Source organism: Nocardia sp. SYP-A9097 (assembly GCF_009649815.1).
Lineage (GTDB): Bacteria > Actinomycetota > Actinomycetes > Mycobacteriales > Mycobacteriaceae > Nocardia.
The window spans coordinates 1-115,343 of the sequence record NZ_WJIC01000020.1; the positions used below are offsets into that span (position 1 = coordinate 1).

The window sequence follows — 115,343 nt, forward strand, 5'->3', positions numbered from 1 at the left end:
CCCCGGCGGCCACGACCGAGGCCCCGGCACCGATCAGATCCCAGAAACGACACATGACCGACTTCAACGGCAGATGACTCATCAACACTCCAGATCAGGGGTGTTGCATCCACCACTTGAATCCACCGTCAGGACTTTGTCGTTCTTGCCGGTGACGCTGACCGTGGGGACGGACGCGCCGAGGGCGGGATCAGGGGTCGACGGGTTGATCGCCTGGCCGACGACCGCAGTATAGAAGTGGAAGTCGTTGGTGCTATCGGTATCTCGATATACGACGTGGCCGTCGATCGGGTCGGCGGGCTGGTCGTCGGGGCGGGAGCCGAGGATGGATTTTTGTTTCTCGTAGCCGTAGGCGATCGAAATCTCGTCGCCGCGGTAGGTGAAGTCGCAGGTGCGCATGCGGCGATCGGCGGGATTCACGGTTACGCCCAGCTTGGGCAGAACGTCGCAAGGGTCGGCGGCGGTCAGGACCGTATGTACCGAATCGGGTGAGGTGCCGCGCGGGGGTTCTTTCACCCATTCGGCGATGGCGGTGTGCAGCAGCTGCTCGCCGAGGTCGCAGGGTTCGGTACCCAATGGCGTGTCGATGAACATCATCAGCGCGGCACCGGATGGGAATTGCGCTGTGGCCGTGCAGCTTCGCTCGACGAGCTGTCCGAACTGCTCGGCCGAGAGATTCTCGCGATTGCCCGCGAGCGATACTCGGGTACCGTCGATCGTCTTGTCGATGCTCTTGGCACCCTTCTGCACGGTGGCCACGACCACCGCCCAGCTGACATCGATGCCCTTGTACGACTCCGCCGGACCGGTCTCCGCCTTACACGAATCGGGCTGATCGTTCTGCACGGACCGCACCGCGCCGAGCTTGCCCAATTCGGCGCGGGACAGCAGTGCGCACGGATCGATACCGCGAGCCCGATGCAGCACCTCGAGCCGCTGCTCATCGTTCTGCGGTGCGGTGAACCAGAATCCGGTCGGCTGAGTCGATCCCCCATCCCCACACGCGGTGAGAACGAGCAGTGACAGCACGGCCCAAGCCGAGCGGCGAATCATCGAGCGGAGCCGAGGCAGAGTGCCTTGGGGAGGATGTCGCCGGGGCGCGTGTAGGTGTAGGTGGCATGGGAGCCGGGGATATTTTTGCAGAAGGATTCGTCGATCTGGGAGCTCAGGATTTTGTAGTCGGCGTCGGGGCTGGTGCAAGGGGTGACCACTACCTCGTTCTGACCCGACTTCTTCAGGCAGTCACCGATATTGGCGTTGTCGACCGTGCGGGTGGGGTCGGAATCCTTTGCGATCAAACAGAATACGACGCCACTACCGATGGATCCGATGCCCTCCTTGGCCTTCAGCACATAGCTGTAGCTGGTTTGCGTACCAGCCACACTGCTGCACTTCGAGTCCGACATGAAGCTGGTGGTGTCGAGCCGAGCCAGCACGCGATAGACAGCGGTGGGATCCCCACAATCCACCTTCTTCACATCATTCACGCTGGTATCGGTGACGCACTCACCCTTCTGCGCGGTATTCACGGCGTGCGCGACATCAGCACCCTTGATCCCCACACAAATCGCCCCATCCCCCTTGTCGTAGTACACGTACTCGGTCCCCGCGACATCCACACACTTGTCATGCGCCTTACCGCTCCCCGCGCGGTCGAGCACCACGAACCCGGCCTCCGACGCATCACACCCCACCTTGTCGAAGCTGTCATCCCCCGACTTCTTCAAACAATCCCCCTGCGCCATCGACGAAGAATCCCCGCCGATCAACCCACACCCACTCGTGAACAACGCCAACAACACAGCCGAAACCGCAACAGCCCAACGCATCCGGAATCCCCTCCACTTATCCGATGAACCGCCACGCTAGCGAACCAACGCGACCCAGACCAATCGGAAACCGCGAAGCCAGACCCAACCCTGACTGTCGCTTGAGATAAGTAAGGTGAGCGGTATGCCGCCGTCGAAGAACGAGTTACTTCGCCTGGTATCGGTGGAGGAGTTCTTGGCGGGGCCTCCTGGCTCGTTCGCGGAGATCCATGACGGTGCGTTGATCACCGCTAAACCGCAGTCACCGCAACATGATCTGGTTATTCGGCGGTTGGCGGCGGCGTTGGAATATGCCGTCGACCCACAGGGGCCGTGCCGTGAGGTTCACAGTGACACGCCGGTGCGGCTTGCGGATGCCGAATCCGGTGAGAAGAATCGTCGGCTGCGGGTTCGGTATCCGGATCTGATGATGCGTGACTGTAGTGACGGTCCGTATGACGTTCAGCGGGTCGCGCGGCAGATTCTGCTGGTGGTCGAGGTGACCTCGGAGGATACGGTCGACACCGATATCGGGGTGAAGCGCGAACTGTATGCGCGCGAGGGGATTCCGGTCTATCTGATCGTGCACTTCGATAAGGGCTGGCAGCAGATCACCGAGATCGAGGAGTGCCGGCTCGATTGGTCAGGGCGGCGGTACGTCACTCGGCACACGCATACCGACGCGTTGGTGCTGACCGATCCGGTGAATCTCGCGATCACCTTCGCGGATTTGCAGAGCCGACTTCCCCGACGCTGAGTACACAGGTTCACCCCGGGACCGCGAAAGCCCCTCCCGATCGGAAGATGTCGCCCCTTGTGACACTGAGGCTCCAGCTGAGACAGATACTGCTGGCGGCCTTCAGGTTTGAACAGTCAGCTCACGAGGAGACATGGGTCGCGATGTGTGCGATCCGAGTCAAAGCCTCATGTGGCGCACTGCTCCCAGCCACGCCGACGCGCCGAGCACCGCCAATCGCCGCTCCCGCAGCGCGAAGTCCGGGACGAGTCTTCCGAGTTCACGCCAGAACTCTTCGGAATGCGTGCTGACCCGCAAGTGGGTGAGTTCGTGTGCGAGCACGAGTTCGATGAGGTCCGCAGGCAGTTGAAAAGTGGCCCAGTGAATCGAGATTCGACCGCCACGTTCGCGCAGGCCCCACTTGGCGCCGAGGTCACGAACCATGGTTGTAGGCGTGGGTAGTCCGGCCGCGCGAGCCAGCATGGGCATGGCGTCCTCGATCAACTCCTCGCCGCAGGCGGCATACCAGTCGATGAGCCGCCCCGCCGTGGGCTTATCCCCCGGTATCACCACCAGTTCCAGCCAGTCGTCGATCAACTGGGCACTGAACTCGGCACCGGTGACGACTCGCAGTCGATAGGTGCGGCCGAGGTAGTCGAAGTGTTCACCATCGACGAGTTCCTTTGCCGGGTGCGCGGCCTCGACTCCCCGATGTCTGGCCACAGCCCGCGCCACGCGATCAACATGGCCCGCGAGCAATGTCGCGATGTCTTCCTCGGCGAGGTTCTCTGGCACAGCCACGGTCACCACGCCGCCCGCCCATATCTCGATGCCGAGTGTTTTGCGGCGGCGGCGTTCGATGGTCACCCGCCAGTCGGGTGGCAGCCGAAGATCCGTGATGATTTCCGCCAGCCGCTCATGTTCGGAGGTGATGACGACGCTGGATTGGTGCCGGGTCACCGGCGGTTCCACCGCCGGAATTCGTTTGGACGGCGGGCCGCCAAATCGACCAACTCGGTTGCAAGAGCCTCGGGTCCGACGTGGTAGAGGCCCAGTTCACGTTCCAGATAGTTGATCACTATGGTGACGCCTCTCTCTCGAACGATGGGCTGACCCGGAAAGTTCGGCCGTGAAGCCAGTTCGGCCAGACAGACGACGATGCCTTGAACCGCCACGGATACATCCAGTCTCGGTAACTTCGCGTCCGGCCCGGCCCGCCGCAGTGCCTTCTCCAGCTTCTCCCGCACCGGGACCACGGTGAAGTATGCCAGCCCCTCCCGCAGATCCGCCGCCGACGCCTCGCGCTCCGCACTGACCATATCGGCGAGTTCGTCAGCAGCGGCTTCGAAATCACGCTCCATGGATTGGGTTATCCGGTCGAGCCGTTCGCTGAGCCGTTCGTAGCGATCCGGATCGACAGCCGTGGGCAGGCTTACCTCGATCCGGCTGCGCAGGGCACTGGCCATCTCCATCGCGCGTTCCCGGTCGTCGAATAGACCGTCGAGTGTGTCGAGATAGCCGTCGGCGGTGAGGTCGCTGGGCGGCACCCGCTGCTCGATCCCCGTCAATCGCAAGTGTTCATCGATGAGCGCACGCACCTTCGCCCCATACGCACGGGGGCTGAAGTCGGCGCGATCATCTCGATCCCTGGCGCGCAGTCGGTACTGCACCTCTCCAAGCCGCTGCGCGAACGAGGTGTACCGCAGTGCTTGAGGGCGCGGCAGCACGGCGTTGAGCGCGGTGAGGAAATCGCGAGCCAGCTCGTCGAATCGGGCGCGTATCTGCGGATCCCCCAGCACTGCAAGCAATTTCGCACGGTCAGCTGGTGTGGAGAGATTCGAGACGCCTAGCTCATTGAGCAGTTCGACGATACGCCGATGCTCGCGCTGCAAGTGGGGGACCGCAGATTCGTTGAACCCCTGCCACACGGTGCGGGCGGGCGATTCGTCACCGCCGATAACTACCCGGAGATGTTCGCGCTCATAGTCATTGAGCGTGCGACGCATGTCACGGTAGACACCGACGTAGTCGACGATCAGCCCGAATTCCTTGTTTCGATACGGGCGATTGGTCCTGGCCATGGCCTGCAGCAACTCCACTCCACGCATTTCTCGATCCAGGTAGATGACCTGTTCCACCGGAGCATCGAAACCGGTGAGCAGCATGGACTTCACCACCAGAAAGGCCAGTGGCCGGCTGACGGGAACGGCCTGAACGGCGTGATCGGCACCCGGTCCCTCGTCCCACGGGTCGCCTGCGGAAGACGAGCCGTGCACGGGTGCGTCGGCCACGCCGCCATGTGTGTTGGCCTGCCACGGTTGATCCGTGAGCCACTCGTGCGGGTGAAAGCCCCTCTGAAAATGAGCGATCCGCCGTTCTTGATCGCCGCGAGTGGTCCAGGTTCGCCACGACTCAGGGTCAGTTCCGCCGTTGCCCTCCGAGATGATGACGGCCGCGTCGATGGAGACCAACAGTTCACGCCAGTTGAGCAGCTCGAGCAAGCGCAATTCGGCCGCGGTCGCGTGTCGATCGGCCTGCGGGTCGTGGCGCAACTTGTCCAGTTCGTCCAGCCGTTCGACAAGCCTGTCCCGGGCCGCGAGAATCGCCTCCTGGTAGCGGACCGCGGCCTTGCGGGAGACCGCTACAATCTGCGCGCCGAAACCGTCTGGCATGGCGGTGTGCGCCCAGTGCGTGAACATGTCCCGGGCCTTGTGCTCGATGACATGCTCGGCCTCCAGCACCTCTTTCTTCCGCGCCAGTCTGCGCATGGCGCGACGACGCTGACCACGGGTGCCCGGCACCGCCGCATCGAATCCGGCGTCGAGTACCGCCTGGCGGAGAACCTCGAAACGAGGCAACCGGGCCTCATAGGCAACCGGGACGATCGACCGATCCGCTCGCGCGTCTTTCAGCGCGTAGACGTCGACGACGTCGCCGAAGATCTCGTCGGTTCTCTTCTTGTCGCTCTTGATGATCGGCGTTCCGGTGAAGCCGATCATGACGGCGTTCGGCAGTGAAGCGCGTAGTCGCGCGTGCAACAGGCCATCCTGGCCGCGATGCGCCTCGTCGACGAGCACGACGATCGACGAACTCGGGTTGACCGGCTCGGGCAGCGATTCGATTGTGCCGTCTGCTTTCCCCTCACCGTCCTGACCCGCGTTACCGTCCTCATCCTGCTGGGCCTTCTGAATCAGGATCATGACGAGATCAGCGGCCGGCCTGGCCAAATACTCACGCGCACGTTCGACACTGGGGGCCGGGTGGGGAGTTTCACCCGTCGCCAGCAGACTGCCGTGAATCTGGGTTTGCAGATCGACCCGGTCGGTGACCACGACGACCTTGTACCCCTTCAGTTTTCGCGTCGCCCGTAGGCGCCGGATCAGGAAGGCCATGGTCAGACTCTTGCCGGAGCCTTGCGTATGCCACACCACCCCGCCGTGTGGATCGGGGGCAGCACCCCGGTCGATCGCGTTTTCGCGATATTCCAATCGGCCGATGAGCCGTTCCACCGCGCGAAACTGATGCCAGCGCGCGACCTTCTTGACCACTCCCCCGTCGTCGATCATGAAGTCCCGCAGCAACCGGACCAGATGTGCGGGCCGCAGCACCCCCGCCACCAGTTCATCCTGCGCGGGTAGCGGATGCCCGTCCGGCATGCCGATCTCGCGTGCCACCCGCGAAAGTAGCTCGGGTTCTACGGTCCGCCAGGACGCGAAGCGGGTGGCGTCGGCCGTCACCGTCCCCAGCCGCGCCTGCTCACGGCAGGTCCCGATCAGCAACTGCGCGAAGCGGACGAACTCGGGAACAGATGCGGCGGCGGATGCTCCGGCATAACGCAGCACCTGATCGACGGCATCATCGAGTTGTGCCGGCCCCGGCCGTTTGCATTCGATGACGACGATCGGGAGCCCGTTGACGAACAACACCAGATCCGGAATCACCGGGTTGTGTTCCGGCCGGTCCACCCGAAACTGGGAGACGACCAGCAGATTGTTTTCCTCGGGACGCTCGAAGTCGATCAACCGCACGTTCTGATTGACACCGTGATCCCAGTCCGGCAGCCCCTCCACTGTCACCCCGGACCGGAACAACCGGGTGACCTCCAGGTTCCCGGCAAGCGGCGCGAGATCCGGGCGCGACACCAGTTCCAGAATCTGTTGAAGTCGAGGCTCGTCCAGCCAGGGCCGCCCATCCCGCCCCGGATTCAAGCCGGCCACGGCCCGCTCGAACCGGTCGGCGAGCACCACGGTCCGGAAGTCCTTCCGCCCCGAGCGCGCCGGGTCCTGCGGCTGTGTACCGGGCGGAGCGCCCTGTAAGTGCTCCCACCCCATGGCCACCAGTTGCTCGATCAGCGGCCATTCAACCTCGTCGAACTCCGGCTTCGCCACGGACGACGCCTCCCCAAATCCGTTATGTCGGTTAAAGATTGCTGACGGCAACCTTACCGGTGAGCAGATCCACGGTGAGAGATTCATTCATGGTAATGCTCCTGGGTGCGATCCAGCTACGAGCTGGCGTTCACTCGACCCACGACTGCTACGGGCTCATTGCCGGGCTTACCGATCCGCCGAATGCCCTATCCGCCCGACAGCCGCCGCGATCCCGCGCGAAGCGGGTCGCGACGACCGCACACCGAACTGATCGGGAGATTTGAAGAGTCACCGAGATTTTCGGCCCGCGCGGTCAGCGCTCCCAGATTCGACTATCCAGGAAGTCTTCCCATGCCTCGGGTGCGAAGCTCAGAACCGGGCCTGCACCAACGTCTTTGGTGTCACGGACATGCGTTGATCCGAGAGTATGCATGACTTCGACGCATGCGTTCGCGGTGTCGGACTCAGTTGCCTTGTACCACACGCCTAGAAGCGGTCTCTTCACTGCGCGTACTCCTTCGCCATTCGCACCAGATACTCGCTGGTGTCCGTCTCCGTCAACGCTACCGACCGCAGCGCCGAGATGGCTTCCTCGTACCTCGAGACAACGGGTTCTCGCTCGTGGTAGCTGATCGCGAATGCCGACTCGACATAAACCACAGAAGGTTTGGTCAAACCGCTAACGCCGGGCGGGAAACCGAGGCGTGTGAAGGGCGAGACCGTCAAGCCCTGATGAGATGGGATCCCGAACTCGATGATGCGAACGGTGATGTTGGCCCGCTCACTGAGCTCTGCAACCCACCGAAGTTGAGTTGCCATCACGAACGGACCTCCCACCTGATTGCGGAGGACGGCTTCCGACAAGAACGCTTCGACCCGAAGATCGCCTTCCGACAGGCGGACCTGGCGACGAGCGGTGAGTTCGAGCCTGCGCTCCATGTCTACGGCGGACAACGCGGAGCTATCAATCTTGATGATTGCCCGCCTGTAGTCCGGCCCTTGCAGCAGCCCCGGAACGATTACCGGGTGGTACGCGACGATGTGATCGGCGGACTCCTCCAACCGCAAATACCGGTCGAACTGTGGCGAGATCTGATCGGTGTACTCAGTCCAAAACCCTCGCGAATCTCCACGCTCCCGATCTTCCTTCTTAACCTCGTTCCACAACCCAAGCACGCTCGCCCGCACTTCGGCAGACGCGCCGTAGAAATCCAGTAGGGATTCGATCTGTGGACGCGACAGCGACGTTGGCCTGCCGTCTTCGAGCCGAACGATCACCTGCCGAGATTTATCCAAATGCGTTGCCGCGGCGAGTGGAACCTTGCCCGCTTCCAAACGGAGCCGTTTCATGACAGTAGCCAGGTCCATCCGCGTGACCGTCGATCCAGCCATTCGTTAACCTCACTATTCGGTAAGTGTCCGTCGCGGTCAGTGTCCGCAGTGAGCACTGACCGTTGTGGTCACTTCAGTGTATTTCGAAAGCTGTCCACTGAGAACACATTTCGATGCAATTCCGGGTGTCTACTTAACACATTCCATCCCTCTACGGCTCGAGCCCGACCGCCGCGCGGGGTGATCATCCAAATCGCACCGGGAGTTGTTATGACTTGGGACGCTTGGCTTTTGATCTCCTTCACCATGCTCGTCCTGCTCCCGCTCGGCGCGTGCGCCGCGGCGGACAGAGCGAACAGCGCAAAGAGCAGACCGATACAACGACATAACGGACAATTCCTCACCCTCACCGGCGAGCGAATCGATCACGGAATGTCACTGGCACAACCGGTCCGGCACCATCACAACCGGCGACCAGCGCACACCCGATGACCGCCCCACACACTCGCCCACGCCGCGCGCCCACCACGCTCGCGAAGGCGAAACGCGCACTCGAACCACATCGCGACTGCGACGACCAATGCCAGGCGAAACCGTTCTACGAGACGGCGATTCAGCGCATGACCCGTCAACCCCTCGGCTGGAACCTCTGGACGGGCAAATCCCCACGGCAATGAACGCCACGGGCATCAACCCAACTCACCCGAATCCCCTTCACACGGAGGTCAATCCAATGGATCTCGCCGACACACTCGCCCTGCTCAGCATCGAACAGCCCGCCCGCTGGCTGCAATACCGAGACGGATCCTGGGCACCGGTCTGGGAGAACGGCCGCGTCGGCACCTCATTCACCCACACCGAACTCCACGCCATCGCCACCGCCGAACCCCTCCCCAAACCCGTTGCACCGCTCAAAGATCACCGACAGCAACCCGACCGGTAAGCAGATCCTCGGCCAGCGCTTTGCGGATCGTCCGAAGTTTGGAAACTCTTTCAACAAGTCCCGCAATTGCCGCGCGAAATCCTTCCGCTATTCCAATGATTCGCTGTTGCTCCTCAATCGAGGCAAGCGGAATCGCCAGATTCTCCACTAACCGAGAGGTAATCTTCACCATGCTCTCGTTCGACCCTTGAGCGCCCGACCGAATCTTCTCTCGCACATAAGGTGCGCGGAGCACCAACTCGAGGTAAGGCGACAGACAGACACGATCGTCAGGGATCAGACGCATCATAAGATCTGGGTAGATGCAAATTCCGCCGACACTCTGATACCTGCCCACGTGACCAACGAGTTCTCGTGTATTGGCCCGGCTGATCAGCAAGTCACCATTGCTCAGCAGGAACCGCTCGACCTTCGCGACGTCGGCTACAACATTCTTCAACTGCCGAGGCTGAAATCCCTCGGGCGTCAGGCATCCTAGCCCCAGGGAACGGACGCCTGTCCACGCTTGGATGTCTTGCGGAGAGTATCCGTTACGTGGCTTGAATTGCAGTACATCACCCAGCCGTACGGCTGGATGGCCGTGTATCAGATCCGCCGCAACAGCCTGAGCGATCACGGATGTCTTGTCGATCCGCTCCTCCAGCGCTTCAATTTCGCGATCGAAGCTGGTGACTGCGTCGACAATTCGGCGCTGCTCCGCCAGTCCAGGCACATTGATTACAAGGCGCCCCAACCGCTGGGTGTCGAGCCGACCCGTACCATGGCTGGTGGTTTCCACCATCTCCAGGATTCGGGGGGAGTAGGCGAGCAGTGCGTTCGCTAGAAACTCGGAGTCGATCCAATCGTGCGGAATGATGGCCTTACAATCCTGACCGAATGCGACATCGCGCCTGGTGATCCCTACTCGAAACTCCTTGTTCAGGCTCATCCCCCTCACCACGAAGAGAATCGACCCAGGCGGGACCATCCGGGTTCCGGAGGCCGCACCAGTAGCGGTTAGCCGACGATCCGACTTCTCAATCGAGAAGGTGCGCATACTGGCCGCGCTAATCCATGGAATATTCCCATTCCAGTAGGCATCATTCGATGTGTTCGGGGTGCCTCCGGAAAACCAATCGCCGACATCGAAGAGGCGAACCCGCTGCCATGATTCAGCGTCCATAGCCAAGCTCCCACAACCAGTCGCGCATCGTTCGGTCAGCAAGCTCGGTGTCTTTCTCCAAATCACTCAACGAAACTCGGTACTTATCGGCCCAGCACTGAAATACAGTCATGAGTTCGCGCCTGCCATCGGCGACCACCCCGGCAAGCCTCGATCCCAGGTGCTCTCTCAACACCGCTAGTACGTGTGCCTCTGACTCCTCTGCCGCGATTGCCATCTCTGCGGCGGCATTGAGTTCCAGCAGGAACAGTTTCTGTAGGTCGTTGCGCTTCTTGTTGGCCTTGGTACGGGCCGCGCGGAAGCGTTTGACGTCGGCTTCGGTGACCGACGGCTCGGTCTCGCGGTCGTCGACGTCAGTGTCGTCGACGGCCTCATCATCCGTCGGTTCGGTTGTGGCGGCGGTGAATTCGGCGAGCGCGGCCTGGTAGGCGGCCTCCGCCTCGGCGGCGGCGGCCTCGGCCTTGGTCAGTTCGGCCAGGTAGTCGGGGAGAAGGTGTTTGACCAGGGGGTGTTCGAAGGCGCGGCGGCGGTCGGCGGGGGTTGGGGGTTTGGTTTTGCCGTTGGGCAGTTCGGTGGGGGCGAGCATGGATTCGATGCTGTGCACCCAGCCTTCCATGACGCGGTCGTAGCCGCCGGCGGCGAGGGCCTTGAAGTCGTAGCGGTTGGTCATCCACCAGTCGGCGATGACGCCGGCGACGGTGTATTCGCCGAGCACACCGAGCGGGACGAGCGCAGCGGTGAAGGTGCCGACCAGATCGTCCCGTAAGGTCATGAGCCGCTTGGTTTCCGGCAGCGTGGACAGGATCGCGGCGTGGGTCGACCACCAGGCGTCGAAGGCCGTCATGAGCTCGGCTTCGCGGGCGGCGGTCAGTGCCGGGAGGCGGGCGGCGGTGGCCTCGGGACCCTCCGGCAAGAAGTCGAGATAGTGCTCGTCGCGTTCGGCGAAGAGCTGAACGGCGGGGACGCCGTAGGCGTTGAATTCGTCGATTCGGGCGGCGACCTCGATGCGGGGCACGCCACCGTACAGGTGGGCGCGCACGTCCTGCGGTTCGGGAGCCGGTGAATTATCCACCCAGCGGCGGACATTCAGGTTGGCGTCGGCGGCGATCAGTTCGTCCTTGGAGACGATGCGGGAGTAACCGTCGAGCTCGGGCCGGTGGCGGTAGGCCGCCACGATCTTCTCGGCGTGCTGGGGTCCCAGCTCGTTTTGCGCGCGGCCGGCCACGTAGTCACGATCGGCATTGATGAACAGGACGGTATTCTCGGTCTTCTTCGGCTTGCTGTGCGGCCTGCGCAGGATCAGGATGCAGGCGGGGAGTTGCGCACCGTAGAAAAGGTTGGGGCCGAGTCCGATCACCGCCTCGATCACGTCCGCTTCCAGCATCTCCTCGCGAATGCGCTTCTCCTCGCCGCCACGGAACAGCACGCCGTGCGGCATGACGGTGGCGGCAACGCCGTGCTCCTCCAGCACCGCGATCATGTGCTGCACGAACATGAGGTCGGCCTTCTTGCTGTCCGGCTTGGTGTAGCCGAAGGCCATCCGGCCGTGCGATTCCTCCACCCGCCGCAGGGCCGGCAGGTCGTAGTTGAGCGAAAAAGGCGGATTAGACAGCACTTTCGTAAAGTTCTGCAGTCCGATGCGAGTCGCCCCGCGCTGGTAGCCGGGGTTCTCCACCAGGTGCAGTGGATCGGTGAGAGTGTCACCATTGCGCAGATCCGCGTCCCAGATGCCGTGCAGCAGCATGTTCATTTTCGCCATGGACCAGGAGGCGCCGTTCTTCTCCTGTCCGTAAACCGACAGAAGCTCCGGGTCCTCGCCGTGCTCCTCGACATACTCGCGAGAGAAGATCAGCATGCCGCCCGACCCCGCGCACGGGTCGTAGACGGTGTCCCCGGCGTGCGGGTCGACCAACCGCACCATCATGCGGACGACCGCGCGCGGTGTGTAGAACTCGCCGCCGCGCTGGCCACCGTCATCGGCGAACCGGGCGAGCAGATACTCGTAGGCCGCGCCCAGCATGTCGGGGAACTCGAAGTCGTCATTGCGCAGCCGGTATTTGCTGAAATGCCGGATCAGATCACGCAATTCGCCGTCGCTGAGCTTGCCCTGCTGACCGGTCCGGCGGTTGAAACCGATATGGCCGAGCACGCCGGAAATCGCAGAATTGTCGGTTTCCAGTTTCCGCAAGGCTTTATCGAGTTCTGCCCCGACGTTATCGACCAGCGCTTGAATCCCGGGATGCACGGTCAGCTCGTTGTCGTCGTTGCACTTCGGAGTACCCGCCGCATCACACTCGATGTGGGGACCGGCCCACCACCGCGCCCGAGCCGGCACGAAGAAAGTCCGCCCATAGGTTTGGTGCCGCTCGGCATACTGGCGGGCAACCTCCTGGGTCTCCCCGTCCTTGATCCGCAGGGCGTAGTTCCGCTCGTACTCGACCTGGAATTCATCCGAACACCGCTTGAGAAACAGCATTCCGAAGATGTAATCCCGATACTCGGAGCTGTTGATCCGCCCCCGCAGCACATCCGCCGCGCCGAACAGGTGCCGCTCCAACTGCGGGAGCGTGAGCAATGCCACGTGCGAGACCCTCTCCATCGAACGAATCGGCGTAACCCGGGGCAGGCCGACATTTCGCACGAACCCGGAACACACACCGGGCCAACAGCAGAACGTGCGCCGGACGACAACAGACAGCCGAGTGCCAACATAATACGAACCCGCTCAGCCTATCGAACGCCGCCTCGTACGTTGCGGGCTATCAGGCACGGTGGCGATTCCCAGACTGACCAGCAGGCGCCAAACATCGGTGGACGGATCACGGCCCAACACGGGGCAGTGTTCAGCATGACCGGAACGTGCGGACCAACGCTGCCATGAAATCCGCTCTCGCGCTTGGTCCCCAGCCCTTGGAACAAGATCCCACTGAGCATTGTCCGCGTGACAGTCGGCATGCTCACAGCGATTCACGAGAGCGCGCGCGTGATCGACGGCGTCTTGCTCTCTGTGGCGCAAAGCATTCCGACGAGCTGGCGACTTCACACTCTTATCGTGCCGCGCATAGTCACGGAAGGCGTCGGTCACCCGCGAGTTCCGGAGTTTGTCGACGACCGTGTCGCTGCTTCCGTGCTGCGCCCCGGAGAATGCCTGGAAATGCAGGAGGAACCATAGTTCGAAGGAAGGGTGGGAGAATCCGACTTCGACTCTGGCCTCCGCCGCGTCACGTAACGCCTGCTGAATATCGGACTCCCGATGCTGATCCCGGTCGAACAGCACCCAGGCCTCGTCGGCTGCGGCCTCCCGCTCGACAGCGGCCACGGTCTGGTCGGGACGCAATCCTCTGCGCGTGGGGACCCGATGCAGGATAAACTCCGGCCGGTCCGCGGCCCCGGCGCCGTAAGTGTCGGTCAGATACTCCAGATACTCCGGTTCGGTCTTCTGCCCCTCGCACGCGACGTAGATGACCCGACCCCCGCGCGGGCGCCCCGGCCGGCGCTCCAGCCCACGCGAATCGTCCATCGACCCACGACGTCCCTGAAACCCTTTGCGCTGGTCCTTGTTCCGAGCGCTCACTCCGACCCCTTCGCCGCCAGCCGCCGCGATCTCTCACGTGGGACCCGCCCCGGCGACAGTCGGGGTATCCCGCCGTAGCGCCCGCGCAGATAACCGCGCTCGAGATTCTCATCGGGCCGCGGCTTTGCGTCGATGAGCGGATACAGTTCGGTCTCCCCGGAGCGCTGTTTGGCGGTGATCCAGATCTCTTCCCGGTCGAGTGGGCGATCGAGCACCGGACTGCCCAGCAAGGTCGCGTCATGGGTGGTGAAGATCAGTTGCGCGCCATTGGGATTGGCGTCTCTGTCCTGAAAGAGCCGGACCACCTCGGCAGCCAGCGTCGGATGCAGGCTGGAATCCAACTCATCTACCAGTAACACCGCCCCGGCGTCGAGCACCTTCAGCAGCGGACCCAGAAAAGCGAACCACGCGTGCGTCCCCAGCGACTCCTCGCGCAGGAAATCGAGCGTGACCTCGCTGTCCGCCATCGCGCGGTGACGCAACCGCAACTCCCCGGACTCCTGATCGATATCGGCCCCGGTCACACCGAGATCGGCGACGGACAGCAACCCGATAATGTCCTCGGCGTACCTCGGCGCTTCCCGCGGATCGGTGAGCAGGCGTTGCGTCCAACGGGTACGGGAAGCGATGTCCGCCCCCGGGGTGACCAACCAGAGGTTGTCGTTGAACCAGCGGTGTACCGCCGACAGCTGAAGGTTGTTGAGCATCGCGCCCACCGTGAGGAAAAGCGCGTTCGGCCTGGTGAATTCGACAAGCTCCGTGCTGCGCCCTCGGAATCCGGTACCCGGGAACGCGAACTCCGCCGCACCCGCGTCGGCCCGTGCCGCCTCGCGATCGAACCAGACTTGACGTTTCCCCTGGGGGTAGGCGTGTAACCACTCCGCCTCGATTCGCTCGTCCGACAGCTCGAACCCGTAGGTGTACCGGACGGGGGTATCACCGAGTAACAGATCCACCTCAAACAAGGTGGACTGGTTCCGGCATTCTGGATCAAGCTTGAACGGCTCGCGCGGGACGACGCCCGGGGACTTCGACCATTCGGCGAACGAGTCACGCACCGCGGTACGCATGAAGCGGAACCCACTCAGCAGATTGGACTTGCCCGAGCCGTTCGCCCCGAACACCCCCGCAACCGGCAACACCGCCACCGGCCGCCCCTTGTTTCGCAACACTGTCTCCCGGGCGGCACCGTCATTGAACTCCGTGCCGATCAGCGACAGCTCGTGCTCGTCCCGGATCGAACGATGGTTGGCCAGCCGGAAACGCAACAGCATGACCGCCCTCCTCCCTACACAGAGAATCAACCCAATCAAGGCCGGTTTCGCGCGGAAAGTCTACATAGAACAGCCTAAGACGCCGCTCAACATGATGCCAGCTGACACAGCAATGAAGTGCACAACTGTCACACTCCTGCCACCGATGTACGCCGCCGTCTCGACATGACTCGACCGACCACCGGACAGATGAGAGGCGGCTGCGTTCGCAGCTGGGCGTGCGGTAGCGGAGACCGCGCACCTCAGCGATCAGAAATTTAAGGAGCCCCAGGCGCATGAGGAAAACTCAGAGGCGGCACTGGGGCGTTCGACAGTGAGCAAAGCCGTCGTGACGGGGACGGACTACTCGGTTCGAAATATGAACAGCTGTGGCGTGATTGCCTCTACCGCGCATTTCCGCACTCAGCTGGTCGGCACAGACCAATCGAAAACCGCCGTCACGACATGGCGAGCTAGAGCATCGCCCACCATGATCGAGGGTATGACCGTCACTGAACTCAAGGCCCGGCTCGCCGGTTTCAGTCACGACAGCAGTGCGGGTGAGCGGGCTGAAATCGACGCCGCCTTCGGCGAGGACCGGCTCGATGACTGAACCAACCCCAAGGAGAGAGGATCGGGCAGAACCGGGACGCCTCACGACACCGAGCCGGGCGCCGAGATCCAATGGGTAGGTTGGCCGGTCACCTTGGCCACGGCTTCGAAATCGTGGTCGTAGTGGAGGATCGTTAGGTTGTTCGCGGATGCCGTCACCGCCACGAGGAGGTCGACGACTCCGGCGCTGCGATGCTGACCGATTTCGGTGAGGGACTGCTGGATTCGATGGGCACGAACCCAGGCGTCGTCGGGTACAACCACCCAGCTGAACAGTTCGGCGAGGAGTTCCCGCTTGCGCAGGCGGTCAGCCAATGATGTTGCGCTGAAGAGAAATTCGAGCTCGACGACATCGCAGACGGCTACGACGCCAGCGGTGATGGGCTCGGACCACGCCTTACGAATCGACGGATTCGAGAACAGGCATGCCAGGGCGGACGTGTCGATCAGGTACTCGATCATGGGCGGTAGTTGCCCTTCTCGAGCAGGATGTCGAAGTCACCCCGTTCCCCCATCTCGGCTAGTTCGGCGAGCGCCTTGGCTCGCTTGATTCGCTTCGCGACCTCGACGAGGGCCGCGTTCACGGTATCCTTCTTGGTTGACGTACCGAGCAGGCGCTGCGCTTCAGCGAGAGCTTCATCATCCACATCGATCAGCAGCTTGGACATGAGATCCACCTCCTTGATATACGCGATAGCTGTACCGAATATACAAGATATTCAAGTCCCGAGGAGCGCTTCGTTGCAGGTCAAGCTTGCCGCAGCATGCCGAAGGCCCCCACCGAGACGGAATCTCGGTGGGGGCCTTCGAGTTTGGTAGTGCTACGTCACCAGGACGACTTGTGCACGCCCGGGAGTTCGCCGCGGTGGGCCATCTCGCGCAGGCAGATGCGGCAGAGGCCGAACTTGCGGTAGACGGCGTGCGGGCGGCCGCAGCGCTGGCAGCGGGTGTAGCCACGCACCGCGAACTTCGGCTTGGCGTTGGCCTTGTTTACGAGGGCTTTCTTGGCCATTCTCAGTTCTCCTTGAACGGGAAGCCGAGGTGCTTGAGCAGAGCGCGACCCTCTTCGTTATTGGTCGCGGTGGTCACCACGGTGATGTCCATACCACGCGGACGGTCGATCCGGTCCACGTCGATCTCATGGAACATCGACTGCTCCGAGAGGCCGAAGGTGTAGTTACCGTTGCCGTCGAACTGCTTCGGCGACAGGCCGCGGAAGTCGCGGATACGGGGCAGCGCGATGGAGATCAGGCGATCCAGGAACTCCCACATGCGGTCGCCACGAAGGGTGACCTTCGCGCCGATCGGCATGCCCTCACGCAGCTTGAACTGCGCGATGGACTTGGTGGCCTTGCGGATCTCGGGCTTCTGGCCGGTGATCAGGGTCAGGTCCGCGACCGCACCGTTGATCAGCTTCGCGTCACGGGCGGCGTCGCCGACACCCATGTTCACGACAACCTTCACGACGCCGGGGATCTGCATCACGTTGGCGTAGTTGAACTCGCTGTTCAGCGCGTCCTTGATCTCGGCGCGGTAGCGCGCCTTGAGGCGCGGCTGCACCTTGTTCTCAGTCGAAGTCATCTCAGATGTCCTTCCCGTTGCGACGGGAGATGCGAACGCGCTTGCCGTTCTCATCGGTGCGGTAGCCAACGCGAGTCGGCTTGCCGTCCGAGTCCACGACCATCACGTTGGATGCCTGGATCGCAGCTTCCTGGGTCACGATGCCGCCGGAGCTGGCGCCACGCTGGTTCGCGGAGTTCGCGACGTGCTTCTTGATCCGGTTCACGCCCTCGACCAGGACCTTGCCGGTCGCCGGGAAGGCCTGAATGACCTTGCCCTTGGCGCCCTTGTCCTTGCCCGAAACGACGATCACGGTGTCGCCCTTGTGCACCTTCATGGTCAGAGCACCTCCGGGGCCAGCGAAACGATCTTCATAAACTTCTTCTCACGCAGCTCACGGCCGACCGGGCCGAAGATGCGGGTGCCGCGCGGATCGTGATCCGCCTTGATCAGCACTGCGGCGTTCTCGTCGAAACGGATGTACGAGCCATCCGCGCGACGGCGCTCCTTGGTGGTGCGAACGACGACGGCCTTGACGACCTCGCCCTTCTTGACGTTGCCACCGGGGATCGCATCCTTCACGGTGGCGACGATGATGTCGCCGATACCGGCATAGCGACGCGACGAACCACCGAGCACGCGGATGCAAAGGATTTCCTTGGCACCCGTGTTGTCGGCGACGCGCAGTCGCGACTCCTGCTGAATCACTTCAGCTCCTCCTAGACCTGGACAAAGTGCGCGCCGGATTGCCGACCCGACGAGCATGGTCAGTTGCCCTTCAAACGCGCGCCTGCCAGCGGTATCAACCGATCTGGGAAGACCAACCACTGTGGGTTCGCGGCCGAAGTGCGGGCATAGCTCCCGCAAGCAACCGGTCCAGTGTAGCCAAGCCCCAGGTAGACCCCAAATCGGGGTGGGGAGACCGGACTCGTGGCACTCTCGCCGGGCGACACCGCGCGTGGATTCAGCTCTCACTCAGGCAAAGCCGTTAGCGTCGGGCCGACCGAGCAATACCCGATTATCCGATATGAGGAGATTCGCGTTGACCTCCGAGCGCCCCTTCGCTCTCGATCGCCGTAGGTTCCTGATCGCGCTGGGGGTGTTGCCCGCCGCCGCGCTGCTGCCGAGTTGTTCCAAGTCCGAGCCCGCGAATGTCTCGACACAGTTGATAGGGCCGGATATGTCCGGTTCGAATCCGGCGATCCGTCCGCAGGACGACCTGTACCGGTTCGTCAACGGCAAATGGCTGGACGAGTACCAGCTGCCCGCGGACAAGGTGTCGTTCGGCACCTTCGACGAGGTGCAGGACCGGGTCCAGGACCAGTTGAAGGACATCATCACCGGAATTCACGATCCGAAATCCGGCACCGATGAGCAGAAGATCCGGGATCTGTACGACGCGCGGCTCGATACCGACGAGATCGAGAAGCTCGGTATGCAGCCGTTGCAGGATCTGTTCACGAAGATCGACGCGGCGCAGACCAAGGCCGAGCTGGCGAAGGTGATGGGTGAGCTGCCCGGGGTGGGGCTGATCGGACTGACGGTCGGCGCTGACCCCAAGAACTCCAATGCCTATCTGCCGCAGGTGGTTCAGAGCGGGACTGGGCTGGAACAGCAGTACTACACCAAGCCCGAGAATGCCGACAAGCTCACGGCCTACCGCACTTTCCTGGCCAAGATCGCCGGTGGCGCGGGCATCGCGGATCCGGTGGCGCTGGCCGGGCGGGTGGTGGATCTGGAGGGGCGGATCGCGGCGGTGCAGTGGAACAATGTGAAGCTGCGCGATACCGATGCCTCCTACAATCCGCGGACCTGGGCCGAATTGGTCACGCTCGCACCGGAATTCGACTGGGATCCATGGCTGGCGGGCAATACCGACCGGCCCAAGAACCTGTTCGACAAGCTGAATGTCGGGCAGCCGTCGTTCATGACCGCCGCCGGACAGCTGTGGCAGCAGGTCGAAATCGCCGACTGGCGTGACTATTTGAAGCTCGGACTGGTGCGCGGATTCGCGCCGTACCTGCCCAAGGCGATCAATGACGCCAATTTCGAATTCAACTTCACCGTGATGCAGGGGTTGAAGGAGCGGCCCGAGCGCTGGAAGTCGGCGGTAGGCACGGTCAGTGCGAATCTGGGCGATCCGCTCGGAAAACTCTACGTGGACAAGCACTTTCCGCCCGCGGCCAAGCAGCGGGCACTGGCCATGGTGGATGATCTGCGGGCCGCGTACCGGGAGAACTTCCAGAACTCCAGCTGGATGTCGCCGCCCACCCGGGCCGCCGCCATCGCCAAACTGGCGAAGATCGACGCCAAGATCGGGTATCCGGACAAGTGGGAGGACTTCTCCCCCGTCACCGTCACGCGCGGCAAGTTGATCGAATCCCTGCGCGCGATAGGAGATTTCGAGGCGAAGCGGATGTTCGCGCGACTCGGGACACCGGTCGACAAGACCGAATGGGGCATGTCACCGCAGACGGTGAACGCCTACTACAACGCCAGCGCCAATGAGATCGTCTTCCCGGCCGCGTTCCTGCAGCCGCCGTTCTTCGACAAGGACGCGCTACCGGCGGTGAATTACGGTGCGGGCGGCGCGGTTATCGGGCATGAGATCGGGCACGGGTTCGACGATCAGGGTTCCAAGTACGACGGGGACGGAAACCTGCAGGACTGGTGGACGCCCTCGGATCGCGCGGCCTTCGAGGCCAAGACCAAAATGCTCATCGATCAGTACAACGCGCTGGTGCCGACCGGGTTGCCCGCGGATCAGCATGTGAACGGTGAGCTCACCGTCGGTGAGAATCTGGCGGATCTGCGCGGGCTGGAGATTTCCCTCGCCGCCTATCGCATGCTCGAAAAGCGCGGCGGCACAGACAATCCCGATCTGAAGCCGATGTTCGAATCCTGGGGCCGGACCTGGCGCACCAAGATGACCGACGAGGCGCTGGAATCGCAGATCGCCGACGATCCGCATTCGCCGGCGGAATTCCGCTGCAATCAGGTGGTGCGCAATCTCGCCGACTTCTACACCACCTACGAGGTGAAGGAAGGCGATAAGGAGTATCTGCCGCCGGATCAGCGCGTCACCCTCTGAGCGATACGCCCGTCCGCGACAGACCGACGCGGGCGGGCGAACCCCGGTAGCCTCGGGCGCACCATTGGCTACGAACAGGGGTGCGGGCGTCCGCACCGGGAGGGTTCTTCGTGACTTCGTCGGGTCCGGTGCGTCTTGATCGCCGCGCATTTCTGATCGCACTCGGGCTGGTTCCGGCCGCCGCCGCGCTGGCTTCGTGCGCGAAAGATTCAGCGCCGAAACAGCTGTCGGGGCCGGATCTGGCGGGGGTGGACGAGGCCGTCCGGCCGCAGGACGATCTGTACCGGTACGTCAATGGCAAGTGGTTGCGTGAATATCAGCTGCCGCCGGACAAGACGGCGTTCGGAGCCGGGAGTGAGGCCGGTGAGCGCACTCAGGACCGGCTGCGCGCGATCATCGATGGGATCAAGGATCCCAAGCCCGGGTCGGAGGCGCAGCAGATTCGCGATCTGTACGACGCTCGGGTGGATTGGGACACCGTCGAGAAACTGGGCCTGTCGCCGCTGACGGACGTATTCGACAAGATCGACCGCGCCGCGAGCAAGGCCGATCTCGCCCGCGTCATGGCGGAGTCGCCCGGCAGCGGGCTGATCGGGATCGGTGTCGCCGTCGACCGCAAGAAGTCGGACAGTTACGTGCCGACCGTGGGGCAAGCCGGGATCGGGCTGGACGAGGAGTACTACCGCAAGCCGCAGTACGCCGAAATCCGTGCGGGCTACCGCACCTACTTGGAGGAGACCGCCAAGGCGGCGAACTTCCCGGACCCGGCGGGAATGGCACAGCGGATCTTCGATCTGGAGACGCGGATCGCGGCCGCGCACTGGGACAACGTGCGTAAGCGGGACGCCAATGCCAGCTACAACCGCATGACCTGGATCCAATTGACCGAATTGGGACGAGGATTCGATTGGGAGCCTTGGCTGGCGGGTCAGACCGACCGGCCCAAGGAACTGTTCGCGGAGGTGGTGGTCGGGCAGCCGTCGTTCGTGACCACGGCCGCGCAGATCTGGGCCGAGACCGACATCGCGGTGTGGCGAGAGTATCTGAAGCTCGGTCTGGTGCGAGGCTTCGCCAGATATCTGCCACTGGCTTTCAATGACGCCTACCTCCGTTTCTTCGGCACGATGCTGCGTGGGCAGAAGGAGCGTCCCGAGCGCTGGAAGTACGGTGTCCAGACCGTCGAGGACAATCTGTCCGAGCAGCTCGGCAAACTGTATGTGACGCAATACTTTCCGCCCGAGAGCAAGGATGAGGTCAAGCGGATGGTGGACGATCTGATCTCCGCGTACCGCGAGAACTTCCGGACCAATCGCTGGATGACACAGCCCACCCGGGATGCGGCGCTGGCCAAGTTGGACAAGATGCGGGTGAAGATCGGCTATCCGGACAGTTGGGTGGATTACTCCCAGCTGAAGATCGTGCGCGGCCAACTCATCGAATCCCTGCGCAATATCGGGGTTTTCGAGAGCAAGCGGGATTGGGACCGACTGGGTAAGCCGGTCGACAAGGCCGAGTGGAACATGAGCCCGCAGACCGTGAACGCCTACTACTCACCGCCTTTGAACGAAATCGTCTTTCCCGCAGCGTATTTGCAGGCTCCCTACTTCGACAAGGACGCACAGCTGGCCGTGAACTTCGGTGCGGTCGGTGCGACCATCGGCCATGAGATCGGCCATGGCTTCGACGATCAGGGCTCCAAATACGACGGTGACGGCAATCTGCACGACTGGTGGACCGCCGAGGATCGCAAGGCTTTCGACGCGACCGCGGACAAGCTGGTCGCACAGTTCGATCCGCTTGTCCCCGAGGGCCTCAACCCCGATCAGCATGTGGACGGCCGCCTCACCCTCGGCGAGAATCTCGCCGACCTGCGCGGCCTCGAGATCGCGCTGGCCGCCTACCGCATCGCCGAAAAGCGTGCGGGCAATGACAATCCGGATTACCGGACCATGTTCCTGTCCTGGGCGCGCGGCTGGCGCGTGAAGATGACCAAGGAACTCGCCGCCGAACTCCTCACCGACACCCACTCCCCCGACGAATTCCGTTGCAACCAGGTGGTTCGCAACCTCCCGGAGTTCTACACCGCCTTCGATGTGAAGCAGACCGACAAACTCTTCCTCCCCGAAGACCAGCGCATCACCTTCTGAAACCCATTGCCCGGGTAGTGGTTCCGCCGCTACCCGGCAAAGTACTCCTCCACCAGCTTCGCGGGCGCGGCCTGTCGCCAGGAATCCACCACGATCGCCTCCAACTCCTCCCGATCATCCAGGGCCGCCAACCGCACCCGCACCCAAGCCCCACCGGCCTCATGCGGAGCCACCCAAAACTTCCCCGGCTCCGCCAACACCAGTTCATTCCGCTCGGCAATGGGACACCGCACCGCCATAGACGTCTCCCCCTCGGGCAACGTCAAAAACAACTTCCCATTCACCCGAAACGTAGGCATCTCCCACTCGAACCGCTCCCGCACCTGCGCCAACGAAAGCGCCACCACCCGAACATCCTCACCACTCACCCGCATGGCCTCGATCTTCCCAGCCGGGTACGACAGCCGGAAGGCTTATGCGGCGGCGTGCGCGAGGGCCGGTTCGAGTTTGTCGAGGAGGTGGGGTAGGGCCAGTGGGGTGGGCTGGTTGAGGGTGCTGAGCTCTTCGGTGGTGAGGAAGACGACGGCGTTCTTCTGGACTGCGGGGAGGGCGGTGAAACCTGGTAGGGCTCGGTAGGTTTCGTCCAGGCCGGGTGAGTAGGCGGCCAGGAGGAGGTCGGCGTCCAGTTCGGGGAGGCGGTTGGGCGGGAGGGGGAGGTGGCCGGTGGGGGTGGTCAGGTGGGTGGGGATGGTCATACCCAGTTGGGTTAGGAGGGTGTTGGTGGCGTCCTGGGGGTCGGTGAGGACCAGGAGTTGGGTGGGGGCGGAGAGCCAGGTGATGGTGAAGGTTTTGGACTTCAGGGTGGGGTTGCGCTGGGGGATGGCGGTTATGCGGGAGTTCAGGTCGGTGATCAGCTTTTCGGCGGCGGGCTCGTGGTGGACGGCTCGGCCCAGGGCTCGGAGCAGGTCCGGCCAGGGGGTGGCGGCGGCTTTGGCGAGTCCCGGAATGGTGGGGGCGACTTTGGTGAGGTCGGTGTAGGTCGTGGCGTCGGCGAGGAAGGGGTCGGCCAGGATCAGGTCGGGGTGCAGGGGCGCCAGCTGAGCGGGGAGGGCGGTTGTGGTGTCGAGGGGTTTGGCGGACTCGAGGGTGGCGGGCTCCCACGGCGGTGGCGCGCTGCCGGCTGCGGTGAGCGGGTCGATATAGGCGATGGGGGTGATGCCCAGGGCCTGGACCGTGTCGAGCCATTGATTGCCCAGTGCCACAATGCGTTTGGGGATAGCGGTGAGAATGGTGGCGCCGTGGGCGTGGGTGATGGTGACCGGGGTGTATTCGGGTGCGCTGCCATTGTGGTCGAGCGGTTCGGCGGGTTTGCCGCCGCAGGCCGCCAGAATCAGGACGAGTGCGCCGGCGAGGGCGGCTCGGGTCCAGCCGCGTGGGCCGGGGACCAACTGCATTGTCGATCTCTCCTCGTCCGGTGGGCTGTTGCTGGTTCGATCCCCGATGGGGCTGCCTATTGCATCTTTGATGGATTAGGTTAGGGTTGCATAAGTAAGCGTTCGAAGGTGTGAGCGATGGAGCGTCGGTTGCCGAAGAGTCTTTCCGCGGTGCAGCGGCATCGACTCGTGGACGAATGGGCCAACGGAGTCGAACTGTACGACGTGCCGTCGGTGGAATCGCTGATCGAATGCGGGCGTCGCGTGCCGGTACTGCGCACCGCGGTGCGGCATGGCGGTCACATCCTCACCTATGCCGAGCTCTTCGCGCGGCTCGACGGCGGTGTCATCGGTACCGCCGGTCCCAGTTTGGACGGTCTGGCCGAGCTGCTGTGCGATATCGCCGAAGCCACGCAGACCGACTCCACTCTCGACTTCGGCGCGTCGGGCATTTCGCTGACACCCGACGCACTGGCCGCCGCCGCGGATGATCGCCGGGCGGTGGTCGCGGATCACCGTGAGGCTCGCATCGATCGGGCCTTCGGCTCCGCCGATGTGCGGCTCTTCGCCACCCGCTGGGATTGCGCGGACGCCGCTGTCGAACTGCTCGCCGCGCTCGCCGACGGCGCGACCCTGGTGCTGGCCACCGCGGCGCAGCGCACCGATCCGGCCGCACTGGCCGAACTCATCTCCACCTGCGCGGCCACCCATGTGGTGGCTCCGGCCGGGATCCTCTCCGGGCTGGCCGATCGCCCGGCTCCGGCGCTGCCGTCGGTGCGGCGCTGGGATGTCACCGGAACCGCCTGTTCGGCAGTGCTTTCCGGGCTGTTGCGCACTATCTCCCCCGGTTCGGTGGCCGGATTCGCCTACAGCGCACCGGAGTACGCGGGTGTCGCCGCGCGCGGGCCGCTCGACGGTTCGGGGCGGGTGCGCCCGATTCCGGGTGCACGACTGCTGGTGCTGGATGAGACGCTGCGGGTGGTCGCGCCCGGCACGACCGGCGATGTGTACCTCGGTGGTGCCGCACTGGCCGCCGCCACACCGGGTTTCGTGGCCGATCCGTTCGCCGCCGGAAACCTTTGCAGCACAGGTGCGCGCGGCCACTGGACCGCCGATGGCTGGCTCGTCTTCGATGCGGTAATCGCGGCCAGGGTCTCCGAACGGATCTCCGCCGCCGCGGATGACGAAGTCGGTTACGCTGCCTGAACTTTCCGCCGATAAACACCGGAACAATTTCGATCAGCATCGCGGATGTGATCCGCGGCGATAGTGTGGGAATCACCCAATGGCCGCCGAGCGCGAGGACGCGCTCGGATGCCTGAAATCCGGTCGCACCGTGCACGCACGACGGTGACGGTCTCGCCAATGGTGCTGGAGTCGTCCACGCCGAATCCCTGTGCGCGGTCATCGAATCCCCAGGCATCGGCCGGTGCGGCGATCACCAGGCGTGCGCAACCTCCAGCGTGCTGTCGGACTTGCCTACCTCGCTCATGCCCGCTCCGACGCGGGCGGTGAGCCGGGCGTCCACTGCGGCACAGTCGCTTTCGATCTCGCACCGGCGTCGGCCGCCCGTGTTTCGAAAGGACTGGCCATGAGCGCCACATTCGACTTCATATCCCTCGACCGCGATCGGCTGCACATCGCGATGGTGGTGCCACCGTACTTCGATATCCCGCCGCGGGCGTACGGCGGAGTCGAGGCCGTTGTCGCCGATCTGGTGGACGCCCTGGTGGCGCGCGGGCACCAGGTCACGCTGCTCGGCGCGGGCGTGAACGGCACGAGCGGGCGGTTGATTCCGCTGTGGGATCGGATTCAGGCCGATCGACTCGGCGACCCTTTTCCGGAGGTGGTGCACGCCTTGAAGGTTCGGCGCGCACTGGAGCGACTGACCGGTTTGGATGTGGTGCACGATCACACCTTCGCGGGTGCGTTGAATACCCCGGTGTACCGCGATCTGGGTCTGCCGACGGTGGTGACGGTGCACGGCCCGGTGGATGGCGATCCGTACCTGTACTACAGCGAGCTCGGCGAGGAGGCGCATCTGGTCGCCATCAGCGACCGGCAGCGTGAGCTCGCACCGGATCTGAATTGGGTTGGCCGCGTCCACAATGCGCTGTGTGTCGACGATTGGCCCTTCCGTGTGGAGAAGGACGACTACGCTTTGTTCCTGGGCCGGTTCACCGAGGACAAGGCGCCGCATCTGGCGTTGGAGGCAGCGCATGCCGCCGATATCCCGCTGGTGCTCGCCGGGAAATGCGCCGAACCGCCCGAACTGCGGTATTTCGACAGTGCGGTAAGGCCATTGCTCACCGAGCGCGATCGCATGTTCGGTATGGCCGACGCCGTGGCCAAACGCGAATTGCTCGCCGGGGCGCGTTGCCTGTTGTTCCCGGTGCAGTGGGAGGAACCGTTCGGCATGGTGATGATCGAGGCGATGGTGTGCGGCACCCCCGTGGTGGCGTTGCGCGGTGGCGCCGTCGCCGAGGTGATCGTGGACGGTATCACCGGGCGTATCTGCGACGATCCGGCCGAATTGGCCACGGCCGTCAAGGAAGTGCAGACCTACGATCCGTTCGCCATGCGCGCGCATGTGGCCGAGCGTTTCGGTGCGGACACCCTGGGCCGCGGGTACGAGGAGATCTATCGACGGGTGGTGCGCGGGTATCGGCCGCGCCGGATGGGCCGTGCCACCACCATTCACGCCTGGTCCGCCGATGCCGCGCACCAGTCTCTGCCCGTGCCGCAGCGGTCGGCGGGTACCGGGCCGGGGCGGGGTTCGGGGGCGGCCACATCATCGAAGGGGAGGGTCTGAGTGAACGAAGAGGTTCCGAGCGTGATCAATGGTGGTGAGCCGTCCGCGCTGGGCGGTACCGGTGGGGCGGTGACGCTGGTGGAGGGCAGTACGTTCTGTCTGTCGGATCGGATCGGCGATGTGGAGCCGGGGACCCCGTACGGACTGTTCTACCGCGACGCGCGGGTGCTGTCCCGATGGGAGTTGCGCCTGGACGGGCAGCGGCCGGAGCCGCTGTCGGTATTGAGTCCGGAGGCGTTCACCGCCCGGTTCATACTGCGCCGGCCTCCCCGGGCCGGCGCGGCGGACAGCACGGTTCTCATTGTGCGAGAACGATTGATAGCGGATGGGCTGCGCGAGACCATCACGGTGGAGAATATGGGCAGCGAAACCACCGCCGTGGATCTGCAATTGCTGATCGACGCGGATTTCGTGGATCTGTTCGCGGTGAAGGAGGGCCGCACCGCCAGTGCGCGCGCGGAGATTCTGGCGGCCGATCAGGAGTTACTACTAATCGACCGCTCCGATCGCTCCCGGGGTTTGTCGGTGTCGTCCTCGGAAGTGCCCGTGGTGCTGCCGGGTTCGCTGGCCTGGCGCGCGGTGGTGCCGGCCGGGGGTAGTTGGCAGACCGAGGTATTGGCCCAGCCGACCTTGGGGAGCCAGCCCATTCATACCCCGCTGTACCCCGGCGAGCATTTCGAATCCAGTGAGCCGAGCCGCAAGATCGCGGCCTGGCGGGATACGGCGGCCGATATCACCGCCACCGATCCGCAGCTGGCATTGGTGTTGGCGCGCACCGAAAGTGATCTGGGCGCATTGCAGATCCATGACGAGAGTCGTGGCGGCCGCCCGTTCGTGGCCGCCGGTGCGCCCTGGTTCATGACGCTGTTCGGACGCGATTCACTACTCACCGCGTGGATGGCGCTGCCGCTGGATGTGGGTCTCGCGGTCGGCACCATGCAGCAGCTGGCGGAGATGCAAGGACAGCGGGAGGACCCCATGACCGAGGAGGAGCCCGGCCGGATCATGCATGAGATGCGGCGCGGTCCGGCCTCCGGGGCGGTACTGGGTGGTGAGACGTATTACGGCACCATCGACGCCACACCGCTTTTCGTCATGCTGCTGGGGCAGGCGCGGCGCTGGGGTGCGGATACCGAGGCGGTGCGGGCGCTGCTGCCCGCCGCCGATGCGGCGCTGGCCTGGATCGCGGATTACGGCGATCGCGATGGGGACGGGTTCGTGGAGTATCAGCGGGCCACCGATCGCGGGCTGATCAATCAGGGCTGGAAGGACAGTTTCGACGGTATCAATGATGCGATCGGGCATCTGCCGGAGCCGCCGGTGGCACTCTGCGAGGTGCAGGGGTACGTGTATGCCGCGCTGCTGGCGCGCGCCGATCTGGCCGATGAGTTCGGGGACGGGACCACGGCGGAGCAGCTGCGGGATCGGGCCGCCGAACTACGCACCAAATTCGCCGAAGCCTTCTGGCTGCCCGAAAAGGGTTGGTTCGCTGTCGCTTTGGACGGCGGCAAACGAAAACTGGACGCACTCACCAGCAATATCGGACATTGCCTGTGGTCGGGGATCGTCTCGGACGAGCATGCGGCGGAGGTGATCACCAAGCTCTCCTCGCCGGATATGGATACCGGATTCGGTTTGCGCACACTCTCTTCCAGCATGGGCGCGTTCAATCCCATGAGTTACCACAATGGTTCGGTGTGGCCGCATGACACTGCGATCGGTGTCGCGGGGCTGCTGCGCTACCGGCATATTCCCGGAGCCCTCGAATTGGCCACCCGGCTCGCCGAGGGGCTGCTCGACGCGGCGGGAGCGTTCGGCGGTCGCCTGCCCGAATTGTTCTGCGGTTTCCCGCGAGCCAAGTTCGCGGCACCGGTCCCCTACCCCACCTCCTGCTCGCCGCAGGCGTGGGCGAGTGCGGCACCGCTGCTGCTGGTCCGGTCATTCCTGGGTTTGGATCCGGATATTCCGCGCCGCACGCTCACGGTGCTGCCCCACCTGCCCGCGCGCTGGGGGCGGGTGGAGCTCACCGATCTGCGACTCGGTGGCGCGGTCATCGATCTCGTGGTGGAGGGTGACCGCGTCACCGCCTCCAACCTCCCCGAGGATTGGCGGCTGATCACGCACTGACGGTTCAGCTTTCGGCCGCCGCACGATAACCGCGCACGGCCAGGACACCGAAGACGGCGGCGAGTCCGAGCGACCATGCCGCCGTCTGCAGCAGTGGGGTGGCGACCGGGCCGCCGAGGATGAGGCCGCGCATGGCTTCGATGGCGCAGCTCATGGGCTGGGCGCGGACTACCGGCTGGATGAGGTCCGGGTAGTTGTCCAGGGGGACGAAGCCCGAATTGAAGAACATGCCGATCAGCACCACTATGGCCGCGAGTTGCACCACCTTGTCGCCGATTCGGCTGACGCCCACCAGGATTACCGCCGGGGTGAATCCCGCGATGAGCAGGACCGGGACGGCCAGGACGCCGAAGAATCCCGGCCAGCCCTGCTGAAAGCGCAGGCCCAGCAGCATTCCGATCAGCACCACCACGAGGGTGACCACGGCCGCGCGCACGCATTCGGCGAGCAGGCGCCCGAGCAGGCCGGCCGAGCGATGGATGGGCAGCACCCAGAAGCGGCGCAGCAGACCGCTCTGCCGCTCGCCGTAGAGGGACAGGCCGGTGCCCATCGCGCCGTACATGGCTCCGGCGATGGCGATCATGGGGACGAAGCCGTAGATCGGATCGGCGTCGGAGGACAGGCCCAGGGAGCGGGTCAGCACCAGGTCGAACATGAGCAGCAGCAGGACGGGCAGCACCAGGGTGCTGGTCATTACCTCCTGCTGGCGGGACCAGCGGCGCAGCAGGCGACCGGTCTCTATCAGGAGTTGACTCGGGAGGGAGCCGGATCGCGACGGAATCATCTGCACCACAACATGTTCGGTCCGGCCGGTCGGCGTAGCCGTAATGTTCGTCATGCTCGCCGTCCTTCCGCACGGGTGGCCAGCACCATGCCGACGATCAGCAGGCCCACGATCCACAGTGCGGCCACACCGAGTTCGGATGGGTAGCGGCCGTCGGCGAGGCCGCGCAGGGCCGAAGTCACCTGTGAGACGGGCTGATTGCGGGCCCAGCCTTGAATCCAGCCCGGAAAGCCTTCGGCGGGAACGAATCCGGTGGAGGTCATGATCAGCAGGAGTTGGGGCACGAAGAGCACCGTGCCGCCGAGTTCGGGATTGCGGGTGACCGTACCGAGCGCGTCCGCCGCGACGACTACGGCGGCTCCGAAGGCCAGGGCCTCCAGCACGAAGACCAATGCCGTTGCCGGATCGTTGAATCGGAAGCCGAAGGCGGTGCCCACCAGCAGCGCGCTGGTCAGGGCGGCGCAGCCGCGCAGTAGATTCGCGGACATGCGGGCGGCCACCGGCACCCACGGACGCACCGGTAGCGAGCGCAGGCGGGTGGCCATACCGCCCGCGACCTCACGTCCGGCGCGGTCGGCGGCGAACATGGCGGTGAAGAACATGGCGTATACCGCGACCAGCGGGAGTAGGTACTGCGCGAAGTCGATTCCGGTGGCGGACATGGATTTACGCAGCGGAATGTAGAAGCAGATGTAGATGGCGATCGGCGCGGCCAGCGCCAGCATCACATCGCCTTCGCGCAGGGCGGCGCGAATACCGCGCTCGCTCAGCGCAGACCATTGCAGCCCGGCTGGAATACGCTCCACAGCAGCTTGATTCACACTCCGATTCGCGGCCGAATGAGAGTCGACGAGTCCGATTGCAGTCTGATTCATACCGACTCCTTCACCGGTTTCGTCAGCTCGATGAAGACCTCGTCCAAGGACGGGCGGCGCAGGGCGATATCGATCAATTCGATTCCGCCGCTGTTGATTCGGTGCAGCGCCTCGGTGAGTGTGGCGGCACCGTCGGGCGCGGGCAAGGACACCCGGTCCGCAGATTCGGCGACGGTGACCTCGCCGAGTCCGGTCAGGGCGGTGACCAGGCGGGGCACATCGGCGGCGTCCACCGGTACCACCTCGCAGTAGCTGGAGCCCGAGCGCGCCTTGAGCTGATCGGCGGTGCCCTCGGCGATCACGGTGCCGTGGTCGACGACAATTATGTTGTCGCTCAACGCATCCGCCTCCTCCAGGTACTGGGTGGTGAGCAGTACGGTGACACCCCGTTGCTTGAGGTCGCGCACCAGCGCCCAGAGGCTTTGGCGGCTGACCGGGTCCAGGCCGGTGGTGGGTTCGTCGAGGAAGACCACGCGCGGCGGGCGGACCAGGCCGCAGGCGATATCGATGCGTCGCCGCATACCGCCGGAGTACTGGCCGACCCGGCGGTCCGCGGCGTCGGTGAGGGCGAACTGTTCCAGGAGTTCGTCCGCGCGTGCGTGCGCCGGTTTGCGGCGCAGGCCGAGCAGGCGGGCGAAGAGTACGAGATTCTCACGGCCGGTGAGCATTTCGTCGAGGGCGGCGTACTGTCCGGTCAACATGATGGAGGCGCGCACCTCGTTGGGCCGGCGCACCACGTCGTAACCGGCCACCATCGCCCGGCCCGCATCGGGCCGGACCAGCGTGGAAAGCACCGAGACCGTGGTGATCTTACCCGCGCCATTGGGGCCGAGCACGCCCAGCACGCTGCCCGCGGGTGCGGTGAAACTGATTCCCCGCAAGGCTTTCACCGCACCGAAGGATTTCTCCACGGACTCGACAATGATCGCGTCCCGTGGTTCGGGCACCGTGTTCTCCATTCTCGTCATTCAGGTATTCCCCCTGCTTCCTTCGTATTTCGCCGATATTCGACTAGCCGAGCAGTGCGACGACTTCGTCCAGCGAGGCCCCGCCGAGAATCGCGGTGACGGGCAGCTCGCGCTGCAGCTGGGTTTCGATGAGCTTGCGCAGGTCCAGGGCTTGCAGGGAGTCCAGGCCGAGCGCCACCAAAGGCATGGAGCCGTCGATGGGTTCGGTGTGGTCCATCCCCATGACGAAGCGCAGCGCGTCCTGAACTTGGACGGCGATGTCCTGCGGAGTCGGAGCCACCGCGGCAGGCGTGGCGCTACCGGTGGTGGTCGGCTGCGCGACCGGCCGGTCCGGCAAGTCCGCGAAGAGCGGGTCCTGGCCGTAGAGCGCGAAAATCGCTCGCAGCGTGGACCATTCGGCGGCGGCCACGAGGCTGTTGCCGGGGGCGGCGAAGCCCGCGGCGATGGCGGTCGCCGGGTCCATGGGCAGCAGTCCGATGCCGCTGATCCGGGCGAGCGCGTCGGCATTGTCGGCTCCGACCGCGTGCCACAGCCCCCACTGCACGGAGGTGACGCCGATACCGTCACGGCGGTAGCCGGTCGCGGCGGCATCCAGCATGCGGTTGACCGCGGCGTAGACGGAGTGCCCACGGCCGCCGATGGTGGCCGACAGCGAGGAGCACAGCACCACGCGCGCATCGGGGGCGAGCGGTAGATCGCGGATCATCCGATCGAGCGCGATCACCTTCGATTCGGCTGCGGCACAAACGGTTTCCGGACTCACCTCGGCCGCCGCCGCGGCGTAGTCGACGGCCGCGTGCACCAACAGACTCACGGGCGTCAGGACGAACTCGTCGCCGAGGGCGCGCACGGAGTCGTCGTCGGTCACATCGCAGGTGCGGATATCGACAATCGCTCCGAGCGAGTTCATTTCGCGCACCCGCGCTTTCGCCTCCGCCGACCCGCCGGAACGGCTGATCAGGGTGATACGCCGGGCTCCCGCGCGGGCGAAATCGGCGGCGCAATCGAGGCCGAGCGCCCCGGTACCGCCGATGATCATGACCTCGTCCAGATCCGTCGAGGTGAGAGGGCAGTCCCCGGGGGTCTCATCCAGCACCAGCCGCTTGGCATACCAAGCACCCGAGCGTGCGGCCAACTCCGGTTCACCGGCGGTATGCACCGCGCCCAGCACGACCTTGGCGGCCTCGGCAAGCTCCTGCCCGGCGGCGAGATCCAAATGCCGGAACCCCACACCCGGGTACTCCGCTGCGAGGCAACGGAACCCCGCCTGCGCGGCGGCGTGCGCGATATCCGGCGTCTCACCGTCGAGGACTTGTTCGCCACCGGAAGTCACCAACCAGACGTCCCGCACCCCGGTGAGATCCGGCAGCCAGCCGCGACCACCGACGAACTCGGCCGAGTCACGTACCGCGGTGGCGATATCGACGGCTGCGGAGGTGGGCAGCAAGATGACCACTGTGTCGTTGACGGCAGCGGCGTCGGCGCTGGTCGCCGAAACCGGTCCGCGACGGTCGGTCGGGAAGGTTGCCGCGCTGGATATTCCGACTACGGTCGCGCCGTGCCGGGGGGCGGCCTGTTCGATCGCGGCGGCGAGGTCGGCGCGGCGGCCGGTGTGGTCGATGACCGTCAGGGTGCGCGGGGGGATCAGTTTGCGGCGGTCGAGGCGTACCCAGCGTTCGGAGAGACGCTGTGGCACAACGGTTCCGGGCATGACTGGCTCAGTGATGGGATCGGCAGGTGACCGGTCCGACTGAGCGCTCCCCTCGTCATCGCGGCGGGATTGGGGGGATTGGGGGGCCGCGACGTCGATTTCGGGTGTACCCGCCGGGGTGGGCAGGCCGGATTGTGCGGTTTGGGAGTAGTCGAAGGGGGCCCACAGCTGCTTCGGGGTGGTTTGGGTGTTGGGGAAGTCCAGGAGCGGGAGGCGCTGGATGTCGGTTGTGGTGTCGCGCAGGGAATCCCAGGGGAAGGCGGTGTCCAGGACTGCCAGCTGGGCGAGGTTCTTGGTGAATTCGGTGAGGTTGGTGGCGGTGCGGCGGGAGGTTCCGATGGTGCGGAAATCGCGGGCCGCGCCGAAGGTGGAGAGGGTGTCCTGCATGGCGACCATGAGGGCGGGGTGGTCGGCGATTTCGAGGAAGATATCGATATCGCGGGCGACGGCCTCAGCTATCGCGAGGTCGAAGCGGACGCGGTTGCGCAGGTTCCAGTACCAGTATTCGGCGGGCGGCAGGTCGGGAGTGATTGCCTCGCCGAGAGTTGAACCGATACAGGGGATTTCGGTGGGAGCGAAGACCGGTGCGTCGAGGGTGTCGTGCAGGGCGCCTTCGAGTTCCTCGCGGAATTTGCTCACGAACGAGGTATGCGCGGGGTATTCGACGCGAATTTCCTTGGCGAATTTGCCCTGTGCGGTGAGGTTCGCGACCAGTGCGGCAACCGCCGGGCGCTCGCCGGAGACGGCCAGCACATGTGCGGAGTTCACCACGGCGAGCTCGGCCCAGCCGGAGTTGCGGGCCAGCAGGGCCTCGCATTCGTCGCGTTCGATGCCGACGACGGCCATGGCCCACCGGCCGTTCCAATCGTTCGCACGCTCGAGGGAGCCGACCATTTCGGCGCGCAGGGTGACCACGCGAATCCCGTCTGCCAGGGAGATGATGTCCGAGACGACGGCGGCGGCGATCTCGCCCTGACTGTGGCCCACGGTCAGGTGCGGCTCGACTCCGGCCGCGCGCCAGATGGCGGCCAGGCCGAGCATCTGCATGAAGAGGGCGGGCTGCACGATCTCGACGTTCTCGGTAACCGCACCGGCCTCGTCGAGCAGGTAGGTCAGCGGCGAAATACCGTGCTGCGCTCGGAAGATGGCGTCGCATTCGTCGACGGTCGCGCGGAAAACCTGGGAATACCGGTAGTAGAGCACCCCCATCCCCGGCCGCTGACTGCCCTGTCCGGGAAAGACATAGGCAATGCGGCGCGCGGTGGCGGCCCGATTACCGGCGATCACGGCCGGATAGGGGCGTCCGGCGGCAATGGCTTGCAGGGCCTCCAGCAGCTGCTCGCGGTGGGTGACGGCGGCGAGCGCGCGGTAGCGGCGCGGAGCCCGGGTACGGAAAAGCATGTCCGCCACCGCATCCGGGGTCACTGTCGGCCGTTCCTCCAGGTACGCGGCCAGGGCGGCGGCCTCCCGCTGGAGTACGTCGACGGTGTCGGCGGACAGCAGGATCGGGGTGCTGCCGTCCGGAAGTCGATAGTCAGGCATGGGTTCCTTCTTTCAGCACAGCCTCTTCCAGGACGGGCATGGCCAGCACGGCGTGTGCATTGGTGCCGCTGACGCCGAAGGATGAGACCGCGCCGTAGCGCAGGCCCTCGCGCGGCTCCCAATCGGTGAGTTTCGCCGCCAGGCGCAGACTTCCGGCCTCCCAGTCGAATCGGGTGCTGGGGTTGTCGGCGTGCCGGGTGGGTGCGATCTGGCCGTGCAGGCCGCTGAGCAGGACCTTGATCAGGCCGAGCAGGCCCGCGGCGGCCTGCGCGTGGCCCAGATTGGATTTCACCGAGCCGAGCAGCGGGGTGCTGCCGTCGGCGCGGGGTGCGCCGTAAACCTGTTGCAGGGCAGCCAATTCCAGTGGGTCGCCGACGGCGGTGCCGGTGCCGTGCCCCTCGATCATGTCGACCAGCGCCGGATCGATACCCGCGGCGGCGACGGTGGCGCGCACCAGGCGTTCCTGCGCCGCCGAGCTGGGGACCGCGATGGGCGCGCCCTTGCCGTTGTGGTTGATGCGGGAGCCGAGCAGCCGGGCGTAGACGCGATGCCCGAGCGCGCGAGCCCGCGATTCACGCTCCAGCACAACGACTCCGACGCCCTCGCCCCACAGCGTGCCGAGCGCGTTATCCGAATACGGCTTGCATTGTCCATCGGCGGCGAGGGCATTGTTCTTGGAGAATTCGAAGAACGCGCCGGGTGCACCCATGACGCAGGCCGCGCCCGCGAGCGCCCATTCGCATTCGCTGTTTCGAATAGCGTTGGCGGCCAGGTGGATTGCCGCCAGCGAGGATGCACAGGCGACATCCACCACCACGGACGGGCCGCCCAGTCCGAGCACATTGGAAATGCGCCCGGCGACCGCGCCCAATGCCTGACCGGCGGCCCGATATCCGGTGTACTCGTTGACGGTCGCGCCGTGCGGGCCGTACTCGGTATTGGATGCGCCCATATAGCAACCGATATCGTCACCGTCGCCGAGTGCGGCGGGGTTGATGCCCGCGTTCTCGAGTGCCCGCCAGGCCACCCGCAATGCGACGCGCTGCTGCGGATCCATGGCGACGGCCTCGCGTGGAGTGATGCTGAAGAACTGCGGATCGAAATCGGATGCGGTGGACAGGAATCCGCCCGCATCGCGCACCTGACCCCAGCCCTCGGTCTCCGCCAGGCCGAACAGCCGCTCCAGCGGCCAGCCCCGATCACGCGGGAAAGGCCCGATGAGGTCACGTGATTCGGCGAGTGCGGCCCAGTACTGCGCCGGTGTCTCGATACCGCCGGGTGCCTCGACGGCCATACCGGTAATGACGATCGGGTCGTCCACAACCCCGGTCACCGCACCCGCATCGGGAGCGAGCGGGGTGGTGGGCGCGCCGTCACGAGGGCGGGTCTTGTTCATCGCGCCACCGCCGATCGGATCGGCTCGGCGGCAAGGGTTTCCGCAATGGCCGGGACATGGTCGTGCAGGTAGAAATGGCCACCGTCGAACATGCTCACCTGGAGTTCGTGTGGGGTGTGCGCCTGCCAGCCGTACAGGTCGCCGATGGACACGAATTCGTCGTCACTGCCGCCCATGGCCTGCACGGGCGCGTCGAGCCGGACATCCTGGGCGCAGGTGTAGGCGTCGAAGGCGGCGTAGTCGGCCTTGAGCGCCGGCAGCGCCATCCGCATGAGTTCGCGATTGCCCAGGACGTCGGCTCCGGTACCCTGCAGGCCGCCGACGTGGTCGAGCAGTTCCTCGTCCGCGGTCGGATGCGGGGGCATATCGGCCACCCGCCACGGCGCGACCGCACCGGAGACAGCCAGCAATCGCACCGGAATACCCGAAGCCGCTGCGAGCCTGGCGAATTCGAATGCCACCACCGAGCCCATGCTGTGCCCGAAGACGGTGATCGGCTCACCGCTATTGCTCGGGGCGCGTACGAACTCCGCGAACGCGCCGGCGGCGATCTCCGGTACGGTGCGCAGCGCGGCCTCGCGGGCGCGGTCCTGGCGGCCCGGGTACTGGAAGATCGAGACATCGAAGTGTTCGCTCAGTGCCTTGGAGAACGGGCGGTAGGTGGAGGCCCCGCCGCCCGCGTGCGGGCAGATGACCAGTGGCGGGTTGCCCGCCGCGCGCGGTCGATGGAATTTGCGGATCCAGCCGAGAGAATTGCTCATAGTCCTTGCTCCTGTATCTGCGCGCACGAATTCCGGGTACGCGAATTCCGGGCGCTCACTGCCACATTCGACGCATTACCAGCAGGCCGTGATCCTCGTCGCCGATGACGGCGGCCGCGTCGATGCGGTTGTCCGGGGCGGCGGCAATGGCGCGCAGGGTGTCATGGAAGGCCGCCTCGATGATCTCGGCCTCGGTGTCGTCGAAGGAGTCCTCCGCATAGAAGACCACAGCCTGGACGCCGTCGCCGGGCAGCAGTGAATTGGCGGGGAAGATCATCACCAGTAGCGCGTTATCGGTCGCGCCACCGCCCTCGAAGCTGACCAGGTCCAGATTCGCCTGCGCCAGTAGGGCTTCCAGTTCTTCGCGGCCGGGCGGATAGGACTGGAAGACGAACATGGAGTCGAAGAGCCTGCGCACACCGGTGGCGCGGATGGCGGAGGTGAGGCGGTATTGATGGAATTCCATGAGTTCGACTCGGCGGCGCTGGATTTCGGCCAGCAGCTCACGCCAGCTGGCCGCACCGCGAAGCCCGACCGCCACCGGAATGGTGTTGGCGAAGCAGCCGACGGCATTGTCCACCTCGTCGAGATCGGCGGGGCGTCCGGAGACCACCTCACCGAATACCGCTGTCTCCGAACCTGTTACGTAGCGCAGCACATTGGCCCAGGCGAGCTGGCAGATCACACTGAAGGTGGTGCCCAGTTCGGCGGCGAGCGCGGTGAGCCGATCCACTACCTCGGCATCGATGACGGCGGAGCGGCCGGTGGGCACACCACCACCCTCGGGCACCCGGTTGGGTGCCACCAGGCACGGCTGTACACCGTCGAGGTATCCGGACCACGCGGCTTCGGTGGCCGCCTCACGATCCTGGGTCAGGCGGAGGAATTCGGCGAAGGTGTCCGGATTTCCGAGTGGTGCGGCGGTCCCGTCGCTGAGGTAGGCGGCGAAGATCTCCTGTGGCAGCAGCTGCCCCGACCAGCCGTCGGTGAGCAGATGATGCGAGGTCAGCACCAGCATGTGCACCGCCCCGGGCAGGTGCACGACCGTGGCCCGGGTGAGCGGACCCCGGGAGAGATCGAACTGCTCGCCCTGATCGGCCCGCAGGAAATCCTGTAGCCGCTGATCGGCATCCGGGCGCGCGGCGAAGTCGACCTCGCGAACCGGGACGGCCACGTGATCGGTGACGATCGCATACGGCTGACCGGCATGCGATACCGAAATCGCCACGCGCAGATTGGGATAGCGGTTGATCACCGTATCCAGGGCGGCGGTCAGGCGTGGCATGTCCACTGCGCCGCGCACGGCGATCATGGTCTGCACATTGTAGAAATCCTTGCCGCCGGATCCGAGCGCGGTGAAGTACAGCCCCGCCTGCATGGGTGCGAGCGGATGCACATCGGCGAACGTGCCGTACAGCGTCTGCCAGCGGTCCAGATCCAGCTGGGTGACCTCGCGGGCCAGCACATCACCAGGCGTGAAGCGGCGGCTGGAGTCGTCGCGCACCGTCTTGGCGAAATCGCGCAGGCCACCGGCCCACAGGTCGGCGAACTCGTGCACCTCGGCCTCGGTGAGCACCCCGGCGGGGAAACGGAAGGAGGCGCGCAGGCTGGCGCGATCACCGTCGGTGACGGTCACGGTATTCACGTCCAGGACCGCCGCCACCGGCATGGCAGCGTCCGCGTGACCACCGAGGTAACCGAATTCCGGTGCGGCCGCCCAGATTTCGGCCGACTCGGCGACGGCGAAGCGGCCCATGTAGTTGAAGCTGAGCTGCGGTGCGGGCCGATCGCCCAGCACGTCGTGGCCCGGCTCGTTCAACCAGCGCAGCAGACCCCAGCCGATACCGGAATCCGGGACGGCCGACAACTGCTCCTTGACCGCCTTCACCGCGTCCACCAGATCGGTCTCGATGCCCCTCATGACATCGAGAGCGACCGGGTAAGTGCTGGTGAACCAGCCCACGGTGTTCGCGAGATCGGCTCCGGCGAAGAGGTTTTCGATCCGGCCGTGCCGCTCCATGGTGAGCGCGACGGTCCCGGTATCGCGGTCCCGCGCCCGCCGGAAGCGATGCACGGCAACGGCAAGCGCCGCCACCTGGATATCCAGGAAATCGCAGCCGAAAGCCTGGGCACCGGTGGTCATCAGGAACCGGGTGTCCTCGGCGTCCAATTCGGTGGTGACCTCACACAGGGTCGCGATGGTGTCCACCGCCGGGTCGAAGGCACGTGCACCGAGCAGCGGATCGGCACACTCGGCGATCTGCTGCCAGCGCGGCAATTCGCCTGCGAGAGAGTCACTCTCGGCGTACCGCGCCAGATTCGTATTCCAGGCCCGCACCGATGTGCCGGTCTCCGGTTCGAGCACACCGTCCTGCCAGAACGCGCGCAGATCATCGTGCAGGATGCGCCAGGAGACGCCGTCCACCACCAGGTGGTGGATCACCAGCAGCAGGCGGCCGACAGCCCGATCCGGGGTCCGCACCCACACCGCGCCGACCATCCGCCCGGCAAACGGATCCAGCCCGGCCCCGACAGCATGCAGCCGCTCCTGCAACACCGCACCGGCGGTGAGTTCCCATTCCTCCCCGGCAATCTCGACCTCGACCAGCTCGACCGGCGGATACCCCGCACCGACCTCCGGCATGTAGTAGGCAAGGCCCCCATCCTTACCTGCGGCCAGCTCATCCCCCGTCATCCCGGCACGTTTTTGGCCGGGCTCCACCTCCTCAGCGTGGATTCCGGCCGAAAGCGCGCCGGAATGACGGGGGGAGGCCTCACCATCGGGTGTGGGCGCGACGTCGAGTCGGGCCCGCAGCAGGGGGTGCCTGTCGAGCAAGGCGCGCACGGCCGCGGTGAGGCGTTCCGCTGTGGCGTCCGGTGGGGTGACGACGGCGGTGGCCTGGCTGTATCCGGTGTATTCGCCGGCCTTTTCGACCAGCATGGCGGCGATGGGGTTGAGCGGGATCCAGCCGGTGTCCGCGCCCGCGTCGAACAGGGCTGGTGCGCTGGTCTCGGTGATGGGGGTGGTCGCGGCGGCGATGGCGGCAATGGTGCGGGCATCGAAGAGAGCACTGGTGGTGATGGCCAGGCCGCGCTTCTTGAGGGCTGAGGCCATGCGGATGGCGGTGATGGAGTCGCCGCCCAGCGCCAGGAAGTCGTCATCGGCGGCGAGAGTGAGATCGTCGGTCAAGCCGAGTACCTGGCGAACGGCCTCGGCGACAAGGGTTTCCGGGCCGTCGCTCAAATCCCGGCCGCGTCCGGTGCTGCCGCCGAGATCCGGCTCCGGGAGGGCGCGGCGATCCAGTTTGCCGTTCGCGGTGAGTGGTAGCGATGCCATGCGCACCAGGGCTGCCGGAATCATGTACTCGGGCAGGCGTTCCGCAAGGTACGCGCGGATGGTTACGGCAATTGCCGTCTCGGAATCGGTGGCGCACAACGAATTCGGTTCGGCGACGTAATAGCCGACCAGGACCGAATCATTCCCTCGCGGCACAGCGATGGCGGCGGCCGAACCGATACCGGGCATGCGGCGCAGCGTCGTACCGATCTCGCCGAGTTCGATACGGTGACCGCGAATCTTGACCTGATCGTCCACGCGACCCAGGTATTCCAGGCGGCCACGCGAATTCCAGCGCACGATATCGCCGGTACGGTACATACGCGCACCGGATTCGGGGGCGAAGGGGCAGGCCACGAAGGTGCCGGAGCTCAGCCCCGGGCGGCGATGGTAGCCCTGGGCCAACTGCACGCCGCCCAGATACAGCTCACCGGTGACACCCGGCGATACCTGCCGCAGCTGCTCGTCGAGGACGAAGACCGACGAATTCGATTCGGGCACACCGATGAGCGCCGAGCGGATCTCATCGCCGCCCCGGGTGCCCGCGAAATCCTCATGGGTGAGGTCCATGGCGGCCTCGGTCGGACCGTACAGGCCGAGCACGGTGCCACCGAAGACGCGGCTCGCCTCCTCCACCAGGGCGGGGGGCACAGATTCGCCGCCGAGGTAGACGTAGCGCATGGACTGCAAGCGTTCCGGGTCCGGACCTGCGTCGAGGAAGGCACGGGTCACGCTCGGCACCAGGGACAGCTGAGTCACCCTGTGCCGGTGAATGATTTCGGCCAGGGCCTCCACATCGGCCTGCCACCACTCCGGATGCGGGAGCACGGTCGCCGAACCGGTACACAGCGCATTGACCAGTTCGAAGACCGAGACATCGAAGCCGATCGGGGCCTTCTGCAGAATGCGCTCCTCGCCGAAGCCGAGGTAGTCACGCATCCACTGCACGTGATTGGCGATAGCGCGGTGATGGATGACCACGCCTTTGGGACGCCCGGTAGTGCCGGACGTGTAGAGCAAGTAGGCGGCATCCAGCGGATGGATGGGGCGGGCCAGTTCATCCGCGCGCACCGGAGTGGCATCGGCGGCGGCCAATTCGGCGAGAATGGCCGGGTCGGTGAGGTCCAGCAACGCGGATGACCCCCCGCTGTGGATCCCGGCCAAAAGCGCGCCGGGATGACGGGGGGAATCGGGGGCGATCGTGGTGACCATGAGGGTGAGTTCGGAGTCGTCGAGCATGTACTCGATGCGGTCCTGCGGGTAGCTCGGGTCTGCGGGGACGTAGACTGCGCCCGCGCGCAGGACGGCCGCGAAGATGACCGGGAGCCATTCGCTGCGTTCGGCGTAGACGCCGATCCGATCACCGTTGCGCACACCGCGTTTCAGCAGCAGGCGGGTGAATCCGTTTACGCGGGAGTCGAATTCGGTGTAGTCGAGTTCGATGTCGTCGAATATCACCGCGACCCGGTCCGGATGTTCTTGTGCCGACGCGCGGATCATGGCGTCGACGGTTTCGGGGGTGATGGCGGGGCGGTCACCGTGGGACCAGTCGGCCAGGCGGGCGCGGTCTGAGGCGGAGAGGGTCTCGAGCGAAGCGAGGGTCGCGCCCGGGGTGGCAGCGGCCAGGATCTGATCGATGTATTCGTGCAGTCGTTCGATGGTGCCGCGATCGAAAAGGTCTGTGCGGTAGGTGATCTGCACATCGGTGCGGTCGGCGTGCATGAAGGTCTCCACGACCAGCGGCAGTAGTGCGCCGCCATTGTCGATGAGTTCCCAACTGGTGGTCGCGCCCGGCAGCTGTGGGCCGTCGATCTTCTGGTGCAGGAAAAGCACCATGGTGTCGAAGAGTTTGGAGCCGACATGTCCGGTGGCGCTGTTCGCCGCGCGGACAATGCCCTCCTGCGGAAAATGCTTGTGCCGGAACGCTTCCGTGGTGGTGGCGCGCACCTGATCCACCAGTTCGGCGAAGGTGTTCGCGCCCGCGCCGGTGCAGCGCAGCGGAATCATATTGGAGAGATTGCCGATCAGGAACTCCTGACCGGACTCCTCACGATTGGCCACCGTGGTGCCGATGACGATATCGCGCTGACCGGTGGTCTGGCGCAGCGCCAGATAGTAGGCGGCCAGGAACACCGCGAACGGGGTGCTGCGCAGATCAGTGGAGAGTCGCCGCAGATTGGCGTCCGCGCGCTCACCCAGCAGCCGGTCGAAGCGGTCGCCGCGCTCGGTGATGGTGACCGGGCGGCGATCGCAGGGCAGTTGGAGTTCGGGGACTTCACCATCGAATTGGCTTGCCCAGAAATCGATTTCGGCGCCGTGGTCACCGTCGAGGTGGCGGTCCTGCTCCCATTCGGCGAAGTCGGCGACCTGTAGCCGCAGCGGCTCCACCGTAATGTCGCCGGTGCGCGCCTGACGGTAGAAGTTCTCCACATCGCGCGAGAGGGCGGGCAGGGTCATCCCGTCCCAGGCGATGTGCTGGATCACCAGCAGAACGACCAAGCGATCGGGGCGGGTGCGGGCGAAGGTGACGCGCAGTGAGGACTCCGACGACAGGTCGAAGGTCTCGTACGCGGCCGCCCGGGTCAGTTCGGCCAGTCGACGGTCGGCCTCGGCCGCATTCCCTGCGGCGCAGTCGATTTCGGCGCGCGGTCCGTCGGCCGCTCCCGCTGCGGTGTGGCCGATTTCGGCCGGTCGCCCGTCCGTCGCACCCGTGGCGGTGAGGTCGATATCGGTCAGCCGGGGTGGCAGGTCATCGTGAATGCGCTGGTAGGGGTTGCCCTGCTCGTCATTGTGGTAGGTGGTGCGCAGTACCTCATGTCGTCGCACCAATGCCAGGAACGAGCGGCGCAGTGCGTCCGCGTCCACCTCACCGTCGAAAGTCAGTGCCAGACACAGGTTGTAGGCGGCGCTGTCGGGGGTGATCTGCTGATGCGCCCAGACATAGCGCTGCCCGAACGACAGGGCCGCGCGGGTGCGATCGCGGCGCACCGGCACCGCGGGTGCGGCCGCCAGGCCTGCGGTGGCGAGGCGGGCCGCCATTGCTGCCTGTAGGTCTTCCAGCGACTTCATCAGGTGAGAACCAATCCTTGTCCTTCGAGAAACCCCTGCGCCGGAGCGTTTTCCGACGCATCGAATCGATCAGCGCGCGGCGACCGGCTCCGGATTCGGGATCTCGGCGAGCTCGAGCAGAATGCGGGCGACCTGATCCAGCCGGTCCGCGCCGGTCTCCTCGGCGAGGAGGGTGGCGCAGATACCGCGCACGGTGCGGCCCTCCAGCACCGCGGTGACACCGAAACGATCCAGAGCGAGCAGGCCGCGCAGTTTGGCGGTGAGGGTGGTGGCGAGAATCGAATTGCCGCCGATGTCGAAGAAATCCGTTGCCACACCGAGCTTCTCGATACCGAGGACCGTGGCGGCGATGTATTCGACGGCGGCCTCGAGCGCGGTCTCCGGGGCGAGGTAGGCATCGCGGGCGGCGTCGTCATCGGCGGCCACCATGCGGCGGATGGCAGCGCGATCGAGTTTTCCGTTGCCGGTCAACGGGATCGCGGGGACCAGTTCCAGGATTTCGGGAATCATGTGTGCAGGCAGCAGGTCTCGCACACCGGCAAGTACGACGTCGGTGGAGATCGCGCCCTCGGCCGCGGCGACCGCGGCCAGTCGGCCCGAATCGGTCACCAGCGCAACGGCTTCGCGAATACCCGGCTGCGCCGCCAAAGCCGACTCGACCTCGCCGAGCTCGACGCGGAAGCCACGGATCTTCACCTGATGGTCGGCGCGGCCCAGGAAGTCCAGGGTGCCGTCGGGCAGGTAGCGGGCCATATCGCCGGTGCGGTACCAGCGCACACCGTCGACGGTGACGAAACGATCGGCGGTGCGCTCGGGATCGCCACGGTAACCATCGGCGACGCTCAGCCCGCCGATCCACAGTTCACCCGGCACCCAGTCCGGGCAGTCCTCATCACGCGAATTCACCACGCGGCAGCGCACATTCGCCATCGGGGTGCCGTACGGGACATTGACCCGGTCGAGCGGGTACGCGTCGGCGATCTCGCAGACGGTGGAGTGGATGGCGGTCTCGGTGGTACCGCCCAGGCCCGCGAAACGCACACCGGGCACGAGCTCCCGGAAGCGGTGGCCCTGCTGGGATTTCACCCGATCACCGCCGGTAATGACCACCCGCACGGTGCGTAGCTGTTCGGCGGTGGCGGTATCCAACAGCATGGTGATCAAACCGGGAGCGCAATTCACCACCGTCACACCGGTTTCCGCGATCAACGCGGACCAGGCGACGGCATCGCGTTCGATACTCGCCTCGACCACGACGACCGCGCCACCCAGTGAGAGTGGGGCGAAGATATCGAACACCGACAGGTCGAACTCCAGCGCCGACAACCCGATGGTGTGATCGTCCGAGCCCAGATCGAAGTGGGTGATGATGGCGTCGATGGTGTTCGCCGCCGCACGATGACTCACCTCGACACCCTTGGGCTCACCGGTCGAACCGGAGGTGAACAGCACATACGCCACCGAATCGGTCGGCGCGATATGCGGTGCGTCCAACCGCTCCCCCGCGAATGCGTCGGCAATCAGCAGCGAAGTCACCTGCGCGGGCAGCTCCGCGGGAGCATCGATCAGCACCACCCGCGCCCCACCGCGCTCCAGGATCCGATCACGCCGGGCTTGCGGCTGCTCGGTGCTGATCGGCAGGTACGTCGCACCGGCGGCGAGCACACCCAGCACAGCCGGAATCTGCCTGTGCCCCTTGGCAATCATGACGGCGACGGTGTCGCCGGGCCGCACACCGGCATCGGCCAGCGCGCGACCGACCGCCAACGCCTGCCCCGCCAGCTCGCCATACGTGCTGCCGAATCCGAGGGCGAAGGCGGCAGGCCCTCCTTCGTCATCCCGGCATGCTTTTGGCCGGGATCCACGCCAGCTGTCGTCCTGCGGGTTTTGGTGGATCCCGGCCAAAAGCGCGCCGGGATGACGGGGTGCGGTCGCACCGGAATGATGGGGTGCGGTCGCACCGGGGTGGCGGGGTGGGGTCACACCGGGGTGGCAGGGGGATTCATCCGAGGCGTGCCAGCGCAAGGCGGGACGGTCGGGGTGGCGGTGGGCCAGGGCGAAGAAGGCTTCGTGCAGGGTGCGGGGGCCGCCGAGTTCGAGGTCGGTGGCGTTGACGGTCTCACGGACCGCGCGCTGGGCCGGGGGCAGGGCGATGGCGAGGTCGGCATGCCAGTCCGCGCCGTCGGCCACCAATCCGTCCAGGAGCGTGCGGAATTCGGTGAACATGGCCTCGTCGACACCCTCGGGCAGGGCATCCCGTCGCAGGTCCCAGTTCACCAGGAGGCCGCCGTTCAGCTCTACGACCTGGGCGTCCAGGTCCACCTGCGGGCCCTGGGAGATGATCCATACCGGCTCGCCGAAGACGCCAAGCACCCGGTCGGAGAAGAGTTCGCCGAGGTCCAGACCGGAGGTGAAGACCACCGACGGGGTGACCGGTGCGCCGTGCAGGCGGCCCAGATCCCGCAGCACGTCGAGGCCCTCGTAGACCGAATGCGCCGCGCAGGTGTGCAATTCGCGCTGTAGTCGCTTGGTGCGGTCCACCATGGATTCGCGGCGGGTGGCGTCCACATCGACCAGTACCGAATTGGTGAAGTCGCCGACCACTCGGTCGATATCGTCGTGCAGGGGTTCACGGTTGAACAGCGGCACATTCAGCAGAAAGCGCTGCTGTGCGGACCAGCGGGCAATGACCTCGGAGAACACGGTGGCCAGGGTTACCGCCGGAGTCACGCCGTGGCTGTGCGCGTGCTGGTTCAACCGCCGGCGGGCCGCCGGGTCGAACCAATGATGCAGGCGCACACTGCGACTCGGGTCGCCGCGCTCGGTCTCGGGCAGCACCGGCAGCGCGGGAATGCCGGGCAGGTCACCCAGTCGGTCGGCCCACCAGTCGCGGTCGGCCGAATTATCCGGGGCGGCTTGCTCTTTCGCGGCCAGGTAGGCACGGAAGGTGTAGCCGAGGGAATCGGTGAGATCGGTATCGGCCTCGTACAGCGTCGCCAGATCCTCCAGGATGCGGCGGTAGCTCTGCGCGTCGCCGGCGAGCATATCCACATCCACGTGCAGGCGATGCCCACCACCCGACAGCAGTGACAGCGCGATATCGATGACCTGCCCGGCCTCCACATCCATGCGCTGATGACTCTTGGTCTGGCGCAAGCGCTCCAGTTCGGCGGCCTCGGAATCGGCTTTCAGGGTGAGCGATTCGAAAACCGGGCGCCGCGGTTCCGGCAGGGTCTGCTGGGTGCCGCTGTCGGTGAACCGGGCGCGCAGCTGCTCATGCCGATGCACCAGGCGGGTGACCGCGCGGCGCAAGCGTTCGGGATCGAGGCCGTTACCGTCGAACTCGACGTACAGGTGGGCGGCGACACCGCCGAGCGCCTGATCCTGACGACGGCCCATCCAGTAGGCGTGCTGCATGGTCGCGAGGCCGAATTCGTCACCGGGCGCGGTGGATTCGCCGCGGCCGGCCTCGGGGTTCGCGTGCGTGGCGCTATCGGACGCAACGTCGGCTGTCGCGCCTGCGCCACTACTGGTCGATGCCGTGGATTCGAGAGTCGTGACGCGGCCCGCGAGCAACAGGTCGGTCCAGGCGGCGAGGGTCGGCTCCAGGGCGAGGGCGGAGCTGCGAACCTCGTAGCCCTGTTTGCGCCACTTCGCGGAGAGTTGCATGAGCTTCATGGAGTGCATGCCGAGGCTGACGAGATCGTCGTCGTCACCGATCGATTCGGGCGCGACGTCCAGCGCCGCCGCCACGAGTGCGCGAATCCCAGCCTTGTCGAGCATCGAACTCCTCATCCTGCGAACGGTCCGCCTCCAGGAGGCACCAAAGGTAGGCTTGCCTAACCTCACAGGGATGTTAGCCCATGCTTACTTGAGCCGTGAAGGGGTGTGGTTTGGCTAACCTAAATTAGTGAGTAAAACGCCCTGACAAGGAGATACACCGAATAGGGCCCACCGGAAAACTCCCGTGGACCCCGTCGACAAAACAGTCAGCCCGCCCGGACCCCCGCGAATTCAGCCAATACCGCCGCCCAGCGCTCGGCGCGCGCATCGACCGCCAGACCATCGAGCACAGCCGTATTCACATCGAACTGCGCCACCAGTGACGGACGGCCGTCCCGCGGCACCACCGCCGTGGTGATATCCACGCTGAACCGCAGCGGCAGATCCGGATGCGCCGCCACCCCGAACTCACCGGTGAACTCCGACAGCGGCGCGGGCGACCAAGAGCCGGAACCGAATTGGAGTACGTCGAAGCGGCCCAGATGGTTGATGCGCAATTGCCCGCGCGCGGAGAAAGTACGCTCCGACAAATCCGGCCGTGCGCCTTGCGACCCGTCCGCCACCGCATCGCGGTCGAACAGGCCCGCCGAGGTTGCTCCCGGAGTCCAATCCGCTGGCGAGCCCGGCACCAGTACCGTCTCCTCGACGGTGAACCAGCCGACTCGGCGGGTGTCGTCGTCATCCGGGCGGCCGTGGGATTCACGGGTGATCGCGACGCGGCCACCCGCATCGGCGATATCCGGGAAGGTGCGGGCACACGCCAGAATCAGCGCGTCCTCCAGTGGGAGGGTGGCCTGCGCGCAGGCGGCCAAGAGTTGTTCGGTGTGCTCCGGGCCGAGCTCCACCACACGTTGGGTGACCTTGCCGGCGCGGTCCTGGGCCGGATCGGTGAGCCGGCCCGCCAGCGGTGTGCCGAGGATTTCGGTGCCGGAAGTGATTGCCGCCGTATCGGGTTCGCCGAATGGTTCCTCATTCAGCGGCGGGTGGCCCTGCTCCAGGCGGCGCAGATCGTCCACCAGGATCAGCCAGGACACCACATCCACCGCGAGGTGATGGATCGACAGCAGCAGTCGCCGCTGCGGGCCGGAGAGGATGGTGACGGCGAGCATCAGGCCCGCCTCCGGATCCAGCCGGGCTACGGTATCGGTGAGATATGTTGCGGGAGAGCCTGTTCCGTCGGATTCCCGCAGCCACACCGGGTGTGGTGGCAGCTCTTCGACCCGTAGGGCATGGCCGTCCACCTCGGCGACCAGGCGTGAACGCAACGTCGGATGGGCGGTCGCGAGAGCGGAGACGCGGTCCGCGATCGCCGCCACCGAAACATCGTCCGGCAACGAAATCACCTGGGACTGCGCCAGATAGCGATAGCCGCCATTGCCGATGATCTCGCGGGCCAGCGCGGTCAGCGGGAGCAGCGTACCGGCGGGCGTGATCTCCGCCGCCGCACGCTCCTCCCCCGCCGCGACGAGTTCGTCCAGGCGGGCCGCCAGGTCGCGAAGATCACCGGCGGCCAGTACATCCCGGGCCGCGATACGGAAACCCGCACCGCGCAAACGGGATACGAGGTCGATCACGCCGATACTGTCGATGCCGAGATCGACCAGGCTGTCGGTGATCGCCGGGGCGGAGCCCGCCGCGCCGTGTGCGGCGATCACCCCGAGCAATGTGCGCTCGGTCTCGGTGGCGGGCGCACCACCGCCGGACCCTGCCACCGGTGCGGTGAGCAAGGTGGTGGCGGCGTGGACGTCGAGTTTGTCGTTGCGGTTCAACGGGATTTCGCCGACCGGAACGATGCGAGTGGGGACGAGGAAGCGCGGGAGGCGCTGTGCCAAGGCCGCACGCAACTGCGGTACCGGGACCTCGCTCACCACCAATGCGCCCAGGCGGGTGCGGCCATTGCCGGTGTAGGCCAGGACTGCCGCGTGCTCGACACCGTCGAGTTCGCGGAGCACCACGGCTGCCTCGTCGGGTTCCACGCGGTAGCCGTTGATCTTGACCTGACTGTCGATACGGCCCTCGTAGACGACCGTGCCGTCGGTGGCGCGGCGCACGAGATCTCCTGTGCGGTAACGTCTTCCATCCGTCCCGGCCACGAAGGCCGCGGCAGTCGTCGCCGGACGGCCCAGATAGCCCAGCGCCAATTGCGGACCCGACAGGTACAACTCGCCCAGTCCGCCCGGCGGCACCGGACGCAGGCGGTGATCGAGAATCTCGGCGGTCATTCGGTCGAAGGTGCGGCCGATGGTCGGCGAATCATGTTCGTGCACATCGGCCATGAGCGCCTCGACCGTGGTCTCGGTCGGACCGTAGAAATTGATGACACGGGTATCCGGCAGGGCGCTCAAACGCCTCCAGGTATCCGGATCGATGGCCTCACCACCCAGCGCGAGCACCGCGAGGGGGCAGTGCTCAGCGCCATCGCGCTCGGTGAAGAGCCCGAAAGCTATGAGACGCGGCAACATCGACGGCGAGGTATCGAAAATATCGATGCCATGGCGGGTGACAGCCGCCGCGATCTGCTCGGCATCGGTGCGCGCATGCTCCCCCAGCATGACCACGGTGTGCCCGCTCAATAGCGCGACCGTCGGCTGCCACGCGGCATCGAAACCGGTCGACCAGCCGTGCCCGATCCGCAACTGCCGCCCGATCCGCTCCGCCGCCGGGGCGAAAATGCGGCGCTCATGATTGGCCCAGTGGCTCAGCAGCGCACCATGCGGCACCACAACACCTTTCGGGCGGCCCGTGGTGCCGGAGGTGAAGATGACATAGAACGGTGTCGCCGGCAGCGCGATCGGCAACGCGATCGGCATATCCGCGGCGGCGGGGGCCTGGCCGATGAACCGCAGTTCGCCGGTACCGGTGGGGACGCCGTGCGCGAAGTCCACGCCCTGCGCGCGGACCTGCACCAGCACATCCACCAGATCCTCGGCACCTAGCACCAGGCGCGCGCCGGAAGACTCCAGGAGGTACGCCAGGCGATCCGGTGGGGTGCCCGGATCGACGTGCACGCAGACACCGCCGGCATGGGCAATGGCGAAGGGTGCGTGCAGCACTCGGCGATCGCGCGGGAGCACCACGGCCACCGCGTCACCGGGGCGCAGGCCATGTGCGCGCAGGTGAGTGGCGAGAGTGCTTACCGCAGCACCGAATTCGGTGAACGAGTGCTCGCCTTCGGCATCGATTACGGCGACGGCGCTCCCCGAGCGCGCGGCGGCCGCCAACAGGACATCGGAGACCGATGCGCGACCCGCGTCGGAAGCTGCGCTGTCGGCATCCGCGGTAGGGCCACATCGCCCCGTCATTCCGGCGTGTTTTCGGCCGAAATCCACCGAATCCTGTTGAAGTGCCCCGGATGTGGATCCCGGCCGAAAGCGTGCCGGGATGACGAGGGGCTGCTCGGCGGTTACGCCCGAGTCCGCAGCGGGCGAGGTCGTGTCGATTACAGCGCTTGGATCCATGACGCCCGGGGCCGGGTTCGCGGCGGCTGGACCGGCGTGCGCGGCGGTCAGGGCGGCGGGTTCGGCGGTCACGGCAGGTTCGGCGGTCAGGGCGGCGGGTTCGTCATTCAGGAGGAGGGGTATGGCGCTGGCCTGGGTGGCGGCTGTCAGGCGGTGGACTACGGCGAGCATGCGGCGGGCCAGGCGGTCGGGGGTGAAGCGGGAGACCAGGTCTGGGCGAATTTCCACGCGGGTGATGAGTTGGCCGTGTTCCAGGACCGGGACTACCGCGATGGGGTAGTGGCTGGGGGAATCTACGCGGCGTGGGAGGAGGCGGGCTCCGCCGCCCATGGGCATGTCGGCGGTAACCGCGCCCAGGGGGGTGTTTTCGAAGACCAGGAGGGTGTCGAAGAGTTGGTTGCCGCCGGTGTGGCGGGTGATTTCGGCTATGCCGAGGTATTCGTGGGGGCGTAGCTGCGCTACTTCGCGTTGTAGGGCGGTGCCTATTTCGGCGGGGGCACGGTTGTCCAGGCGGACTCGGATGGGGATGGTGGTGACCAGCGCGCCCACCAGTCGTTCGGCATTGGGGAGGGAGGCGTCGCGGCCGGAGGTAGTTTGGCCGAAGACCACGTCGTCGCGGCCGGTGAGGCCGGAAAGGACTCGGGCCCACGCCATTTGGAGCAGGGTGTTGAGGGTCAGGCCATGATTGCGGGCCCAGGTGGTTACCTGCTCGGTTTCCTCGCGGGTGAAGCGGGCCTCGCCCAGGACGGGGATATCGGCGGGGGCGGGCGCCGCGAGCATGGACATGGGGGTGAGGCCGTCCAGTGCCCGCGTCCATGCCGCGATGGAGGCGGCGGTGTCCCGGCTCGCCAGCCAGGCGGCGTGCTCACGTAGTGGCGGGGCGGGCGTCAGGGCTGCGGCCGAACCACTGTGCAGGGCAATGAGATCCGCGAACAGCAGGGGGATGGACCAGCCGTCGATAATGATGTGGTGGGCGGTGCAGACCACCTCATAGGCGTCCTCGCAGACGCGGGCGGCGGTGACCCGGAACAGCGGGCCGCGATCCAGATCCAGGCGGCGGCGGCCCTCATCCCAATAGAGTTGGCGCGCGGCCGCTTCCAGGTCGGCGGCCGAGCGCAGATCCAGTTCGCGCCAGCCGATCCGGCCGTCCGTGGTGGTGACCAGCACCGGATGCGGCAGGCCGTCGGTCACGACCGCACCACCCAGATGCGGGTAGCGGTCCAGCAGACCGTCGAAAGCCGTACGCAGCGTGGAGAGTTCGGCCAGGCCCTCGATCCGCACCGCGAAGGTGACCAGGTACGGGTCGACCGCACCGGAGGCGACACTGACCGAATACAGGCCGCGCTGCAGCGGAGACAGCGCGACGACATCGAGAATTCGCACGCTCACCGGGCGGCTAGCTTTCCGGCCAGGGCGTTCAACGCGGCGGCGTCGAGTCCGGAGGCGGCCATAGGGGCCACCTCGGCGACGGGCTCGTTTGTTGCCGAAGCACTTTCGGCGGCGAGGTGCTCGGCCATCTCGAAGACGGCGGGGAACTCGAACACCTTCTGCACATCCAGGATGTGACCCTGTTCGGCGAGCACTGTGACGAAGCGCAGCGCGGCCACACTGTCACCGCCGAGCGCGAAGAAGTTGTCCCCGCGGCCGACCTCGTCCTGCTCGTCCAACTCCAGGATCTCCCGCAGTGCGGCGGCGATGGCTCGCTCCGCCTCGTTCTGCGGCGGGCCGCCGAGACCGGAAATGGCGAACGGATCCAGGTCCAGGGAGTCGCCATCCGAAACGAACCAGCCGCACGGTGTCACCTCGACCATCGCGGCCGTTGCGGAATCCGGTGCCGCCGACCAGGATTCGGCGATACGCGCCAGTAGCCGAGCGAACGCGTCCGCCGGGTGGCGGCGGGACAGCGCCTCGGCCAGATCGACCGTCACGGTCCAGCCGTTCGCGGTGGTGACCGCGTCGACAATCAACTCCACGCCGTGCGGGCGAGCCACCGCACGGGCGATTTCACGCACGGTGCCGCCGTCGGCGGCGAACTCGAGCGCGCTCCGCACGCCGACCAGCACTTGGAACAGACCGCCCCGCGCCGCACCGCCCGGTCCGCGCAGCTGATGGGTGAGGCGTTCGATCCGGGTACCCGCGTGGGCACGCGCCCGCGCCAGCAACTCGGCGGTAGCGCCGACCAGCTCTACCGGCGCGCCCCTGACCGGCGAATCCACCCGCAGTACAACATAGTTGGCGAAATTGCCGACCACCTCCGTGCCGGCTTCGGTGCGCGCCGCGTCGGCGACGCCGATCAGCACATCCACGCCCGCACCGAGTGCGCGCAGCGCTTCGGCCACCAGTGCAGTCAGCATGGCGACCGGTTCGACGGTCGGTGAAGCGACCGATTCGGGGGTCGGCGCGACAGCCACCGCCTCGGTAATCGCGGCCAGGACTGCCGCGGGCAGGTCGGTACCGGCACGCGCGCTGCGCGGGGTGGACGGGCGTGGACCGGTAGGGAGCAGCTGGTCGGGTAAATCCGCCAGGTGCTCGGTCCAGAAAGCCAGCGAATCATCGGAAGCCGCCAGGGATTTCAGTTGGGCGGCGGTGAAATTGCGGTATTGCGCGGTAGCTTGCACCGGATCGGTCGAGCACAGCTGGGCCGCCAGCAGGTCGAGGGTTCGGTCATCGGCGGCGACCGGGTGCGCCGCGAGTGAGAGGACCGCCCGCTCGGCCAATCGGTAGACCCGGATGCGAATCGGGAATTCACGGACCAGGTCGAAGCCGTGACCGGCATCGGTCAGGAGCGCGGGAGTCAGTGCGGCATCGGCGATCTCGATAGTCTCGGCCGCTACCGTCGGGGCGGACTCCACCCGCTGATAGGGCACTCGCCGATCGTCCGGGTAGACCGAACGCAGGATCTCATGTGCGGCAAACACTTCCGCCGCACGATCCACCACGCCGTCCGCGAGTGTGGCCGGAATCTCCAGTGCCAAAAACACATTGGCGGCAGCGGTGCGCGCCAACCGGCCCGGGAGCAAGGCCGCCTGCTGGGCCGGGGACAGCGGCAGGCCGCGGTCGCCGGTGGGGCGTGCCGATACGGCGTGGGTATCGAGTGTCATGGGGTGAGGTCCTTCCTGCTACCGGCGGCTAGCTGCCGGCGATATTCGCGAACGCCGGTTCCAGCTTTTCGAGCACGTACGGCACCGACAGCGCGGTCGGCTGATTGATGGCATTGATGGCGACCACATCCACGAAGGAGATGCCGCCGTGGCGTACCGCCGGGAGATCGTGGTAGCCGGGCAGGTCCTTGAACTTCGCCTCCAGGCTGGGCATCGCGCCACAGACCAGCAGGTCGGAGGTCAAGTCGCTCAACCGCTCCGGCGACAGGGCGAGGCGGCCGCCGGACGGGGCCTCATGCACGATGTTCGCCGGAATGGTCATGCCCAGGCGGGTGAAGACCTCCGCGGAGCCGTCCTTCGGATCGGCCAGCACCATCAGCTGTGCGGGACCGGTCAGCATGCAGGTCAGGAAGGTCTTACCCGTCAGCCCCGGATGCTTCGCGGCGACCGCGTCCACCTTGCCGTCCACCTCGGCGATCACCTTCGCCGCCTCGGACTCCTTGCGCAGCGCCTTACCCAGCGCGGTCACCTGGTCCTGCCAGGAATCGATCTGCGCACTCGACAGCGAATCGATGGTCGGGGCCAGCTTGGACAGCTTGTCGTACATGGTGCGATCGGCCATGAACGCCGGGGCCAGAATCAGATCCGGCTCCAGCGCGGCAATCTGCTCCACATAGTCGCCGGTGGCCTCGATGCGCTTGGCGGACTCCGGAATCGCGGGCTCCCACGGCACCTTCGTGGCCGCCGTCATACCCGGCACCAGATAGCCGACCGGGGTCACGCCCAATGCGAGGGCGGCATCGAACCACTGCGGGCCGAGCGTCACCACCCGGTTAGGGGTGCCGTCGATGGTGGTCTCACCCATGACGTGCTTGATCGTCACCGAACCGGAGCCCGTACTGTCGCCGTCGCTCGCACCGCAGGCGGCCGTGCCGACCACCAAACCCAGTGCGAGCACGCCGATTCCGGCTCTGCGCCACAGCCCTCGGGTATTCACTCGTGTTGCTCCTTGTCTCGGGCGGTCGCCTCCAGCACCGCGGCCAAACCGTGCACCGCGGGGGTGTCGAAGACCGCGCGCACGTCGATGTCGAATCCGAACTCGGCGCGAATCCGCGCTACCAGGTGATTGGCCAGCAGTGAATGACCGCCGAGCTCGAAGAAGGAGTCGTCCGCACCTATGCGGTCGCGTCCAAACAGTTGGCCGTAGAGAGCGGCGAGGCGAATCTCCGCCGCTGTCACCGGTTCTCGGTACGGGCGGGTCGTCAGATGTACCGGGGCAGGCAGGGCGCGGCGATCCAGCTTGCCGTGCTCGGTCAGCGGGATGGCGTCGATCACCGCGTAAGCGGTGGGGACCATGTACTCGGGCAGCCGGGCCGCCGCGTGCGCGCGGACCGTATCCAGTTCCGGCACTGCGGATTCGGGAACCAGGTAGGCCGCCAGCCTCGGCCCGCTCCCCGCATCGCCCACCACCGCAACCACACAATCGCGGATCTGCGGATGCGTGCCGAGCGCGGCCTGCACCTCACCCGGCTCGATGCGGTAGCCACGCACCTTGACCTGCTCATCGGCGCGACCGACGAACTCGACCGCGCCCGCGAGATTGCGACGAGCCAGATCACCGGTGCGGTACAGGCGCGCGCCCGGTGTGAACGGATCGGCGATGAACCGCTCCGCCGTGGCCGGGCCGCGATCGAGGTAGCCGCGTGCCAATTGCGGTCCACCCAAATAGATTTCACCGATTACACCCGGCGGGACCAGGTGCAGGCGCTCATCGAGCAGGTACAGGTCCACATTGCGATTCGGGCGGCCGATCGGCACGATGCGATTGCCCTGCGGGCCCTCCACCGGCATGTGAGTGGCGCTGACCACCGCTTCCGTCGGACCGTAGTGATTGCGCAGTTCGGCGTCGAGCAGGCCGGTGAAGCGGTCGGCGATCTCACCCGGGAGGGCTTCACCACCCACCGGAACGAAACGCAGTGTGCGCCAATCACTCACCTGCGGCAGCGACAGGAAGGTGCGCAGCAGCGAAGGCACCATATGCAGCACGGTGACGCCGCAGCGGGTCACCAGATCCGCGATATACGCCAGATCGGAGAAACCACCCGGACGCGGAATGATCAGGCGCGCACCGAGAGTCAGCGTCACGAAGACGTCCAGCAGCGATGCGTCGAAACTCACCGACGACGATTGCAGCAGCCGATCATCGGCGGTCATCTCCCACTGCGCACGGAAACCGAGCAGGTGATCGGCGATCGCGGCATGCTCGACCGGAACACCCTTGGGGCGGCCGGTCGAACCGGAGGTGTAGATGACATAGGCCAGATTGCCCGGCCGCAGCGGTCGCACGCGATCGGCATCGGACGGATCATGCTCCGGCGCAACTACAGCCACCGACTCGGCAGCTTCCAATTCGACTCGCCCCAACACCAGGTGCGGTCGCGCATCGGCGATCAGATAGTCGATGCGCTCATCCGGATACGCCGGATCGATCGGCAGATACGCCGCCCCCGACTTGAGCACCGCCAGCACCGCCACCACGAACTCCACCGAGTTCGACAGCCGCAGCGCCACCAGGTCCTCACTGCCCAGACCCTGCCCGATCAGCCAGTGCGCCAAGCGATTCGCTCGCCGACTCAGCTCACCGTAGGTCAGCTCCCGGTCCGGTACCGGCTGCTCACCGAACAGATGACCGGGCGCCACCAGAGCCGTCGCCTCAGGTGCGATCAGTACCCGCTCCTCGAACAGCGCCACCATGGTGGTCTGTGCGGCCGGAACCCGTTCACCACGCGAAAGTTCCAGTAGCCGTGCGGATTCAGCCGACCCGAGCAGATCCAATTCACCGATCGGGCGCTCGGGCGCGGCCATAGCCGCACCGAGCAGCCCCAGGTAGTGGGTGAGCAACTGCTCGATCAACTCGGGAGCAAAGCGCCCAGTCGCATATTCGGCCTCCAGATAGGCACCCGCGCCGTCACGAATCACCGAGAGCCGCAAGGGCACTCGCGGCGTTGGGCTGCCGAGGTCCAGCCGCGCCGCAATGACCCCGTCCAGTGCGGGCCCCGCCGGGGCGGTGCGTACCCCGAAACCGAGCCGCACCAACTGATCCAGCCCATCCCGATCGCCGGTGCGCTCCGGATTGATCGCGGCTACCACCCGGTCGATACCGACCGTCCGATGCTCATGCGCCCGCTCCATCGAATCATGCACAGCAGCAACGAATTCGGCGAAAGTGCGCCGATCATCGACGGCGGCACGCAGCAATACGGTATTGCCGAAATACCCGATGGGCGCATCCGGACGATCCGGCAGCGCCTCCCCCGTGCGCGTCGTCACCGGCACAGACACCAGGAAGTCGGGCGACCCGGTATAGCGCCGCATCAGCACCTGGAAGACCACCAGCAACACCGACTCGGCAGCAGCGGACTTATCCACAGCCGACACCAATTCGGCAGGCAGCTCACGCACCGACCGCCGAGCCGCAGCAGGCCCGGGCACCAATGTGGCATGGCCCGGTAGTTCGAGCGACTCCGGCAGTGGCGACAACTCCGCCCGCCAGTAATCCACACCCGTATCCACCGTGCTCGAATCCGGTTCACCGACAGCGAGTTCGGCGTATCGGAGGGCAGGCCCGGTCGGGAGCTGACCGTTGTAGGCGGCGGTCAGGTCGCGGGCGAAGATATCCCACGATTCGTCGTCCCAGCAGAGTGCATGGGCGACCAGGGCGAAGACGTATTCGTCCGCGCCGGTGCGGATCAGAGCGAAGCGGATGGGAGGTGCGGCGGTGGGATCGAAGGGTTCGCCGAGGATGCGGCGAATGAGGACCTCGGCGCGCCGGGCACGGCTGGTAGACGGTAGATTTGCGAGATCATGGTCTTGCCAAGCACATTCGATATCGGCGAGCACGGACTGAAAGGGTTCACCGTCCGCGCCCACCCCGTAGACGGTGCGCAGAATATCGTGCCGTGCCACCACTTCACCGACAGCTGCCCACAGCAGAGCGGTGTCCAGGTCCCCGGTCAGCCGGTAGGTAATGCCGACATTCAGGTCGGCATCCGCCGGATCGCGCTGCTGTAGGAACCAGGCCCGTCGCTGTCCGGGAGCCAGCGACCGGCGAGTAACGGGCGCAGCACCCTTCGCTTCGGTCCCGTCGGATGCAGTCGACATGGCACCGACTCTCATTCGGGTGAATCGGTGAGGTAACCGCCGCGCACGAAGAATTCGCCGCCGTCGTGCTCGACGCCGTCGGCGGTACGCACCCGGGTGATCACCAGGGCGGAGTTGTTGCCGCGCACCGGGTTCGGGCCGCAGACGACCGCGCCGCCGCCCTCCTGGACGATGACTCGTCCGGGGGTGCCGCCGTAGCGGGCCTCGGAAATGGTGGCGGCGAGGATCTCGACGCGTTCACCACGGTAGTGCGAGAAGGCGCGGGGGTAGGGGGCGGAGAGCGCGCGCACGAAACGCTCCAGATCCACTGCGTCCCAAGACCAGTCGATGCGGCTGTCGCGATCGGAGCGCTTGTGGAAGTAGGTGCGGTCGGCCTTGTTCTGCGGCGTCCACACCGCGGTACCGTCGGTCAACGCGGCCAGGGCCTGATGCACCGCGCCCGGAATCAACTCCATTCCGGCGAGGACGAGCTCGGTGCCGGTCGCGCCCGCCGGGATCGGCAGGCGGTGCTGCACCAGGATGTCGCCGGTGTCGAGCTGCTCATCCATGCGGTGCACGGTGAGCCCGAATTCCGCACTGCCACTGATCAATGCCCACAGCACCGGGGAGAAGCCGGTGAACTTGGGCAGCAGCGAATCGTGCAGGTTGAGCGTGCCGAACGGCGGCAGTTTGTACAGCTCCGGCGGCATCCAGGTGTACCAGCTGTTCACCACGATCACATCGGGTTCGGCGCGCTTGACCAGGTCGATGGTCTCGGCGTCGGCGCGCTCGGTGAGGTGCACCGCAATGCCGTGCTCGCGGGCCAGTTCCTCGACCGAATCGTTCCAGATCGCCTTGTAGGACGATGCGCCGGCCGGATGGGTGACCGAGAGCACCACCTCGTGATCCGAATCGATCAGGGCCGCAAGGGTTTTGCGGCCCCAGGTCTGGAAGCCGAACGACACGATACGCATTGAACCGAAACCTCATCTCGCTTTAAGTAAGGCTAGCCTAGCCTATTATCCGGCTCGTGCGGGTTCCACCCGCCCCACCGCGACCCGACCGGCAACCTCCGAGCCATCCACCGCCGGGCGCAGCACGCGATCCGAAAGTTCGCCCAGGCAGCTGAGATTCGGGAAACCCGGCCCCTGCGTCAGCGCGGAGAGATTCGGCAAGTAGAGCTTGACCGCCAGATTCGAAACGGCCAGGTCATAACCCACCGCCGCCTCGATCCGGGCCCGCGTGAGCGGACCACCCACCGCCAGCTCCAGCAGATCCGCGGCATCGGTATCGAAGAGATCGAGGAACCACAGCGGCTGACCGCCCGTCGCATCCACCACCAGATCGAAGACATGCAGCTCATCCGGGCGCGGGGCATTGCGCAGTGTCAACGCCACCCCCGCACCGTGCTCCCGCACCCGCGTCACACGGCCCTGCAGATGATGGACCCGGTTGTCCCCCAGCAGACTCTCCTGCACCCGCACCGAGAACACCCCGCGATCGGTGCGGCGAATCACCTCGCGGCGCTGCTCCAGACTCAGCCCCGCCCACTTGCCCGGATCGCTGTACAGCGCGTTCTCGAAATAGCTTTCGCCACGGGTGTAGAGGGTGGGCAGCGGCGAGATCACCGAAACGGTCAGCATCTCGTGGGCAACCAGTTCGTCCAGTGCCGACCCCGCGGTCTCACCGCCGCCGATCACCGCCACCCGCGAGGAGACCGGCAGGGCGCGACGACCCGCCAGCTCCCAGAAGTCGGAGATGCTCAATACCTTCGGATGCTCGGCCAGCGCGCGCGAACTGCGGCCCGGACCGGTGATCATGAGCTCATCGACATCCAATTGGGTGACCACACCGTCGTCACCGGTCACCGACACCAGCCAGCCGTCGGCGGCCGGCGCGATCGAATTCACCCGGCCCCGAACCAATTCCAGATCGATGCGATGCCCCACCCACTGCAGGTACTTGGCCCACACATGATGCTGCGGACCGGGCCTGCCGCGGTCGATCCACTCCGCGTAACCGCCCTGATCGACCAGGAACGAGGTCCAGCTGAAGGCGTGCATGGCCTCGTTGATCTCACGATTGCGGCCGCGCGCCCAGGTGGAGTGGTACGGGAAACCCACATCCTTCTCGGGACTGGTGCCGAGCCGATGCCGGCCGTCGGTCCAGCCACCACTGGGCAGCCAATTGCCGCCGACCGCATGCGGCTCCACCACGACCACGCGCGGCGCGGGCAGACCGAGTTGTTGCAGGACATGCGCTTTCGCGGCTACCGCGAGGGCTTTCGGGCCCGCGCCGACGACCAGCAGAGTCTTCACCGGGTTCACACTCACTCTCCTGCGCAACCGCCGAGCGATCGCGCCACAGCAACCAAGGTTCCCTCCCATGTTTGCATAGCCTTACCTTATATTGCATTGGGTACCGCTTGGGCACCGCCCACGGCCCACCGACGTGAACGATTGGATGAATACATGATCAGCACCACCCGAAAGAAGCTGGGAGCAGCGGTTTTCGCCGCCGCGGCCGTTATCGGCGGGTTCAACGTGGCAACGATCGCACCGGCCCAGGCCGCCCCGATCGTCGCGCCGGTCCGCACCGCACAGCCGGGCCTGGGCGACCTGCACTCCAAGCTGCAACTGGCACTGAACACCGGCGCCTCCAGCTCGGCACGCGCCGCGGAACTCGAAGCGGGAGAAGCGGGTCTGCCGCTGCTCGACCAGGTCGGCAGCGTGATGAACACCGTGCCCAGCCTGCGCTGGACGCTCGCCGGACCGGTCGCACAGAACGGTGACACCCTCACTGCCAACCTGCAGGTCACCGTCGACGGCTACGGCACCTTCCCGAATATCGAGATGGCCTGGCGCGAGATCGACGGCAGCTGGAAGTTGACTCGCGAGTCCGAGTGCTCGGTGGCCTACTACGCGGGGCAGTCCTGCAACCTGTGATGCTGGCCATTTTGATGCCGTAATCACTGGTATGGCAGCGTGAATCCCCGGTCATTCCACGGAATGACCGGGGCACAGCCATATTTAGACTCAGGTGTCGCGAAAAGTGCTACACAGAAGCCGATTCCAGTCGCCAGCCGGTCGCGCGAGAGCGCTCGTTCCAGAACGCCGCATAGCGGCTGTCCAGCCCCAGCAACTGATCGTGGGTACCGCGCTCCACAATGCGGCCCGCCTCCATGAACAGAATCTGATCCGCGTGCGCGATGGTGGCCAGGCGATGTGCGACCACCATGACCGTGCGACCCCGGGTCAGCTCGTGCATACCGCGCACCACCACCGCCTCGCTCTGCGGATCGAGCGCACTGGTCGCCTCGTCCAAGAGCACCACCGGAGCATCCTTCAACAGGGCGCGTGCGATCGAAACCCGTTGGCGCTCACCGCCGGACAGCGCGGCGCCACCCTCACCCACGGCACTGTCCCAGCTCCGCGGCAGCCGTTCGGCGATCTCATCCACCCGGGCCGCCGCGGCCGCCGCACGCACCTGCGCGTCGGTGGCTTCCGGGCGACCGGCCCGAATGTTCTCCAGCACCGAACGATTGAACAGATAGACATGCTGGAATACCAGCGACATCCGGCCCAGCAGCGACCGCGACGACTGCGAGCGAACATCGTGACCGCTCACCAGAACTCGACCCGAATCCACATCGTGGAAACGCGCGGCCAAGCGCAACACCGTCGACTTACCCGCACCGCTGGGACCGACAATCGCCGTCGTGGTGCCCGGCTCCACCGTGAACGAGAGCTCCGACAGCACCTGCGCGCCGGGGCGGTAACCGAAGCTCACATTCTCGAACACCACGCTCGGCGCGCCCGGCTCCAGATCCGAATCCGGCTGCGGGAGAGTCGGTTCGGCCAGCAGCGTGGTCACGCGATCCGCTGCCGACGCGGCGGACCGCAATGCCGTACCCAACTGCGCGGCCTGATTCAACGGCTCGATGAAACGCGCGCTCACCGCGATCAACGCGATGGCCGCCGCCGCCGAGATCCCGCCGTCGGTCACCTGACCGACCACCAGATACACCAGCACCAGGAACACCGCCTGCACGCACAGCGAAAACACGATCAGGCCGGGCACACTCGCGAACAGCAGCCCGGTCGCGGCCCTACGCTGACGGGCCAGCGCCGCGTTCAACGCCCTATTACCCTCGCCCACCGCACCGAACGACCGCAATACCGGCTGCGCCTGCGCGAACTCCAGCACCCGGGCATTGGCCTCGGCCGACGCCTCATGCAACCGCTCATCCGAGGCCGTATACGAGCGATTCGCCCACAGGTTCACCAGATACAACACCGGCGCGGCCGACAACATGGCGAGCGAAATCCGCCAGTCCACGAACAACATTCCGATCGCCACACCCAGCGGCACGATCACACCGGTCAGCATCTTCGCCAGCAGGTACGCGATCAGACCCTGCACCTCCCGGACATTCTCCACCATCAGGCGCGACAGCGAACCGGCGTGCTGGGTCTCGAACCAGCCCAGCGGCAGGGAATTCAGATGGTCGCCGAGGCGGGTCTGCAAACCCTGCTGCATGCCGACACCGATACGCAGGCCCACTACCGCCTGCACGAAACCGAAACCGATCACACCCGCCACCGCGACGGCCAGCCCGATGGTCCAACGCCAGGCACCACCGGTGTCCCCGTCGAACAATGCTTCCAGCACCGGCGCCAGCAGCACATAGGCGGCCGCCTGGCACAGCGCCTGCACGGTGATGGCGGCCACCAATTTCGGTGTCAGCGCGGCGAACTCGCGCGGCACCAGGGCGAAAACCTTGCGAATCATCGTGTTCCCTCCAGCACCACATCCAGTGCCGCCTCATTGATCTCCCACAGGCGCTGATAGAGGCCACCGGCCGCGACCAGGCTCGAATGATCGCCCCGCTCGACCAGAACGCCGTTCTCCAGCACCAGGATTCGGTCCACACCCGTGATGGTGTGCAGACGGTGCGCGATCACCAGCACGGTGCGGCCGGCCACCAGCGCGGCCAGCGCGTCCTGCACCGCCGCCTCGGACTCCGGGTCCGCGAAGGCGGTGGCCTCGTCCAGCACCAGTACCGGGGTATCGGCCAGCAGCGCGCGAGCGATCGAAAGCCGTTGCGCCTCACCACCGGAGAGCGTGGCATCCACACCGATCTCGGAGTCGTAGCCGCGTGGCAGGGTCAGAATCCGGTCGTGGATCTGAGCGGCGCGGGCCGCGCGCTCCAATGCCCGTTCATCGGCATCCGGGCGGGCCAGCAGCAGATTGTCGCGGATACTGCCGCGAATCAGCCGCACATCCTGGAAGACGAAACCGACTGTGCGATACAGCTCCTCGGTGCTGAAGTCGCGAATATCGCGGCCGCCGACCGTGATTCGGCCCTGTTGTACGTCATAGAAGCGCGGCAGCAGCTTTGCCAGGGTGGACTTGCCCGAACCGCTCGGGCCGACCAGCGCGGTAAGCGTGCCCGGAGCCAGCTCCAGATCGATATCGCGCAGCACCTGATGATCATCGCGGTAACCGAAACTCACGCCCTCGAAACTCACCAGTCCGGCAGCGACCGGCTTCGAATTCACGACGCCGGTGACGGCCGCATTCGACTCCGAACCCGCAGCGCCGGAAGAGGTCTCGACGATGCCCGAAACCGCGGAGCCCGAAGCCAGTTCCGGAGTCCGCATCAGCTCATGCAATCTCAGCGCCGCATCACCGGCGGTCCGCAATGCCTGCGCGCCGTAGCCCAGACCCATCAGCGAACTGCCGAGCCCCAGCCCGATCAGCAAGAACGGCAGGACATCCAGCGGCTCGATCCAGCCCACACCGACACCGGTCAAGCCCGCCACCACCACCAGCAACATGACGAACACCGGCGAGACCACCGCATCCGAGAGCGACTGCACGGAGATGATCGGCATCTTCATCTTGCGCAGACTGTCGGTCTGATGATCGACCGCGTCCTGAAAGACGCTGTGCGCCTTGCCCGCTCGACCGAATGCCCGCACCACCTGGATACCGTCCACGAATTCGACGGTCGCCTCCCGGGTGCGCTGCTCGGCGGCGTTGTACACCAGCATGCGCTCGCGGCCCGGCTCGTCCAGCATCTTCTTCATGCACAGCGCGTACAGCACCAGCGGCAACAACAGGACCAGGGTGAGCCGCCAATCCACGGTCGCCAGATAGATCAGCGTCACCAGCGGCACGGTCACCGAGCCGATGAAATCCAGCCGGGCATGCGCCACCAGATAGTGCAGCGCCTCCACATCATCCTGCAGATACTTCTTCACCTCGGCCGAGGTGCGATCCCCGAACCAGCCCAGCGGGACCCGGGTCAGTTTGTCGGCCAGCAGGCGGCGCAGTGTCAATTGGAATCCGGCATCCACCAGGTGCGACCATGTCAACGCGACCGCCTGCAGCAGTGCCCGCACAACCAGTACGACCACAGCGATGAGCAGCAAACGCCAGACCCGATCGGTATCCACAGAGTCGTTCAGCAGTTCCCGGCAAGCCGCGACAATCAGCAGAAACGGCACCACCGCGCACACCGACGCAATCGCGACCAGCACACTCGCCAGCGTCAATACACCGCCGACCGGGGCCAATATCTCCTTACGAGCCTGCGCTTCCCGCCGCTTGCGCTGCTTCGCCGCCGCCTTGTCCGGCGCGACCTCGACCGTCATCAGTAGCCCCTCACCCTTGTCATATCGCCCGATCCTCACACAAGATTCGATTGAAAGATAGGTTAGGCTAACTTTGGTGGCAGTGGGCCACCGCATCCGGACATCCAGGTCACCGATAGGGTTCAACCGGTGAGACGCAGGCAGCAGCCGCCGCTACCGAAGCGGCACGGGTTGGACCCGGCACGCCTGCGAATGCCCGAAGACGGCGAGTGGGCGACCGTTCGCGACCACCTCGTCGAGCGACTTCCCCGCGTGCGGCCCGAACGCATCGACGAACTATTGAGTGCGGGCGGAATCGTCGACCTGGAAGGGCCCATCTCCCCCGATGCGCCCTATGTACCCGGCGGGGCGATCTGGTTCCATCGCGATCTGCCCGTCGAAACCGAAGTACCGTTCGAGATCGGCATCGTGCATCGCGACGAGAACCTGCTCGTCATCGACAAACCACACTTCCTCTCCACCATCCCGCGCGGACAGCACATTCTGCAGACCGCGCTGGTGCGACTACGCCGCGAACTCGACCTACCCGATCTGGTGCCCGCGCATCGACTGGATCGAGTCACCGCCGGACTGATCCTCTTCATCGTGAATCCGGCTGTGCGCGGGGCATATCAGACCATGTTCCACAAGCGCGTGGTGCACAAGGAGTACGAGGCCATCGCGGGCGTCGACCCCGAACTGGAGCTACCGCGCACGGTGATCAGCCGGATCATCAAGGAGCGGCAGGTGCTGCGGGCCTTCGAGGAACCCGGCGAGCCGAATGCCGAAACGCATGTCGAATTGCTCGAGCATCGCGACGGTCGCGGGCGCTACCGGCTGCGACCCAAGACCGGTCGCACACATCAGCTACGACTGCATATGAACTCGCTCGGCATCCCGATTCTCGGCGACGACTTCTATCCCGAACTCACCGACAAACCGGTCGACGACTACACCCGGCCGCTGCAATTGCTCGCCTGTGCGCTGGAATTCACCGACCCGATTTCGCGGGAGCCGCGCCGCTTCGAAACCGCACGCACGCTGCAGGCATGGACCGATCCGCAAGGCTGGGCGAGCGGCCCGGACCCCTCGGGTGATCGACTTCAACCACATTTCTAGTGCGTTCCAAGAATCCGTACGTACACTGGCCGGGATGTCTCAGAACGATAACGGTGCGATCGCCGTGCTCCCCGCAGCACCCGCACCCCTCCGCCACCGCCTGCACGCCTACATCGATGTAGTCGTCGTTGTCGTCGTTCTGATCTGCACGAACCTCATCGCGCACTTCACCACCGCCTGGGCGAGCATTGTCACCGTCCCGATTGCCGCGATTGTGCTGCTGGCCATGGTTCGCCGCCGCGGCCTCGGCTGGGCCGAACTCGGCCTCTCCCCCCGGCACTGGCGACGCGGCTCCGTCTGGGCCCTGGCCGCGGTCGGCGTAGTCCTCACCGCGGTGGCCATCGGCGCACTGCTACCGATCACCCGCCCGTTCTTCCTGGCCGACCGCTACGCCACCATCTCCGGCGCACTCATCGCCTCGATGATCGTGATCCCGCTGCAAACGGCCATCCCGGAAGAACTCGCCTTCCGCGGCGTCCTACACGGCACCCTCGACCGCGCCTACGGCGCACGCGGCGTATTCGCCGCGGGCTCAATGCTTTTCGGCCTCTGGCATGTGGCCTCATCACTGGGTCTCACCAGCGGGAACAAAGGTCTGAGCGGATTCCTCGGCAACGGCCTCGCCGGTCAAATCCTCGGCATCACCCTCGCCGTAATCGCCACCGCCGCAGCCGGAGCCGTCTTCACCTGGCTCCGCCGCCGCAGCGGCAGCCTGCTCGCCCCGATCGCCCTGCACTGGTCGGTGAACGGCGCGGGCGCACTCGCCGCGGCCGTGGTCTGGCATACGACCCTGCGCTGAAAGAACTTTCGCCCCTCGCGAAGGGGTGGACCGGCCGACCTTGGGAACAGAGGATGTCGGTCAGCCGGTCCGGGACGGTTCGGTGTGGTCGCGCCACTGCCGAACCGGGATCAGGAGCCCAGGAAGCCCAGGGGGCTGGCGCCGCAGGTGGCGCTGCCGGTGAGGGTGGGCTCCAGGACGTTGACCTTCAGCTCCCAGGCAGAGCCCTGAAGGGTGGAGAGGGTGTGGGTGCCGGCGCCCTTGGGGGTCCACTGGATGGTGGCCTTGCCGTTGGTGGGGTTGAGCGGGCTGCCGCCGATGACCACGCCGTTGTCGTAGAACCAGGCCTGGAACCAGTGGTCGTAGGTCGCGGTCACCTCGTAGGTGCAGGCGGCGTAGACATTGCGGGCGTTCACCGACAGGCCGGTGGGTACTGCCGACGCGTAGGGCGCCGTCAGAGCCGCCGAACAGGCCACCGCTGCCAGAGCGGTAATGCCGAATCCGGCCCGCTGGGCGATGCGCTTGTTCACGGTCGTGGTCATGTCGAGATCTCCTTGAATGCCAATCCCCTGCGGGTACGGTCCGGCGAACCATATCGGTTGTCCAGTTCGAGGCGTGGCACTTTCGGGAAAAAACTGAAACGTGTTTCTGTCAGATCAGCGAACGCGCAGCACAACGGCCGGGCCCGCCTCCGAAAAGGAGACGGGCCCGGTTGTCTGCGAACAGGATTCGCGGCTAGCGGCGTGCCGAATCAGGCTCGGACCGCGCCCACTGCTGCTCGTTCCACTCCGCCTGCGGATCGGCGTCACCACCGTGACCCGGCCACCACGCCTTACGACCGATCAACGCGGTCACCGACGGGGTGAAGAACATCGCCATCACGAAGGCCGCGATACCGATACCCACCGAGATGGCGAAACCCATCTGCGAGAGCGCGTTATTGCCCGCCAGCATCATCGAGGCGAACGTACCCGCCAGGATCAGACCGGCAGCGGCAATCGTCGGACCGGTGTGCTTGACCGCCTCCGCCGCCGCCTTATGCGGATCGTGACCCTCACGGGCCTCCTCCCGCAATCGAGCCACCATGAGGATGTTGTAGTCCGTCCCGAGGGCGACCACGAACAGATACATGATCAACGGCAACGTGAAGATCAGACCCGAATTACCTTGCAGGTGCTGGAAAACCAGCACCGCGGCACCGAGCGTGGCGGCGAACCCGAGGAACACCGACGCGATCAGATACCAGGGCGCCACCAGACTGCGCAGCAGCAGACCCAGCACCAGCATGATCAGCACCGCGGCCACCGGGAACACCACCGCGTAATCACGATTCATCGCGGCCTTGAAGTCCACGAAGATCGAGGTCATACCACCGACCACGGCCTTGGTACCCTGCGGCGCCGCCGAATGCGCGACATCACGCAGCGGACCCTGCACCGTCGCCAACGCGGCATCGGACTCCGGCGCGTCATTGAGCGTCACCTGATACTCGGCGATCGACTTGTTCTCCGACAGCTTCGGCTCGGACACCTGGCCCACCCCGGAGATACCCGTCAGTGCCGTGCGATAGGTGCTCAGCTGATCCGAAGTCAGCGCGGCACCATCGGAACTCAGATAGACCTGCGACGGCTGAGTCGTACCCGCAGGCATGCCCTTGAGCAATTCCTTGCTGTACACCGTGGATTCGGAGGTATCCGAGGTCGAACTCGAACTCAGATCGAAGGTCGGATTGAAGCCGAGCGCCACCAGACCCAATGCCACCAGCAGACCACCCGAGACCAGTGCGTACAGACCCGGACGCTTACCCAGCGAACCACCGACCGCCGCGAAACGCGCACCCGTCGGCTCCTGCTGCCACGCCTTCGACGGCCAGAACACCTTGGTACCCAACAGCGAAACAATCGCCGGCACCAGCGTCAGACCGGCCAGCAGCGCCACCGCGACCGCGATCGCCAGCGCCGGACCGAGCGAACGGAACATGCCCAGCGTCGAAAGCATCAGCGCACCGAAGGCGATGATCACCGCGGCGGCAGCCGAACTGATCGCCTCACCGACCCGGGTCACCGCGCTGACCATGGCGGTCTTGGGATCCTCACCGGCACGCAACCGCTCCCGATACCGGAACATCAGGAACAGGATGTAATCGGTACCGACACCGAACAACACCACAACCAGCAGTGACTGCACGGAATTGTCGACCTTGAGGTCGAAAGCCTTGCTGACCATGGCAATCAAGCCATTCACGGCCATCGAGATCGCGCCGATCACGATGATCGGCAGCAACGCGATCACGGGACTGCGGAAAATCACGAGCAGCAGAACCAGGATCAGCACAATGGTCGCGATGCCGATAATGGCCAGCGCCTTGTTGCCGGAATCCTGCTGATCCAGCGTCTGCGCCGCCTGACCGGTGATACCGGCCTTCAGATCCGAACCCGCGACCGTCTCCTGCAGAGCGGTACGCAGATCCTTCACCGCATCGGTCTGCCGCTTGTCGTTCGGGCTGGTGACCTTGGTCATCTGCACCGCCACGACATCGACGAGCTTGTTATCCGATGCGGGCATCGCCGCGATCGCGGTGACATCCTTGATGTTTCGCTCGGTGAGCTTGGCGGCCGCCGCCTGCACGGTGGCCGCATCGGCCGTGGTCAACGGTGCGCCGTCGGCGCGCTCGAAGACAATCAGCGCGGCCGGAGTAGCGCTGTTGGGGAAGGCTTTCTGCTGTGTCTCCATCGCCTGGATGGATTCGTAATGCGACGGCAGGAAGTCGGCCTGTTCGGTGGTCGCGGTCAGTTTGGGCGCCGTGGCCGCGATGGCGACAATGGCGATCAGCCAAACGCCGATGACCAGCCACGGCTGTTTGACGACAAAGCGTCCCAGTCGGGAGAACATGCGGGAGAAGTCCTTTCGGGGTTCGGCCGCGCTATTCAGATATCGAGGTCTTGCGAGGCCGGGTTCGCCACCACATCGGCGGCGGTACGGAAGGCCTTGGCGGGGATGCGATCACGCAACTCTTCGAGCGTGTCCACGATGTCGAGAGTGAAGTCCCCGTATCCATCCTTACCAAGTCCGAGCATTTCGCGCCAGTTCTTAAATTCCTTGACCCAGTTGGTGATCGGCGAAAAGTCGGACTGATCGGAGTTCCTGCGCGCGACAATGAACTCGTCCTTGGCGGTGTGGTACGCCAGCTTGGTCGCCTGCTGGAAGTCCGCCCACTCGATGTAGTGACGGTGCACGACGAACTTGCCCTTACGGCTCAGATAGACGTTCACCACCTCGGTGCCGACCTTGCTGACCTGCTGCGATTCGGCCAGCAGCCGGCCGACGAAACTCTGGGTGCGGCCGCCGCCGGGGCCCACGCGCAGTTCGACGCGGCTCATTCCTTCGGGGAAGTCCTGGGTGACGAGAGCGCCCGGGGTGGGCTCGTCGGCGTCGGGCTTCTGCATATCGATGTCCATGACGTTCTCCAATTCTTGCGTGCGTCAACTGTAGGTTGACTCTCTGCCGATAGTCAACTCTGAGTTGACGGTGAGTCGAATTCGTTGATGCGCATATAGGCATGCATCTACAACGTGCCACCACGGGTTGAGATGCACTGTGCCGCAACGGATTCAGCCGCTGACGACTATCGGCAGACAGCCTCTTCGCTGCCTGCAATCACTATAAGTAGACGTATACGTATAGCGCAACCCTGAATCGACCCTGAAATATCCCCGGGTCGACCCCGACCGCTAGCGGCCCCGCGCCTTACGCGGCTTCTGCACTGCCCCACCACGTTTCGCGGCCGCCGGCTTCTTCCCACCCGCGGGCTGCTTCTTACCCGCGCGCGGTTGCGCCTTGACCTGCGGCTCCTTCGACTCCTGCCCGGACGGCGAACGCGAGCTACGCGCCGAACGACCCCGCACCACACCGACGAACTCCTCCGCCAGCTCGGTCGTACGATCCTCCGGCCAGGCCAGCACAATCTCCGTCGACGGCACATCGGTGACCGTGCGGTAGACCAGATCCTTACGCGAATGCAGACGGGCAATGGAATGCGGCACGATCGCCGCGCCACCGACCGCGGCCACCATCTCCATGGTCATGGCGGCGTCATCCAGATCGGCGGCATCCTGCATCCGCTCATCGGCGAGTTCGAGGGTGCTCACCTGCTCGAACACCGAGATCGGATGATCCTTCGACACCACGACCACCGGCAGTTCACGGTAGAGCGGAATCGCGCTCAAACCCTCGCGATCGATCGGCAGGCGCACGAACGCCATATCGACCCGGCCCTCACGCAGCGCCGACTCCTGTTCACGCATGGGCACGGCCAGCATTTCGAGGGGAATCTCCGGGAAGCGTTCACGCCAGATGCGCTCCCATTTGGTGACCGTCACCCCCGGCACGAATCCGACCCGCAGCCGCTCCGCATCATCGTCGACGACGACCCGCGGCTCCTCCACCACATTCGCGAGAATCTCCCGCGCCGCCGCCAGCAGCTCCTCGCCCTCGGCCGTGAGCTGCGTCGGCTGCGCGCCCGGCACGAAGAGCTTGGTGTCGAGCTCCTCCTCCAGCTCGATGACCGTCCGGCTCAAACGCTGCCGGGAAATACCCATCGCCTGCGCCGCCCGGGCGAAGTGCAACTCCTGCGCAACCCCGGCAAACCAGCGCAGACGCGTGACATCGATCGACTCGAACCGGCTCATTCCACCCAGGTTATTGCACCGCCACCCGGGTAACCGCACCGCGCGGCCGGTTCCCCACACCCAGCCCCGTACCCTGGACAGGTGAGCCCGGACAAGAACCCCCAGACCATGAAGCCGCTGACCGCGGCCGCCAAACTCGGCATCTACCTCCCCGCAACCCCCGAGGAGTTCCGGAACTCACCCGTCACCCGCGCCCAACTCGAAGAGCTGCGCACCAATCCGCCGCAGTGGCTGCAGGATCTGCACCGAGACGGCCCCTTCCCGCGCGATGTGGTCTCCCGCAAACTCGGCATCTCCAACTCCGGCCTGGGCCGCGCGGGCATCGAGGACGCACTGACCACCGCCGACATCGACGCCCTCATCGCCAACCCGCCCGAGTGGCTGCTGCGCGAACGCGAGAACTACGCCGAGGTCCGCAAGGAGGCCGAGCGCGTCAAGGCCAAGGAAGCCGAACGCCGCGCGGCCACCAACCGCCCCAGCAAACGCTGGTAGTTCCGGACCCTCACATTCGGCGCAGTACTCGATCCACCAGATCGGGGGCTGCGCCGAGATAGTTTTCGGGGCGCAACAGGTCATTCAGTTCGAGTCTGTTCAAATGCAGGGCTATATCCGGGGATTCGGCCAGGATCTCCGCGAGTGGGCGCGCCGTGGACTGAGATTCGTACGAGGCCGATTGCAAGGTTTTCTTCGCGACCGGCTTACCCAGCAGCGGGGCCAGCCGAATCGAGAGCCGCTCGGAGACGATCTGGCCTTCGGTGAGCGTGAGATTCGCGGTCATGCGATCGGCATCGGCGGTGAGACCGGCGGCCAACTCCACCGCCGTATGCGCCGCGCCGCCCACCAGCAGCAGGCATTCGCGCAACGGCTGCCACTCGGCATGCCAGGAACCCGCGGGCCGCTCGTCCTCGGCCAGCAACGCACCGAACAGGGTCGACGCCAGCGCCGGGGTTTGCAGCGCTGCCGCCCGAATCATGGTGCTCAGCACCGGGTTTCGCTTCTGCGGCATGGCGGAGGATTCGCCGCGACCCGCAGCCGCGGGTTCGAAGAGCTCCGCGATCTCGGTACGGGACTGCGAGATCACATCCACCGCCATCTTGCCCAGCACACCCGAGGTGAGCGCCAGCGCGGACGCCAGATCGGCAATGGGGGTGCGCACCGAATGCCACGGCGTGGCGCTTACCGTCAGCGACAACTCGGCCGCGAACCCCGCGCTCAAACGCTCCATGATCTCACCGCTCGGCGCGACCGCCAGCTCCGAATCAGCACAGCGGGCACACTCGATATAGGACGCCAAAGTGCCTGCCGCACCGCCTAATTGCACCGGCAGCCCGGTCCGCACCTGACACAACCGCTCACGCGCGTCGAGAATGCCCTGCATCCACACCGCCACCTTCGCACCGAACGTCGTCGGCACCGCCTGCATGGCCAGGGTGCGACCCGCGATCGGCGTACTACGGTGCCGCCGTGCGAGATCGGCCAGCGAAGCCAGAATCGCGTTCAGATCCGAGATCACCACCGACAACACCCGCGCCGCGATCAGCATGGTCGCGGTATCGAGAATGTCCTGACTGGTGGAGCCGTAGTGCACATAGTTCGCGCTCACCGGATCGATATCGGCGACCGCGCGATGCAGCCGCTCCACCAAGCACACCACCGGATTCGCCGCTCCCCGTGCGGCTTCCGCGATCTCCCGGGCATCGAAGGAGTGCTCGCGCACCGCTATCGCCATCTGCTCGGGCACCGTCCCGGGCACAATATCGAGCCGCGCCTGCGCCCGGGCGAGCGCCAGCTCCACCTCCAGCATGGCCTCGATCCAGGCATCGTCACCGAGCAGTGATTCCACCGGCGCACCCACCCCCACCGGGGATAGCAGACCGTATTCGATCGCCATATCATCTTGCCTTTCAAGAGAATTCGCGGACCGCTCGTAGCGGTGCGTGGTGAGGATCTCGCGGGCGATACCGTCGCCGTCCGCCAGCGTCACCGAATTCACGCCGGGACGCGGGCCCGCCGCCGTCACCCAGCGCACCGATTCAGTGGGAACACCGAAGGCATAGCGGCGCTGATGGATTCGACCCTCGCCGTCCACCAGATGATGGGTATTGGGAGCCAGCGCCAGACCGCCGGTGCGATAGTCACTGCCATCCGGCGAACCCATGGTGAAACCGCTGACATCCTTGCGGCCCAGCAGATTACGCAGCAGCGGATCCGCCGTACGACGCAGATCCGGGGCGGGCAGCCAGGCGTCGACCAGGTGGCGGCCACGCACCTGCGAACCCCCGACCTGCGGCGACTCCGCCGAGAACAGGCGGCGAACGGTATCCACGCGCACCCGCATTCCGGGGCCGACGACCTGCACCACACCCGCCCGGATCAGCGCCGCCAGCTCGGCGATTCGACTGGCGGGCGGGCCGATCGAGAGGAACGCGTTCATGGGGGTGTACCAACGGTCCAGATCGTCCCGATACGACGACCCCGCGATACCGCCGTGATCGACGACGAGCCGGATCTCGTTGCGCAAGTCCCGCAATACATCCAGGGCCGACTTCACCGGGCCGCGCACATTGCCCAGGCGGGCCTCACGCACATCGGAGTCCAGGTAGGCGAGCAGCCAGTCGTGGAAATCCTGTCGATCGGTGAAATTCCGGCCGCCGGTGGGATCCACCAGGGTGGACCAATCCCACTGCTCGTCCGCACGAATATGGAAGCGCTGCAACAACTCCGCGGTGTCCGATGCGGCCGTCACGCCGAGATAGCGGTCGCGGAAGGACTCCAGCCGCTGCGGGCTGAGCCGCTCGGTCAGCAACGCCGAATAGTAGACCGATTCCACCTCGCGGGCGATCAGCGGCCACACATCGTGCCGGAACGAGACATCACCGAATTTCCGTGAGCGACTGCGCAATCGGGCAATGCGCTCGGGGGTCAGCAGCATCGGCGAGTATCGGCCGTCCACACCCTTCTGATTCTCGCCACGGGCGTGATGCGGGATGCCGCGGCGGCAGCCCGCCATGATCGCGGGCTCATGTCCGGACGGCACGTACTCCAGGCCCGCGTCGGACTCCTTGAAACAGCCGCCGCGCCCGACGGTGAGCAGGGCCAGATAGTCGAAGAAGGTGAGGCCGAGACCGCGGATGAGCACCGGTTCGCGCTCGGGTATGCGATCGGTATCGATATCGGCGGCATTGGCGGGGGCCACATAGCCGAGGCCGAGGCCGCGCGCCGAATCCGGTAGGGAGCCGGGCTCTTCCGGCGGCTCCTCCCCCAGGTGCCCCTGGGCGAGCACCACCGCGTGCAGGCCGCGCAGGCGTTCACCGGTGCTGAGTTCGAGTTCCTGCAAGCCGCCCGGGCCGTCCCACAGATCGGTTGCGGTAGCGACAATTTCGCGAGTATGCGCCCATTCGGCATAGCGGTCGCGGGTTCGCTCGAATGCCCAGCGCAGATAGTGGCCGTAGAAGTAGCGTGGCGGATAGGTGTCGGCGCGGATGCGCAGGGCTTCGCGATATGCGCCCGAGGGGAGTCCGGCGAAATTCCCTATCTTGGCCAAAAAATTAGACCATTCGTACAAACTGGGCCCTCGATCCACCGGGCCGGCCATCTCCACCGTGTCGTCGGTGAAGATGGTGACCTGCTCGGCGACCGTGTTCATCAGCAGCTGATTCGGTTGATCGGTGCGCCAGACCGCGCCCGTACCAACCCTTTTCGAGTCTATGAGAATCAGTTCGACGCCCGCGCAATTACCGAGCTGTCTGGCATTCGCGCAAATACGTTCGAAGACATTCAGACCGCGAGGTCCCATTCCGACTATCGCAATACGAACCACGTTATCGAGCATTCACTCACCGATCGCGCCCGAGGATCTGTACCCGGTAGCGGGCACTTCGCCGAGAGTAGCAATGCGGCAAATCCCATACAAGAACACGCGGTATGTAATACGCCCCAGCTCGCGAAACGCCGAACGCAATATTGCGCTCCGCGTGTTGAATAGCCACCGAAGGCCCGCTTCCGATCGGAAGCGGGCCTTCGGACGTCGATCACCGGCGCGGGATCACTCGTGAAATTGGAACCGCCAAGCCTGTTGTACCACAGACACTTCCAGCGGACGCAAGGCCAGGCGCGGCGGGAAGATGCGCAACAGACTGTTGTCCAGCGCCAATTCGATCCCGTCGATCGGACCACCCGGCACCACGATATGGAAGGTGAACGGTTGCGCGCTCGGATAGATCGACCATTCCCTGGCCTCCGGGAAACTACCGACATGCATGTTCAATTGCGGATCCGTCTCGTAGCCGAGATACTGCTGATTCCGCAGGTTACGCAGGGTGATATTGCCATTGGTGAGCACATCCACCACCCACTCCTGCTAACCGGGTTGCCCGGTCGGCGGCAGCAGGAGAGCGGGCGCACCCTTCTCCATGCCATCGAGGAAAGTAATGAGCTGATCGATGGGGCGGCTGATCGAGTAAACGCCAGAAGGTATGAACGCCATGACAGACCTGACATCCTCCGCGCACGAAATACCAACTGCGCGCGGCACTTTGGTAATCGAACAGGGTGCGTCATTGCCTTTTCACCATACGCCCGGCGGCTCCCGCCCCACTGGAAATCTCGACCTACTGTGCATAAGCCATAAAGCAGACAAACCGGTGCGAATTCTTCTGCGGCTCTGTCATACCCGCACGCTAACGTGGACCCATGCCACTCCCGTTGGAAGAAAGACAGAGTTTCCTCGCCCAGCCGCATATCGGGGCCCTCGCCGTGAACAAGGCGGGCCGCGCACCCCTGAGTGTGCCCATCTGGTACCAGTACTCCCCCGGCGGCGAACTGTGGATCATCACAAGTCCGGACTCGCAGAAGATGCAGCTACTGAAGGAATCCGGTCGTTTCAGCATCATGGCCCAGGTCCTCGAACCCACCGTCCGCTATGTCACGGTCGAAGGCCCGGTCACCCGCATCGGCCCCATGTCCGACGAAATGCACCTGGAGATGGCCTCTCGCTACCTCACCCCCGACCAGGTCACCCGCTACCTGAAATACGCCGAACCCATCGGCGTGCAGGTAGCCGTCTACATGCGCCCCGAACACTGGCTATCCGCGGACATGGGCCCCCTCTGACCACCTTCGCCGCGGACTTCACGCTGACCGCGGAACTCGTCTACGCCCCATGCGGTTTCGCCTATTCGGCACCCATCCCCGAGCCGGAGAGCTCCGACTACGGCGCACACGAGTTCACCCTCGACGACCGAACCGTCCGCTTCCGCACCGCGAAGATCACCCCCACCAAGCCGGGCCAATTCGTCACGGTATGGAAGCGCCCACCCGGCGGCGGCCCCATCGCCCCCTTCGACACCACCGACCCGATCGACCTCTTCGTAATCAGCACCCGCGACGCCCACAACTTCGGCCAATTCGTCTTCCCCACAGCGATACTCGCCCACCACGGCGTCGTCTCAACCCCGGACCACCCAGGCAAACGAGCCTTCCGCGTCTACCCACCCTGGGTAACCCCCGCCAACCGGCAAGCCGAAAAAGCCCAGTCCTGGCAGACCGACTACTTCCTGCCCGTGGACGCGACTCTCGATCTTGCTCGCGCCCAGGCGCTCTACGCCGCGCCGCCGACGCTCGCCCCGACCAGGAATTGACGAAGGCCCGCTTCCCAAATGGGAAGCGGGCCTTCGTATTTCGACTTCCGTCGAGTCGAAGAGGACCTTACTTGGCCTTCTCCAGCACCTCGACCAGACGCCAGCGCTTGGTGGCGGACAGCGGACGGGTCTCCATCAGCTGCACGAGGTCACCGATACCGGCGATCTCGTCCTCGTCGTGCGCCTTGACCTTCGAGGTGGTGCGGATGATCTTGCCGTAAAGCTTGTGCTTCACGCGATTCTCCAGCTCGACCACGATGGTCTTGGTCATCTTGTCGGAGACAACGTAGCCCTTGCGCACCTTGCGCTGACCGCGTTCCTCCTGCTTGGCCGGCGTCTTGGCCGGGCCCTTTACGTCGCTCATGCGGCGTCTCCCTTGCCTTCAGGACCGGAGGCCAGGCCGAGCTCGCGCTCCCGCATGACCGTGTAGATGCGTGCGATCTCGTGGCGGACCACACGCAGGCGGCGATTGTTGGTCAGCTGACCGGTCGCCATCTGGAAGCGCAGGTTGAACAGCTCTTCCTTGCCTTCACGCAGTTTCGCGACGAGCTCCTCTTCGGTCAGCTCGCGCAGCTCTGCAGCCGGAGTTCCGGTAGCCATCAGAACTGCTCCTCTCGCGTCACGATCCTGCACTTCATGGGGAGCTTGTGCATCGCGCGGCGCAGGGCCTCGCGAGCGGTCTCCTCACTCGGGTAAGACATCTCGAACATGATCCGTCCCGGCTTCACGTTCGCGATCCACCACTCCGGCGAACCCTTACCGGAACCCATGCGGGTTTCGGCCGGCTTCTTGGTGAGCGGGCGATCGGGGTAGATGTTGATCCAGATCTTGCCGCCACGCTTGATGTGGCGAGTCATCGCGATACGCGCCGACTCGATCTGGCGGTTGGTCACGTAAGCCGGCTCCAGAGCCTGGATGCCGTACTCACCGAACGTCACCGCGGTGCCGCCCTTGGACATGCCCGAACGGCTCGGGTGATGCTGCTTACGGTGCTTGACCTTGCGAGGCATCAACATAGGTCAGCCCTCCTGGGTCGTCTCAGCCGGAGCATCGGCGACCGCAGTCGCGGCCCGCCCGGCCTCAGTGCTGGTCGCGGTTGTGCCCTGGGCACCCGAACGACGCGGGCGGCTCGGCCGCTCACGACGCGGGCGATCACGGTCACCGGCCGGCGCTGCGGTCGCGGTGACCTCACGCTTGCCACCGACGATGTCGCCCTTGTAGATCCACACCTTCACGCCGATACGGCCGAAGGTGGTGCGGGCCTCGTACAGGCCGTAGTCGATGTCCGCACGAAGGGTGTGCAGCGGCACACGGCCTTCACGGTAGAACTCCGAGCGCGACATTTCGGCGCCACCGAGGCGGCCCGAGCACTGCACGCGGATGCCCTTGACGTTCGGCGAACGCATGGCCGACTGAATGGCCTTACGCATCGCACGACGGAACGCCACACGGTTCGACAGCTGCTCGGCCACACCCTGGGCAACGAGCTGCGCATCCGATTCGGGGTTCTTGACCTCGAGGATGTTCAGCTGCACCTGCTTGCCGGTGAGCTTCTCCAGCTCGGCACGGATGCGGTCGGCCTCCGCGCCACGACGGCCGATCACGATACCCGGACGCGCGGTGTGGATATCCACACGGACGCGATCACGGGTGCGCTCGATCTCGACCTTCGAGATGCCCGCGCGCTCCATACCGGTGGAGAGGAGCTTGCGGATCTTGACGTCTTCTCCGACGTATTCCTTGTACTGCTTGTCGGCGTACCAGCGCGACTTCCAGTCGGTGGTGATGCCGAGGCGGAAGCCGTGGGGATTGATCTTCTGTCCCATTTACTTCGCCCCTCCCTTCCGGCGGCTACGAGTGGCAGCGCCGGCACTGGGCACGCTCTCGACCTCGATGGTGATGTGGCTGGTGCGCTTACGAATCCGGAACGCACGGCCCTGGGCACGCGGCTGGAAACGCTTCATGGTCGCGCCCTCGTCGACAAACGCCGTCGAGATGACCAGGGTCGCCGGGTTGAGGCCGAGGTTGTTCTCGGCGTTGGCGGCCGCCGAGGCGACAACCTTCGCAACCGGCTCGCTGGCGGCCTGCGGAGCGAACCGCAGGATGTTCAGCGCATCCTCGACCCGCTTGCCGCGGACCAGGTCCACAACACGACGAGCCTTCATGGGCGTCACGCGGACATGCTTGGCGGTCGCGCGTGCGGTCTGATTCTGAGTGTCAGTGCTCATCGCCGCTTGCTCTTCCGATCTTCCTTGACGTGGCTCTTGAACGTCCGAGTCGGCGCGAATTCACCGAGCTTGTGTCCAACCATGTTCTCCGACACGAACACCGGTACGTGCTTACGGCCGTCGTGCACCGAGAACGTGTGGCCGATGAAATCGGGAATGATGGTGGAGCGACGCGACCAGGTCTTGATGACCTGCTTCGTGCCCTTCTCGTTCTGAACGTCCACCTTCTTGAGGAGGTGTCCGTCGACGAACGGGCCCTTCTTCAGGCTACGTGGCATCTTTAACCTCCTCCTTAACGCTTCTTGCCGCGGCGGCGGACGATGAGCTTGTCGCTGGGACGGTTGGGCTTACGGGTACGGCCCTCGGGCTTGCCCCACGGCGAGACCGGGTGGCGACCACCGGAAGTCTTACCTTCACCACCACCGTGCGGGTGATCGACCGGGTTCATGACCACACCACGGACGGTCGGGCGAACGCCCTTCCACCGCATACGGCCGGCCTTGCCCCAGTTGATGTTCGACTGCTCGGCGTTACCGACCTCGCCGATGGTGGCGCGGCAGCGCACATCGACACGACGGATTTCACCCGACGGCATACGCAGGACGGCGTAGGCGCCTTCCTTACCCAGCAGCTGGATGCTGATACCGGCGGCGCGAGCCAGCTTGGCACCGCCACCCGGACGCAGCTCCACCGCGTGGATGGTGGTACCGGTCGGGATCGAGCGCAGCGGCAGGTTGTTGCCGGGCTTGATATCGGCACCGGTGCCGGACTCGATCTTCGTGCCCTGGGCAATGCCCTTGGGCGCGATGATGTAGCGCTTCTCGCCATCGGCGAAGTGCAGCAGCGCGATGTTGGCGGTGCGGTTCGGGTCGTACTCGATGTGAGCGACCTTGGCCGGGATACCGTCCTTGTCGAGGCGGCGGAAGTCGATCACGCGGTAGGCACGCTTGTGGCCACCACCCTTGTGACGGGTGGTGATGCGACCCTGAGCGTTACGACCACCGGTCTTGGTGAGCGGACGCAGCAGCGACTTCTCGGGGGTGGTGCGGGTGATCTCGGCGAAGTCCGAGACCGAGGCGCCACGACGACCCGGGGTAGTCGGCTTGTATTTACGGATTGCCATGAGTTCTTCTCTACTTTCTGAAGTCCCCGCCGCTACGCGACCGGGCCTCCGAAGATCTCGATGGGCTTGCTGTCGGCCGAGAGGGTCACGAGCGCGCGCTTGGTGTTCTTGCGCTTGCCGTAACCGGCGCGGGTCCGCTTGCGCTTGCCCTGACGGTTAGCGGTGTTGACGCTGGTCACCGTGACGCCGAAGACCTTCTCGACGGCAATTTTGATCTGCGTCTTGTTGGAGTCCGGGTGCACGATGAAGGTGTAGGTACCCTCTTCGATCAGTCCATAGGACTTCTCGGAGATGACCGGCGCCAGCAGAATGTCGCGGGGGTCGGCGATCGTGGTCACTTGCTCTCCTCCTGTGCAGCTTCGGCAGGGCCGTGCACGAAGGCGTTGAGCGCCTCGACGGAGAAGATGACCTCATCGGCCTTCAGCACGTCATAGGTGTTCAGCTGATCGGGAGCGATCGGGTGCACGTTCTGCAGGTTCGCGACGCTCTTCCACGTGGCGATGTCCTCGCGACCGACGACCACCAGGAGCTGCTTGCGAGTCGAGAGCTCGGCAAGGAAGTTCTTGGCGACCTTGGTCGACGGGGTCTGACCCGGGACCAGTTCGGTGATCACATGGATGCGTTCGTTGCGAGCCCGGTCCGACAGAGCGCCACGCAATGCGGCGACCTTCATCTTCTTGGGCAGGCGCTGGGTGTAGTCACGCGGCTGCGGGCCGTGGACGGTGCCACCGCCGGCGAACTGCGGCGCACGGGTCGAACCCTGGCGCGCGCGGCCGGTGCCCTTCTGGCGGTAAGGCTTACGCCCACCACCACGGACTTCACCGCGGGTCTTGGTCGCATGCGTGCCCTGGCGAGCCGCGGCCAGCTGGGCCACGACAACCTGGTGCATCAGCGAGATGTTGGCGGTTACGTCGAAGATCTCCGCGGGGAGCTCGACGGTGCCCTCGGTCTTGCCGCCAGCGGCCTTGACCGTGAGCGTCAGGTTGGTCTTGGTCTCGGTGCTCATGCCCGGGCACCACCCTTCACTGCACTCTTGACGATCACGACGTGGCCGCGACGGCCCGGGATCGCACCCTTGATCAGCAGCAGACCGTTCTCGGCATCCACCTTGTGGACCGTGAGGTTCTGCGTGGTCACGCGGTCGCTACCCATCCGGCCGGACATACGCATGCCCTTGAACACGCGGCCCGGGGTGGAGCAACCACCGATGGAACCCGGACGACGGTGCACAGCCTGCGCGCCGTGCGAGGCGCCCTGGCCCTTGAAGCCGTGACGCTTCATGGTGCCCGCGAAGCCCTTGCCCTTGGACGTGCCCGTCACGTCGACGAAGCTGCCTTCTGCGAAGGCCTCCGCGCCGATCTCCTGGCCGACCTCGAAGGAAGCCACGTCAGCGACGCGGATCTCCGTGATGTGGCGGCGAGGGGTGACACCGGCCTTGGCGAACTGGCCGGAAACCGGCTTGTTCACCTTGCGCGGATCGATGGCGCCGTAAGCGATCTGGATGGCTGCGTAGCCATCGCGCTCTGCGGTGCGGATCTGGGTCACGACGTTCGGACCGGCCTTGACGACGGTCACCGGAACAACGCGGTTCTTCTCGTCGAAGACCTGGGTCATACCGAGCTTGGTTCCCAGGATGCCGGCAGCCGGCCTGCTCTTGTTGTCAGTCATATCTGGAATCCCCGTCACTGAATGTTGACGTCGACACTGGCCGGGAGGTCGATGCGCATAAGCGCGTCAACCGTCTTCGGCGTCGGGTCGAGAATGTCGATCAGCCGCTTGTGCGTACGCATCTCGAAATGCTCGCGCGAGTCCTTGTACTTGTGCGGCGAACGGATGACGCAGTAGATGTTCTTTTCGGTGGGCAACGGCACCGGGCCAACGACGCGGGCACCCGTACGGGTCACCGTCTCAACGATCTTGCGCGCAGACGCGTCGATCGCCTCATGGTCGTAGGCCTTGAGCCTGATGCGGATCTTCTGTCCCGCCACGCTGAGTGTCCTTTTCTCCGCTTAACGTTTGTGCCCCGAGAGCTTTCGCTCTCGAAACACCCTCATTTGCACAGCCCGAACACACGAAGACGCATCAGCCACCACACCAGCGGGCCCGTGGGCCCGCATCCATCGCCGCTGTTCATCTGTCATGGTTCTATCCGGTCCACGCGGTCGGGCGTGTCGCCCATCCGCTCATTCTTCGGCCCGAGTCATCTCTGAGCCTTGGAACCTTGTCCCGGAAGCACCCGCGCCGGTAAACGGCGGGGCACAAGAGTGGGTCCTACTCACCCGCCACCTGCGACTTTCCCGAAAGAGAGCACAACCCGGTGCGGGCAACCTGAACAGTATGCCCCACGGCTATGGGGGACTTCAAATCGGCCCCTCTGTCCCCCGAAATCGCGACGGGGCAGGTCACAACCGCCGCCGCGAGCGAGCTTTCAACTCCGGGGTGTCGCCGCCCGGGCGCGCCGCAGGGACCGAAACGACGGGCGCCGTGACGACGCCCGCCGTGCCCGAATCAGGGTAGTCGCTGCACGATCAGGTACTGATAGCCCTCGGCCTGGGCGGGATTCACGATGGCGAGGGTGACCCGGCCGCCGACGGCCGCGGCCTCGTTGACCACCGCGCCGGGGGTGGCGTACAGATAGCCGTCATCCTGGGGCAGTCGGGAATCGGGGTCCATGACGAACCCGGTCTGGTCCAGCGGCAGGAATTGGGTCAACAGGCCGGGAACGGCGCTGTTACCCAGGGCCACGGTCTCGGCCTGATCGAATTCCAGGCCGAGGTAAACCCCCTGGCCCGGTTCGATGATCGGCCGGACAGCAGCAGCCGACCCCGCCCCGACAGTGGCCAGGACAGCCGCACCGGCCAGCGCGATACCCAGCGAGGCCGCAACGGTCTTGATACGCATGATTTTTCGAGCTCCATTCCCCCGACGAAACCGGTGAAATGGCACCGGCTCCAGCCGCGCCCTTCACGCAGCGGTTCAACTTACCAAGCAATTGCTCGGTTTTCCGTTCGAGCCGGTCGCAACGGCAACCCTTCCGGATAACTTACTTCTGAGTAAGATACGCGGCATGACGAAAGAGACCGCTACCTACCGCGGCTGGAAGAAGCTGCCGGACAACCGACTAGGCCACACCCTGTTCTCCCTCGGCATGGTCGCGCGCGTCCCCTATTTCGGCACGGTCCTGCCCACCGTGGTGCGCCTGGAACCCGGCCTCTGCGAGGTCACCGCCCCCAAATGGTTCGGCATCCACAACCACCTGAGCACCTTCCATGCCATCGCCGCCTGCAACCTCGCCGAGGTGGCCATGGGCATGCTCTCGGAGGCCACCGTCCCCGACACCCACCGCTGGATCCCCAAGGCCATGAATGTGCGGTACCTGGCCAAGGCCAACTCCGGCCTCCGCGCGGTGGCCGAACTCCCCGAGCTGCCCGACTTCGCGACGATCACCGAAGGGCAGAACCTGATCGTCCCGGTCGCCATCTACGACAAGTCCGGCGTCGAGGTGGTCCACGCCGACATCACCACCTGGGTCACCCCGAAGTAGCCTCGAATCCGGCAATTCTGCTGTCCCCCAGCAGAATTGCCTGTTCCAGCGAAGCGGGCACGGGACACGCCCGAGCGCCCGTGGGGGTGCGAAGTCGGGTGGATGCTGGTGGGGCGGGGGCGGGGCTGTTTGAATGCGAAGTATGAGTGGCCGGGTAGTTGGTGGGGTGGCGGATGTTTGCGTCGTGGGGTTGGGGCCCACGGGGCAGGCGCTTGCGCATCGGGCGATGACTGCCGGGTTGCGGGTGGTGGCGGTGGATCCGCGGCCGGAGCGGGTGTGGCCGCCGACCTACTCGTGCTGGATCGATGAGCTGCCGGAGTGGTTGCCGGCGAGTGTGATTGCCAGTCGGGTGGACAAGCCCGTGGTGTGGACCAAAGGGGAGCATCGGATCGATCGGCCGTATTGCGTGCTGTCCAAGCCGGGATTGAAGGCGGCGCTGGCGCTCGATGATGCGACGGTCGTCGTGGGGCGGGCCAAGGTTGTCGAGGCGCATCGGGTCGAGTTGGCCGATGGCACCGAGATTCGGGCCGCGGTGGTTTTCGATACCCGCGGGCAGGTTTCGCCGGGGCAGCGCAGGGTGGCGGCGGCGCATGGGATCTTCGTACGGGAAGAGGTCGCCGCGCCGATGGTGACGCCGGGCGAGGGGCTGCTGCTGGATTGGCGGGATGAGAACGGTGCGGGGGCCGATGAGCCGCCGTCGTTCCTGTACGCCATGCCGCTCGGGGACGGGACGGTGGTTTTCGAGGAGACCAGTCTCGGATTGCGGGGCGGGATGCCGCAGCACGAGTTGCGGCGGCGGACGCTACATCGGCTGGAGCGGCACGGGATTCGGCTCACCGGGGACGAGCCGACCGAGGCCGCGCACTATCCGCTCGACGACGCGCCGCCGAAAGCCGGTCGCGGGCAGTCGGTTCCGTTCGGATCGCGGGGCGGGATGATGCATCCGTGCACTGGGTACAGCGTGGCGGATTCGCTGGCGCTGGTGGATACCGCGGTGGAAGCCGTTCAGCGGGGCGCGGATCCGATCGCGGCGCTGTGGCCGCGGCAGGCGCGGCTGGTCTATTGGATGCGCATGCGCGGGGTGTACGGGCTCGGCCGGTTGACCACCGAGCAGTCGATCTCCATGTTCGACGCGTTCTTCACCGCCTCGCCGCGCCAGCAGAAGGCGCTGCTGTCGGCGCATGACGACTACACCGCATTGGGCGGCGTGCTGTTCATGACCGTGGCCCGCACCTGGCCGTTCCGCTGGCGCTACGACCTGGTCGGCTGGACCAACCGAAACCGCTGGGTGGGTTGGGATTACGGGCGGCCCGAGCGCGCCGAGCTATCGGATCATCAGGACAGCGCGACGCCCTGAACCGCTCAGACCCAGTTCTCGATCCAGTATTTCCAGATGATCGAGGCGTAGCCGACCAGGGGCGGGACCTTGATATCGGTTCCGGCCAGGGCGGCCTGTGTCTGCCGTGAGTCGAAGTGGCAGGTGAATTGGCTGTGTTCGATGACGTCCATGGGGACCCCGACTTGCCGTAGCGCCCAGCCCATTCCGGGCACGCGCAGGGTCATGTCGAGGGTTTGTTTCGGCATGACCTCCATGAGGTGCGGCGCGCCGGCCTCGTCGGCGAAGAGGTTGAACACCTCGGCGACGCTCTGTTCGCGCGGGTCGGTGAGGTGGTAGGTCGTTCCCCCGCCGCCCGGCCGATGCGCGATGTGGTCGAGCGCCCGCACCACGTAGTCGACGGGAACCATATTGGTATCGCCCAGTTTCGGTGCGACCACCGGCAGTATGCGCGGCAGTTGCGCGGCCATGCGCAGTATCCGGAAGAAGTAATACGGCCCGTCGATGCGGTCGATTTCCCCGGTGTGCGAGTCGCCGATGACGATCGAGGGCCGGTAGATCCGCCACGGCACCCTGTCCTGATCGCGGACGGCGTGTTCGGCCTCGAGCATGGCGCGCTGGTAGGGCCGGGCGAGGAATTGTCCGACCTCGAGCATGTCCTCGGTGAATACCTGCTCACGGTCGCCCGCGATCTGCACCGTCGAAATATGGTGCAGTAGTCCCGCTTCCAGCTGTGCGGCGAGGTCGGTGACGCGCCGGGTGCCGCCGCCGGGTGCGATGGCGTCGAGTCCGCCGGCGAGGTGGAAGACGTGTTCGATCGAACCCCGGTGCGCCGCAATCCAGCTGGGGTCGACGCCGACGCCGGGTGCGTTGAGGTCGCCGCGTACGGCGCGCACCCGGTCGCCGGCGTTCCAGCCGCGCAGGCAGCGGTTGAAGCGCAGTACGGAGTCCTCGCCGGGGCGCACCAGCACGTGGATGTCCGCACCGCGTTTCAACAACTCGGGAACCAAGAACCGACCGATGAACCCAGTTGCCCCGGTAACCAGGTAAGCCATGGGTTCACCCTAGCGTGACGCGCGCCACACTCCGGCTGCGACTCCGCAAAACGATCAAAGCCCGCATGCGAGAGGCATTCTCGTTATCGATCAGGCTCCGGTCTCGGCTGCCTTGCGGTAGCCGCGGATTGCCGGATAGCCGAATACCAGCACCATGCCGACCGTCCACGCGACGGTCTTCAGCAGTGGTGTGGCGATCGGCCCGTCGTAGGCGAGCCCGCGCATGGCGTCGATCGCGGTACTCATGGGCTGGTTCTCGACGGTCTTCTGCAACCACACCGGATACGCGAAGACGGGCACGAAGCCGGTGTTGAAGAACATCAGCAGGGTGTTGATGACACCGATGACCTGCACCAGCATCACGCCCTCGGTAATGGTGGCGAGCGCGGTCACCAATACCGCGAAGCCGATGCCGAACAGCACCGGAATCGCGAGCATCGCGATGGCGGCGGCCGGGCCGAACCAGAATCGGAAGCCCAGCGCCACCCCGACCGCGAGCACGATCAGCGAGGTGACGAGTACGCGAATCGCCTCGGCCAGTAGTCGTCCGGTGAGTCCGGCGGCGCGGTTCATCGGCATGGTCCAGAACCGGCCGAGTAGTCCGGTGGCCTTCTCGACCTTGAAGCCGAGCGCCGAAACCACCGATCCGGACATGGCCGCGACGAGCATGACCATCGGCACCGTGCCGTAGATGCTGGGCATTCCGGTGGCGGAGGTGATCGAATCACCCAGCACCACACGGAACATGAGCAGTGTCGCCGCCGGATACACGATGGTCTGAATGGTGGTCGCGGGGTCGCGTGCCCAGCCGATCAGCAGTCGCTTGCATTGGATGAGGCTCTGTTCGAACCAAACCGCCAGCGCCCGTTCGGATCGCTGTCGAACGCGCGGCAGCGGCTGATGCCCCGCCCACGAATTCTGCTCTGCCGTCACTGTTTCGCCCTCGAGCGTGTGGGCTTGCATTACCGAACTCATGACCGCCTCATACTTGCCCAGACCGCTGCGGGTACGAAGACCACAGCGGCGCCGATCAGCCATACCATCGGTACCCAGAACACCTGCCAGGTCACCCCGTGCGCGGCCATATCGCGCAGCGCGAAGGAGAACTGGGAGATGGGCTGATTGCGCACGAACGGCCGAACCCATGCGGGGAAGCCGGATTCCGGCACGAACCCGCAGGAGAGCATGCCGAAGATCAGGGTCGGCAGGGTCAGTGCCTGACTCAGGGATTCGGGGCTCTTGGTGAGTGACCCGAGTGCGTCCGCGCCGATGGCCAGGACGGTGCCGACCGCGAGGGAGAACAGGCAGAACAGCACGGCCTGCCCCCAACCGGCCACGAATCGGAAGCCGATCATGTGACCCCAGCCGATGGCGGCGGCCAGCGAGACGATGGATCGCACCATCCCCGCGCTCAGGCGGGACAGCAGCGGCACCATCTTGCCGACGGGCATGGTCTGCAGCCGGGTGTTGAATCCGGTCATGGCTTCGAACGCGGCCATCTGGGCGTTCGACATCATGGTGACGGACATGGTCTGCAGCACGATGATCGGCATGACGAACTGCGCGTAGTCGATGCCGCGGAAGTGCATGACGTATTTGAGCGGCAGGTAGAAGCCGAGGGTCAGGACCAGCGGGGTGATGGTCGCGAAGATCAGTTCGCCCTTGGTGGCCATCACCCAGAGGATGCGTCCGGTGAGGGCCCGCCACTGTCCGAAGCTGTTGGGCTTGGATTTCGGCAGTCCGGCGAAGAGGTCGTCACGCATGCGTGCGGTGGGTTCGACCGCGGGTGCGGTCACTGGGTGCCGCCCGAATGCCCGGTGAGGGAGAGGAATACGTCGTCGAGCGAGGGGCGGCGCAGCCCGATGTCGGCGAGTTGGATTCCGGCGCTGTCGAGTCGGCGCAGCGCCTCGGCCAGGGTCGCGGCCCCGTCCGGCGCGGGGATCGAAAGCCGGTCCGCACCATTGATTTCGGCGCGGACGGTGGCGGGGACCAGATCGCCGAGGGCGTCGGCGGCCAGGCTCAAGTGGGTCGGGTCGAGCGGTACGACCTCGCAGTAGCTGCCGCCGGTCTTCTCCTTGAGGGCGTCCGCGGTGCCTTCGGCGATGACGGTGCCCTTGTCGATGACGATGATGTTGTCGCTGAGTACGTCGGCCTCTTCGAGGTACTGCGTGGTCAGCAGGACGGTGATGCCCTGGGTCTTGAGCGCGTTGACCAGATCCCAGACGCCCTGGCGGCTGCGCGGGTCGAGGCCGGTGGTGGGTTCGTCGAGGAAGACGACCTCGGGCCGGACCACGAGTCCGCAGGCGATGTCCACGCGTCGGCGCATACCGCCGGAGTAGTGCCGGACGGCGCGGCGGCCCGCGCTGGTGAGGTCGAATTCCTCGAGCAGGTTGTCCGCGCGCTGGCGGGCGGCCTTGCGTGGCAGGCCCATGAGCCGGCCGAAGAGTTCGAGGTTCTCGCGTCCGGAGAGGTTCTCGTCGAGGGCGGCGTACTGCCCGGTCATCATGATGGAGCGGCGGACGGCGGCGGGATCCTTGCGCACATCGTGGCCGGCGACCCGGGCGGTGCCGGAGTCGGGGCGCAACAGTGTGGAGAGGATCTTGACGCAGGTCGTCTTGCCCGCGCCATTGGGTCCGAGAATGCCCAGTACTTGGCCGCGTTCGGCGGTGAAGCTGATGCCGCTGAGTGCGTGCACCTCGCCGAACGACTTGCGTACGTCTTCGACATATACGGCCGGATCGCTTCCGCCGCGCACTGCTGAATCCTGGTGCGGCGAATCCGGTTTGTCCTGGCTCGGCATCAACTCTCCACTATCGGCTGGGCGGGCAATTCGAGTCGCCCCGGGCGGCGGGTCCCCACATCCCTTCGGGATGATCCACTCCGTCGCGCGCGATGTTACCGGCCGTCCGGATGCGGGGTCGTTTCTTTGCCTCAGCAGCGTTCAGCCAAACGTGACTTCCGCCACATGCCGGTGGTTTCATGAATAGCCGCTGATCCAGGCCCAGACCGGGCGGTCTGCTGAATTTCCGCACCTTGTCGGCGGTATGCGCCGAACCATAGTCTGGCGTGAAGGGGAGAGTTTTCGATGGCCACGAGAGGGTAAAAATGGCCGAGTCTGCGCAGCAGCCACGAGCCGCAGCGCGCACCGGAGCGGGCCGATCCAAGGTCCTTACTTCATACGATCCACGGACCGGGGAGGTCGTGGGCGATTTCGCCATTATGGGCGCGGGCGAGCTGACGCGCGCCGTTCGCGCTGCTCGTACCACCGAACAGTGGTGGGCGACAATGGATTTCGCCGGACGAAAACGCTGGCTGCTGGATTGGAAACGTGCCATCGCGCGCGGCACCCGAGATCTGGTGGAGCTCATCAGCTCCGAGACCGGCAAGCCGCGATTGGATGCCGCCGTCGAGGTGACCCTGGCGGTGGAGCATCTGGATTGGGTTGCGCACCATGCCGAGCGGACGCTGGGCCGCAGCACTCGCACCGGCGCCTGGTTCCGGCGCGATCAGTCCGGGTCGATCGGGCAGTTACCGCTGGGCGTGGTCGGGGTGCTCGGTCCCTGGCACAATCCCGTTCTCACGCCGATGAATTCGATCGCGAGCGCCATGGCGGCGGGAAACGCGGTGGTGTTCAAGCCGAGTGAGCTGACGCCCGCCGTGGGCGCGTGGCTGGCCGATACCTGGAGCCGGCTGTCCCCCAGTCAGCCTGTGCTGCAGGTGGTTACCGGTGACAGCAGTACCGCGGCCACGCTCTGCCGGTCCCGTTTGGACAAGATCGCCTACTCCGGCTCCGCCGCCGGGGCGCGCGAGCTGGCGGCACTGTGCGCGCAGACCGGGACGCCCCTGGTGGTGGAGCAGGGCGGGCGCGGGGCGATGGTGGTGCAGGTCGATGCCCGGCTCGATACCGCCGCTGCCGCAGCGGTTTACGGAGCCATGGCCAATGCCGGACAGCATCCGGCGGGTGTGCACGTGGTGTACGTCGCCGATTCGGTGTACGAGCCGTTCCTGGAAATGGTCGCCGATCACGCCCGCCGCCTGCGTCCGGCCGCGGACCGCCGCGCCTCGTACGGGCCGATGGTGCTGGATTCGCAGCTCGATGTGGTGCGCCGCCAGGTGCGCGACGCACTCACCCGGGGTGGCCGCCCCGTGGTCGGCAGCCTGGAATCGATTCGGGAGCCCTATATCGAGCCGGTGGTGCTGACCGATGTCCCCGAGGTGAGCCTGGCGATCACCGGTGAGTCGGTGGGTCCGGTGCTGATCGTGAACCGGGTGGCCGATATGGACGAGGCCGTCGAACGGGTCAACGCCGCCAAAAGATCGCTCCCCGTAGCGGTTTTCACCCGCGATGTCCGCAGTGTCCCAGAATTCGCCGAACGCCTGCGCACCCAACTGGTAACCGTCAACGCCACCCCCGTCTACGGCGTGAACGGCCCCGGCCGCATCCGCGACCCACACTCACTCCTGGAATTCACCCGCGCCCAGGTGATTACCGGCCAACGTCACCGAGACCCACTGGGCACCTTCGACAATCACCCCCGCCGCCTCCGAATGGCAAGGGCGCTATTCCGTCTCCGCCACAGCGTCTGATTTCGTGCCCAGTAGGACCGCGCTCATCAGGGCGCGGACTCGGGCCAGTTGGGCTGGGCGGGGGTCGAAGCGGAGGCGGCGGCCTACGTCGATGACCTGGCTGATGGCGGCGTGGACGCGGAAGCGGGCCTCGGTTTGGTCGCCTTCGAGAAGGTTTGCCCACTCCAGGACGTTCTGGCGCTGGATGGAGCGGAGTCGATGCTGTTCGGTGGCGGGGAGATTGGAGAATTCGGCGAAGTAGACGGGGAGGATCTCCGGCATGGCGAAGGTCATGCGGGCGAAGCGTTCGGCTATCCGGACGGCGGCGTCGGCGCGGCTGGTGGCCTCGGACAGGGCTTCGGCATTGCCGATGGCGACGCGTTCGCCGGTGCGGTGGAAGGCGGCGGCGAGCAGATCGGCTTTGCTGCTGAAGTACCGGTAGACGCTGGAGGCGTTGATGCCCGCGGCCGCGCCGATCTCCTCGATGCTGGCCTCGTGATAGCCCTGGCGGCCGAAGATCCGAATCGCTTCGGTGAGCAGCTGTTCGCGTTTGGAGATGACGGGTAGCCCGCGCACGATGGGTTCGCCGGTGACCGGCGGGGGCGGCGGGGGTAGCTCGGCGCGCAGGATATCCCAGCAGATGTCGTTGAACAGCGCCACGATTCGCGCATTGGAGAGTGCGGTGCGGTGTCCGGTGACGCTGCCGATGGCCGAGAGCACCGCGGCCGAGCGCAGCATGACATCGGCGGGGTCGGCGTCGGGGTACAGCGCGGCAATGGGTGCGGCGACGGTTTCGTGGAGTTCGGTGTAGAGGACGCGAATGCGGGCGCGGTCCGCACGCTCCAGATAGCGGCGCTCCCAGCGGTACAGTCCGCCCTCGCGACGGCAGTCGATGGTGTGCTCGGTGATGCCGCGAATCAGTGCGGTGAGTCGCGGTTCCGGTTCCAGCTTCGGATTGTCGGCGGCCTTGGCGGCGTCCAGCAGTTGCTGTGCGCCCATTTCGGCGGCGGCGACGAGCATGGCGTATTTATTGCTGAAGTGCCGGTAGAGCGCGGGGCCGGAGATGCCGACCTCGGCGGCGATCTCGTCCACGCCGACCGGGTGATAGCCCCGCTCAGCGAAGGCGCGGGCGGCCACGCCGACAATCTGGGCCTTGCGATTCTTGGGTCGTCGCCGGGGGCCGGGTTCGCCGGACGGTCGCGCGGAAGCGAGTCCTGCTTCGCTGCGATCGGCGACCATACATTTTCCCCTTCTCAATGGCACCGGACTGTTGACAGTGCCGGACGAATCCACCTAAGTTAACCACAATTCGCACAGTTGGACATATTGCGCCGCGATTCGCACCGTACGCAGAGCAGGAGCAGACGTGAGCAATACTGCGACGACCCCGGGCTACACCGCTGTGCTGGACGACCGGGTACTGCGTGTCACCATCACCAATCCCAAACGCAAGAACGCCATCGACTACGACACCATGGTCGGGCTCGGTGAGACGGTGCTTTCGGCATATGAAAACCCCGCGGTACGGGTGATCGTGCTCACCGGTGCGGGCGGGGACTTCTGCACCGGCGCGGATTTGTCGGCGACTGCGGGCGAGACGGCGCGGGGTATCACGCCGGAACAGACCATGGATGCGGCGAATCGGATGATCAAGGCGATCGTGGAGGCGCCGATCCCGGTCATCGCGCGGTTGCGGGGTGCGGCGGCCGGTGTGGGTGTGGCCTTCGCGCTCGCCGCCGACCTCACCTATGCGTCGGAGGACGCGTACCTGCTGCTGGCTTTCGTCAATATCGGCCTCATGCCCGATGGTGGTGCGGCCGCCATGGTCGCCGCCGCGGCCGGTCGCCCCCTCGCCGCCGAAATGGCGCTACTGGGCGATCGCCTGCCGGTCACCGAGGCTGTCCGCCGCGGCCTGATCACCGGCGTCTACTCGGACGAGGAACTCGACGCCAAGGTCGAGGCGGCTGCGACCAAGCTCGCGCATGGCCCGCGCCGCGCCCTGGAACTCACCAAGCAGGCCCTCAACGCCGCCACCCTCACCGCCCTGGACGCGGCCCTGGCGACCGAAAAGACCGGCCAGTCGGAGCTTTTGCGCGCCCCCGACTTCGCCGAAGGCGCCAACGCCATGCTGCAGAAGCGCAAAGCCGTCTTCGCGGAGTAGCTTTCGCTACTTCCCTGTCAGGGTGAGGTAGATGAGGGCGACATTCAGGGCGGAGATGATCAGAGCGACCAGCCAGGCGAGAGCTGTTGTGAGGCGGGGGTTTACGTCGTCGCCCATGAGGTTGCGGTCTGCGGTGAAGCGGACCAGGGGGATCAACGCGAAGGGGATGCCGAAGGAGAGCACCACCTGCGAAATGATCAGGGCCCGAGTGGGATCCAGGCCGACGGCGAGGATTACCAGGGCCGGGATCAGGGTGACGAGCCGGCGGACCAGCAGCGGGATGGTGCGGTTCAGCAGACCTTCCATGATCATCGCGCCGGCGTAGGCGCCGACCGAGGTGGAGGCCAGTCCGGAGGCGAGCAGCCCGACGGCCAGGAGTAGTCCGGCGACCGGTCCGAGGGTGTCTCGCACCGCGGCATGGGCGGATTCGAGCGAGTCGACGTCATCGCGGCCGCGCAGCGTACCGGCGGCCATGAGCAGCATGGCGAGATTCACGGTGCCGGCGAGGAGCATGGCCAGGCCGACGTCGTAGCGGGTGATGCGCAGCAGCCGGGCTCGCGCCGGACCCGGTTCGGGGCTGCCGTGCCGGTCCCGGGCGAGCGCCGAGTGCAGGTAGACCGCGTGTGGCATGACGGTCGCGCCGATCATGGCGGCGGCCAGCATTACGCTCTCGCTGCCGTCGAAGCGCGGCAGCAGTCCGCCGATCGTGCCCGAGGCCGAGGGCGGTGAAATCACCACGGACGCAAGGAATCCGATGGCGATGACGGCGAGCATGCCGGTGATCACCCGCTCGAACGGTTTCTGTCCGCGCTTGTTCTGCACCAGCAGCAGCCCCAGCGACACAATGCCGGTGATGACGCCGCCGAGCAGTAGCGGCAGGTTGAACAGCAGCTTCAGGGCAATGGCCCCGCCGACGACTTCGGCGAGATCGGTTGCCATGGCGACGGTTTCGGCCTGCGCCCAGTAGGCGAGCCGGGTTTTGCGTCCGGCCTTGTCGCGCACGGCTTCCGGTAGCGACATGCCGGTGACGAGGCCGAGTTTGGCGGAGAGGAATTGCACCAGTCCCGCCATCACATTGGCCATGACGATGACCCAGACCAGCAGGTAGCCGTATTTGGCGCCGGCGCTGATATTGGAGGCGACATTGCCGGGGTCGACGTAGGCGATGGCGGCGACGAAGGCGGGGCCGAGCAGGACCGTGGCCGATCGCGCTCGCTGGAACGTGGAGCGTTTATCGGCCAGGCTGGTACTCACAACAATAGTTTACGGGTTCCCGAACTTTTTGTTGAGAGTTCCCCCAGAGATGTATCCCACCGCTGCAACGCCGAATGCCCCGGCGTATTCCCCGGGGCATTCGTTCGATCCTGCTCGGGGCTACTCCCCCGGCGGTTTCAGCCTCAGAGGCCGAGCCCGCGCTCCAGCACCGGCCACGAGGTGATGAACTCGTCATTCCAGTAACCCCACGAGTGGGTTCCGGTGGCACGGAAGTTGTAGGTCGCCGGGATGCCCAGCGAATCCAGCTTGGTCTGCAGGTTGTGCGTGCAGTAGTTGGTGCCCGCCTCGATGGCGCCGCCGATGATCAGCTGGTTGGCCAGGCCGTAGCCGCCGGGCAGCGCGTACGGGCCGTTCATCGAGTCGTACTGGCCGGGCAGGCCGCTCCCGGAGGAGATGTAAAGGTCTGTGCCACGCAGCCTTTCGGCATTGACGACCGGATCGTTGGCGGCCCAGGCCGGGGAGTCCTCGGGGCCGTGCATGTTTTCGAGCTGGCCGCCGCCCCAGGTCTCGACGGTGAGGCGCATGAATTCCCGGCCGACGGGGTCGGCGAACTGCGCGCAGCCACTGTAGGCGGCCGCGGCGCGGAACAGGCCGGGCTTGGCTTCGGGCAGGGAGAGCACGGTGGTGCCGGAGGTGGAGATACCGGCGATGGCGTTGACGCCATTGGTGCCGAGGGCGGCGTCGATCAGCGGGGGCAGTTCATCGGTGAAGAAGGTCTGCCACTTGTTGCGGCCGAGGGTTTCGTCGTCGTTCTGCCAGTCCTGGTAGTAGCTCCACTTGCCGCCGATGGGCTGGACCACGTTCAGGTCCTTGTCACCGAGGAAGCCGTTGACGATATTGGTCTTCTTCTGCCAGGAGGCGTCGTCCTGTCCGCCGCCCGCACCATTGAGCAGGTACAGGGTCGGGCGCGGCACCGATGCGTCGGCCGGGCGCTGCACGTCGACGGGGTAGGTGGCGTCCATGGCGGCGGAGTAGACGTACAGCCGAATATTGCGGCCGTCCTTCATCTCCGCTTTGGTGATCTTCGACCCGTCCGGGGCGACGGGATCGGCGAGCAGCTTCTTGCTGTCGATGATCGGGTCGGCGGCGGCGCTCGGCCCGCCGACGCCGGCGACCAAGCCGGTCAGCACTGCCGTTGCGGCGAGGAAGGCGGCGGTTCGTGCACCGCGCCGGCGACCCGCAAGTACGTTCCGACCGAGCCCATTACGGACGTGTCGACGAATCAATGTTCACACCTTCGCTTTGGTTCGTTGTGCCGGTCTTACCACCCGGCGGCGCAGAGCTGCTCGGGTTCCCAGCCGCGGTCTCCGGGCAGGGTTCACCCCCGAGAGACCATACGGCTTATGCCATCGCCACGATAGCGGTCGATGTTACGGATTGGGCGCGCGTCCGTGCTCGGCGAGCCCGCCCAGGGCCTGTACCCAGCCTTCGACGAGTCGTTTGATCTGTTCCAGGTCCAGTACCGCACCTGCGAAGTCGAAGCGGGCGACCAGGCCGTCCTGGGTGGTGTCCACGGTGACGTCGAGGTAGAGATCATCGGTTACCGGTTCCGGATACACCCGGGCGGGTCGCAGATCCCGGTAGCGGAATCCGATGCGGCCCACCGGAAGTCCGGCGATGGCGGCGGCGGTGTCGGGGTTCAGATGCTGTAGCAATCCGAAGCCGACACCCTGGGAGGGGACCTCCCGGCACCGGTCGCGAATCTGCCGGATGACGGATCCGGCGGCGGATCCGCCCTGCCGGACGTCCTCGAAGTCGACGCCGTAGACGCGCAGCGGGAACGGGTACGGCGTGGAGAACGCGCCGACGGTGCGATGCCCGGCGGGATCGCCCGGCACCCGGCCGTCGGCGACCAGTTGCACCACCGATCCCAGTGAGTTGCGGACGGTTTCGGCACTGCCGTCGAGCAGGGTGGCAGCGAGCGCAGCCAGCAGTACATCGTCGATGCTGGCCTGGTAGCGGCGCGCCACCGTATCGACGGCGGCGGCGCCTTCGCCGGTGATGGAGACCGAGACCCGGCCGCGGCCGAGGGGTTCGCCGGCGGCGCCGAATACCTCGGCCGGATCGCGGCCGGGCAGCGCGGAGGTGAGAGCCGAACGCCACCACTCCAATTCGGTGACGGTCCCGGTGGCGACGGACCGTTCGGCGAGTTCGCGGGCGATGCCGACGGGGTGCGCGTCCGCGCTGGGCGGGGTGGCGTGACCGCCGGACCAGGAGGCGGTCAGATCTTCGATAATCGTGCGCCACGAGGTGTCGTCCACGACCAGGCCGTTGGCGACCGCGACCAGGACCGCGGCGGGGCGATCGGTCGGATCCAGATTCGGGTCGGCCTCGCCACCGGCCATGAGCACGAAGCGAATATTGCGGCCCTTCTCCGGGTCGAGCTCCGCGGCGGCGGCGTGGATGACGGCCTCGATGGGATCGCCGACGGCCTCGACCGACGGATCGAGCTGCCAGACAACGGCATCGCGCGAATTCGCCTGTACCGGAATGTCCATGACGGCGGTATCGCCATCGCGGCGCAGTCGGGACCACAGCGCGGGATGCCGATCCAGGAGCGTCCGTACGGACCTGCGCACCCGGCTGCCGGAGACATCGGCCGCGATATCGAGGGTGATGGCCCGGATCCACAGCCCGGACGGTTCGAGCTCGAGCAGGCTCACCGCGCCCGCGGGTAGCGGGGAAACCTTGCCCACGGCGGTGAGTCGCGGCCCCATGACGGGCGGGGTTTCCGGTGCGGCCGGAATCGCGGGCTCGGCAATCGGTTCCGCGATTTCGGGAGCATCGTCGACTTCGGTTGTGGCCGAGTCGATCTCGGCTACCAGCTGCTGAACCGGTTCGGGTTCGAGTTCGGCGATCTCTTCCGAGACCGCGTCGACCTGGTCGGCGAGGTGTTCCGAATCTTCCTCGCGGGCCTGCAGTTTCATCTCCGAAGCAGGTGTGTCGAAGTTGATGATGGGCAGCACCTGGGTGATGGTCCAGTCGCCCTCGCCCTCGCCGGTATCGCTCTCGACGGCGGGCTCTTCCGGTGCGGCCGCACCGATTTCGCGATCGAGGAGGTCGGCGAGTCGCGGCCCGATGACGGCGTAGGACTCTGCGGTGGTCATGAGCTGGTGCTTGACCGGCACCACATGGTCGGTGACCGGTCCGGTGACGAAGGGGCGCCAGTCGGCGGCCGAGTGCTGATGGTCGTCGCCGCGGCCGAGCTGGGCCGAGAAGAGTTCCATGTGGCCGTCGAATGCCGTTGGCCGGTACCGGGATCCGAGTTCGACGGTATGCACCGCGCCGCGGTAGATGCGGCGCAGGCGGTCCACCGTCAGCACGGCGAGGTCGGCGGGGATGGCCTCGTGCAGGGCGGCGAGCGCCGCATCGCTGAGGTCGCGCATATCCCCGTCGGGGAAGGCTTCCTCGCCGACGCCCAGGGCCGCGAATTCGTCGCGGACGGCCTGGGTGAAGTCGGTGAATTCGGCGTCCGGGTAGGCGTCGAGATTGGCCAGTACATCGACCTGTTCGCCGATGGCCTGCAGCTCGGTGGCGATGGCGTGCGCCAGGATGCCGCCGAGCGAGTAGCCGAGCACCCGGTACGGGCCGTGCGGCTGCACCTCGCGCATGGCGCCGATGTAGCGCCGCGCCACGTCCTCGAGGGTGTCGGGTGCGTAGTCGGTCTCGGTGAGCGCCGGGGATTGCAGACCGTAGAGCGGTTGGTCGGCGGGTAGGTAGCTCGCCAATCCCGCATAGCACCAGGACATTCCGACCATGGGCGGGGCACAGAACAGTGGTGTGCGGTCGCCGGTGGCCCGAATGGGCAGCACTACGGCCAGTGCGGCGTCGGCCGCGGAGTCGTAGTCGTGCCTGCTCTCCAGGTCGGCGCGAATGCGTTCGGCGAGTCCGGTGACGGTCGGGTCGGTGAAGAACCAGGCGACCATGACCTGCGCGCCGGAGACCTTGCGCAGTTTGCTGACGATCTGGGTGGCGAGCAGGGAATTGCCGCCGATGGCGAAGAAGTCCTCGTCCACGCTGACCTGGTCGACGCCGAGCACCTCGGCGAAGGTGGCCGCGATGGTCTCCTCCAGCGGGGTGGACGGGGCGCGGTATTCGCGTTGGCGCAGTACGGGTTCCGGCAGCGCCTTGCGGTCGAGCTTGCCGACGGGGGTCAGCGGCAACTCGTCGAGTACGACGATGGCGGCGGGCACCATATGCGGCGGCAGGCTCTGCGCCGCATAGCTCTGCAATGCCTCTGGATCGAGCACGTCGCCGAGCACGTAGGAGACCAGAACCGTTGTGCCGGTGTGGTTCTTGCGCCCGACGGTAATGGCGAAGTCGACCTCCGGGTGCGATCCGAGCACGGCGTCGATCTCGCCGAGTTCGATGCGGAAGCCACGGATCTTGACCTGGAAGTCCGAGCGCCCGACATAGTCGAGTTCCCAAGGACTCTGCGGCAGTGCGGTATTGCCGCCGCGCTCGTCGGCGTCGGCGTACCAGCGCACCACGTCGCCGGTGCGGTACATGCGCGATCCCGGTGCGCCCCAGGGGTTTGCGACGAATCGCTCCGCGGAGAGCCCGGCGCGATTGCGGTACCCGCGGGCGAGCGCGCCACCGGCGAGGTACAGCTCGCCCGCGACGCCCGGCGGTACCGGGTTCAATCGCGAGTCGAGCACCAGCGCCGACATACCGTGTACCGGTTTACCGATGGTGATGTGGCGCCCCGGGGTCAGCTGGGCATAGGTGGAGATGATCGTGGTCTCGGTGGGGCCGTAGGCGTTGTGGTAGACCCGCCCGGCGGCCTTCCAGCGCGCCACCAGCTCCGGCGGTGTCACATCGCCACCGACCGAGAGCACCTCGAGCTGCGGCTGAATGGCCGGGTCGAGGGTGCCGAGCACGGCCGGGGTGATGATCGCGTGTGAGACGTTCTCGGTGCGCATGAGCTCGCCGAGTTCGGGTCCGCCCAGGATCTCCGAGGGCACGATGACCAGGGTCGCGCCGGTGTAGAACGCGCAAACCCATTCCAGCACGGAGGGATCGAAGCTGGGTGAGCAGATGTGCATGAGCCGGTGCTCGGGATCGAGGTCGTACAGCGAGACCGCGTAGTCGGCGAGCCCGCCCACACCCATATGGGTCACGGTGACGCCCTTGGGCATACCGGTGGACCCGGAGGTGTAGATGACATACGCCGGATGCTGCATGCGCAGTGGTGCGAGGCGGTCCGCGTCGGTGACCGGTGCCGGGGACTGGGCCATGCAGGCCCCGTCGGTGGCGGCGTCGTCCAGGCACAGCCATTCGATCGCGCCGGGCAGGGCGTCCCGATGCGCGCGTCCGGTGATTCCGAGTACGGCTCCGGAGTCGGTCACCATATGCCGTACGCGATCCGCCGGATAGGTGGGATCGACGGGTACGTGCGCGCCACCCGCCTTGGCGATGGCGAGTACGGCGGCGACCATTTCGAACGAACGCGGGAAGGCCACCGCGACAAGCTTTTCCGGTCCCACACCGCGTGCGATGAGTACCCGCGCGAGCTGCGAGGAGTAGTCGTCGAGTTCGCCGTAGGTGATGGAGTGCCCGCGGTAGCGCACCGCGATCCGGTCACGGCCCAGTGCCACACCGCGGGTGAGCAGTTCGGGCAGCAGTCCGGTGGCCATGACGTCATCGCCGTGCACGTGGGTGAGCAGTTCGTATTCGCTGTCGTCCAGCAGCGGCAGATCGCCGACGGGTGTGCCCGGCCGCGCCACGATGGCCGCCAGCAAGCGCCGGAACCGGTCCGCGAAGACACCGATGGTGGCGTAGTCGAACAGGTCGGTGGCGAAGGTGAACGCGCCCTGTAGTCCGTTGCCGCCGCTGTCGCTCATGGTCAGCGACAGGTCGACCTGGGAGGTCGTCACTTCGGATTCCAGTGCGGCTATCCGCAATTCGGGCAGGTCGGCATTGCCTTCGGGGAGGTTCTGGAAGGCCAGCATGACCTGGTACAGCGGATTGCGGGCGGTGGACCGCTCCGGATTGAGCAGCTCCACCAGGCGTTCGAACGGCACCTCGGCATTGGCGAAGGCGCGCAGGTCGGCGTCCTTGGTGCGGGCGAGGAGTTCGTCGAAGCGCAGTTCGCCCGGGACCTGGGCGCGCAGTACCAGCGTATTGACGAACATGCCGATGACATCGTCGAGTTCGGCCGCGCCGCGCCCGGCGACCGGGGTGCCGATGGCGATGTCGCCGGTGCCGGACAACCGCGCCAGGAAGATGGCGAGCGCGGTGTGCACCACCATGAACAGGGTGGCGTGCTGCTCGCGCGCGATGCGTTGCAGCCCTTGATGAATCTCATCGTCGATGGCGAATCGCAGACTGCCACCGCGGAAGGACTGCACCGGCGGGCGCGGTCGATCGGCGGGCAGGTTCAATTCGTCCGGGAGTCCGGCGAGTTCGGTGCGCCAGTGCGCGGTCTGCCGGGCGATCAGGCTGTCCGGATCGTCCTCGGAGCCCAGTACCGCGCGCTGCCACAGGCTGTAGTCGGCGTATTGCACCGGCAGCGGCGACCATTCGGGCGCGGTATCGGCCGAGCGCGCGATGTAGGCCAGCACCAGATCGCGGGAGAGCGGTCCCATGGACCAGCCGTCGGAGCTGATGTGGTGGGTGACGAGTACCAGTACGTGTTCGATCTCGTCGGCGGTGTCGATCCGGAACAGCTTGGCCCGCAAGGGAACCTCACGGGTCACGTCGAATCCGGCGGTGAGCAGTGCGCCCACCCGCTCGGCCACCGCGTCCACGCCGATGCGCTCGGGGGTGAGCGCGGCGGTGAGGCCCGGTACGACCTGGGCGGCGGGCAGCACCACCTGGTGGGCCGCGCCGTCCGCCTCGGGGTAGATGGTGCGCAGCGTCTCGTGCCGTTCCAGCAGGTCGGCCAGGGCCAGGCGGAGTGCCTCGGTGTCCAGTGCGCCGGTGAGCCGCAGTGCGATGGGCAGGTTGTAGGCCGAGGAGTTCGGATCGAACTGGTTCAGGAACCACATGCGCTGCTGCGCGAGGGACAGCGGTACCCGGTCGGGGCGGACCCCGGCGATCAGCTTGGGGCGTGGCGCAAGGCCCTCGGTGCCCGAAACCCGTTGTGCGAGTGCGTCGACGGTGGAGACCTCGAACAGATCCCGGACGCCGAGATCCGAATCGAGGGCGGCGTTGACGCGCGCGATGACGCGGGTCGCGACGAGTGAATTACCGCCGAGCGCGAAGAAGTCGTCATCGAGGCCGACCTGCTCCAGGGCGAGCACTTCGGCGAAGACGGCCGCGATGGCCCGTTCGGTCTCGGTCTCCGGTGCCCGGAATTCGCGATCGGCCGCGAAATCCGGTGCGGGCAGGGCACGCCGGTCCAGCTTGCCGGAGGGGTTGACCGGGAAGTCGTCCAGGACGACGAAGGCCGCCGGGACCATATAGCCCGGAACCCGTTCGCCCACAGCGTTCTTCACCGCGGCGGGGTCGACCGGGTACCCGGCGGCGGGCACGACGTAGGCGACGAGCTGGTCGCCGAGTCGGTCGTCGTGGCGCAGCACCACGACCGCGCGGGCAATGGATTCCTGTGCGGTGAGCGCGGATTCGATCTCGCCGAGTTCGATGCGCAGGCCGCGCAGCTTCACCTGGAAGTCGGTGCGGCCCAGGTACACCAGCTGACCGTGATCGGTCCAGCGCACCAGGTCGCCGGTGCGGTACATCCGGGTGCCGCTGTCGCCGAAGGGGTTGGCCACGAAGCGATCCGCGGTCAGGTCGGCGCGGCCGTGGTAGCCGCGGGCCAGCTGATCTCCGGCGAGGTACAGCTCACCGGCCATCCCCGGTGCGACCGGGTGCAGGCGCGCGTCGAGTACATAGGTCTGTGCGTTCCACACCGGTGCGCCGATCGGCACGGCGCCCGAAACCTCTTCGGGCACAGCGGCATAGGTGGCGTGCACGGTGAATTCGGTGGGACCGTACAGATTGTGCAGTTCCGCGCGCCCGATGCGCCGGAAGGCGGCGACCGCGTCACTGGTGAAGGCCTCACCGGCGATGAGCAGGGTGCGCAGTGAGGTGAGTGCCGACGGGGTGGCGGTCTCGGTGAAGGCGCTGAGCATGGACGGTACGAACGAGGTCATGGTGATGCGTTCGGCGGCAATGATTTCGGCCAGGTAGGCCGGATCGCGATGCCCGTCCGCGCTCGCGATCACCAGTTTCGCGCCGACGGCGAGCGGACCGAACAGCTCCCACACCGAGACGTCGAAGGTGGCGGGCGTCTTGAGCAGCACCACATCGTCGGCGGTAATGCCGTATTCGGTGGTGATCCAGCGGATCTGGTTGACGGCGGCGATATGCGAGACCGCGACGCCCTTGGGGCGGCCGGTGGAGCCGGAGGTGAAGATGACGTACGCCTGGTGCGCGCTGTACAGCGGGGCGCGCCGCTCGTCGTCGCGGATCGGCTCGTCCGAGTAGCCGGACAGGTCGAGTGCGTCGATGGTGAGGACACGGCCTTCGGCTGTGAAACCGTCACGGCGCGTGGTGAGTACGCAGACCGGCTGTGCGGTGTCCAGCACATGGTCGATGCGGTCGGCGGGCTGGTCCAGATCCAGCGGTACGTAACCGCCACCGGCTTCCAGAACCGCGTAGATGGCCACGACCAGGTCGACCGAGCGTCGAATGCCCAGTGCCACCAGTGTTTCCGGACCGACGCCGGCGGCGATGAGCAGTCGTGCCAGCCGGTGCACGCGGGACGCCAGCTCGGCGTAGGTCAGTTCGGTGCCCTCGAAGGTGAGCGCGGCGGCTCCCGGATTCCGTGCCGCCTGCGCTTCGAACAGCGAGAACAGTTGTCCCGCGGGCAGATCGATGGCGGTTTCGTTCCATTCGGTGAGCACCTTGCGGCGCTCGTCGAAGCCGAGTACATCGATATCGCCGACCGGGCGCGAGGGATCGACGGTGACCGCGACCAGTAGGCGCCGGAAGCGTTCGGCGAAGCCCTGCACCGTATCCACGTCGAAAAGGTCGGTGGCATAGGTGAACAGCGCGGTCATGCCCTGCGGGGAGCTGTCCGGATCGGTGCGCTCACTCACGGTGAGTTGCAGGTCGAATTTGGCCAGCGGTACATCCAGTTCCACCGCCGATACCGAGACGCCGGGCAGCGACAGTTCGGAGTTGCCGACGTTCTGGAAGGTGAGCATGGTCTGGAACAGCGGATGCCGGGCCTGGGAGCGGGCCGGGTCCAGGACCTCGACGAGTCGCTCGAAGGGTACGTCGGCGTGGCCGAAGGCGGCGATATCGCCGGCGCGCACCGTATTCAGCAGTTCGCCGAAGGAGGCGGCCGGGTCGACCTGGGTGCGCAGTACCAGGGTGTTCACGAACATGCCGATGAGGTCGTCGAGGGCGGCCTCACCACGTCCGGCGATGGGTGCACCGACAGCGATGTCGCCGGTGCCGGAGAGCCGCGCGAGCAGTGCCGCGAAGGCCGCGTGTACGACCATGAACAGGGTGGCATTGTGTTCGGACGCCACCCGGTGCAGGGCGGCGTGCACGATGGGATCGATATCGAAGGCGAGGGTCGCACCGCGTCCGCCGGCCACGGCGGGCCGGGGCCGGTCGCCGGGCAGCTCCAGCTGATCGGGCAGTCCGGCAAGGGTGCCGCGCCAGAAGTCGAGCTGTCGCGCCAGCAGTGAGCCGGAATCGGTTTCCTCGCCGAGGATTTCGCGCTGCCACAGCGCATAGTCGGCGTACTGCACCGTGAGCGGGGTCCACTCGGGTTCGCGGCCCTGGATACGGCTCAGGTACGCGGTCATGAGGTCGCGGGTGAGCGGTCCGGCGGAGAAGCCGTCACCGGCGATGTGGTGCACCACGCAGACCAGTACGTGATCATCGACGCCCAAGCGCAGCAGGCGAACTCGCAGCGGCGGCGCGGCGGTCACGTCGAAGCCGGCGATGGCGGCCTCGGCCACCGCCGCCACGATGTTCTCCTCGCGGACATCGACCATGGGCACCGACGGCATGGCCTCGGGGTCGTCGGCGGCCAGGATCACCTGGTGGCCGACGCCGTCCTGTTCGGGGTAGATGGTGCGCAGCACCTCGTGCCGCTCCACCAGATCCCGGACCGCCGCGCGCAGTGCGGGCACATCCAGGGGCCCGTTGATGCGCAGTGCGGTGGGCAGGTTGTAGGTCGCCGAGGCGATGTCGAAGCGGTTCAGGAACCACATGCGCTGCTGGGCGTAGGACAGCGGAATCTGCTCCGGCCGCTCCATGGCCCGCAGCGGTGTACTGAACGAATCCGCCTGATCGCCGAGGGTTACCGCGAGTTCGGCCACGGTGGGTGCGTCGAAGATGGTGCGCACCGGCACGCGCGCGCCGACGGCCGCGCCGAGGCGGGCCACCACCTGGGTGGCGCTGAGCGAGTTGCCGCCGAGCTCGAAGAAGTCGTCGTCCGCGCCGACGGTTTCGACGCCGAGGACGGCGGCGAACACCTCTGTCACGAGGCGCTCGCCCGGGGTGGACGGCGCCCGGTACTCGCGGGCCTGGAACTGCGGCTCCGGCAATGCCTTTCGATCCAGCTTGCCGCTGGCATTGAGCGGCATGGCCGGCAGGCGCACGACGGTGGCGGGCACCATATAGGACGGCAGCGCCGCGCGAGCATGCGCCTGCAGCTCCGAATCGGCCACGGCGGCACCGGATTCGAGCACGATGTAGGCGACAAGCCGGTCACCGGTCGCGGCACGCACCAGACTGACCGCGGCACGATGCACCGCCGGATGGCTCAACAGCACCGTCTCGATCTCACCGAGCTCGACGCGCTGACCACGCAGCTTGACCTGGAAGTCACTGCGGCCCAGGTACTCCAGCGCATGGCCGATTCCGGCGGGGTCGGCGATCCACCGCACCACATCACCGGTGCGGTAGAGGCGTGCGCCATTCTCGTGCGCCACGAAACGTTCCGCGGTCAGGGCGGGTGCGCCCAGGTAGCCGCGCGCCAATTGCACTCCGGCGACATACAGTTCACCGGCCGCGCCGAACGGCACCGGCCGCAATTGCCGATCCAGTACGTGTACCCGGGTATTGGCGACGGGGCTGCCGATCGGCACCGCATTGCCCGCGGCCAGTTCGGCGGGGTGCGCGGTGACCACGGTGGCCTCGGCGGGTCCGTACCAGTTGATCAGCGTCGTATCCGGCAGTGCCGCACCGAATTTCACCGCGGTCTCGGTGGCGAGCGCCTCACCGGCGGCGAACACCCAGCGCAGCTGGTCGGTCGGCGCGCCGGCCGACTGTGCGAGGCCGTCGAGGTACGCCTCCAGCATGGAGGGCACGAAATGCACCGAGGTGACGCCGTAGCGGCCGATCATACGGGCGATGTAGGCGGGATCGCGGTGCCCGTCGGGCTCGGCGATGACCACGGCCGCACCGGTCTGCAACGGCCAGAACAGTTCCCAGGTGGAGATGTCGAAGGTGATGGGTGTCTTGTGCAGCACCACGTCACCGGCACCGTGCGGGTAGGTGCGCTGCGCCCAGCGGAACTGGTTGGCCATCTGACGGTGGGTGATCACCACGCCCTTGGGGCGGCCGGTGGATCCGGAGGTGTAGATGACGTACGCGGCATTGTCCGCGCGCGCCGAAACGGATTCGACGAATTCGATATCGCTCGCACCGGCGAGCGCGTCAACGAAGAAAAGCGGTACGCCCGAAGCGGTTTCGAAGTCCTCGTCGGCGCGGGTCAGTACACAGACCGGTGCCGCGCTACCGAGCACATACTCATTGCGCTCGGCCGGATGATCGGGATCGACCGGCACATACGCACCACCGGCGCGCAGTACCGCGTAGATGGCGACCACGAGATCGACACTGCGGCGCATGGCGACCGCGACCCGGGACTCCGGTCCGACGCCGCGCAGTGTGAGTTCCCGTGCGAGCCGCCGCGATCGGACATCGAGTTCGGCGTAGGTGAGCGTGGTATCGCCGAAGATGACGGCCAGGGCCTCGGGCGTGCGCGCGGCCTGGGCGTCGAAGAGGGTGAGCAGGGTCGAATCGTCCAGCAGCTCGGCGACTTCGGTGGCATTGACGGTGTCGAGGGCGTCGCGCTCGCTGTCGATGAGCGCGTCCACCTCGGCGATCCGCGCCTGCGGATTACTGCCGAATCGGTTGAGCAGCAGGGCGAGTCGTTGTGTGAGCGCCGCGGCGGCGGGCTCGTCGAACAGGTCGCGCAGGTATTTGAGATTGACCCGCAGCTGCTTGCCCGGGGTGACCATGACGGTGACCGGGTAGTGCGTGCCGTTCGCGGCGGAGGTGCCGAGCAGTCCGACACCGTCGATGGGCGCGGCGGCCTCGTCCAGGGCCGCATCGTCCACCGGGAAGGAGGCGAACACCACGAGCGAGTCGAAAATCCCGTCGATACCGGTGATTTCCTGGATTTCGCCGAGCCCGAGGTAGTGGTGGTCGAGCAGGGCGGCCTGCTCGTCCTGCAGTTGGCGCAGCAGTCCGGCGAGGGTTCCGGCGGCATCGAGTTTCACCCGCACCGGAATGGCATTGAGAAAGAGCCCGACCATGGTCTCGATCCCGGCCAGCTGTGGCGGGCGACCGGAGACGGTCGCGCCGAAGACCACATCGTCGCGATCGGTGCTGCGGCCGATGAGCAGACCCCAGGCGGCCTGCACGATGGTGTTGACGGTGATACCCGCCTCGGCGGCCACCCGGCTCAGCGCGGCGGTCTCCTCGATGCTGAGTTCGAAGCCCAATTCGCCGATACCGGCGGAGATTTCGCGTGATCGGTCGACCGGCGCGAGCGGCGACGGTTCGGTGAATCCGTCCAGGGCCTCCCGCCAGGCGGCACGCGCGGCTTCGCGATCCTGTGCGGCCAGCCAGGCCAGATAGTCGCGGTAGGACCGGACCGGCGGCAGCAGCGCGGGATCGCCGCCGAGCGCGTAGAAGGCCAGCATGTCCTGCATGAGCAGCGGGAGTGACCAGCCGTCCAGGAGAATGTGGTGGCTGGTGACGAAGAGCTGGAAGCGTTCGGGTGCGGTGCGCACCAGGGTGAAGCGCAGTAGCGGCGCGGAGCGCATATCGAAGTGGCCGGTCATTTCGGCGGCCATCAGCCAGTCGGTGCGCGCGGGGGCGGATTCGGTGTCGCGATCGCCGAGATCCATATAGCGCCAGGGCACTTCGAGGTCGTCGACGACGAGCTGCAGCGGATTGCCGTTAGCGTCCTCGGCGAAGGCGACCCGCAGGTTCACATGCCGGTCCAGCATGGCCTGGGCGGCGGCGCGCAGGCGCGGAATGTCCAGTGCGCCGGAGAGTTCGACGGTGAACTGGGTCATGTACGCGTCGACGGAGTGCTCCGCGAGCAGCGCGTGGAAGAGCATGCCGGACTGCAGCGGGGTGAGCGGCCAGATATCCGACATGGTCGGGTAGAGCTCTTGCAGCCGTGCGCGATCGGCGTCGGAGACCTCGATGAGCGGTCCGGTGGCGAGCTGCACCTCGGCCTCGCCCGGGGTCACCGCCGCGGCGAGCGCGGCGAGTCCTTCGACGGTGCGCGCGGCGAATACATCCTTGGCCTTGAAGGCCAAACCCTGTGCGCGCGCTCGCGAAACGATCTGGATGGAGGTGATGCTGTCGACGCCGAGGGAGAAGAAGTCGTCGTCCAGGCCGACCCGGTCGACCTTGAGCACCTCGGCGATGACGGTGGAGACCGTCTGCTGGGCAGGGGTTTCCGGGGCCCGGTAGGCGCGCGCCTCGATCACCGGCGGCGGCAGCGCGGCCCGGTCCAGTTTGCCGACGGGGGTCAGCGGGATCTCGTCGAGCACCATGATCGCGCCGGGCACCATATGCGGCGGCAGCGTGCTCTCGGCGAGCGCGGACAGCTCCGCCACATCCACGGTGGCTCCGGGCGCGGGGTGCACGTATGACACCAGAACCGTTGCGCGGTCCTGGACTTGGTGGCCCACGGTGACCGCGAAGTCGACGGACGCGTGCCCGGCGAGCACCGCGTCGATCTCCTCGAGCTCGATGCGCAGGCCGCGGATCTTCACCTGGAAGTCATTGCGCCCCAGGTACTCCAGTTCGCCGCCGGAGGTCCAGCGCACCAGGTCGCCGGTGCGGTAGAGCCGGGAACCATTGTCCTCGAACGGATTCGCGACGAACCGTGCCGCGGTGAGCTCGGCCCGGCGATGGTAGCCGCGCGCCAGCAGCGCTCCGGCCACATACAGCTCACCGGGCACACCCGGGGCAACCGGCCGCAATCGCTCGTCCAGGACGTGCGCGACCGCGCCGCGAATGGCCGCGCCGATGGTGACGGGGCGGTCCGGGAACAGCTCCGCGCCGTTACTCCACACGGTGGTCTCGGTGGGCCCGTAGCCATTGAGCAACCGTCGCTCGCCGTCGGCGATCGGGGCGACCCAGCGCCGCACCAACTCCGGCGGGCACGCCTCACCGGCGGCCAGCACGACGCGCAGTTGATCGAGTCCGCTCGGGTCCAGCGAGGCCAGCACGGACGGCGTGATCACCGCGTGGCTGACGGCCTCGCGGGCCAGCAGCGCGCCCAGATCCTCACCGCCGTAGACCTCCGGCGCGGCCACGACCAAGGCGGCGGCGGATCCGATGGCCATGAGCATTTCGAAGACCGAGGCGTCGAAGGAGGGCGAGGCAACATGCAGCACTCGCGATTCCGGGGTGATGCGGAATCGTTCGCGCTGCTCTTCGCTCAGTCCGGAGAGCCCGGTGTGGGTGACCACGACGCCCTTGGGCAGACCGGTCGAACCCGAGGTGTAGATCGTGTAGGCGGGGTGCTCCGCGCGCAACGGCCGCACGCGGTCGGCATTGGTGACCGGTTCGGCCGGGTAGCCCTGGGTGAGTTCGGCGAATTCCGCGTCGTCCAGTTCCAGCCAGCCGACCGAATCGGGGAGTGCGCCCCGTTTACCGGTGATGGTCAGGCCCAGCACGGCCCGCGAATCCGAGATCATGTGCAGTACGCGATCGGCCGGATAATTCGGATCAACCGGGACAAATCCGGCACCGGTCTTGGCAACCGCCCACACCGCGACCACGGACTCGACCGAACGCGGAATGGCTACCGCGACCAGATCCTCCGGACCCACGCCCCGCTCGATCAACAGATGAGCAAGGCGGGTAGACCGCTCGTCGAGTTCGGCATAGCTCAGCCGTGCCAGCGTCCCCGTGGCATCGGCGAGGATCAGGGCCACGCCCGCCGGATTGGCCTCGACGGCGGTGGACATGAGCTGCGGCAGGGTGGGAACGCGGGGCCGCCGGGTGCGGGTGGGCCGTACGCGAGCGGTGCGGGTCATGCGATTACCGCCGGTTGCTCGATATGCCGGTGCCCGACCACCCGAATCATGAAGATGTCCCTCATCCTGTCCGTCGTTGCTCCTGCCACCCGTGCATCCCGAGAAGAAATCGGGTGGGCCCGGGTCGTGTTACACCGGTGCTACGGCATCGGGAGTGGTCACGACCTGCGCCTCTACCTGGCCACCGCGACGTCAGGGTACCTTCCGGCACACCGACGACAGGGCGTCCACGTCGAAACGGGTGTTAAGGACGCAATGCTAGTGATCGATCCCCTCTCCGTGCTCGGCGAGCCCGCCCAAAGCCTGTACCCACCCCTGGACAAGGGCCTTGACCCGGTCGAGTTCGAGCGCCGCGCCGGCGAAGTCGAAGCGGGCGAGCAGGCCGTCGGCGGTGGTGTCTACGGTGATATCCAGGAAGAGGTCATCGGCGACCGCTTCCGGATACACCCGGGCGGGGCGCAGATCGCGGTAGCGGAAACCGATGCGGCCCTGCGGAAGTCCGCCGAGTACCGCGCCGGCCGCGGGGTTCAGATGCCGGAGCAGGCCGAAGCCCACGCCCTGGGATGGGACCGCGCGCAGCGCGTCCCGGATCTGGAGGATGGCCTGTCCGGCGGCCGGGCCACCCCGGCGTACCTCGTCGTGATCCACGCCGGTCGGGGCGAGCGGGAACGGGTAGGCGGTGCTGAACGCTCCGACGGTGTGGTCCGCGGCGGGATCGTCGCGGCGGCCGTCGGCCAGTAGCCGGACCACCGAACCCAGTGTGCCGCGCACCGATTCGCCGTCGTCGTCCCAGAGCGCGATGGCGAAGGCGGTGAGCAGCACCTCGTCGAGGGTGGCGGCGTAGCGGCGCGCGACCGCGTCGACGGCGGCGGCACCGGTCCCGGTAATGGCGACCGATACTCGCCCGCGTGCGCGATCCGCCGCGCGGTCGGGTTCGATACCCGCCGATGTCCCGGCCAATGTCATACGCCACCAGGTCAATTCGCCGACGGTGGCGGGATGCAGTGCCAGTTCGGCGGCCGCGCGCGCGAGCTCGGCCGGATTGCCGCCGATACTCGGGACGGTGCCGCCGTGGCCGCCCGACCAGGAGGCGGTCAGATCCTCGATGATGGTGCGCCACGAATGGTCGTCCACGACAAGGCCATTGGCGACCACGATCAGGACCGCGCCGGGTAGGTCGGCGGGGTCCAGGTTCGGATCCAGGTCGGGTGCAACGCCTTCCATCAGCACGAATCGAATATTGTGGCCGGTCGCCGGGTCGAGTTCGGCGGCGGCCGCGTGAATGACGGCCCCGATCGGATCGCCCACCGTCTCGACGGCCGGATCGACTCGCCACACCACGGCGTCACCGGAGTGCGATCGCACCGGGATTTCCAGGACGTGCCCGGTACCGTCCGGCCGCAACCGCGCCCAGAGCGCCGGATGCCGATCGCGCAGGCCCGCGACCGAACGCCGGACTCGGGAACCCGATATGCCGATGGCGATATCGAGGGCGATCGCTCGTACCCAGACGCCGACGGGCTCCGATTCCAGCAGGCTCGCGGCACCGGCCGGCAGCGGCGAGACATTGTCGACCGCGGTGCGCCGGTCCGAGATCGCGCGCACCGGCTGTTCACGGGGCGCGTCCGGCGCGAATACCGGCAGTACCTGCGTAACCGCACCCACCGACTGGTCGGCATTGAATGCCGAGAACGGCTGCACGATCGGAAGTACCTGCGTGACAGCCCAATCGGCGGCCTCGCTCGCGGGCGGGTCGAACGGGTCGGGGCCGGGTGCGAACAGATCGCTGGATGCCGCGAGTACGGCTTCGGATACGGCGAGGATGCTCTCGGCCCGCCGGTCGGCCGCTTCCAGCAGGGCGACCAGGGCCGGGCCGATAATGGCGAGGGCTTCGGTGCCGACCATGAGCTGATGGGTGGCCGGGACGGGGCGGTCGTTGATCGCTCCGGTGGTGAAGGGTTGCCAGTCGGCGGGTCCGTGCGGGTGCTCCCCCACCGCCCGGAATTCGGCCCGGAACAGCTCCATATCGCCGTCGAAAAGGCTTGGCCGGTAGGCGGCTCCGAGTTCGATGGTGCGGACCGCGCCGCGGTAGATGCGGCGCAGCCGGTCGAGGGTGAGCACCGCGAGATCGGCGGGGATGGCGTCGAGCAGGACCCGCAGGGCGTCGTCGCCGAGTTCTTGGAGGTCGCCCTCCGGGAAGTCCTGGACGCCGAGTGCGATGAACTCGTCCCGCAGCGCGGTGCGGAAGTCGGACATATCCGCATCCGGGTAGGCGTCCAGGATGGCCAGGACATCGGTCCGCTCCCCCTGCGCCCGGAGTTCGGTGGCAATGGCCTGGGCCAGGGTGCCGCCGAGCGAGTAGCCGAGCACCCGGTACGGGCCGTGTGGCTGGATAGCCCGCATCTCCAGGACATAGCGGCGCGCGACCTCGGTGAGCGATTCCGGCCAGTAGCCGGGCTCGGTCAAGGCCGGGGATTGCAGACCCAGAATCGGCTGGTCCTCGGGCAGGTAGCGCGCCAAACCTGCGTAGCACCAGGACATTCCGGCCATGGGCGGGGCACAGAACAGCGGCGTGCGCGTGCCCGTGGCGCGAATGGGCAGTACGACCCGCAATGCGGCATCGCCCTCGTCGGTAGCGCCCGTCTCGGTAGCGCTGTCCAGGGCCGCCGCGATCCGCGCGCCGAGGCTCGCCACGGTCGGATCGGTGAAGAACCACGCGACCATGACCTGTGCGCCGGTCAGCTTGCGCAACCGGCTCACCACCTGCGTTGCCAGCAGCGAGGTTCCGCCGAGGGAGAAGAAATCGTCGTCCCGGCCGACCCGCTCCGATCCGAGCACCTCGGCGAAGGCGGCCGCGACGGTCTCCTCCTGCGCGGAGGCCGGTGCGCGGTACTCCCGTTGTGCCAGTATGGGTTCCGGTAGCGCCTTGCGATCCAGTTTGCCGACCGGGGTCAGCGGCACCTCGTCGAGTAGCACGATGGCCGCGGGTACCATATGCGACGGCAGGCTGGCCGCGGCGAATTCGAGCAGTCGCTCCGGCTCCGGTGCGCGGCCGGGCACGCCCAGCACATAGGAGACGAGAACCGTTGCACCGGCGGCATTCTCGCGGCCGAGGGTGATGACGAAGTCCACGTCCGCGTGCTTTCCGAGTACGGCGTCGATCTCGCCGAGTTCGATACGGAAGCCGCGAATCTTCACCTGGAAATCCGAGCGCCCGACGTATTCGAGCTCCCATTTCGACTGCGGCACAGTCTGATCCGCGTCGCGCTCGGCCGGGTCGGCGTACCAGCGCACCACATCGCCGGTGCGGTACATGCGGGATCCTGGCTTGCCCCACGGATTGGCGATGAATCGCTCCGCGGTCAGCCCGCTGCGATTGCGGTAGCCGCGTGCCAGCGCGCCACCGGCCAGATACAGCTCACCCGCGACGCCCGGCGGCACCGGATTCAAACGCGAGTCCAGCACCAGCGCCGACATGCCGTGCACCGGTTGGCCGATGGTGATCCGGCGGCCCGGTGACAGGCGCGCGTAGGTCGAGATGATGGTGGTCTCGGTCGGGCCGTACGCATTGTGGTAATCCCGGCCCGGCTCCCATTTGGCCAGTAGCTCGGGTGTGGTCACATCGCCGCCGACCGACAGCATGCGCAGTCGGTCCTGATCGGCGGGGTCCAGGGTGCCGAGCACCGCCGGGGTCAGCACCGCGTGCGTCACCCGTTCGGCGCGAATGACCTCGCCGAGTTCGGGCCCGCCCATGATCTCCGCGGGCACGATCACCAGCGTCGCGCCGGTGTAGAACGCGCACACCCATTCCAGCACCGACGGATCGAAGCTCGGCGAGCAGATGTGCAGCATGCGATGTTCGGCGAGCAGGCGGTATCTGGCCACCGCGTGATCGGCGAGCCCGCCGAGTCCGGCATGGGTGACGGTGACGCCCTTGGGCAGGCCGGTGGAGCCCGAGGTGTAGATGACATACGCGGGATGCCGCATGCGCAGTGGGGCGAGACGATCCGCGTCGGTGATCGGTGCCGGGGACTGGCGCAGGCACTCCCCGTCGATGGCGGCGTCGTCCAGGCACAGCCAGTCCACCCCGCCCGGCAGGCCGTCGCGGTGCGCCGAACCCGTAATGCCCAGTACCGCACCGGAATCGGTGATCATGTGCCGGACCCGGTCGGCAGGGTACGCGGGATCGACGGGCACATGCGCACCGCCGGCCTTGGCGATGGCGATGACCGCGGCGACCATTTCGAAGGAGCGCGGGAAGGCCACCGCGACAAGCTTTTCCGGTCCCACACCACGTGCGATGAGTACGCGCGCGAGCTGCGAGGTGTAGTCGTCGAGTTCGCCGTAGCCGATCGAGTGGCCGCGATAGCGAATGGCAACGCGATCCCGCCCCAGATCGATTCCGGCGGTGAGCAGTTCGGGCAGCAGCGCGGTGGCCATCACCTCATCGGCGTGCACGGTGGTGAGCAGATGATGTTCATCATCGGTGAGAAGGGACAGATCGCCGACCTGGGTGTCACCGCGCTGGGTGATGGCCTGGAGCAGCCGGGTGAAGCGCCGCGCGAACTCCTGCACCGTGGCGTGGTCGAAAAGGTCACTGGCATAGGTGAATACCGCATCCATACCGGTGTCGTCCGAGGTCTCCCGCACGGTGAGCGAGAGGTCGAACTGTGAAGTCTGCACACCGGAATCGACTGCGGCAATGCGCAATCCGGGTAGTTCGAAGGTGTTGTCGTCCAGGTTCTCGAACGACAGCATGACCTGGAACAGTGGATTGCGGGCGGTGGAGCGCTCCGGATTGAGCAGCTCCACCAGACGTTCGAAGGGCAGGTCGGCATGCGCGAAGGCCGCCAGATCGGCCTCCTTCGTCCGTACCAGGAGTTCGGCGAAACTCAGTTCACCCGGCACCCGGGTGCGCAGTACCAGTGTGTTGACGAACATTCCGATCATGTCGTCGAGTTCGGCCTCACCGCGACCGGCCACCGGCGTGCCGATGACAATGTCGTCGGTGCCGGACAGCCTTGCCAGGAAGGCGGCCAGGGCGGTGTGCACCACCATGAACAGCGTGGCCTGCCGCGCCCGCGCCAGTGTGCGCAGGCGCTGTTGTAGCTCGGCGTCGATCCGGAAGACGACCTGCCCACCCGCGAAGGACTGCCGCGGCGGACGGGGTCGATCGGCGGGCAGGTTCAGCTCGTCGGGTAGTCCGGCGAGCGCCGTGCGCCAGTAGGCGGTCTGCGTCGAGATCACGCTCTCCGGATCGGATTCCGCGCCCAGCACCTCCCGCTGCCACAGCGTGAAATCGGCGTACTGCACCGGCAGTGGCATCCAGTAGGGCGCGTTGCCCTGGGCGCGCGCCAGATAGGCGGTCATGACATCGCGGGCGAGCGGGCCCATGGACCAGCCGTCCGCGCTGATGTGATGGGCCACGAACATGACCACATGCTCGGGGTCACCGGTCGATTCGACCCGGAACAGCTTGGCCCGCAGGGGAACTTCGGAGGTGACATCGAATCCGGCGGTGAGCTCGGCGGTCACCCGCTCCAGCAGTACCTCCGCCTCGACCGGCTCGGCGGTCAGGTTGGGTACCGCTCGATCGATGGGCAGCACCACCTGGTGCGCGATACCGTCCGTCTCCGGATACACCGTGCGCAGAGATTCGTGCCGCTCCATCACATCGCGCACGGCCGATCGCAGTGCGGCGGTGTCGAGTTCACCTTGCAGGCGCAGCACGGCGGGCACGTTGTAGGCCGAGTTGGTGGTATCCAACTGGTTGACGAACCACATGCGCTGCTGGGCGAGCGAGAGCGGAATCCGTTGCGGCCGTACCCGAGCCGCCAGCGGAATACGACTGCCGCTTCCCGATTGCGCCGCCAGGAAGGCCCCGAGCGCCATGACGGTGGTGGCCTCGAATACCACGCGCACCGGCACCCGGGTGTCCAGCGCCGCTCCGAGCCGCGCCACCAATTGGGTGGCGATGAGCGAATTTCCGCCCAGTTCGAAGAAGTCGTCATCGCGGCCGGCCCGCGGAACCCCGAGCACCTCGGCGAAGACATCCGCGACGGACTCTTCGATCGGTGTCTGCGGTGCGCGGTATTCCCGTTGCGCCAG

At 66.2% G+C, this 115,343-nt stretch carries 78 protein-coding genes (1 of these 78 running past the window's edge); 17 read left to right on the forward strand and 61 right to left on the reverse strand.

Annotated elements, in window-relative coordinates:
- Positions 1 to 1,049: 1,049 nt before the first annotated feature.
- Complete coding sequence (locus tag GFY24_RS29785) at positions 1,050 to 1,745, reverse strand: hypothetical protein (RefSeq protein ID WP_153808444.1); 696 nt, start codon at positions 1,743 to 1,745, stop codon at positions 1,050 to 1,052.
- Positions 1,746 to 1,953: 208 nt separating this feature from the next.
- Between GFY24_RS29785 and GFY24_RS29790 the strand changes: the two genes are divergently transcribed.
- Positions 1,954 to 2,565 (forward strand): Uma2 family endonuclease, encoded by a 612-nt coding sequence (locus GFY24_RS29790; protein WP_153808445.1) that lies wholly within the window; start codon positions 1,954 to 1,956, stop codon positions 2,563 to 2,565.
- Between the two features lie 159 nt (positions 2,566 to 2,724).
- On the opposite strand, the gene GFY24_RS29795 is transcribed toward GFY24_RS29790, so the two are convergent.
- The 4 genes from GFY24_RS29795 to GFY24_RS29810 form a co-directional block, all read right to left on the reverse strand.
- Complete coding sequence (locus GFY24_RS29795) at positions 2,725 to 3,504, reverse strand: YgjP-like metallopeptidase domain-containing protein (RefSeq protein ID WP_153808446.1); 780 nt, start codon at positions 3,502 to 3,504, stop codon at positions 2,725 to 2,727.
- Positions 3,501 to 6,932, reverse strand: coding sequence for a type I restriction endonuclease subunit R (locus GFY24_RS29800; RefSeq protein ID WP_194853069.1), 3,432 nt, complete (start codon positions 6,930 to 6,932; stop codon positions 3,501 to 3,503). The genes GFY24_RS29795 and GFY24_RS29800 overlap by 4 nt, the downstream gene beginning before the upstream one ends.
- A 295-nt stretch (positions 6,933 to 7,227) precedes the next feature.
- Positions 7,228 to 7,419, reverse strand: a complete 192-nt coding sequence (locus tag GFY24_RS29805; protein WP_309231503.1) for a DUF397 domain-containing protein — start codon at positions 7,417 to 7,419, stop codon at positions 7,228 to 7,230.
- A complete protein-coding gene (locus tag GFY24_RS29810; RefSeq protein WP_153808448.1) occupies positions 7,416 to 8,306 on the reverse strand; it encodes a helix-turn-helix transcriptional regulator in 891 nt (296 codons plus the stop codon). The genes GFY24_RS29805 and GFY24_RS29810 overlap by 4 nt, the downstream gene beginning before the upstream one ends.
- A gap of 673 nt (positions 8,307 to 8,979) precedes the next feature.
- On the opposite strand from GFY24_RS29810, the gene GFY24_RS29815 reads away from it, so the two are divergent.
- Entirely contained in the window at positions 8,980 to 9,189 is a 210-nt protein-coding gene (locus GFY24_RS29815; RefSeq protein WP_153808449.1) for a hypothetical protein, read from the forward strand.
- Here GFY24_RS29815 and GFY24_RS29820 read toward each other — a convergent pair.
- The 10 genes from GFY24_RS29820 to rplN form a co-directional block, all read right to left on the reverse strand.
- On the reverse strand, positions 9,158 to 10,351 hold the full coding sequence (locus GFY24_RS29820) for a restriction endonuclease subunit S (protein WP_153808450.1): 1,194 nt from the start codon (positions 10,349 to 10,351) through the stop codon (positions 9,158 to 9,160). The two genes, GFY24_RS29815 and GFY24_RS29820, sit on opposite strands and share 32 nt — an antisense overlap.
- The gene (locus tag GFY24_RS29825; RefSeq protein WP_309231504.1) at positions 10,341 to 12,932 is read right to left on the reverse strand and encodes a class I SAM-dependent DNA methyltransferase; all 2,592 of its coding nucleotides are present in this window, start codon (positions 12,930 to 12,932) and stop codon (positions 10,341 to 10,343) included. Before GFY24_RS29825 ends, GFY24_RS29820 begins: the two co-directional genes overlap by 11 nt.
- A gap of 144 nt (positions 12,933 to 13,076) precedes the next feature.
- Complete coding sequence (locus tag GFY24_RS29830; RefSeq protein WP_153808452.1) at positions 13,077 to 13,871, reverse strand: RloB family protein; 795 nt, start codon at positions 13,869 to 13,871, stop codon at positions 13,077 to 13,079.
- Positions 13,872 to 13,921: 50 nt separating this feature from the next.
- The gene (locus GFY24_RS29835) at positions 13,922 to 15,199 is read right to left on the reverse strand and encodes an ATP/GTP-binding protein (RefSeq protein WP_153808453.1); all 1,278 of its coding nucleotides are present in this window, start codon (positions 15,197 to 15,199) and stop codon (positions 13,922 to 13,924) included.
- Between the two features lie 633 nt (positions 15,200 to 15,832).
- Positions 15,833 to 16,252 (reverse strand): PIN domain nuclease, encoded by a 420-nt coding sequence (locus GFY24_RS29840; protein WP_153808454.1) that lies wholly within the window; start codon positions 16,250 to 16,252, stop codon positions 15,833 to 15,835.
- Positions 16,249 to 16,458: a type II toxin-antitoxin system VapB family antitoxin gene (locus GFY24_RS29845; protein ID WP_153808455.1), complete on the reverse strand. Its 210-nt coding sequence runs from the start codon at positions 16,456 to 16,458 to the stop codon at positions 16,249 to 16,251. Before GFY24_RS29845 ends, GFY24_RS29840 begins: the two co-directional genes overlap by 4 nt.
- Before the next feature lie 158 nt (positions 16,459 to 16,616).
- Positions 16,617 to 16,802, reverse strand: coding sequence for a type Z 30S ribosomal protein S14 (locus GFY24_RS29850; RefSeq protein ID WP_067519449.1), 186 nt, complete (start codon positions 16,800 to 16,802; stop codon positions 16,617 to 16,619).
- A gap of 2 nt (positions 16,803 to 16,804) precedes the next feature.
- The gene (gene rplE, locus GFY24_RS29855; protein WP_153808456.1) at positions 16,805 to 17,371 is read right to left on the reverse strand and encodes a 50S ribosomal protein L5; all 567 of its coding nucleotides are present in this window, start codon (positions 17,369 to 17,371) and stop codon (positions 16,805 to 16,807) included.
- 1 nt (position 17,372) lies between these two features.
- Positions 17,373 to 17,687 (reverse strand): 50S ribosomal protein L24, encoded by a 315-nt coding sequence (gene rplX, locus GFY24_RS29860; protein ID WP_153808457.1) that lies wholly within the window; start codon positions 17,685 to 17,687, stop codon positions 17,373 to 17,375.
- A 2-nt stretch (positions 17,688 to 17,689) separates the two neighbouring features.
- Positions 17,690 to 18,058 carry a 50S ribosomal protein L14 gene (rplN, locus tag GFY24_RS29865; protein ID WP_309231505.1) on the reverse strand — a complete coding sequence of 123 codons (369 nt, stop codon included), beginning with the start codon at positions 18,056 to 18,058 and terminating at the stop codon, positions 17,690 to 17,692.
- A gap of 334 nt (positions 18,059 to 18,392) precedes the next feature.
- On the opposite strand from rplN, the gene GFY24_RS29870 reads away from it, so the two are divergent.
- Together GFY24_RS29870 and GFY24_RS29875 are read left to right on the forward strand one after the other, a co-directional pair.
- Positions 18,393 to 20,441, forward strand: a complete 2,049-nt coding sequence (locus GFY24_RS29870) for a M13 family metallopeptidase (RefSeq protein WP_228566769.1) — start codon at positions 18,393 to 18,395, stop codon at positions 20,439 to 20,441.
- A gap of 110 nt (positions 20,442 to 20,551) precedes the next feature.
- Positions 20,552 to 22,588, forward strand: coding sequence for a M13 family metallopeptidase (locus GFY24_RS29875; RefSeq protein WP_309231506.1), 2,037 nt, complete (start codon positions 20,552 to 20,554; stop codon positions 22,586 to 22,588).
- Positions 22,589 to 22,617: 29 nt separating this feature from the next.
- On the opposite strand, the gene GFY24_RS29880 is transcribed toward GFY24_RS29875, so the two are convergent.
- Together GFY24_RS29880 and GFY24_RS29885 are read right to left on the reverse strand one after the other, a co-directional pair.
- Entirely contained in the window at positions 22,618 to 22,935 is a 318-nt protein-coding gene (locus GFY24_RS29880; RefSeq protein WP_309231507.1) for an MmcQ/YjbR family DNA-binding protein, read from the reverse strand.
- 66 nt (positions 22,936 to 23,001) lie between these two features.
- Complete coding sequence (locus GFY24_RS29885; RefSeq protein ID WP_153808461.1) at positions 23,002 to 23,982, reverse strand: ABC transporter substrate-binding protein; 981 nt, start codon at positions 23,980 to 23,982, stop codon at positions 23,002 to 23,004.
- A gap of 117 nt (positions 23,983 to 24,099) precedes the next feature.
- On the opposite strand from GFY24_RS29885, the gene GFY24_RS29890 reads away from it, so the two are divergent.
- The 3 genes from GFY24_RS29890 to GFY24_RS29900 all read left to right on the forward strand — a co-directional run bounded on the left by GFY24_RS29890 (position 24,100) and on the right by GFY24_RS29900 (position 28,900).
- On the forward strand, positions 24,100 to 25,167 hold the full coding sequence (locus GFY24_RS29890) for an AMP-binding protein (RefSeq protein WP_153808462.1): 1,068 nt from the start codon (positions 24,100 to 24,102) through the stop codon (positions 25,165 to 25,167).
- 385 nt (positions 25,168 to 25,552) lie between these two features.
- On the forward strand, positions 25,553 to 26,773 hold the full coding sequence (locus GFY24_RS29895; protein ID WP_228566770.1) for a glycosyltransferase family 4 protein: 1,221 nt from the start codon (positions 25,553 to 25,555) through the stop codon (positions 26,771 to 26,773).
- Entirely contained in the window at positions 26,774 to 28,900 is a 2,127-nt protein-coding gene (locus tag GFY24_RS29900) for a glycogen debranching N-terminal domain-containing protein (protein WP_309231508.1), read from the forward strand.
- Between the two features lie 4 nt (positions 28,901 to 28,904).
- On the opposite strand, the gene GFY24_RS29905 is transcribed toward GFY24_RS29900, so the two are convergent.
- The 14 genes from GFY24_RS29905 to GFY24_RS29980 all read right to left on the reverse strand — a co-directional run bounded on the left by GFY24_RS29905 (position 28,905) and on the right by GFY24_RS29980 (position 60,143).
- Positions 28,905 to 29,738, reverse strand: coding sequence for an ABC transporter permease (locus GFY24_RS29905; protein WP_228566771.1), 834 nt, complete (start codon positions 29,736 to 29,738; stop codon positions 28,905 to 28,907).
- Positions 29,735 to 30,559, reverse strand: coding sequence for an ABC transporter permease (locus GFY24_RS29910; protein WP_153808463.1), 825 nt, complete (start codon positions 30,557 to 30,559; stop codon positions 29,735 to 29,737). The genes GFY24_RS29905 and GFY24_RS29910 overlap by 4 nt, the downstream gene beginning before the upstream one ends.
- On the reverse strand, positions 30,556 to 31,506 hold the full coding sequence (locus GFY24_RS29915; RefSeq protein ID WP_309231509.1) for an ATP-binding cassette domain-containing protein: 951 nt from the start codon (positions 31,504 to 31,506) through the stop codon (positions 30,556 to 30,558). Before GFY24_RS29915 ends, GFY24_RS29910 begins: the two co-directional genes overlap by 4 nt.
- Before the next feature lie 64 nt (positions 31,507 to 31,570).
- A complete protein-coding gene (nbtC, locus tag GFY24_RS29920) occupies positions 31,571 to 34,780 on the reverse strand; it encodes a nocobactin polyketide synthase NbtC (protein ID WP_153808464.1) in 3,210 nt (1,069 codons plus the stop codon).
- Positions 34,773 to 36,113, reverse strand: coding sequence for a polyketide synthase (locus GFY24_RS29925; protein WP_309231520.1), 1,341 nt, complete (start codon positions 36,111 to 36,113; stop codon positions 34,773 to 34,775). Before GFY24_RS29925 ends, nbtC begins: the two co-directional genes overlap by 8 nt.
- 59 nt (positions 36,114 to 36,172) lie before the next feature.
- A complete protein-coding gene (locus tag GFY24_RS29930) occupies positions 36,173 to 36,937 on the reverse strand; it encodes a thioesterase II family protein (RefSeq protein ID WP_153808466.1) in 765 nt (254 codons plus the stop codon).
- A 55-nt stretch (positions 36,938 to 36,992) separates the two neighbouring features.
- The gene (locus tag GFY24_RS29935) at positions 36,993 to 43,343 is read right to left on the reverse strand and encodes a non-ribosomal peptide synthetase (RefSeq protein ID WP_153808467.1); all 6,351 of its coding nucleotides are present in this window, start codon (positions 43,341 to 43,343) and stop codon (positions 36,993 to 36,995) included.
- Between the two features lie 69 nt (positions 43,344 to 43,412).
- Positions 43,413 to 47,126, reverse strand: coding sequence for a non-ribosomal peptide synthetase (locus GFY24_RS42355; RefSeq protein ID WP_228566772.1), 3,714 nt, complete (start codon positions 47,124 to 47,126; stop codon positions 43,413 to 43,415).
- Between the two features lie 206 nt (positions 47,127 to 47,332).
- Positions 47,333 to 51,973, reverse strand: a complete 4,641-nt coding sequence (locus GFY24_RS29950; RefSeq protein WP_309231510.1) for an AMP-binding protein — start codon at positions 51,971 to 51,973, stop codon at positions 47,333 to 47,335.
- Entirely contained in the window at positions 51,970 to 53,685 is a 1,716-nt protein-coding gene (locus GFY24_RS29960) for a condensation domain-containing protein (protein ID WP_153808468.1), read from the reverse strand. Before GFY24_RS29960 ends, GFY24_RS29950 begins: the two co-directional genes overlap by 4 nt.
- Before the next feature lie 28 nt (positions 53,686 to 53,713).
- Positions 53,714 to 54,682, reverse strand: coding sequence for an ABC transporter substrate-binding protein (locus GFY24_RS29965; protein ID WP_309231511.1), 969 nt, complete (start codon positions 54,680 to 54,682; stop codon positions 53,714 to 53,716).
- Entirely contained in the window at positions 54,679 to 57,846 is a 3,168-nt protein-coding gene (locus GFY24_RS29970; RefSeq protein ID WP_228566773.1) for a non-ribosomal peptide synthetase, read from the reverse strand. Before GFY24_RS29970 ends, GFY24_RS29965 begins: the two co-directional genes overlap by 4 nt.
- Positions 57,847 to 57,857: 11 nt before the next feature.
- On the reverse strand, positions 57,858 to 58,799 hold the full coding sequence (locus GFY24_RS29975) for a methionyl-tRNA formyltransferase (RefSeq protein ID WP_153808470.1): 942 nt from the start codon (positions 58,797 to 58,799) through the stop codon (positions 57,858 to 57,860).
- 45 nt (positions 58,800 to 58,844) lie between these two features.
- The gene (locus GFY24_RS29980; RefSeq protein WP_309231521.1) at positions 58,845 to 60,143 is read right to left on the reverse strand and encodes a SidA/IucD/PvdA family monooxygenase; all 1,299 of its coding nucleotides are present in this window, start codon (positions 60,141 to 60,143) and stop codon (positions 58,845 to 58,847) included.
- 153 nt (positions 60,144 to 60,296) lie between these two features.
- Here GFY24_RS29980 and GFY24_RS29985 point away from each other — a divergent pair, with 153 nt between their 5' ends.
- Positions 60,297 to 60,770, forward strand: coding sequence for a hypothetical protein (locus tag GFY24_RS29985; RefSeq protein WP_153808472.1), 474 nt, complete (start codon positions 60,297 to 60,299; stop codon positions 60,768 to 60,770).
- A 109-nt stretch (positions 60,771 to 60,879) separates the two neighbouring features.
- On the opposite strand, the gene GFY24_RS29990 is transcribed toward GFY24_RS29985, so the two are convergent.
- Both GFY24_RS29990 and GFY24_RS29995 read right to left on the reverse strand, forming a co-directional pair.
- Positions 60,880 to 62,616: an ABC transporter ATP-binding protein gene (locus GFY24_RS29990; protein WP_153808473.1), complete on the reverse strand. Its 1,737-nt coding sequence runs from the start codon at positions 62,614 to 62,616 to the stop codon at positions 60,880 to 60,882.
- Positions 62,613 to 64,484 carry an ABC transporter ATP-binding protein gene (locus GFY24_RS29995; protein WP_153808474.1) on the reverse strand — a complete coding sequence of 624 codons (1,872 nt, stop codon included), beginning with the start codon at positions 64,482 to 64,484 and terminating at the stop codon, positions 62,613 to 62,615. Before GFY24_RS29995 ends, GFY24_RS29990 begins: the two co-directional genes overlap by 4 nt.
- Before the next feature lie 129 nt (positions 64,485 to 64,613).
- On the opposite strand from GFY24_RS29995, the gene GFY24_RS30000 reads away from it, so the two are divergent.
- Positions 64,614 to 65,582 (forward strand): RluA family pseudouridine synthase, encoded by a 969-nt coding sequence (locus GFY24_RS30000; RefSeq protein WP_309231512.1) that lies wholly within the window; start codon positions 64,614 to 64,616, stop codon positions 65,580 to 65,582.
- A 34-nt stretch (positions 65,583 to 65,616) separates the two neighbouring features.
- The gene (locus GFY24_RS30005) at positions 65,617 to 66,381 is read left to right on the forward strand and encodes a CPBP family intramembrane glutamic endopeptidase (RefSeq protein WP_153808475.1); all 765 of its coding nucleotides are present in this window, start codon (positions 65,617 to 65,619) and stop codon (positions 66,379 to 66,381) included.
- Positions 66,382 to 66,491: 110 nt separating this feature from the next.
- On the opposite strand, the gene GFY24_RS30010 is transcribed toward GFY24_RS30005, so the two are convergent.
- The 4 genes from GFY24_RS30010 to GFY24_RS30025 all read right to left on the reverse strand — a co-directional run bounded on the left by GFY24_RS30010 (position 66,492) and on the right by GFY24_RS30025 (position 71,048).
- Entirely contained in the window at positions 66,492 to 66,902 is a 411-nt protein-coding gene (locus GFY24_RS30010) for a hypothetical protein (RefSeq protein ID WP_153808476.1), read from the reverse strand.
- Positions 66,903 to 67,095: 193 nt separating this feature from the next.
- Entirely contained in the window at positions 67,096 to 69,252 is a 2,157-nt protein-coding gene (locus tag GFY24_RS30015; RefSeq protein WP_153808477.1) for an MMPL family transporter, read from the reverse strand.
- Between the two features lie 35 nt (positions 69,253 to 69,287).
- Positions 69,288 to 69,818 (reverse strand): EXLDI protein, encoded by a 531-nt coding sequence (locus GFY24_RS30020; protein WP_153808478.1) that lies wholly within the window; start codon positions 69,816 to 69,818, stop codon positions 69,288 to 69,290.
- Positions 69,819 to 70,091: 273 nt separating this feature from the next.
- Positions 70,092 to 71,048 (reverse strand): LysR family transcriptional regulator, encoded by a 957-nt coding sequence (locus GFY24_RS30025; protein ID WP_153808479.1) that lies wholly within the window; start codon positions 71,046 to 71,048, stop codon positions 70,092 to 70,094.
- A gap of 81 nt (positions 71,049 to 71,129) precedes the next feature.
- On the opposite strand from GFY24_RS30025, the gene GFY24_RS30030 reads away from it, so the two are divergent.
- Complete coding sequence (locus GFY24_RS30030; RefSeq protein ID WP_309231513.1) at positions 71,130 to 71,540, forward strand: DUF5997 family protein; 411 nt, start codon at positions 71,130 to 71,132, stop codon at positions 71,538 to 71,540.
- 10 nt (positions 71,541 to 71,550) lie between these two features.
- On the opposite strand, the gene GFY24_RS42360 is transcribed toward GFY24_RS30030, so the two are convergent.
- From GFY24_RS42360 to GFY24_RS43100, 3 genes are all read right to left on the reverse strand, one after another.
- Positions 71,551 to 74,844 carry a 3-carboxy-cis,cis-muconate cycloisomerase family FAD/NAD(P)-binding protein gene (locus GFY24_RS42360; protein ID WP_255458751.1) on the reverse strand — a complete coding sequence of 1,098 codons (3,294 nt, stop codon included), beginning with the start codon at positions 74,842 to 74,844 and terminating at the stop codon, positions 71,551 to 71,553.
- Between the two features lie 249 nt (positions 74,845 to 75,093).
- On the reverse strand, positions 75,094 to 75,396 hold the full coding sequence (locus GFY24_RS30045; RefSeq protein ID WP_153808480.1) for a hypothetical protein: 303 nt from the start codon (positions 75,394 to 75,396) through the stop codon (positions 75,094 to 75,096).
- Between the two features lie 12 nt (positions 75,397 to 75,408).
- Positions 75,409 to 75,534, reverse strand: a complete 126-nt coding sequence (locus GFY24_RS43100; protein ID WP_255458752.1) for a hypothetical protein — start codon at positions 75,532 to 75,534, stop codon at positions 75,409 to 75,411.
- A 206-nt stretch (positions 75,535 to 75,740) separates the two neighbouring features.
- Here GFY24_RS43100 and GFY24_RS30050 point away from each other — a divergent pair, with 206 nt between their 5' ends.
- Positions 75,741 to 76,160 (forward strand): pyridoxamine 5'-phosphate oxidase family protein, encoded by a 420-nt coding sequence (locus tag GFY24_RS30050; RefSeq protein WP_153808481.1) that lies wholly within the window; start codon positions 75,741 to 75,743, stop codon positions 76,158 to 76,160.
- A gap of 74 nt (positions 76,161 to 76,234) precedes the next feature.
- A complete protein-coding gene (locus GFY24_RS30055; protein ID WP_309231522.1) occupies positions 76,235 to 76,687 on the forward strand; it encodes a MepB family protein in 453 nt (150 codons plus the stop codon).
- 67 nt (positions 76,688 to 76,754) lie between these two features.
- Here GFY24_RS30055 and rpsQ read toward each other — a convergent pair whose 3' ends face one another.
- The 12 genes from rpsQ to GFY24_RS30115 all read right to left on the reverse strand — a co-directional run bounded on the left by rpsQ (position 76,755) and on the right by GFY24_RS30115 (position 82,939).
- The gene (gene rpsQ, locus GFY24_RS30060) at positions 76,755 to 77,051 is read right to left on the reverse strand and encodes a 30S ribosomal protein S17 (RefSeq protein WP_153808482.1); all 297 of its coding nucleotides are present in this window, start codon (positions 77,049 to 77,051) and stop codon (positions 76,755 to 76,757) included.
- Positions 77,048 to 77,287, reverse strand: a complete 240-nt coding sequence (gene rpmC / locus GFY24_RS30065; RefSeq protein WP_067571125.1) for a 50S ribosomal protein L29 — start codon at positions 77,285 to 77,287, stop codon at positions 77,048 to 77,050. The genes rpsQ and rpmC overlap by 4 nt, the downstream gene beginning before the upstream one ends.
- Positions 77,287 to 77,703: a 50S ribosomal protein L16 gene (gene rplP, locus GFY24_RS30070; protein ID WP_153808483.1), complete on the reverse strand. Its 417-nt coding sequence runs from the start codon at positions 77,701 to 77,703 to the stop codon at positions 77,287 to 77,289. The genes rpmC and rplP overlap by 1 nt, the downstream gene beginning before the upstream one ends.
- 3 nt (positions 77,704 to 77,706) lie before the next feature.
- Positions 77,707 to 78,513 carry a 30S ribosomal protein S3 gene (rpsC, locus tag GFY24_RS30075; RefSeq protein ID WP_153808484.1) on the reverse strand — a complete coding sequence of 269 codons (807 nt, stop codon included), beginning with the start codon at positions 78,511 to 78,513 and terminating at the stop codon, positions 77,707 to 77,709.
- Positions 78,514 to 78,915: a 50S ribosomal protein L22 gene (rplV, locus tag GFY24_RS30080; RefSeq protein ID WP_153808485.1), complete on the reverse strand. Its 402-nt coding sequence runs from the start codon at positions 78,913 to 78,915 to the stop codon at positions 78,514 to 78,516. It abuts the gene before it with no gap.
- Entirely contained in the window at positions 78,912 to 79,193 is a 282-nt protein-coding gene (rpsS, locus tag GFY24_RS30085; protein WP_040804204.1) for a 30S ribosomal protein S19, read from the reverse strand. Before rpsS ends, rplV begins: the two co-directional genes overlap by 4 nt.
- 14 nt (positions 79,194 to 79,207) lie before the next feature.
- Complete coding sequence (gene rplB, locus GFY24_RS30090) at positions 79,208 to 80,038, reverse strand: 50S ribosomal protein L2 (RefSeq protein ID WP_153808486.1); 831 nt, start codon at positions 80,036 to 80,038, stop codon at positions 79,208 to 79,210.
- Positions 80,039 to 80,070: 32 nt separating this feature from the next.
- Entirely contained in the window at positions 80,071 to 80,376 is a 306-nt protein-coding gene (rplW, locus tag GFY24_RS30095; protein ID WP_309231514.1) for a 50S ribosomal protein L23, read from the reverse strand.
- Positions 80,373 to 81,044 (reverse strand): 50S ribosomal protein L4, encoded by a 672-nt coding sequence (gene rplD / locus GFY24_RS30100; protein WP_067571113.1) that lies wholly within the window; start codon positions 81,042 to 81,044, stop codon positions 80,373 to 80,375. The genes rplW and rplD overlap by 4 nt, the downstream gene beginning before the upstream one ends.
- A complete protein-coding gene (gene rplC, locus GFY24_RS30105; RefSeq protein ID WP_153808487.1) occupies positions 81,041 to 81,706 on the reverse strand; it encodes a 50S ribosomal protein L3 in 666 nt (221 codons plus the stop codon). Before rplC ends, rplD begins: the two co-directional genes overlap by 4 nt.
- Before the next feature lie 14 nt (positions 81,707 to 81,720).
- The gene (rpsJ, locus tag GFY24_RS30110; RefSeq protein ID WP_040804197.1) at positions 81,721 to 82,026 is read right to left on the reverse strand and encodes a 30S ribosomal protein S10; all 306 of its coding nucleotides are present in this window, start codon (positions 82,024 to 82,026) and stop codon (positions 81,721 to 81,723) included.
- Between the two features lie 520 nt (positions 82,027 to 82,546).
- The gene (locus tag GFY24_RS30115; RefSeq protein WP_153808488.1) at positions 82,547 to 82,939 is read right to left on the reverse strand and encodes a hypothetical protein; all 393 of its coding nucleotides are present in this window, start codon (positions 82,937 to 82,939) and stop codon (positions 82,547 to 82,549) included.
- 166 nt (positions 82,940 to 83,105) lie between these two features.
- Between GFY24_RS30115 and GFY24_RS30120 the strand changes: the two genes are divergently transcribed.
- Positions 83,106 to 83,582 (forward strand): hotdog fold domain-containing protein, encoded by a 477-nt coding sequence (locus GFY24_RS30120; RefSeq protein ID WP_153808489.1) that lies wholly within the window; start codon positions 83,106 to 83,108, stop codon positions 83,580 to 83,582.
- A 226-nt stretch (positions 83,583 to 83,808) separates the two neighbouring features.
- Positions 83,809 to 84,939 (forward strand): lycopene cyclase family protein, encoded by a 1,131-nt coding sequence (locus tag GFY24_RS30125; RefSeq protein ID WP_375336122.1) that lies wholly within the window; start codon positions 83,809 to 83,811, stop codon positions 84,937 to 84,939.
- A 5-nt stretch (positions 84,940 to 84,944) separates the two neighbouring features.
- Here the strand turns inward: GFY24_RS30125 and GFY24_RS30130 are convergent, their stop codons facing one another.
- The 4 genes from GFY24_RS30130 to GFY24_RS30145 form a co-directional block, all read right to left on the reverse strand.
- Positions 84,945 to 85,973 (reverse strand): SDR family oxidoreductase, encoded by a 1,029-nt coding sequence (locus GFY24_RS30130; protein WP_153808491.1) that lies wholly within the window; start codon positions 85,971 to 85,973, stop codon positions 84,945 to 84,947.
- A gap of 90 nt (positions 85,974 to 86,063) precedes the next feature.
- Positions 86,064 to 86,948 (reverse strand): ABC transporter permease, encoded by an 885-nt coding sequence (locus GFY24_RS30135; RefSeq protein ID WP_375336123.1) that lies wholly within the window; start codon positions 86,946 to 86,948, stop codon positions 86,064 to 86,066.
- Positions 86,945 to 87,736 (reverse strand): ABC transporter permease, encoded by a 792-nt coding sequence (locus GFY24_RS30140; protein ID WP_153808517.1) that lies wholly within the window; start codon positions 87,734 to 87,736, stop codon positions 86,945 to 86,947. The genes GFY24_RS30135 and GFY24_RS30140 overlap by 4 nt, the downstream gene beginning before the upstream one ends.
- 29 nt (positions 87,737 to 87,765) lie before the next feature.
- Positions 87,766 to 88,773 (reverse strand): ATP-binding cassette domain-containing protein, encoded by a 1,008-nt coding sequence (locus GFY24_RS30145; RefSeq protein ID WP_153808492.1) that lies wholly within the window; start codon positions 88,771 to 88,773, stop codon positions 87,766 to 87,768.
- Positions 88,774 to 89,078: 305 nt separating this feature from the next.
- On the opposite strand from GFY24_RS30145, the gene GFY24_RS30150 reads away from it, so the two are divergent.
- The gene (locus GFY24_RS30150) at positions 89,079 to 90,560 is read left to right on the forward strand and encodes an aldehyde dehydrogenase family protein (RefSeq protein ID WP_153808493.1); all 1,482 of its coding nucleotides are present in this window, start codon (positions 89,079 to 89,081) and stop codon (positions 90,558 to 90,560) included.
- Here the strand turns inward: GFY24_RS30150 and GFY24_RS30155 are convergent.
- Complete coding sequence (locus GFY24_RS30155; protein WP_153808494.1) at positions 90,534 to 91,778, reverse strand: TetR/AcrR family transcriptional regulator; 1,245 nt, start codon at positions 91,776 to 91,778, stop codon at positions 90,534 to 90,536. The two genes, GFY24_RS30150 and GFY24_RS30155, sit on opposite strands and share 27 nt — an antisense overlap.
- A gap of 127 nt (positions 91,779 to 91,905) precedes the next feature.
- On the opposite strand from GFY24_RS30155, the gene GFY24_RS30160 reads away from it, so the two are divergent.
- A complete protein-coding gene (locus GFY24_RS30160; RefSeq protein ID WP_309231516.1) occupies positions 91,906 to 92,700 on the forward strand; it encodes an enoyl-CoA hydratase-related protein in 795 nt (264 codons plus the stop codon).
- A gap of 6 nt (positions 92,701 to 92,706) precedes the next feature.
- Here GFY24_RS30160 and GFY24_RS30165 read toward each other — a convergent pair whose 3' ends face one another.
- The 4 genes from GFY24_RS30165 to GFY24_RS30180 all read right to left on the reverse strand — a co-directional run.
- Positions 92,707 to 93,954 (reverse strand): Nramp family divalent metal transporter, encoded by a 1,248-nt coding sequence (locus GFY24_RS30165; RefSeq protein WP_309231517.1) that lies wholly within the window; start codon positions 93,952 to 93,954, stop codon positions 92,707 to 92,709.
- Positions 93,955 to 94,097: 143 nt separating this feature from the next.
- Positions 94,098 to 95,105 (reverse strand): alpha/beta hydrolase family protein, encoded by a 1,008-nt coding sequence (locus GFY24_RS30170; protein ID WP_309231523.1) that lies wholly within the window; start codon positions 95,103 to 95,105, stop codon positions 94,098 to 94,100.
- 240 nt (positions 95,106 to 95,345) lie between these two features.
- The gene (locus GFY24_RS30175; RefSeq protein ID WP_153808496.1) at positions 95,346 to 109,235 is read right to left on the reverse strand and encodes a non-ribosomal peptide synthetase; all 13,890 of its coding nucleotides are present in this window, start codon (positions 109,233 to 109,235) and stop codon (positions 95,346 to 95,348) included.
- A 258-nt stretch (positions 109,236 to 109,493) separates the two neighbouring features.
- Positions 109,494 to 115,343 carry the 3' end of a non-ribosomal peptide synthetase gene (locus GFY24_RS30180; RefSeq protein WP_153808497.1) on the reverse strand. The gene runs 7,905 nt beyond the window's last position, so 5,850 of the gene's 13,755 nt are visible here — the last part of the coding sequence; its start codon lies beyond the right edge, outside the window; it ends in the stop codon at positions 109,494 to 109,496.

What these genes read in the sequence shown, in the direction of transcription:
- GFY24_RS29785 (WP_153808444.1), bottom strand. Translation starts at nt 1,745, where the DNA reads ATGGCGCAGGGGGATTGTTTGAAGAAGTCGGGGGATGACAGCTTCGAC.
- GFY24_RS29790 (WP_153808445.1), top strand. Translation starts at nt 1,954, where the DNA reads ATGCCGCCGTCGAAGAACGAGTTACTTCGCCTGGTATCGGTGGAGGAG.
- GFY24_RS29810 (WP_153808448.1), bottom strand. Translation starts at nt 8,306, where the DNA reads ATGGCTGGATCGACGGTCACGCGGATGGACCTGGCTACTGTCATGAAA.
- GFY24_RS29815 (WP_153808449.1), top strand. Translation starts at nt 8,980, where the DNA reads ATGGATCTCGCCGACACACTCGCCCTGCTCAGCATCGAACAGCCCGCC.
- GFY24_RS29820 (WP_153808450.1), bottom strand. Translation starts at nt 10,351, where the DNA reads ATGGACGCTGAATCATGGCAGCGGGTTCGCCTCTTCGATGTCGGCGAT.
- GFY24_RS29830 (WP_153808452.1), bottom strand. Translation starts at nt 13,871, where the DNA reads ATGGACGATTCGCGTGGGCTGGAGCGCCGGCCGGGGCGCCCGCGCGGG.
- GFY24_RS29835 (WP_153808453.1), bottom strand. Translation starts at nt 15,199, where the DNA reads ATGCTGTTGCGTTTCCGGCTGGCCAACCATCGTTCGATCCGGGACGAG.
- GFY24_RS29840 (WP_153808454.1), bottom strand. Translation starts at nt 16,252, where the DNA reads ATGATCGAGTACCTGATCGACACGTCCGCCCTGGCATGCCTGTTCTCG.
- GFY24_RS29845 (WP_153808455.1), bottom strand. Translation starts at nt 16,458, where the DNA reads ATGTCCAAGCTGCTGATCGATGTGGATGATGAAGCTCTCGCTGAAGCG.
- GFY24_RS29850 (WP_067519449.1), bottom strand. Translation starts at nt 16,802, where the DNA reads ATGGCCAAGAAAGCCCTCGTAAACAAGGCCAACGCCAAGCCGAAGTTC.
- rplE (WP_153808456.1), bottom strand. Translation starts at nt 17,371, where the DNA reads ATGACTTCGACTGAGAACAAGGTGCAGCCGCGCCTCAAGGCGCGCTAC.
- rplX (WP_153808457.1), bottom strand. Translation starts at nt 17,687, where the DNA reads ATGAAGGTGCACAAGGGCGACACCGTGATCGTCGTTTCGGGCAAGGAC.
- GFY24_RS29885 (WP_153808461.1), bottom strand. Translation starts at nt 23,982, where the DNA reads ATGCAGTTGGTCCCCGGCCCACGCGGCTGGACCCGAGCCGCCCTCGCC.
- GFY24_RS29890 (WP_153808462.1), top strand. Translation starts at nt 24,100, where the DNA reads ATGGAGCGTCGGTTGCCGAAGAGTCTTTCCGCGGTGCAGCGGCATCGA.
- GFY24_RS29895 (WP_228566770.1), top strand. Translation starts at nt 25,553, where the DNA reads ATGAGCGCCACATTCGACTTCATATCCCTCGACCGCGATCGGCTGCAC.
- GFY24_RS29905 (WP_228566771.1), bottom strand. Translation starts at nt 29,738, where the DNA reads ATGACGAACATTACGGCTACGCCGACCGGCCGGACCGAACATGTTGTG.
- GFY24_RS29910 (WP_153808463.1), bottom strand. Translation starts at nt 30,559, where the DNA reads ATGAATCAGACTGCAATCGGACTCGTCGACTCTCATTCGGCCGCGAAT.
- nbtC (WP_153808464.1), bottom strand. Translation starts at nt 34,780, where the DNA reads ATGCCTGACTATCGACTTCCGGACGGCAGCACCCCGATCCTGCTGTCC.
- GFY24_RS29930 (WP_153808466.1), bottom strand. Translation starts at nt 36,937, where the DNA reads ATGAGCAATTCTCTCGGCTGGATCCGCAAATTCCATCGACCGCGCGCG.
- GFY24_RS29935 (WP_153808467.1), bottom strand. Translation starts at nt 43,343, where the DNA reads ATGAAGTCGCTGGAAGACCTACAGGCAGCAATGGCGGCCCGCCTCGCC.
- GFY24_RS42355 (WP_228566772.1), bottom strand. Translation starts at nt 47,126, where the DNA reads ATGCTCGACAAGGCTGGGATTCGCGCACTCGTGGCGGCGGCGCTGGAC.
- GFY24_RS29960 (WP_153808468.1), bottom strand. Translation starts at nt 53,685, where the DNA reads ATGACACTCGATACCCACGCCGTATCGGCACGCCCCACCGGCGACCGC.
- GFY24_RS29970 (WP_228566773.1), bottom strand. Translation starts at nt 57,846, where the DNA reads ATGTCGACTGCATCCGACGGGACCGAAGCGAAGGGTGCTGCGCCCGTT.
- GFY24_RS29975 (WP_153808470.1), bottom strand. Translation starts at nt 58,799, where the DNA reads ATGCGTATCGTGTCGTTCGGCTTCCAGACCTGGGGCCGCAAAACCCTT.
- GFY24_RS29985 (WP_153808472.1), top strand. Translation starts at nt 60,297, where the DNA reads ATGATCAGCACCACCCGAAAGAAGCTGGGAGCAGCGGTTTTCGCCGCC.
- GFY24_RS29990 (WP_153808473.1), bottom strand. Translation starts at nt 62,616, where the DNA reads ATGATTCGCAAGGTTTTCGCCCTGGTGCCGCGCGAGTTCGCCGCGCTG.
- GFY24_RS29995 (WP_153808474.1), bottom strand. Translation starts at nt 64,484, where the DNA reads ATGACGGTCGAGGTCGCGCCGGACAAGGCGGCGGCGAAGCAGCGCAAG.
- GFY24_RS30005 (WP_153808475.1), top strand. Translation starts at nt 65,617, where the DNA reads ATGTCTCAGAACGATAACGGTGCGATCGCCGTGCTCCCCGCAGCACCC.
- GFY24_RS30010 (WP_153808476.1), bottom strand. Translation starts at nt 66,902, where the DNA reads ATGACCACGACCGTGAACAAGCGCATCGCCCAGCGGGCCGGATTCGGC.
- GFY24_RS30015 (WP_153808477.1), bottom strand. Translation starts at nt 69,252, where the DNA reads ATGTTCTCCCGACTGGGACGCTTTGTCGTCAAACAGCCGTGGCTGGTC.
- GFY24_RS30020 (WP_153808478.1), bottom strand. Translation starts at nt 69,818, where the DNA reads ATGGACATCGATATGCAGAAGCCCGACGCCGACGAGCCCACCCCGGGC.
- GFY24_RS30025 (WP_153808479.1), bottom strand. Translation starts at nt 71,048, where the DNA reads ATGAGCCGGTTCGAGTCGATCGATGTCACGCGTCTGCGCTGGTTTGCC.
- GFY24_RS42360 (WP_255458751.1), bottom strand. Translation starts at nt 74,844, where the DNA reads ATGGGACCTCGCGGTCTGAATGTCTTCGAACGTATTTGCGCGAATGCC.
- GFY24_RS43100 (WP_255458752.1), bottom strand. Translation starts at nt 75,534, where the DNA reads ATGGCGTTCATACCTTCTGGCGTTTACTCGATCAGCCGCCCCATCGAT.
- GFY24_RS30050 (WP_153808481.1), top strand. Translation starts at nt 75,741, where the DNA reads ATGCCACTCCCGTTGGAAGAAAGACAGAGTTTCCTCGCCCAGCCGCAT.
- rpsQ (WP_153808482.1), bottom strand. Translation starts at nt 77,051, where the DNA reads ATGAGCGACGTAAAGGGCCCGGCCAAGACGCCGGCCAAGCAGGAGGAA.
- rpmC (WP_067571125.1), bottom strand. Translation starts at nt 77,287, where the DNA reads ATGGCTACCGGAACTCCGGCTGCAGAGCTGCGCGAGCTGACCGAAGAG.
- rplP (WP_153808483.1), bottom strand. Translation starts at nt 77,703, where the DNA reads ATGTTGATGCCTCGCAAGGTCAAGCACCGTAAGCAGCATCACCCGAGC.
- rpsC (WP_153808484.1), bottom strand. Translation starts at nt 78,513, where the DNA reads ATGGGACAGAAGATCAATCCCCACGGCTTCCGCCTCGGCATCACCACC.
- rplV (WP_153808485.1), bottom strand. Translation starts at nt 78,915, where the DNA reads ATGAGCACTGACACTCAGAATCAGACCGCACGCGCGACCGCCAAGCAT.
- rpsS (WP_040804204.1), bottom strand. Translation starts at nt 79,193, where the DNA reads ATGCCACGTAGCCTGAAGAAGGGCCCGTTCGTCGACGGACACCTCCTC.
- rplB (WP_153808486.1), bottom strand. Translation starts at nt 80,038, where the DNA reads ATGGCAATCCGTAAATACAAGCCGACTACCCCGGGTCGTCGTGGCGCC.
- rplD (WP_067571113.1), bottom strand. Translation starts at nt 81,044, where the DNA reads ATGAGCACCGAGACCAAGACCAACCTGACGCTCACGGTCAAGGCCGCT.
- rplC (WP_153808487.1), bottom strand. Translation starts at nt 81,706, where the DNA reads ATGACTGACAACAAGAGCAGGCCGGCTGCCGGCATCCTGGGAACCAAG.
- GFY24_RS30115 (WP_153808488.1), bottom strand. Translation starts at nt 82,939, where the DNA reads ATGCGTATCAAGACCGTTGCGGCCTCGCTGGGTATCGCGCTGGCCGGT.
- GFY24_RS30120 (WP_153808489.1), top strand. Translation starts at nt 83,106, where the DNA reads ATGACGAAAGAGACCGCTACCTACCGCGGCTGGAAGAAGCTGCCGGAC.
- GFY24_RS30125 (WP_375336122.1), top strand. Translation starts at nt 83,809, where the DNA reads ATGACTGCCGGGTTGCGGGTGGTGGCGGTGGATCCGCGGCCGGAGCGG.
- GFY24_RS30130 (WP_153808491.1), bottom strand. Translation starts at nt 85,973, where the DNA reads ATGGCTTACCTGGTTACCGGGGCAACTGGGTTCATCGGTCGGTTCTTG.
- GFY24_RS30135 (WP_375336123.1), bottom strand. Translation starts at nt 86,948, where the DNA reads ATGAGTTCGGTAATGCAAGCCCACACGCTCGAGGGCGAAACAGTGACG.
- GFY24_RS30140 (WP_153808517.1), bottom strand. Translation starts at nt 87,736, where the DNA reads ATGCGTGACGACCTCTTCGCCGGACTGCCGAAATCCAAGCCCAACAGC.
- GFY24_RS30145 (WP_153808492.1), bottom strand. Translation starts at nt 88,773, where the DNA reads ATGCCGAGCCAGGACAAACCGGATTCGCCGCACCAGGATTCAGCAGTG.
- GFY24_RS30150 (WP_153808493.1), top strand. Translation starts at nt 89,079, where the DNA reads ATGGCCGAGTCTGCGCAGCAGCCACGAGCCGCAGCGCGCACCGGAGCG.
- GFY24_RS30155 (WP_153808494.1), bottom strand. Translation starts at nt 91,778, where the DNA reads ATGGTCGCCGATCGCAGCGAAGCAGGACTCGCTTCCGCGCGACCGTCC.
- GFY24_RS30175 (WP_153808496.1), bottom strand. Translation starts at nt 109,235, where the DNA reads ATGACCCGCACCGCTCGCGTACGGCCCACCCGCACCCGGCGGCCCCGC.